Source organism: Salipiger bermudensis HTCC2601, from assembly GCF_000153725.1.
Lineage (GTDB): Bacteria > Pseudomonadota > Alphaproteobacteria > Rhodobacterales > Rhodobacteraceae > Salipiger > Salipiger bermudensis.
Window position 1 is genome coordinate 441470 of record NZ_DS022277.1, and the last position, 114690, is coordinate 556159.

General features: G+C 66.3%; 100 protein-coding genes (1 of these 100 running past the window's edge). 35 read left to right on the top strand and 65 right to left on the bottom strand.

The window, feature by feature from the left end; translation table 11 throughout:
• The first annotated feature begins 344 nt into the window (after positions 1–344).
• Positions 345–3527: a family 16 glycosylhydrolase gene (locus R2601_RS21100; protein WP_007802555.1), complete on the top strand. Its 3183-nt coding sequence runs from the start codon at positions 345–347 to the stop codon at positions 3525–3527.
• A gap of 71 nt (positions 3528–3598) precedes the next feature.
• Here the strand turns inward: R2601_RS21100 and R2601_RS25675 are convergent, their stop codons facing one another.
• The 13 genes from R2601_RS25675 to R2601_RS21165 form a co-directional block, all read right to left on the bottom strand.
• Positions 3599–5533, bottom strand: a complete 1935-nt coding sequence (locus R2601_RS25675; RefSeq protein ID WP_007802557.1) for an acyltransferase family protein — start codon at positions 5531–5533, stop codon at positions 3599–3601.
• 53 nt (positions 5534–5586) lie between these two features.
• Positions 5587–6366 carry a sulfotransferase gene (locus R2601_RS25680; RefSeq protein WP_007802559.1) on the bottom strand — a complete coding sequence of 260 codons (780 nt, stop codon included), beginning with the start codon at positions 6364–6366 and terminating at the stop codon, positions 5587–5589.
• 92 nt (positions 6367–6458) lie between these two features.
• Complete coding sequence (locus R2601_RS21115) at positions 6459–7754, bottom strand: O-antigen ligase family protein (protein ID WP_007802561.1); 1296 nt, start codon at positions 7752–7754, stop codon at positions 6459–6461.
• A 9-nt stretch (positions 7755–7763) separates the two neighbouring features.
• Positions 7764–8558, bottom strand: a complete 795-nt coding sequence (locus R2601_RS21120; RefSeq protein WP_195903876.1) for a sulfotransferase family 2 domain-containing protein — start codon at positions 8556–8558, stop codon at positions 7764–7766.
• Positions 8559–8870: 312 nt separating this feature from the next.
• Entirely contained in the window at positions 8871–9398 is a 528-nt protein-coding gene (locus R2601_RS21125) for a calcium-binding protein (RefSeq protein ID WP_007802564.1), read from the bottom strand.
• 318 nt (positions 9399–9716) lie between these two features.
• Entirely contained in the window at positions 9717–10556 is an 840-nt protein-coding gene (locus R2601_RS21130) for a sulfotransferase family protein (protein ID WP_007802566.1), read from the bottom strand.
• Positions 10557–10581: 25 nt separating this feature from the next.
• A complete protein-coding gene (locus tag R2601_RS21135) occupies positions 10582–11610 on the bottom strand; it encodes an acyltransferase family protein (RefSeq protein WP_083793994.1) in 1029 nt (342 codons plus the stop codon).
• A 27-nt stretch (positions 11611–11637) separates the two neighbouring features.
• Positions 11638–12531, bottom strand: a complete 894-nt coding sequence (locus R2601_RS21140) for a glycosyltransferase family 2 protein (protein ID WP_007802570.1) — start codon at positions 12529–12531, stop codon at positions 11638–11640.
• The gene (locus R2601_RS21145) at positions 12528–13544 is read right to left on the bottom strand and encodes a glycosyltransferase family 2 protein (RefSeq protein WP_254656094.1); all 1017 of its coding nucleotides are present in this window, start codon (positions 13542–13544) and stop codon (positions 12528–12530) included. The genes R2601_RS21140 and R2601_RS21145 overlap by 4 nt, the downstream gene beginning before the upstream one ends.
• Before the next feature lie 18 nt (positions 13545–13562).
• Complete coding sequence (locus R2601_RS21150; RefSeq protein ID WP_007802574.1) at positions 13563–14738, bottom strand: glycosyltransferase; 1176 nt, start codon at positions 14736–14738, stop codon at positions 13563–13565.
• A complete protein-coding gene (locus tag R2601_RS21155) occupies positions 14725–15780 on the bottom strand; it encodes an acyltransferase family protein (RefSeq protein WP_007802576.1) in 1056 nt (351 codons plus the stop codon). The genes R2601_RS21150 and R2601_RS21155 overlap by 14 nt, the downstream gene beginning before the upstream one ends.
• A 57-nt stretch (positions 15781–15837) precedes the next feature.
• Positions 15838–18129 carry a GumC family protein gene (locus tag R2601_RS21160; RefSeq protein WP_007802577.1) on the bottom strand — a complete coding sequence of 764 codons (2292 nt, stop codon included), beginning with the start codon at positions 18127–18129 and terminating at the stop codon, positions 15838–15840.
• A 207-nt stretch (positions 18130–18336) separates the two neighbouring features.
• Positions 18337–19677, bottom strand: a complete 1341-nt coding sequence (locus R2601_RS21165) for a lipopolysaccharide biosynthesis protein (protein ID WP_217626399.1) — start codon at positions 19675–19677, stop codon at positions 18337–18339.
• A gap of 194 nt (positions 19678–19871) precedes the next feature.
• Here R2601_RS21165 and R2601_RS21170 point away from each other — a divergent pair, with 194 nt between their 5' ends.
• Positions 19872–21878: a glycoside hydrolase family 16 protein gene (locus R2601_RS21170; protein WP_110740109.1), complete on the top strand. Its 2007-nt coding sequence runs from the start codon at positions 19872–19874 to the stop codon at positions 21876–21878.
• Between the two features lie 137 nt (positions 21879–22015).
• Here the strand turns inward: R2601_RS21170 and R2601_RS21175 are convergent, their stop codons facing one another.
• Positions 22016–24865, bottom strand: coding sequence for a S8 family serine peptidase (locus R2601_RS21175; protein WP_007802583.1), 2850 nt, complete (start codon positions 24863–24865; stop codon positions 22016–22018).
• 690 nt (positions 24866–25555) lie between these two features.
• Between R2601_RS21175 and R2601_RS21180 the strand changes: the two genes are divergently transcribed.
• Complete coding sequence (locus R2601_RS21180; RefSeq protein ID WP_007802585.1) at positions 25556–25822, top strand: hypothetical protein; 267 nt, start codon at positions 25556–25558, stop codon at positions 25820–25822.
• A 119-nt stretch (positions 25823–25941) separates the two neighbouring features.
• Here R2601_RS21180 and R2601_RS21185 read toward each other — a convergent pair whose 3' ends face one another.
• The 7 genes from R2601_RS21185 to glgX form a co-directional block, all read right to left on the bottom strand.
• On the bottom strand, positions 25942–26625 hold the full coding sequence (locus R2601_RS21185; RefSeq protein ID WP_040545707.1) for a sugar transferase: 684 nt from the start codon (positions 26623–26625) through the stop codon (positions 25942–25944).
• Positions 26626–27211: 586 nt separating this feature from the next.
• Complete coding sequence (locus R2601_RS26540; RefSeq protein ID WP_007802589.1) at positions 27212–29086, bottom strand: Ig domain-containing protein; 1875 nt, start codon at positions 29084–29086, stop codon at positions 27212–27214.
• Positions 29087–29206: 120 nt separating this feature from the next.
• Positions 29207–30421, bottom strand: coding sequence for a polysaccharide biosynthesis/export family protein (locus R2601_RS21195; protein ID WP_007802590.1), 1215 nt, complete (start codon positions 30419–30421; stop codon positions 29207–29209).
• Between the two features lie 169 nt (positions 30422–30590).
• Complete coding sequence (locus tag R2601_RS21200; protein ID WP_007802592.1) at positions 30591–31964, bottom strand: phosphomannomutase; 1374 nt, start codon at positions 31962–31964, stop codon at positions 30591–30593.
• A gap of 41 nt (positions 31965–32005) precedes the next feature.
• Positions 32006–33439: a mannose-1-phosphate guanylyltransferase/mannose-6-phosphate isomerase gene (locus R2601_RS21205; protein WP_007802593.1), complete on the bottom strand. Its 1434-nt coding sequence runs from the start codon at positions 33437–33439 to the stop codon at positions 32006–32008.
• A gap of 232 nt (positions 33440–33671) precedes the next feature.
• Positions 33672–35330 (bottom strand): BCCT family transporter, encoded by a 1659-nt coding sequence (locus R2601_RS21210; protein ID WP_195903886.1) that lies wholly within the window; start codon positions 35328–35330, stop codon positions 33672–33674.
• 180 nt (positions 35331–35510) lie between these two features.
• The gene (gene glgX / locus R2601_RS21215; protein WP_007802597.1) at positions 35511–37595 is read right to left on the bottom strand and encodes a glycogen debranching protein GlgX; all 2085 of its coding nucleotides are present in this window, start codon (positions 37593–37595) and stop codon (positions 35511–35513) included.
• 376 nt (positions 37596–37971) lie between these two features.
• Between glgX and R2601_RS21220 the strand changes: the two genes are divergently transcribed.
• A complete protein-coding gene (locus tag R2601_RS21220) occupies positions 37972–38664 on the top strand; it encodes a hypothetical protein (RefSeq protein ID WP_195903878.1) in 693 nt (230 codons plus the stop codon).
• Between the two features lie 175 nt (positions 38665–38839).
• Here the strand turns inward: R2601_RS21220 and R2601_RS21225 are convergent, their stop codons facing one another.
• Together R2601_RS21225 and R2601_RS21235 are read right to left on the bottom strand one after the other, a co-directional pair.
• Positions 38840–41065, bottom strand: a complete 2226-nt coding sequence (locus R2601_RS21225) for an outer membrane protein assembly factor BamB family protein (protein ID WP_007802600.1) — start codon at positions 41063–41065, stop codon at positions 38840–38842.
• The gene (locus tag R2601_RS21235; protein ID WP_110740111.1) at positions 41062–41403 is read right to left on the bottom strand and encodes a hypothetical protein; all 342 of its coding nucleotides are present in this window, start codon (positions 41401–41403) and stop codon (positions 41062–41064) included. The genes R2601_RS21225 and R2601_RS21235 overlap by 4 nt, the downstream gene beginning before the upstream one ends.
• Positions 41404–41602: 199 nt before the next feature.
• Between R2601_RS21235 and R2601_RS21240 the strand changes: the two genes are divergently transcribed.
• Positions 41603–42544, top strand: coding sequence for a YihY/virulence factor BrkB family protein (locus tag R2601_RS21240; protein ID WP_007802604.1), 942 nt, complete (start codon positions 41603–41605; stop codon positions 42542–42544).
• Between the two features lie 3 nt (positions 42545–42547).
• On the opposite strand, the gene R2601_RS21245 is transcribed toward R2601_RS21240, so the two are convergent.
• The 7 genes from R2601_RS21245 to R2601_RS21275 form a co-directional block, all read right to left on the bottom strand.
• A complete protein-coding gene (locus tag R2601_RS21245) occupies positions 42548–43660 on the bottom strand; it encodes an NAD(P)/FAD-dependent oxidoreductase (protein ID WP_007802606.1) in 1113 nt (370 codons plus the stop codon).
• A gap of 145 nt (positions 43661–43805) precedes the next feature.
• The gene (locus R2601_RS21250; RefSeq protein ID WP_144266939.1) at positions 43806–45011 is read right to left on the bottom strand and encodes a glycosyltransferase family 87 protein; all 1206 of its coding nucleotides are present in this window, start codon (positions 45009–45011) and stop codon (positions 43806–43808) included.
• 172 nt (positions 45012–45183) lie between these two features.
• Positions 45184–47388, bottom strand: a complete 2205-nt coding sequence (locus R2601_RS21255) for an NADP-dependent isocitrate dehydrogenase (protein WP_007802609.1) — start codon at positions 47386–47388, stop codon at positions 45184–45186.
• 278 nt (positions 47389–47666) lie between these two features.
• On the bottom strand, positions 47667–48461 hold the full coding sequence (gene pedC, locus R2601_RS21260; RefSeq protein WP_007802611.1) for a lanthanide ABC transporter permease protein PedC: 795 nt from the start codon (positions 48459–48461) through the stop codon (positions 47667–47669).
• A complete protein-coding gene (pedB, locus tag R2601_RS21265) occupies positions 48458–49180 on the bottom strand; it encodes a lanthanide ABC transporter ATP-binding protein PedB/LutE (protein WP_007802613.1) in 723 nt (240 codons plus the stop codon). Before pedB ends, pedC begins: the two co-directional genes overlap by 4 nt.
• Positions 49181–49226: 46 nt before the next feature.
• A complete protein-coding gene (locus R2601_RS21270; RefSeq protein ID WP_007802615.1) occupies positions 49227–50030 on the bottom strand; it encodes an ABC transporter permease in 804 nt (267 codons plus the stop codon).
• A 249-nt stretch (positions 50031–50279) separates the two neighbouring features.
• Positions 50280–50483 (bottom strand): hypothetical protein, encoded by a 204-nt coding sequence (locus R2601_RS21275; protein ID WP_007802616.1) that lies wholly within the window; start codon positions 50481–50483, stop codon positions 50280–50282.
• A gap of 177 nt (positions 50484–50660) precedes the next feature.
• On the opposite strand from R2601_RS21275, the gene R2601_RS21280 reads away from it, so the two are divergent.
• The 3 genes from R2601_RS21280 to R2601_RS21290 all read left to right on the top strand — a co-directional run bounded on the left by R2601_RS21280 (position 50661) and on the right by R2601_RS21290 (position 53486).
• Entirely contained in the window at positions 50661–52247 is a 1587-nt protein-coding gene (locus R2601_RS21280) for a sensor histidine kinase (protein ID WP_007802618.1), read from the top strand.
• Between the two features lie 9 nt (positions 52248–52256).
• Entirely contained in the window at positions 52257–52937 is a 681-nt protein-coding gene (locus tag R2601_RS21285) for a response regulator transcription factor (protein ID WP_007802619.1), read from the top strand.
• Between the two features lie 75 nt (positions 52938–53012).
• The gene (locus R2601_RS21290; protein ID WP_007802621.1) at positions 53013–53486 is read left to right on the top strand and encodes an acyl-CoA thioesterase; all 474 of its coding nucleotides are present in this window, start codon (positions 53013–53015) and stop codon (positions 53484–53486) included.
• 78 nt (positions 53487–53564) lie between these two features.
• Here the strand turns inward: R2601_RS21290 and R2601_RS21295 are convergent, their stop codons facing one another.
• The gene (locus R2601_RS21295; protein ID WP_007802623.1) at positions 53565–54569 is read right to left on the bottom strand and encodes a quinoprotein relay system zinc metallohydrolase 2; all 1005 of its coding nucleotides are present in this window, start codon (positions 54567–54569) and stop codon (positions 53565–53567) included.
• 124 nt (positions 54570–54693) lie between these two features.
• On the opposite strand from R2601_RS21295, the gene R2601_RS21300 reads away from it, so the two are divergent.
• Complete coding sequence (locus R2601_RS21300; RefSeq protein WP_007802625.1) at positions 54694–55506, top strand: quinoprotein dehydrogenase-associated SoxYZ-like carrier; 813 nt, start codon at positions 54694–54696, stop codon at positions 55504–55506.
• Positions 55507–55636: 130 nt separating this feature from the next.
• Here R2601_RS21300 and R2601_RS21305 read toward each other — a convergent pair whose 3' ends face one another.
• The 17 genes from R2601_RS21305 to R2601_RS21385 all read right to left on the bottom strand — a co-directional run bounded on the left by R2601_RS21305 (position 55637) and on the right by R2601_RS21385 (position 72988).
• Complete coding sequence (locus tag R2601_RS21305; RefSeq protein WP_007802628.1) at positions 55637–55990, bottom strand: hypothetical protein; 354 nt, start codon at positions 55988–55990, stop codon at positions 55637–55639.
• Positions 55987–56655, bottom strand: coding sequence for a hypothetical protein (locus tag R2601_RS21310; RefSeq protein WP_007802630.1), 669 nt, complete (start codon positions 56653–56655; stop codon positions 55987–55989). The genes R2601_RS21305 and R2601_RS21310 overlap by 4 nt, the downstream gene beginning before the upstream one ends.
• 177 nt (positions 56656–56832) lie before the next feature.
• Positions 56833–59082, bottom strand: coding sequence for a PAS-domain containing protein (locus R2601_RS21315; protein WP_007802631.1), 2250 nt, complete (start codon positions 59080–59082; stop codon positions 56833–56835).
• Positions 59079–60236 carry an FIST N-terminal domain-containing protein gene (locus R2601_RS21320; RefSeq protein ID WP_007802634.1) on the bottom strand — a complete coding sequence of 386 codons (1158 nt, stop codon included), beginning with the start codon at positions 60234–60236 and terminating at the stop codon, positions 59079–59081. The genes R2601_RS21315 and R2601_RS21320 overlap by 4 nt, the downstream gene beginning before the upstream one ends.
• 3 nt (positions 60237–60239) lie before the next feature.
• A complete protein-coding gene (locus R2601_RS21325; RefSeq protein ID WP_007802636.1) occupies positions 60240–60965 on the bottom strand; it encodes a LuxR C-terminal-related transcriptional regulator in 726 nt (241 codons plus the stop codon).
• A gap of 115 nt (positions 60966–61080) precedes the next feature.
• Complete coding sequence (gfa, locus tag R2601_RS21330) at positions 61081–61707, bottom strand: S-(hydroxymethyl)glutathione synthase (protein ID WP_007802638.1); 627 nt, start codon at positions 61705–61707, stop codon at positions 61081–61083.
• A 248-nt stretch (positions 61708–61955) separates the two neighbouring features.
• Entirely contained in the window at positions 61956–62621 is a 666-nt protein-coding gene (locus tag R2601_RS27465) for a DUF58 domain-containing protein (protein WP_007802640.1), read from the bottom strand.
• Positions 62622–63167: 546 nt separating this feature from the next.
• The gene (gene repC, locus R2601_RS21340) at positions 63168–64319 is read right to left on the bottom strand and encodes a plasmid replication protein RepC (protein ID WP_083793998.1); all 1152 of its coding nucleotides are present in this window, start codon (positions 64317–64319) and stop codon (positions 63168–63170) included.
• Between the two features lie 182 nt (positions 64320–64501).
• Complete coding sequence (gene repB, locus R2601_RS21345; protein ID WP_007802646.1) at positions 64502–65482, bottom strand: plasmid partitioning protein RepB; 981 nt, start codon at positions 65480–65482, stop codon at positions 64502–64504.
• Positions 65482–66657, bottom strand: coding sequence for a plasmid partitioning protein RepA (repA, locus tag R2601_RS21350; RefSeq protein ID WP_007802647.1), 1176 nt, complete (start codon positions 66655–66657; stop codon positions 65482–65484). Before repA ends, repB begins: the two co-directional genes overlap by 1 nt.
• Positions 66658–67047: 390 nt before the next feature.
• Positions 67048–68157, bottom strand: a complete 1110-nt coding sequence (pqqE, locus tag R2601_RS21355) for a pyrroloquinoline quinone biosynthesis protein PqqE (protein ID WP_007802649.1) — start codon at positions 68155–68157, stop codon at positions 67048–67050.
• Between the two features lie 94 nt (positions 68158–68251).
• Entirely contained in the window at positions 68252–68527 is a 276-nt protein-coding gene (gene pqqD, locus R2601_RS21360) for a pyrroloquinoline quinone biosynthesis peptide chaperone PqqD (RefSeq protein ID WP_007802651.1), read from the bottom strand.
• Complete coding sequence (gene pqqC / locus R2601_RS21365; protein WP_007802653.1) at positions 68524–69273, bottom strand: pyrroloquinoline-quinone synthase PqqC; 750 nt, start codon at positions 69271–69273, stop codon at positions 68524–68526. The genes pqqD and pqqC overlap by 4 nt, the downstream gene beginning before the upstream one ends.
• On the bottom strand, positions 69270–70166 hold the full coding sequence (gene pqqB / locus R2601_RS21370; RefSeq protein WP_007802655.1) for a pyrroloquinoline quinone biosynthesis protein PqqB: 897 nt from the start codon (positions 70164–70166) through the stop codon (positions 69270–69272). Before pqqB ends, pqqC begins: the two co-directional genes overlap by 4 nt.
• Positions 70167–70189: 23 nt before the next feature.
• Positions 70190–70282, bottom strand: a complete 93-nt coding sequence (gene pqqA, locus R2601_RS21375) for a pyrroloquinoline quinone precursor peptide PqqA (RefSeq protein ID WP_007802657.1) — start codon at positions 70280–70282, stop codon at positions 70190–70192.
• 397 nt (positions 70283–70679) lie between these two features.
• Positions 70680–71990 carry an aspartate aminotransferase family protein gene (locus tag R2601_RS21380; RefSeq protein ID WP_007802659.1) on the bottom strand — a complete coding sequence of 437 codons (1311 nt, stop codon included), beginning with the start codon at positions 71988–71990 and terminating at the stop codon, positions 70680–70682.
• Positions 71987–72988, bottom strand: a complete 1002-nt coding sequence (locus tag R2601_RS21385) for a phosphotransferase enzyme family protein (RefSeq protein ID WP_007802661.1) — start codon at positions 72986–72988, stop codon at positions 71987–71989. Before R2601_RS21385 ends, R2601_RS21380 begins: the two co-directional genes overlap by 4 nt.
• Positions 72989–73174: 186 nt before the next feature.
• On the opposite strand from R2601_RS21385, the gene fabG reads away from it, so the two are divergent.
• Complete coding sequence (fabG, locus tag R2601_RS21390; protein ID WP_007802663.1) at positions 73175–73954, top strand: 3-oxoacyl-ACP reductase FabG; 780 nt, start codon at positions 73175–73177, stop codon at positions 73952–73954.
• Positions 73954–74622 carry a cysteine hydrolase family protein gene (locus tag R2601_RS21395; protein WP_007802667.1) on the top strand — a complete coding sequence of 223 codons (669 nt, stop codon included), beginning with the start codon at positions 73954–73956 and terminating at the stop codon, positions 74620–74622. Before fabG ends, R2601_RS21395 begins: the two co-directional genes overlap by 1 nt.
• A 20-nt stretch (positions 74623–74642) precedes the next feature.
• Here R2601_RS21395 and R2601_RS21400 read toward each other — a convergent pair whose 3' ends face one another.
• The gene (locus tag R2601_RS21400; RefSeq protein ID WP_007802669.1) at positions 74643–75257 is read right to left on the bottom strand and encodes a hypothetical protein; all 615 of its coding nucleotides are present in this window, start codon (positions 75255–75257) and stop codon (positions 74643–74645) included.
• A gap of 157 nt (positions 75258–75414) precedes the next feature.
• On the opposite strand from R2601_RS21400, the gene R2601_RS21405 reads away from it, so the two are divergent.
• The 7 genes from R2601_RS21405 to R2601_RS21435 all read left to right on the top strand — a co-directional run bounded on the left by R2601_RS21405 (position 75415) and on the right by R2601_RS21435 (position 81710).
• The gene (locus R2601_RS21405; protein WP_007802671.1) at positions 75415–76542 is read left to right on the top strand and encodes an S-(hydroxymethyl)glutathione dehydrogenase/class III alcohol dehydrogenase; all 1128 of its coding nucleotides are present in this window, start codon (positions 75415–75417) and stop codon (positions 76540–76542) included.
• On the top strand, positions 76542–77366 hold the full coding sequence (gene fghA / locus R2601_RS21410; protein WP_007802673.1) for an S-formylglutathione hydrolase: 825 nt from the start codon (positions 76542–76544) through the stop codon (positions 77364–77366). The genes R2601_RS21405 and fghA overlap by 1 nt, the downstream gene beginning before the upstream one ends.
• A gap of 28 nt (positions 77367–77394) precedes the next feature.
• Complete coding sequence (locus R2601_RS21415) at positions 77395–77778, top strand: c-type cytochrome (RefSeq protein ID WP_007802674.1); 384 nt, start codon at positions 77395–77397, stop codon at positions 77776–77778.
• A 149-nt stretch (positions 77779–77927) separates the two neighbouring features.
• Positions 77928–79730, top strand: coding sequence for a methanol/ethanol family PQQ-dependent dehydrogenase (locus tag R2601_RS21420; protein WP_007802677.1), 1803 nt, complete (start codon positions 77928–77930; stop codon positions 79728–79730).
• Between the two features lie 78 nt (positions 79731–79808).
• On the top strand, positions 79809–80342 hold the full coding sequence (locus tag R2601_RS21425) for a c-type cytochrome, methanol metabolism-related (RefSeq protein WP_007802679.1): 534 nt from the start codon (positions 79809–79811) through the stop codon (positions 80340–80342).
• Positions 80323–81174, top strand: a complete 852-nt coding sequence (locus R2601_RS21430) for a substrate-binding domain-containing protein (RefSeq protein WP_040545709.1) — start codon at positions 80323–80325, stop codon at positions 81172–81174. The genes R2601_RS21425 and R2601_RS21430 overlap by 20 nt, the downstream gene beginning before the upstream one ends.
• The gene (locus R2601_RS21435; RefSeq protein WP_007802683.1) at positions 81171–81710 is read left to right on the top strand and encodes a PQQ-dependent catabolism-associated CXXCW motif protein; all 540 of its coding nucleotides are present in this window, start codon (positions 81171–81173) and stop codon (positions 81708–81710) included. Before R2601_RS21430 ends, R2601_RS21435 begins: the two co-directional genes overlap by 4 nt.
• Before the next feature lie 221 nt (positions 81711–81931).
• On the opposite strand, the gene R2601_RS21440 is transcribed toward R2601_RS21435, so the two are convergent.
• The 4 genes from R2601_RS21440 to R2601_RS21455 are packed head-to-tail and all read right to left on the bottom strand — an operon-like array spanning position 81932 to position 84702.
• Positions 81932–82741 (bottom strand): quinoprotein dehydrogenase-associated SoxYZ-like carrier, encoded by an 810-nt coding sequence (locus tag R2601_RS21440; RefSeq protein WP_007802685.1) that lies wholly within the window; start codon positions 82739–82741, stop codon positions 81932–81934.
• Positions 82738–83679, bottom strand: coding sequence for a YncE family protein (locus R2601_RS21445; protein WP_007802686.1), 942 nt, complete (start codon positions 83677–83679; stop codon positions 82738–82740). The genes R2601_RS21440 and R2601_RS21445 overlap by 4 nt, the downstream gene beginning before the upstream one ends.
• Entirely contained in the window at positions 83663–84214 is a 552-nt protein-coding gene (locus R2601_RS21450) for an SRPBCC family protein (protein ID WP_007802688.1), read from the bottom strand. Before R2601_RS21450 ends, R2601_RS21445 begins: the two co-directional genes overlap by 17 nt.
• Positions 84211–84702, bottom strand: coding sequence for a DUF3280 domain-containing protein (locus R2601_RS21455; RefSeq protein ID WP_007802690.1), 492 nt, complete (start codon positions 84700–84702; stop codon positions 84211–84213). The genes R2601_RS21450 and R2601_RS21455 overlap by 4 nt, the downstream gene beginning before the upstream one ends.
• 206 nt (positions 84703–84908) lie before the next feature.
• Here R2601_RS21455 and pedA1 point away from each other — a divergent pair, with 206 nt between their 5' ends.
• The 6 genes from pedA1 to R2601_RS21485 all read left to right on the top strand — a co-directional run bounded on the left by pedA1 (position 84909) and on the right by R2601_RS21485 (position 89554).
• A complete protein-coding gene (gene pedA1, locus R2601_RS21460) occupies positions 84909–86054 on the top strand; it encodes a lanthanide ABC transporter ABC transporter substrate-binding protein PedA1 (protein ID WP_007802693.1) in 1146 nt (381 codons plus the stop codon).
• An 8-nt stretch (positions 86055–86062) separates the two neighbouring features.
• Positions 86063–87034 carry a YVTN family beta-propeller repeat protein gene (locus tag R2601_RS21465; protein ID WP_007802695.1) on the top strand — a complete coding sequence of 324 codons (972 nt, stop codon included), beginning with the start codon at positions 86063–86065 and terminating at the stop codon, positions 87032–87034.
• Between the two features lie 108 nt (positions 87035–87142).
• Entirely contained in the window at positions 87143–87409 is a 267-nt protein-coding gene (locus R2601_RS21470) for a PepSY domain-containing protein (protein WP_195903879.1), read from the top strand.
• Positions 87410–87471: 62 nt separating this feature from the next.
• Complete coding sequence (locus R2601_RS21475) at positions 87472–88437, top strand: ABC transporter substrate-binding protein (protein ID WP_007802697.1); 966 nt, start codon at positions 87472–87474, stop codon at positions 88435–88437.
• Positions 88434–89108, top strand: a complete 675-nt coding sequence (locus tag R2601_RS21480; protein WP_007802698.1) for an ABC transporter ATP-binding protein — start codon at positions 88434–88436, stop codon at positions 89106–89108. The genes R2601_RS21475 and R2601_RS21480 overlap by 4 nt, the downstream gene beginning before the upstream one ends.
• A gap of 17 nt (positions 89109–89125) precedes the next feature.
• The gene (locus tag R2601_RS21485) at positions 89126–89554 is read left to right on the top strand and encodes a cupredoxin domain-containing protein (protein ID WP_007802699.1); all 429 of its coding nucleotides are present in this window, start codon (positions 89126–89128) and stop codon (positions 89552–89554) included.
• Positions 89555–89657: 103 nt separating this feature from the next.
• On the opposite strand, the gene R2601_RS21490 is transcribed toward R2601_RS21485, so the two are convergent.
• On the bottom strand, positions 89658–91988 hold the full coding sequence (locus R2601_RS21490; protein WP_040545842.1) for a mechanosensitive ion channel domain-containing protein: 2331 nt from the start codon (positions 91986–91988) through the stop codon (positions 89658–89660).
• A 350-nt stretch (positions 91989–92338) separates the two neighbouring features.
• On the opposite strand from R2601_RS21490, the gene R2601_RS21495 reads away from it, so the two are divergent.
• The 4 genes from R2601_RS21495 to R2601_RS21510 are packed head-to-tail and all read left to right on the top strand — an operon-like array spanning position 92339 to position 95623.
• Complete coding sequence (locus tag R2601_RS21495) at positions 92339–93064, top strand: ABC transporter permease (protein WP_007802701.1); 726 nt, start codon at positions 92339–92341, stop codon at positions 93062–93064.
• A complete protein-coding gene (locus R2601_RS21500; protein WP_007802702.1) occupies positions 93057–93824 on the top strand; it encodes an ATP-binding cassette domain-containing protein in 768 nt (255 codons plus the stop codon). Before R2601_RS21495 ends, R2601_RS21500 begins: the two co-directional genes overlap by 8 nt.
• Before the next feature lie 52 nt (positions 93825–93876).
• Positions 93877–94698, top strand: coding sequence for an ABC transporter substrate-binding protein (locus R2601_RS21505; RefSeq protein WP_007802703.1), 822 nt, complete (start codon positions 93877–93879; stop codon positions 94696–94698).
• 46 nt (positions 94699–94744) lie between these two features.
• The gene (locus tag R2601_RS21510) at positions 94745–95623 is read left to right on the top strand and encodes a substrate-binding domain-containing protein (protein WP_007802705.1); all 879 of its coding nucleotides are present in this window, start codon (positions 94745–94747) and stop codon (positions 95621–95623) included.
• Between the two features lie 6 nt (positions 95624–95629).
• Here R2601_RS21510 and R2601_RS21515 read toward each other — a convergent pair whose 3' ends face one another.
• From R2601_RS21515 to R2601_RS21555, 10 genes are all read right to left on the bottom strand, one after another.
• The gene (locus R2601_RS21515) at positions 95630–96994 is read right to left on the bottom strand and encodes a sigma-54-dependent transcriptional regulator (protein WP_007802707.1); all 1365 of its coding nucleotides are present in this window, start codon (positions 96992–96994) and stop codon (positions 95630–95632) included.
• A gap of 11 nt (positions 96995–97005) precedes the next feature.
• A complete protein-coding gene (locus R2601_RS27610) occupies positions 97006–97131 on the bottom strand; it encodes a hypothetical protein (RefSeq protein WP_007802709.1) in 126 nt (41 codons plus the stop codon).
• Positions 97132–97136: 5 nt separating this feature from the next.
• Positions 97137–98447 (bottom strand): c-type cytochrome, encoded by a 1311-nt coding sequence (locus R2601_RS21520; protein WP_007802711.1) that lies wholly within the window; start codon positions 98445–98447, stop codon positions 97137–97139.
• 4 nt (positions 98448–98451) lie between these two features.
• Positions 98452–99660, bottom strand: a complete 1209-nt coding sequence (locus R2601_RS21525) for a formate dehydrogenase subunit gamma (RefSeq protein ID WP_040545845.1) — start codon at positions 99658–99660, stop codon at positions 98452–98454.
• A gap of 110 nt (positions 99661–99770) precedes the next feature.
• Positions 99771–100364, bottom strand: coding sequence for a formate dehydrogenase FDH3 subunit beta (gene fdh3B / locus R2601_RS21530; RefSeq protein ID WP_007802716.1), 594 nt, complete (start codon positions 100362–100364; stop codon positions 99771–99773).
• A 12-nt stretch (positions 100365–100376) separates the two neighbouring features.
• Complete coding sequence (locus tag R2601_RS21535) at positions 100377–103355, bottom strand: formate dehydrogenase subunit alpha (RefSeq protein WP_040545711.1); 2979 nt, start codon at positions 103353–103355, stop codon at positions 100377–100379.
• Between the two features lie 122 nt (positions 103356–103477).
• The gene (locus tag R2601_RS21540) at positions 103478–103672 is read right to left on the bottom strand and encodes a hypothetical protein (RefSeq protein WP_007802718.1); all 195 of its coding nucleotides are present in this window, start codon (positions 103670–103672) and stop codon (positions 103478–103480) included.
• 50 nt (positions 103673–103722) lie between these two features.
• On the bottom strand, positions 103723–104352 hold the full coding sequence (locus tag R2601_RS21545; protein WP_007802720.1) for a TorD/DmsD family molecular chaperone: 630 nt from the start codon (positions 104350–104352) through the stop codon (positions 103723–103725).
• A gap of 17 nt (positions 104353–104369) precedes the next feature.
• Positions 104370–105011, bottom strand: coding sequence for a DUF3306 domain-containing protein (locus R2601_RS21550; RefSeq protein ID WP_007802722.1), 642 nt, complete (start codon positions 105009–105011; stop codon positions 104370–104372).
• Entirely contained in the window at positions 105008–105541 is a 534-nt protein-coding gene (locus R2601_RS21555; RefSeq protein ID WP_007802724.1) for a DUF3305 domain-containing protein, read from the bottom strand. Before R2601_RS21555 ends, R2601_RS21550 begins: the two co-directional genes overlap by 4 nt.
• Positions 105542–105916: 375 nt before the next feature.
• On the opposite strand from R2601_RS21555, the gene R2601_RS21560 reads away from it, so the two are divergent.
• From R2601_RS21560 to R2601_RS21590, 7 genes are all read left to right on the top strand, one after another.
• The gene (locus tag R2601_RS21560) at positions 105917–107863 is read left to right on the top strand and encodes a 4Fe-4S binding protein (protein WP_040545712.1); all 1947 of its coding nucleotides are present in this window, start codon (positions 105917–105919) and stop codon (positions 107861–107863) included.
• A 23-nt stretch (positions 107864–107886) separates the two neighbouring features.
• Positions 107887–108078, top strand: coding sequence for a DUF6494 family protein (locus R2601_RS21565; protein WP_007802728.1), 192 nt, complete (start codon positions 107887–107889; stop codon positions 108076–108078).
• Between the two features lie 3 nt (positions 108079–108081).
• Positions 108082–109146 carry an Mrp/NBP35 family ATP-binding protein gene (locus R2601_RS21570; protein ID WP_007802730.1) on the top strand — a complete coding sequence of 355 codons (1065 nt, stop codon included), beginning with the start codon at positions 108082–108084 and terminating at the stop codon, positions 109144–109146.
• Complete coding sequence (locus tag R2601_RS21575) at positions 109143–109853, top strand: DUF4444 domain-containing protein (protein ID WP_007802732.1); 711 nt, start codon at positions 109143–109145, stop codon at positions 109851–109853. Before R2601_RS21570 ends, R2601_RS21575 begins: the two co-directional genes overlap by 4 nt.
• Positions 109850–110344 (top strand): DUF6505 family protein, encoded by a 495-nt coding sequence (locus tag R2601_RS21580; protein ID WP_007802734.1) that lies wholly within the window; start codon positions 109850–109852, stop codon positions 110342–110344. Before R2601_RS21575 ends, R2601_RS21580 begins: the two co-directional genes overlap by 4 nt.
• A gap of 78 nt (positions 110345–110422) precedes the next feature.
• On the top strand, positions 110423–112366 hold the full coding sequence (locus R2601_RS21585) for a sensor histidine kinase (RefSeq protein WP_007802736.1): 1944 nt from the start codon (positions 110423–110425) through the stop codon (positions 112364–112366).
• A gap of 45 nt (positions 112367–112411) precedes the next feature.
• The gene (locus R2601_RS21590; protein ID WP_040545713.1) at positions 112412–112639 is read left to right on the top strand and encodes a sulfurtransferase TusA family protein; all 228 of its coding nucleotides are present in this window, start codon (positions 112412–112414) and stop codon (positions 112637–112639) included.
• 8 nt (positions 112640–112647) lie between these two features.
• Here R2601_RS21590 and R2601_RS21595 read toward each other — a convergent pair whose 3' ends face one another.
• A protein-coding gene (locus R2601_RS21595; protein ID WP_007802740.1) for a molybdopterin-binding protein crosses the window boundary here: on the bottom strand, positions 112648–114690 show its 3' portion. It continues 120 nt past the right edge of the window; the window shows 2043 of its 2163 coding nt (coding positions 121–2163); its start codon lies off the right edge, out of view; its stop codon occupies positions 112648–112650.

Genomic DNA, 114690 nt, shown 5'->3' on the forward strand with positions numbered 1-114690 from the left:
CCGCCTTCTCTGCACCCTCGCCGACCGGCCAGAGGCGCAGCCCTATCTCCTTACAGGCAAAACTCCCTGATCCCGAGCCGCGTTGCGCAGCAGGCCCAGATGTCCGCTGCCGTGAATTCGGCCTGCGCGAACGCAAACACAACTTTTCCGAGCATATAACATCAAAGTGATATGCCAGGGCGTGCACCCTCCGCAGTGCCATCACATGCGGCCGCTTCGCCTAGGAATGCGTCGAACATCGGCAACACATGGCCGCGAACCTGTCGCGTTCATTGTGGTTCGAGTCAAATCGCTCAAGGTTGTGTTAGGGAGGTTCAGCCATACAAAATGCGGGGCAGGCGCGCATGACGGTCAATTTCGAAAACTACAAGCTCATCGTCGATGAAAAGTTTGACGGGGCGAAAGAGGATCTGAACCTTCACGACGGGATCAGCGGCCTCTGGTCCACGGATATGGAAAAGGGCAACCGGGTCCACAACAGCAAGTTCTCGCTGTTTGGTGATCCCGACCTCACCGATGCCGAGGGCAACAACCTCGGACTCGATCCCTTCACCGTCGAGGACGGCGTCCTCAGCATCAACGTCTCGCGCATCGATCCGGCCAAGCAGGACGACATTCAGGCGGTGCTCGACGCGAGCCCATATGTCATGGCCGGCGCGCAGAATGCCTCGGACATAGAGTATCTGACCGGGATGCTGAGCCTGCACCAAAGCTGGGCCGAGAGCTATGGATATTACGAGGTGCGCGTGAAGATGCCCGCCGGCACCGGGCATCTCTCGGCGCCCTGGCTCACCAGCGCCCACGAAGGCTGGCCGCCAGAAATCAACATGGAAGCGCTGGGGCGCTACGACGGCACCAATGGCCGGGGCATCGACGATGCGATCTGGACCAACGTGCTCTTCAACGACTACGGCATCGGGGAAGAGGCTGATCAGGCGGTGCATGACAGCACCACCGATATCACCAACGTCTACGGCGAGCAGTGGGGAAGCGCCAATCAGGCGATGCTTGAGAAGTTCGGCTGGGACGAGACCCGCTCCTCGCCAGGAGAGGCGCTCCACGATCCCGACAACAACGAGAAATACGTCTACAAGCGCCTGGTGGAGCTCGACGAGGTCACCGGCGAGGATGTCGACATCCACGAAGAGTTCTACACCTACGGCATAGAGTGGACGCCGGACCACATCTCGTTCCTGTTCGGCACCGACTCCTCGAACATGCACGAGATCTTCCGGACCCAGACCCCTGATGATGTCACCACCGACATGTATTTCGTGCTCTGGAACCAGTTCGGCGGCAGCTTCGCCTGGAACCCGGATGACGACGACAACGCCCCCTTCGAAAGCAGCCTCGACGTCGACTACATCAAGGTCTATGCGCTGAAACCGGATGACGAGACGGTCCCGGATGCCGCGGATGTCTACATCTATGGTCAAGACGAGGCGCAGACACGCACCCTGACCGACACGGGCAGCCATCAGAGCCGCGACCTGACCGGTGACGACGTGCTGACAGGAAACGCGCTCGATAACGTCATCTACGGCGGCAGCGGGTTTGACCAGTTCACCGGCGGCGCGGGCGCCGATACCTTCCGCGTGATCCACGGCGAGGGCAACAAGATCATCACCGACTTCGATCCGGGCGAAGGCGACACGCTCGTGCTCGAAGGCTTCAACTTCGCCGACAGCGCCGCCGCGCTGGCGACGCTGACCCAAGTCGGCACCGACGCATGGCTGATCAACGGCGCCTACCCCTTTGCGCCGCAGACCATCATCTTCGAGAACACCGATATCGCCCGCATCACCGAAGCATCGGTGCGCGTGGTCGCACCGCAGAGCAAGGGCCATGATTATGCGTCGCGCATCCGCCAGCTCACCGCGGAATCCTACCTCGGAACCGACGGAGAGGACTATCTCAGCGCGCAGATCCAGCATGCCGGCGCCCTCGCGGTGCTGCGCGCCCAAGAGCTGGCAGGCGGGCTTGGAGACGACACCTACGAACTGAACGGCGCGACCTATATCCGCGAGCAAGCCGATGAGGGCGTGGACACGGTCCTCGTTCGCGACAGGGTGCTCAACAAGACCTACAGGACCGAGGATGCGAACGGCAATCTGGTCTACAGCCTGTTCGACATCGACGCCTACACGCTGGGTGCCAATCTCGAGAATGCCAAGCTCTATGACGATACCGTGGACGTGGCGCTCTACGGCAATGCGCTTGGCAACCGGCTGACCGGCAACGCGCTCGGCACAACCTTCTACGGCGGACTGGGGGATGACCATCTCGAGCTAGGCGGCGGCGCGGACCTTGTGGGCTACCGCGCCGGCGACGGGCACGACACCATCCTCTCCTTCGGCAGCGATGACACGCTCTCGCTTCTCGGCACCGGCTTTGCCTCCGCGGCCGAGGCGCTTGCGGCGTTCGAGCAGCAGGGCCGAGATGCCGTTCTTGAGTTCGACGCGGACAACAGCATCACGCTGCGGGACGTGACCGTGTCGGAGCTCTTGGCAAGTAATATCGCGTTGCCCGTCGAAGACCCCTTCGACGTCGCCGCAGGAGAGCTGGAGCCGGCCGGCGACTACGAGGAGGTGTCCGCGCCAAAGGCGAACGGCAACCTCGTGGCCGGGGACGCGCCCTCGCGGATCACCGGCGGCGCCGATGGCGATGGCATCTACGGCAACCGCCACGGCGACATTCTCAGCGGACTCGGCGGCGATGACGTGATCGAGGGCCGCAACGGCGACGACTGGATGTTCGGCGGAACCGGCGATGACAAGCTGCGCGGCGGCAAGGGCGACGATCTGATCTTTGCCGAGAACGGCAACGACCGTCTCGAGGGCGGCGCGGGGCATGACATCCTGCTGGCCGGCGCCGGGCGGGACTACGCCGTCGGCGGCGGCGGCAATGACTTGGTGTATGGCGGGGCCGGAAACGATTACCTGAATGGCAATTCCGGCGACGATGTCCTCGACGGCGGCCGCGACAATGACAAGCTCTACGGCTCGTCGGGCAAGGACACGCTCGATGGCGGTCACGGCATGGACAAGCTGAAGGGCGGCCTCGATGCCGACGTGTTCGTCTTCCAGACGAGCATCTATGCCCGCGACTGGGAGGTCGTGGCCCGCAACCGCGCGAGCCAGAGAGACCATGACGCCGCGGTGACCGCAGCCGAGGAGAGTGGCGAGGATGCCCCCGACGCCGCGTCCTGGGAGTACGAGTTTCTCGGCGCCGACACGGTGATCGATTTCCTGCCGGGCGAGGACAGGATCGACCTTTCGGGGCTGGTCGCGGCGCTCGAGGTCGAGGGGGCGAGCCAGAGCGAGCTGGCCGAGATTTTCGTCCGCGACCATCTCATCCTTAGCGAGAAGAACAACGACCTGCTTTTGTCGGTCGACCGTGACGGCCCCATGACCGACGACCCAAAGCTGATCGTGAACTTCGCCCGGCTGCGGAATGTCGACATCGCCGACTTCGATCTCGATCGGGACCTCATCCTGACCGCCGATCACGCGTTGCTCTCGGTCTGAGCGGGCCCCCTGCCCCGTGCGCCCCTCGGCGCCGGTGGCCGGGGCCACGAGGGCTTGGCCCCCCGGACGGGCTAGTCGGACAGCCAGTTCCGCTCGGCCGCGAGGGCGCCGAAATGCCGGGCGCCCTCGAGCGTCCAGTGGCTGTAGTCATAGAGCGCCTTGCGCCCGTCCGGCGTCATCAGAGCACAGCTTTCCTCGGCATCGCTGCACAACAGGTCGCGGCGCGAAAGATAGGGCACGCCCTTTTCCTCTGCGACAGCGCGCACCGACGCGTTGATCTCTTCGCCGCGGGCAAGTTCATAGTTGTGCCCGAGGTGGTTGACCACCTCCGCGTCCGGCGTTGCCTGCTCGCGCCGCACGTACCAGTCGAACACCGGCAGCCCGTTCTCGAGCCGGTACTCGACGGTGTTTCCCACCAGCGCCACGCGCTTGCCCGCCCCGCCGATCGCGTCGATCAGCGCGCCAAGGCGCGACATGGTGATCTCGGTATAGCGCGGCGCGATCAGCACCAGGTCGCTGGCCTCGAAATTCGGCGACGCCAGCAGCGTCTCGATCTGGCTCTGCGGGAAGTCGTCCCCGAGGCCGAACCGGGCAAACTCGTGATCGGGGAACAGATCTCCGTTGAGGTAAAGCGCGTTGAACATGTCCTTGCTGTGCGAGTTGCCAAGGATCAGCACATGGGTCTTGTCGGAATCGCGGAACCACAGGTTCTCGGCCTCGGACCGGGATGGCCCATGCGCATTGTCGGCCGTCACGACCTCGTCCCCGGCGATGTCGTCGAGAACCGACCAGGATGCGTTCTTGAGCGCCTCGTTGTCGTAATCGTTGTCACCGTAGATCGCAGCGAGATCGCCCAGCCGGTTCGCAAAGCCGTTCTGGACCAGCGTCGTTGCCGAGAACACCAGAACCGCGGCAAGACACGCCGTCATGGTCGATACGAAGAGCCGTGGCGAGGCACGGAACCGCAGCGGTTTCTCGACCAGAAGATAGCCGAGCCACGACAACAGGATCGTCAGCGCGAGCCAGACCAGCATCTCGAGTCCCGGCGCCTCGCCCATGGAATTGAGCCGCCCGAAGGCGAAGATCGGAAAATGCCAGAGATACAGCGAATAGGACAGTTTGCCGACCATAACGAAGGGGCGCGTCGACAGCAGGCGCGTTACCGGCTCACGCGGGTCCGCGAACCAGATCATCGCGCAGGTCGCGAGGATGACCGGGATGGTCATGTAGCCGGGATGCGAGATGTCGCTGAGCTTGAGGCTCCAGAGTGACGCGAGCAGCGTCAGCAGCGCGAGGGACGGAATCACCCGCGCGGCTTTCGAGCCGCGCAAAGCGTCTGGGTTGCGCAGCGACATGTAGGCCAGAAGCGAGCCGCCGAGCATTTCCCACGCCCGGCTGGCCGGCGAGAAGAACGAGAATTCGCGCACAAATGCGGTGCTCACTTGCGAGATCACGAAACTCAGGATCATGAACGCAACAATGATCACACCGATGCGGTGCCGACCAAGCCACCGGTAGAGCACCAGCAGCGCCACCGGGAACACGAGATAGAACTGCTCCTCGATGGCCAGGCTCCAGGTGTGCAGGAAGGGCTGCAGCAGACCCGACTGGGCGCCGTAATCGTTGAGCTCGAAGAACCAGAAGAAATTGCTGTAGAAACCGAGTGCCGCGAACAGCGACTTGGCAAAGCGCTCCATCTCGGTCGGCAACAGGATCGCCCACGCGACCGGGATCGTCGCCAGCATCACCAGAAGCAGCGGTGGCAGGATGCGCCGGGCACGTCGCCAGTAGAACTGCACCACGTCAAAACGGTCCGCCTCGTCAAACTCGATCAGGATGATCTTGGTGATGAGATAGCCGGATAGAACGAAGAACAGGTCCACCCCGAGATAGCCGCCGGCAAGAAGGCTTCCATCGCCGAAAGGGATCTTGAGGTGATAGAGAATGACCGCGCTGACCGCGATCGCGCGCATGCCATCGATTTCCGGGCGATATCCGAGTTTCATCTGAGACCTATCTCTCGTCTTGTCTGGGGGCGGCGGGCGGCAAGCATGAGGGATCAGCGCGCGTTGAGCTTGGGAAACGGTCCGGGCTCGGTGCCGGTGATGCCGAGGAAGGCCAGCAGCCGCCCAGTGTCCGGCTCCGAGGTCGGGTCGATCACCAGAAGATCATCCGGGCGGCTGTCGAAGTACGAGATGATCTCGGCGTTGCGACGGGTGTAGATCTCCTTCAGGAAGTCGCGATCAAAGGCGAGATCCCAGCGCGTGACGCTCTTGCCGTCTTCGTAGACGGTCAGCAGCCGGCGCAGCACGTCGTAGACGTAACCCTTTTCGAGATACAGGTTGCGATCCCGAAACATCACCTCGCTCGGCGCCTCTTCGACCGGGACCTCGAACTCGTCGCGGTAATAGCGGATGTAGCTCTCGACCCATTTCTCCGGGTCGCGCAGCGTCAGGATGAACTTGGAGCCGGGAAACATCGCATCGCAGGCGATATAGGTCCGGTTCTGCGAGAACGGCAGATCCTGGAACGCGTCGTATTCCTCGACAAAGCCCTTCAGCAGATCGAGCCGCTTGTAGTCGAGCACCGGGCGCAGCAGCACCTCCTGATCGACCTGCTTGGGCAGGCGGAACCCGTGTTCGCGCAGCACCGCCTCGACGGTCGTCGTCGCGGTCTTGTTGAAGCCGATGCAGAACAGCTTCGTGAACCCGGTGTCCGCGCGTGACGGGGTCGAAAGCTCTTCGTAGGGCTTGAGCCGCACGATCTTGTAGCCGATCGCCTTGAACGGGGTCTGCAGGACCTTCTTGATGAGGGAGTCGCCCTGATATGCCATGCTCATCCTGTCCTTCTTCCAAATCCGTCTCAAAAATCGTGTTCAGTCCGATCCGCGGTGTGCGGATCACGGGCCGCGCAGCCGCGCGGACGGGTAAATCAGCCTGCCTGCCCCCTGCCGAGCGCGGCGCGGGCGGTGCGCATGTCCTCGCGGGCGCTGACGACGAGCATCACGACCATGACCATTGCGAAGTCGTGGCCCCGATAAAGCGCCGGCCCGAGGAACGACGTCGCGACCAAGGTGAGCAGCAGCACGATTCCGATCGCCGCCGCCACCGATCCGGTGAGCGACAGAAGGGCGGCGAGCCGGTAAAGGCCGGCACCGATCAAGCCGGCGACCGCCAGCAGCCCCAGCGGCCCCGTCGAGACGAGGATCTCCAGCGCGAAATTGTGGAACGAGCTGCTCGTGATGGCCCCGGCATGCTGCGTCGCCAGGCGCAGGACCGAAAATTCCGAGGCCTTCCAGAACGCTCCGAACCCGACGCCAAGGACGGGATGCTCGCCGATCACCTCGCCGGCCACCTCCCAGATTTCCGTGCGGCCGGTCAGCGTCGCGTCCTTGCCGACGGCGTTGAGCACGAAGGTCACCGGATCGTAGCCAAGCACCGTCAGCACCAGCGGCGCGATGGCAAAGATCACCATCGCCCCCACGAACAGCAGGACGACCACCATCGGCGGTGTCCGATCCCGGCACAGGAAGAAAAGCACATAGGCCATTGCGGGCAGCAGAAGCAGCGCCGTCGCCGACTGCGAAAGCGCCAGCGACATCAGCACCATCGCCATGGCGAGCAGCAGCCAGCGTTTCGAGACCCGCGAAATGGTCCGCGTCGGCATCAGCCACAGCGCGAGGATGGCCAGCGCGGCAATCAGCACGCGCAGGCCAAGCATGCTCTTGTGCGAGAAGATCCCCGCCAGACCGCCAGCGCGGGTGAAGGCCGGCCACGGGAAAATCCCGGTCGCCCAGTGCAGCAGCGACAGGGCCGCGGCCACCGAGAGGATGACAGCGACCGCGCGGATGATCAGCGTGAGCGAATAGCGCCAGCCGAGGAAGGTCGCGATGATGCATGTCATCAGCAGCTGGATACCGCCCACGAGGCTCTCGGACGGGGCCGACGACCATAGCACCGAGGACAGGCAGATGAACGGGTAGACGAAGACGATCTTGTTGCCAGCGGCAAGCGCCAAGAATTGCGGAAAGATCATCCCGATACGCAGCAAGGTCAGCCCGTAGCACAGCAGCCAGCTCAGGGTCTGCACCGGCCCGAGCTTGACCAGCATGTCGGAGCTGGCGGCGATGGTCAGAACCAGCAAGGTCGAATCGATCAGCGCCCAGAGCTGTTCTCCCGGGCGGGTGTCATCAGGTGCGCCGTAGGTGATCTGCTCGGTGGCCGCCATATCGGTCGCTCAGCGCAGACTGCGCGCGTGTTCAAAGATCTCGAGATCCGGGGCACAGAGCGCGCGCAGGGCCTCCATCTCGGCTTGGGGAATGTCGGGCTTGCGGTCAGGTGCCGAGTTCAGCTGCGACATCCGGAGCGACACCCCGAAGATCTCGCGGTAGCGCGAGAAGAAACTGTCGATGTCGTCCAGGAAGCCGATCAGGGCGAATTTCTCCACGCGGGCCTTGGCGAGCTCGATCGCCGCCGGAAGGTCTGCGTCGGGAATATCGTTGCGGCTCGCGAGATAGCGCAGAAAGACCCTGGCATGCCGCTTCGCGACATCGCTGGCGAGATACTCCTCCATACCGCCGGCCACGACCCCGGTGCGCTGCGCCATGCGGAAGTTGGAGACCGTGCGCGCCACCGGGTCGCGCATCATGGTGACGTATTTGTAGGTGTCTCCGAAATGCCGTTCGGCCTTGTCGGACCAGAAGACATGGCCGTGGATCAGCATGGTGTCCCACGCCATGTGCTGCAGCATCATGGTTTCGCGCAGGTCGAAGACCATCTGCCCGGTGTCGAGATCCTCGTGGCAGAGAAAGGCGTCATCCTTGTCGAAGGCCTCGATCGCAAGCGCCCGCCGGGTTGAGACCGCATCGATCACGCCGATGCGCTGGTTCACCGGCACCGTGGCGTACATCGCTTCCGACAGGGAGGTCCCGCCACATTTGGGAAGGTGCAGGTAGACGCTGCGATGTTTCGGCGCGGCGCCGGGAAAGGAACGTCGTCCGCGACCGGAGGCGATGGCCAACCGTCTGGTCATGCGTTCCCTGAAAGGAGCCTTGCGCGCCATATACCGCTCTCCTGTTCCTGTGATGCGTGCCCGCCAATTCGGGCCACAGGTTTTTCTATGCTCAAAATGTCCGCGCTGTCATGACGACCGTGCGCGGGCTCCTTCTACAGGATAACTGCGCGTAAATGATGTGCAAATTTCGCCCAATAAGGAAACAGTCCGTGCAACTGTAGCACCCGAGGCACGGATCGGCCGCGGTCTGGACGCGAAGGGCGTATCACATGAAAAAACACCCCCGGAAAACCCGGGGGTGTCGAAATTTTGGCCTGACGATCTTCGAAATCAGAAGATGTCGTCGTAGTCAGCTCCGCTCACACCAATCATGTTGATGAAGCCGCCGTTGTCGAGCTCGACAAGGATACCGTTCGAGGTCTCGGTGTAGCCGGTCGCGGTAACACCGCCTTCGAGACGCACGGAGTCGCCTTCGGCCATGTCGAAATCCACGACCTTGGTGGTGCCGGTGGACACCGTGGTGAAGGCGAACGTGTCAGCGCCGTCGGCACCAACCATGATGTCGTCGCCCGGACCGCCGTAGAGAACGTCGTCGCCCGTGCCGCCATTCAGCACGTCGTCGCCTTCGCCACCGCCGAGGGTGTCGTTGCCTGCACCGCCTGCAAGGGTGTCATTGCCCTCGCCGCCGGCCATGGCGTCGTCACCCCAGCCACCTTTCAGACGGTCGTTACCGACGCCGCCCTTGATGTAGTCGTCGCCGCCTGCGCCGTTAATAAAGTCGTCGCCGCCTGCGCCATTGATGAAGGTATCGCCGTTCGAGTCGATGATCGACTCATTTCCGTTAGACAAAATGCTCATCGGAATCATCCTTTTTTGAACCAATTAACAATTTTGAGCATACATCCGCCCCAAATTTGCCGCAATCAAAAACCCGCGACGACTTACAATAACTTGATGGAACTAAATTAATACAACCTTATCAATATCTTGAAGTGCTCATGCCTATTTTGAAAGCATTCCAGATCAGACACAGTCCGCCCAGTTTTTGCCCCACTTTCCCTCAATAGGAGAAATTTCGATCGCCACGCCACCCAAGGTGAAATCGGCGTCGGATTCGACCTCACGGGGATCACTGCTTCCCCACTCGTCAGGCTGCGAACGAGCCTGCAGCCGCCGTCAGCGCCAGCCGCTCAGAGACAATCCGGAAATCTCGCGAAAGCGCGCGCTGTCGTCGCCCAAGTCACTCTGCATCCGGACCTTGAGATCTTCGGAAAAGCCGGGGGGCACACGCGCCTTCTGAAACGCGAGCCCGCCGCGGATTCGGTTGCGCAGATCCCGGCTCATCAGGCCCGCCAAGCGTCGGCCGAGCGCGCTGCTCGCGAACCGCAGCACGAAACCGGGCACCCGCGAAAGTTCGGCGCTGTCGTTCTGCTTACCGAGATCCTCGATCTGCATCCGCGACACGCCGACATGGTCGGTGACCTTGTTCATGACGGCCTGAGGGTCGCGCCGGAGTTCGTCGAAATCGAGAAACAGGAACGCCTCTTTCGGGAAGAACCGCAGATACTCCTCGACCTGACGCGCGTAGTGGCTCGAGTCGAGGATATGCGCATACTGGCGGCTGTCCTCGAAGCCCTGCAGGTCGCTCTCCAGCCCCTCCATGATGAAGCTGTGCCGGAACTGAGATTCCGCTCGGGAGACCGGTTCGCGCACGATGTAGATCAGCTTCACATCCGGGCAGGTCTCGGAGATGCGTTGCGCGACGCCGGGAAAATCCTTGCATTTCGTGTAATTCGGACTCGCCTCGCCGCGTACGCGATCGGCATGGGTGAACTGGTTGGAATACCAGCCAAGGCCCTTGCCCCAGTTCTTCTCGGCGACGAAGAAGTCGGTCTCCTTGTCCCGCGACATGTCGATCTCGGGATGCAGGGCGAGATAGCGATAGAGCGTCGTCGTGCCACATTTCATGGCACCGATGATGATGAAGTCGGGAAGCAGTTTGGCGTCGGTCGACAAGAGGCTGTATCTCCCTTCGGTGCCCTCAGGCGGCTGCCTGGCGGGGGGATCGGTTCTTGAAATATTTCATCAGCGGCTTTTCCGCAAAGACGTGCACGAGGGCTCCGGCGACCGTGACGATCACAGTGATCAACGCAAGCATCGCCAGCGGCGGCAGCACAAGATGCAGCCCGGCGGCGAGCAAACCGACGGCTGCGATGTTCATCACCGGCAAATGCACGAGATAGATGGCGTAGGATGCATCGCCGATGAACGTCAGCCAGCGTGGCGCCGGCAGCCCGCCCTGCGCCAGCCCGATCACGATCAGCAACGCGCCAAGCCCGTAGCCCAGCGGCTGCAGGCTCTCGGGGCCCATCACCCCAAGGACGGTTTCCGAGAGGCCGATGCCGAGAAACAGGGCGCACCCGGTCCAGAATGCCAGCAGCGCCGATGACCGCGACAGATGCGTATAGGCGTAGGCCGCCACGATCCCGAAGAGGAACAGCAGGTTGTGCGGCTTGAGCAGGAAAGAGAGCGGGAAGCTCATGTCGTGAGACCAAGGCAGCGCCAGAACGCAGGCCAGCATCCAAGCACCGAACACGATGCGCCCGATGCGGAGGTTTAGGATGATCCCGGAAAAGATGATGTAGAACAGCATCTCGTGCTGCAGCGTCCAGGCAACCTGCATGATCGGACCGTCCTCGGACGGGATCAGGAGAAGCGACTGGAGGATGGCCAGCGGATCACGTGCATGATCCGGCCCCCGTCCGGGAGACACGAAATAGATTGCCAGAAGAAAGGCCATCACAAGCCAGTAGATAGGATAGATCCGCACGACCCGCTTGCGCATGAAGACCAGCGCCTTGCTCGGCTGGCCAAAGTCGCGGCGATGGACCAGCACCATGATGAAGCCGGACAGCACGAAGAAAAACTCCACCCCGGCATAACCGAAGTTGAAGGCCGCGCCTGCGCCCTCGCCGGCATAGAACTTGCTCGGCAGAAGAAAAACGTTGGCATGAAAGATCGCGACCATCACTGCCGCGACCGCACGCCCGCACTGCAAACCAGCTAGCATCTCGTCAACTCCCCACTCGCGCTGTCATCAGCCCTGCACCCCGTAAAGGCTCTTCTCGGGCAGCTTCAGGCAGCCCGCGCAGATCCCGGCATGCATGGTTCCCCGCATCAGCCAGAACGTCCGGCGCTCGGGGTTCGCCAGTGCAAAACCGGCGCGAAGAAAGCAGTATCCAGCCTTCACCGAGCTAGAGCCGAACAGCCCCAAGCGCTGCCGGATGCTGTCGGCGGAGGCTGAGTAGCTCTGTCCGATCCGGAAGCGTCGGCGCAGAAGCCATTTCACCGAAAGCCGCGCCGCGGGGACATCCTCGCGCACGATGGCGCCGTCGGCGATGGCATACTGTGCCCCGAACTGGCGCAGCCGGAAGAAGAACTCCGTGTCCTCGCCGCCGGATTTGCCACGCTCGAGCGCGAAGCGCTCGTCCCGCCACGGCGCGTCACCCCAGCGCAGCAAGGCGTTGCAGGTGTGCCCGGTCTCGATCACCCCGGCGCGCGGCGCCGCGACCTGCGAATGGAAATCGCCCCGGACGATCCAGTCGGGCGCGTCGTCGTCATAGCGCGCATAGCTCGGACCGAACACCGCGTCGGCCCCGGTCTCGCGCTGACGCTTGACCAGTTCGACCAGCCAGTCGGGCTCGACCACCTCGTCATCGTCGAGAAAGGCGACCCACTCGGTCGTCGCCGCGTCAAGGCCGGCATTGCGCGCGATCGAGATGTTGGCACCCGGCTGGTGCACGTAACGCACCGGCAGGCTCATCGCGGCGGCGGTGCCGTCCACCCTCTCCTGTGCCGACGGCGTGTCGTCGTTGTCGATGACGACGATGGAGACGGTGCACCCCTCGGGGCGCTGCATCGCCTCAAGCGACTGCAGCGTGGTGGCGATATGGCTGCGCCGGAAGGTACAGATGGTGATCGTGATGTTCACTTCGCCCCCCTCCCTCTGAGGATCAGCTGCGTCAGAAACCCGGCGCCAAAGCAATTGTGCATGAGAAATAGCGCCGGCGCAGCCCAGAGCGCGCAGGCACTGCGGTGTTTCACCGCGAGGCTCACCGCGGTTGCCGCCAGCATGAGCAGGTAGATCACCGGCAGCAGCAGGATCGGCGGAAACACGACCGAGAGCAGCACCGACAGCAGGTTCACCGCGGTGACCGCCGGCGGGATCAATTGCCGCAGCCGCGGTTTCAGCCGGTGCTTGAGCACGTTCTGACCGCGCCCGAGCCCGTACCGCCAGTATTGCCTGGCCAGCTTGCGCAGCGAGTCGCGGGCGAGATAGTCGAGGCGGATATCGGCATCGAGCCAGATCTTGCCCCCGGCCAGCCCGATGCGGTGATCGAGCTCGGCATCCTCGTTGGCGACGAAACCGGTGTCGTAGCCTCCCGTCCTGCGCCAGATGTCTAGCCTGAACCCGGCGTGATGGCCGTGATCGACATAGCCCGACACGGCCCCGCCGCGATGCCCCGAGCCGCCGGAGCCGAGCTTGGTGTCACTGGCCCAGGCCACGCCCTTCTGCACGCAGCTCAGGCCAATCGTGTCCATGACCGTCGCCAAGGCCGCCACGTCGCGGGCAAGAAGGCTGTCCGCCACGGCAAGCACATAGCCGTCGGGGTAGCGCGAGTGGGCGTCGACCCGCACGAGGATCTCGTGCTGCGGCTCCGCGCAGCGCTCGACCACGAGGTTCACCGCCGCCGATTGCAGCCGCGCGGGATTGTCGATGAGGACCACGTTGGGGCGGCGCTGCGCGTAGTCGGCGACGATCGCGCGGGTGGAGTCGGTGCTGCCGCCATCGGCGACCACGATCTTCACGCCAGCCATCTCCGGCCGATCGCGATGCAGCGCGTCGAGCGTGGCCTCGATATGCGTCGCCTCATTCAGCGTGGGGATCGCGACGAGGATGGTCGCCGGGTCGGCGCCTGTCCGTGTCGCTGTTGCGTCGAGCATGTCTTCCATCCCTGTCCCCTACCCCGCGCGCTCGCGGACGGTGTCGATCACCTCGGCGATGTCCGTCGGCGACTGCACGAAATCCACGGCCGGCCGGTCGAGCAGCTCTTGGCCGCGGGCCGCGATCTCCTCGCGCGTCAGCCCTGTCAGAAGCGCGATCAGATCGGCGGCCTCGGGCGCGTCGATCACCCAGCCCAGCCGGTCGTCGGCGACCCGCCGCGCGGTTTCGGTTCCGGCGACGGCGATGCTCGGACAACCGGCCCAGCTTGCCTCGTAGATGCGGTTGGGCAGCAGCCAGTCGGAATTGTTGCCCCGCTGCCAGAGATCCTGCGACCAGACCACGTCGACGCCTTCGTAGATCTCGGGCAGGTCCTGCGGGTATTCGTAGGCGCCGTGGAAAACCATGTTGGGATGCGCCGCGATCACCTCGTCGAAATCCGGAAGAACGTGGCGGTGCACGACACCATGAATATGGATCTCGACGCCCGGCCCCAAGCGCGCGGCGACCTCGGAGAGCAGCGCCAGACTCGGCGCACAGCGTATGGTCCCGACCCAGCCAACGCGGAGCGGACGGTCCGCGTCCGGCGCCCCGCGCGAAACCGGGCGCCCGGGCAGCGCAGATCCTGCGGCAAGCTTGTTCTCCCAGAGCGCCCAAGGCCCGTCATACCCCTGCACGGGCTCGAAGAAATTCCGCATGAAGCCCGGTGAGGAGACCACCAGCATCTGGATGCGCCGGAGCAGGAACTGCTCGGCGGCGCGCATCGCGTCTGCCTTGCGGCCCTCGCGGCAGAGCGCCCCATTGATGTCGAGGCACTCGTAGATCAGCGGCACGTCCGAGGCGCCCGCCATCGCGCGCGCCGCCCAGGCAATCGCCAGCATGTCGAGATTGCGCGCGATGATGACATCGGCCCCCTTCAGCATCTCGCGATGCCCGGTCATCTTGACGATGGATCGGGCCACGACCACCGCGCGCTTCGGCAGGTTCTCGTTGCTGGTCATGAACAGGTGGGTGTTCGGCCAGTCCGGCTCGAAATCCATGTTCATGTTGTCGCGGCGCATGGTGAAGCTGTGCACGTCGTGCCCGAGTGCGATGAGCGCCCGAATGCGGCGGATCTGCGAGATCTCGCCGACGTCGAAGCCGAACACCACGATCCGGGCCCCACGCTTGGCTGGCTGGATCTCAGCGGCTTGCAACCTGCTGCCTCCTGTTCCGGTTCAGTAAGAGATTGGACAGCCCGATCTGCAAGGGCCGCTCCATGTAGAGATACAGCACGTTGCCAAGCAGCGCCGACAGGCCAAGCACGACGACGACGAAAGCCATGGCCGTTCCAGGCCCGTGCAAGTCGGGCATGGCGACCCAGACAACCTGCATCGGCACCACAACAAAGAGATGAAACAGGTAAATCGCGTAGCTGGCATCGCCGAGACGCTCGAGCACGGGAAGCTGTGGCACCCGCCCCGCAAGCCCCGCCACGCCTGAGACCAGCAGGATGCCCGGACCCCCAAAGCCGATGGTGCGGCTCCAGTAGTCGGTCGGGTCCACCTGCGGACCGAGCACGAGGAACGCCACCGCCGCGATCGCGATCAGCAGGCCGTTGCGCAGAACACCTCCTGGGGCGCTTTGCCAGATACGGGCCACCACGACGCCCCCGAGGAACTCGAGCAGAAGCGGACTGGTGTAGGTGATCGTGATGGCATCCGCAGGCTTCGCCGCGTACCCAACGGCCACCAGCGCAAACAGCAAACCTGTCAGGACGAAGAACCGGGCACTCTTGGCCACGAGCAGCGTGGCCGCGAAGAGAATGTAGAAGAACATCTCGTAGTTGAGAGTCCAACCCGGCACGAGCACCGGCCAGATGCGCGCGGGCTCGGTCGCGTTGAAATGCGGCACGAAGGCCAGCGACTTGAGGATATGCGGCGTGCTCAGCTCGACCCAGGCCGAGCCGATCACGACGCTCACGAGCACGAAGCAGATCGTGGCGATCCAGTAAGGCGGCGCGACCCGGATCAAGCGCCGGACGAGGAAGCCGCCCGGCTCGGTCTCTTTCTTCTGGCTGATGCTCCACATGATGAAGCCACTGATCACGAAGAACAGATCGACGCCGCCATGTCCAAGCAACAGCACATGATAGAGCGGCTCCGGCAGCTCGGCCTCGACACGCTTGCCCGCGTGCAGAGCGACCACCGAAAGCGCCGCAAAGGCGCGCAGGTACTGGATGCCGTAGATCTTGTTCATAAACTCTCTACGCTATGCGGGGCGGGGCCGGTCCGGGGCGTCGGACCGCGACCCCGATCAATAGTATTCGTAGGATCCGTCGCGGTTGTAGGACTTGTAGCGCCGCAGGTTGGCACGGGTGAAAAGCAGACCCATCAGGTTCTTCCGGCGCAGGCCGGAGTGCTCGAGCGCTGAACTCACCTGCTTGCGGGCCGTCCAGCCCCAGCGCACGACATAAATGATCTTGTCGCAGTTCGATGCCAGCATGGGCGTCAGGCTCGCACCGCTCACCGGAGGAAGGTCGACCACCACGTAGTCGAAATACCGGCGCAGGAACCGCAGCACGTTGGCGATCTCTTCAAGCTCTCTCGGTCCATATTGGATCGTCGAGCCTTCGCGGCTGTTGCCGAACACTGCCAGCCCGGGGAACTCGTCGATACCCTCGGCGTGAGACAGCCCTTCGGCTGGGTTCTCCATGAGTTTAGTCAAATTGTTGCTCTCGGGCAGCATCTTGCCGAGATAGGAGGTGATCTCGCCGGCGATCAGGTCGAGATCGACGATGGCCACCTTGTTGGTGTTCGCGGCGAGATAGGAGGCGAAGTTGAAGGCGGTCGTGGTCTTGCCCTCGTCCCGCACCGTCGAGGTGAAGCCGATGACCACGCCCTCTGCGCTGTCGCTCTTCCGTTCCATCGCCTCGCGCACCATGATCGCGCGCATCGTCGTCGCGGTGACGGAACGGGGATTGTCCATCGCAAAGCGCAAACGCTTGGCATTCGAGGGCAGCATCCGCCAGCGCGGGCTTCGATCGGGCGGCGTGAGCCAGCCACCGCCGCGTGCCTCCTTGCGCTCGGTCGTGAAGTTCGGGACCACACCGATGAACGGCAGGTTGAAGCGCTTCGAGAGGCTGCCCTGCGACCGAAAGCTGTTGTCCAGCGCCTCGATCGCGAGCACCACACCGATCGACAGCAGGAGACCCGCGAAGGCGGCAAGCACCACGATCCGCTTCGAGCGCGGTCCGGACTTCGTGTCCGGCGGCACCGCCCAGGCGATGACGCGCGCGGGGGTCGCGTCGAAGGTCAGAAGCTGCGAGGTGCTGTTGTACTGCTCGAGCATCCGCTCATAGAGTTCTCGCTTGGCCTCGGCCTCGCGCTCGAGGCTGCGCAGCGCAACGGTCTTTTCCATCACACTGCTGTAATCGGCATTCATCTCGCCGATCATCTCGCGCGTTGCCGAGAGCTGCCCGGCCAGCGCCCGCTCGCGCGCGCGCAGCTGTTCGAGGATCGAGCGGTACTCCTGGACGATCAGCGTGCGGGTCTGCTCCATCGCGCGGCGGGTGTTCACCACGACCGGCGCGGATTCGTCATAAGTGAGAAGCGCCTCCTGCTCGGCCTGCAAAAGCTCGGCATAGCGCGCCTCGAACTCGGTGACCGCTTCGGTGCGTTCTTCCGGCGCCAGCTGGATCGCTTCGATCTCGCCGCTCTCGATCTGGTCCTCGAGCTGGTCGGCCTGAACCTTCGCCGTCACCGCCTGCCCCTGCAGCTCGACAAGCTGTTCGTTCGCGGCGTTGAGTGCGATCTCGATCGGAAGGAACTCGCCCTCCGGCACCATGAGCTGGTTCTCGCGGCGATAGGACGCCACTGCACGCTCGGAGGCCTGAACGCCCGCTGCAAGTTCCTCGATCCGGGATGACAGCCAGACCTGCGTACGCTCGACATTGGCCGTCTGCTGACGGCTCGACAGCCGAAGATACTCACGCATCAGGGCATTCACCGCCCTGGGCGCCATCTCGATGCTCTGCGAGGTGTAGCGAACGTCGATGACGAAGCTCTCGCCCGAGCGTTCGACCGCAAGCCCCTGAACGAAATTCCGCCGCGCGATCTCGAGCAGGCGTTCCTGCTGCATGTCTTCGGGAAGCATCGCCACGGTCGCATCGCCATCGCCGTCGTCGCCAATGCGGAACACGCCCTTGATCCATCCCAGGAGCGCCGACGGCTCAGAGGCCCTTGGTTCCCCGAGTCCCAGCTCGCGCACCGTCGCGGCGGTGACCTCGCGCGAGCCCAGAACGCGCAGTTCGCTGTCCACGGTCAGGGCGTCCGACAGCAGCAGACCGGGCGCGATATCGCTATCGCCATCCGGTGACTGCCCGACGCGCGGATCGATCAGGATCGCGCCGTTCGCGGTGTAGGTCGGGCTGGCGTTCGAGACCATGATCAGGGCAAGGACGACCGCCGAAGCGACACCGACCACCAGGACAGCCCAGTGGCGGCGAAAGCGCATCATCAGATCGCGCAGTGTCTCCCCGACATCGACGGAGGGGAACAGCTGATCACGGTCTGTCTTGTGCGACATCAGGTCCGTGTCACGGTCCATATTCATTCGGCTTGCCCTGTCGCATTCACAATAACTCTTCCAAAAGTTGCGGCACCGAAGAGCACCCTCACCAAAAGAGGGCAACTTTTTTACCGCACCGCAGCATTCTTGATAACCGACGCCAGTAACAAGCCCAAGGCCTTGGCCGTCAATCGTTAAATACAGATCAGTGTGTCGCCATTTTGCCGACGGTCTGACAAATGGGCCTTATTGCCCTCTCAAGCGCTGAAAAATCGCGATTATGGAGGTTTCGGTCCCGGCCGAAGACTTCGCCACCGACCGCAGGATCAGCTGTTGGACGGCATAGCTGAGCGAGGCCCCGAGCGCCGCGCCACTGGCGCCGCCAAGCACCCCGCCAAGAGCCGTCGCCCCGACCATGATCCCGGTGCTGAGCCCGGCCACCCAGAAGATCACGTCCTGACGCCCGGTGACGTTCAGCACGATCTGCGCCGGCCCGAACACCGCATCCGAGGCCGGGATGATCAGCAGGATCAACAACGGCGCAAGCGAGGCGCGGTATTCCGGCCCGAAGAGCTCGAGCGCCATGCCGCCGAACACGGCAATCACCGCCGCACCGGCGACCAGTCCGGCGATCTTGAGGCGCGCCGCGTTATCCAAAAGCTCGGCCACGCGATCCGCATCCTTGGCATGCAGCGCACGGGACAGCTGCGGGCTCGTCGAGATGTCGACCGCCTTCATGGCGAAATAGACGAAGGCCATGATCGACAGCGCAAGCGCGAGGTAGCCGACCTGCGCCGGGGCCAGGACGAGCCCTGCGGCCGCCACGACCACGTGCTTGAGATTGTCGCGCAGCATCAGAAGCGGTGCCATCATGGCGCCGGTGGCAAACCACTTGCGGGCCTCGTCATACTGCTTTGGCACGCCCGCGGCGAAACCGAAGGTCTTGCGCAGGAGCAACGCCTGTACCAGCGCGGTGACGGCAAAGGCCGCAAGAAACAGCAGCATGTAGACGGTCAATCCTGGCCGCGCACCGCTGAGCCAGATCAGTGCCACCAGGAGGAAGATCACCGCCGGCCGCACCAGCATGATCGGAACCCCGCCGCGCAGCACCTGCCCGAGCGCCGTGGCATGGCGCCCGTAGACCCGCGTCATCGCCACCACCGGCGCCGCGACAACGGTCACGGCAACGACACCGAGCATGGCTTCGTCGCTCCCGAAGGCCCCGGCCCACCACGCCAGCGCGGCGACAATGGCCGATGCCAGCGTCAGCCCGAGGATGGTCATCCGGTTGAGGCGGATGAAGCCCGCCGCACGCCCCGACTGGCCGGTCTCGCGATACTGCACCAGATACTTGATCGAGCCGGATTCGAGGTTCAACGCCAGGAACACCGACAGCAGCATGATCCAGGCGAAGGCGGACATGATTAGACCGAACTCGGTCGGCGTGGTGATACGGGCGAGGATCAGCGTGTAACCAAGGGTGAGCACATTGCCCAGCACGCGGGCACCAACCAGCGATAGTGCCTTTTGCAGCGTCCCGCCGCGCCCCGATCGCCCACCTGCCGCCGCGGCCTCCGGGTTCCCCACGGGAGCGTGTCTTGACCCGTTGCGCCGAATCCTGAACAACAAATCCAATCCTCCAAAAAGAGCGTGATCGAAAATTCGCAAGATCCCGCACGGGATTAACCCGCTCCGTGCGCTATACCAATTCGACCATTCTGCAAACGCAGAAATCATTCGGCCCTCTGCTTTTTCCAGCCCTGTCTTCAGGAGCCCACCACATGCGTATTCACTGTGCAGCCCTCGCACTTCTTCTCGCCCCCGGCACATTGCTTGCCGGCCCGGATCTGTCCGGCACGATTTCCATACTAGACGAAACCTTCGACGGCCCTCTGAACCGCTATGACGGGCGGTCGGGCCTCTGGTCGACACTGCCGCGACGGGGAAACCTGATGACCAACGCAGCGGAAACCGTGTTCATCGACCACGGCGTGCTCGGCGAGGAGGCGGACGCGCTGCTTCCGAAGGTGCACGAGATCACCCCGGAGGGCCTGGCCCTGCGCACGGTGGCAATCCCGGATGACGTGCTACCGGCGCTGCGCGATTACATGAAGGCGACCCGGCAGGGCAATCAGGCCGACAAGATCCGTTTCGGCACCGGGGAGATCACCACCGCGCACACCTGGTCCCAGACCTATGGCTATTTCGAGATCGAGGCCCGCATCCCGCGCGGGCGCGGCCGCTGGCCGGCCTTCTGGCTGACCTATGCGGGGCTTGGCTGGCCCCCGGAAATCGACTTCTTCGAAGCTTACGGAGAAGGCATCGGCAGGCCGACCAAGAAAGACGGGCGTTTCAACACCTCGGTCCATTTCGACGCCCGCGGCGAAGGCCGCGAAGAGATCTACAGCACCGATATCGAAAACCCCTATGCGGACCCCGGCACCGATCCGAAACCGAACGAGCGCCCGCGCGGCGACCGATCGGTCTACACCTTCAACAAGTACCAGGACTCGGCCGAGTACGGGGCCGATATCTACAGCGATTTCCATATCTTCGCTGGCACCTGGACGCCCGAGAAAGTGACGTTCTACTTCGGCAAGGACCGCGACTCGCTGCGCGAGATCTACACCGCCCCGACCGCGGAAGACGTACACTCGCCGATGTTCCTGATCGCCAATGACCAGTTCACCGCAAGGGGTGGGTGGTGGCCGGCTCCGGAGGAAACGCTCGAGCAGGTGCTGGCGCCCGAGAACGCCTACATGATCCGGCGAATCCGGGTTCGGGCCTTCGAGCCCGAGCTCCAACTCGACATGGCGGCGGGCACGTCGGCCTATGACGACCGCGACAGCGTCATTCTCGATACGCCGGGCGACGACACCATCGCACCGGCAGCAGGATTCGACGTGATCACCCTGACCGGCGGCGCCGACCTCATCCACCTGCAGCGCGGCAAATCCAACAAGATCATCCGCGGCTTCGACGCCGACGACCGCATCATCTTCGACAGCTACCCGTTCGTCGATGCCAAGGATGTCATGACCCGTCTGACGCAGGTCGGAGCGGATGTCTGGCTTCCGAGCGGTGCTGATCCGGGCTGGCCGTCGACGGTGATCTTCCGGGATCGCGACGTGGCCGATTTCAGCGCCGATCAGTTCGAGAGCCGCTGGCCGGTGTCGCTCGACCTCTGGCGCGCCGAGGCCAAGCGCAGCCGGCGCCCGGAGTTCGATATTGACGGCGACGGCCGCCTCACCGGAGGCCCCGACGGCAGCTGGCTCAACGACCAGGGCCGCGCCATCGAGATAACCGGCGGGCCGGGGCATGACCGTTTCGTGATCGCCAGCCGCGAGAGCAACGTGGTCGAGCCGTCCGCGGGAAGCATCGACCGTATCGACACCATGATCCCGCTCGATCTGCCAGCCAATGTCGAGCACGGCGTCGCACGCCGCCCCGACGCGCTGCTCAGGGGTGGTTCCGGGAACGATCGGCTCGAGGCCGCCTCTCCCCGCGCCCTTTTGCAGGGCGATGAAGGCGACGATCTCTTTGTCATCGCCCCGAATGCCACCAACGTGACCATCCGCCTCCGTGCCGGAGACGGGCACGACCGGATCCGGGGCGCCGCCTCGCAGGCGCTTCTGGCGATGGGCCCGGGCCTGCTCGCGCGGCGCTCCGAGTGGCGTCTGACCGAGGTGCCCGAAGGGACCCTCCTCACCCTGGGTGACGATCAGAGCCTCCTGATCGAAGGCCTGGACGAGACAGCGGTGCAGGCAATTCTCCCCGCAACGGACTGACGACACGATCCGGCCGCGCCCGGGCACGTTGTTCCCGGTTCCTCGATGCGGCCGGCGGAAGGCGCACGAATAGCGCGGCGCAAACAGAAAGGCCCCGGACTGCGCCGGGGCCTTTCCTTTCGGGAGAGGGCCTTGGATCAGGAGAGAAGGAAGCCCGAGCCGCTGCCGAAATCCTGCTCTTCGATGGTCAGACCGGTGACATCGTCACCAAGGATCTTGGCGATGCGGTAGACCTCGTCACCGGCTTCGGCCTGAAGGAAGAAGGTGCCTTTCTTCTCGAACAGCGACAGCTCGACGCTGCCCGCGCCCTGCAGCCCCTCCACCACGATCCTGTCGCCTTCCTCGGCGTTGAAATCGCGGATCACGTCCATCGAGGCATTGTCGGCCAGATCGAACACGAACGTATCCGCCCCGTCGCCGCCAAGCATCACGTCGCGCCCTGCTCCGCCGACCAGCAGATCGTTGCCATCGTCGCCACGCAGAACGTCGTTGCCTTCACCCCCGTAGAGGGAGTCGTCGCCGACGCTGCCGATGAGCCGGTCACGATCGGCACCGCCGAAGATCCGGTCGTTTCCGTCACCGCCGTTGATGATATCTTCGCCGCCACCACCGTAGACGATATCGTCGCCACCACCGGCAACCAGCTTGTCGTCGCCGGCCCCACCGTGAATGCGGTCAGCACCGCCGCGGCCAAAGATCGTGTCGTTGCCGCCCAGACCCGACATGTCGTCACTTCCGTAATGTCCGCGCATCTGGTCGTCTCCGACTGTCCCGGTCTCAGTGCGGTCATATTCCGTACCGGTCTCCGGCGTGTCGTCCACCGGGGCCTCGGGCGTGTCCTCGACGGGCTCTTCCGGCGTTTCCTCGACCGCTTCCTCGGTCGGCACCTCGGGTTCGGGCGCGGTGACGGGATCCGGCTCGGGCACCGCCTCTACCGGCGCCTCGACCACGACCTCGTCTGGTGTCTCGACGACCACCGGCACGTCGCTCTCGCCATAGATGACGATCAACTGGGACACCGAGTAGGTGACGTCTTGGAAGGCGAAGAACTCGACATTCTTGACATGGCTCAGCGCGTTCTCATCGCCCTGCCGCATCAAGAAGGTGTAAGGATCGGCGAAGGCGCCCTCGATCTCGGTCGACAAGGCCGCGATCCGCAGCGTATCGACGCCAGCGCCACCGTCGATCGTGTCGTTACCCGAGGAGTAATGCAGCGAGTCGTCGCCGCGGCCGCCGGACAGGAGATTATCCCCATCGGTGCCGACAAGCGTATCGTCGCCGTCCCCGCCGAAGGCGTTCTCGATTGAGTCTGGCACGCCGATCTTGAGCTTCACGCCAGCAATCTCGCTCGCGCTGGCCCCGCTCAGATCGATCAGGCTGTCACTGGTGACCGCCGCGGCATTGATCGCATCGATGCCGCCATCCTTGTCCCAGAGCACCTGCCGATCCGACAGATCGGCGCCCTCATAGAGCGTCCCGAACTCATCGTTATAGACGTAGACATCGTCGGCCAGGCCATCGGTCTCGCCGTGCAACGTCAACGTGACGTTGTTCAGGCTCCCGGTCATGGCGCTGCCATCGATGTCGACGGAGTCGGGGTCGCGGTTGTAGATATCGACGGTCCAGGTGCCCTTGCCCATCTCGCCCATGCTGGCGACCGACGAGAACTCGAAGTTCCGCAGTGTGCCGATGAAGTCGCGATCCTCGATCGAATAGACCAGTTGCACGGTCGTGCCGTCGGGGCTGGTCAGATAAACATCGAGATCACCGGTAAAGCGCCAGGTCAGCCCCATCGCGAGCTCGACATGCTCGACCTCGATGTCTTCGGTCACCTCGATATCGTAGGAGATATGATCGTTGCTCCCGGCCTTCAGCACGGCATCGCTCTTGCCCTTCACCTCGACGGTATCGAGGCCCTCGAGGGTCTTCTGCGTGGTCCACGTCTCGGCAAGGCGCACGGCATCATGCACGTTGAGAAAACCGAAGCCCGTGGAGTCGCTGAAGTGCTGGCCACCGCCGTTGAAATCATCGGCGCCGTTGGTGATCCAGCCGTTGCCGACCGACAGCTCGTCGGTCAAGCCGTCGCGCCGCGCCGAAAGCGACAGGATCTTCTGGATGTCGCGATAGCCGAGGTCCGGGTTCGCCTCGAGCATCAGCGCGATGGTGGCTGACACCGCCGGAGCGGCAAACGAGGTGCCCGACACGTAGGAATAGCCGTTCGGCGCCGTGCTGAGGACATTCTCGGCCGGAGCCGAGATCAACACGTTCGCGCCAAGGCTGGTCTTGTCCCAGGCATCGCCCTCTGCAGTCACACCGCCGACCGCGATGGTGTAGGGCGAGTTCTGGAAGTTGTGATAGTTCGACGATCCGTAGGTTCCACCGTTGCCGGCCGAGAACACGATGCTCGTGCCCAGCCCGTCGCGTCCGGTTTCGACCACATGCCTGAGCGTCGCTTCCATCTCGGCCCCGTCTTCGCCGAGCCAGAACCGGTCGGAGAAATTGCTCGCGAAGCTCCAGCTGTTGTTGACGACGTCGAGCGCGACCGATGCGCGAAGCGCCTGCAGCACGTTCTCGACGGCGTTGCTGCTGCCGTAATCGATGCCGAACCCGACCAGCGTCACACCAGGCGCAATCCCCACGGAGCCGGTGCCATTGCCGCCCTCGGCCGCGATGACACCCGCCACCGTTGTCCCGTGCCGGTCGGTGATATCGCGCGACCGCAGCGACAGGTCGCCGCTTTCAAGCGCGAAATTGTAGTCGAGGCTTGTGTCGTAGGCTCCCAGATCCTCGTGCGTGTAATCGATCTGCGAGTCGATCACGCCGACCTTCACACCCTCACCAGTATAGTCTTCCCAGACAGACGCGACGTCCACTTTGACGTCGGATTTGCCCGATCCTTCAAGATACCAGGTCTCTCCAACCCGTTCGTCAGAGAGAAACTCATCCGCAATTCCCGCCCCCAGAATCTTGGCCTGCAGTGTCTGCATGTTCAACTTTCCTTTGGTCGTAGCTTGTGCCGCGAGTGCCGCGGGTTTTCGTTCCCAGGGGCCAAAATCGTGGGGAATGCGGACGAATTTCGGGCACGGTCGGGCGTTTTGCGGGACATTTCTGAGTGGCATTGAGACAAAGTTTAGTCTCGCCGGACGTGAGTTTGCCTGAAACTAGATCGCCGCCATTCACCCAAGGGTTGATCACCTGTCACCTCAAAGGAGACCAGCGTGAACAAGGGCTTAGCGCGATGGCTGATCTGCGACGTTGCGCCGCGATGCGGCTGCAGAGTGGCGTGCTGCATGGCGGCATGAGGGCGATATTGCGGCGGCGCTCCTTGCAGCGTCCAGATCCGGCGCCGCGCACGAAAAGATCGCGCCGGAGCCAATCGTGGCCGCCGAACGGCGCGGGTTCGCGTCGCAGGCGCGGTGCGAATCTCATGATCATGCTGAAAGCAGCGCGACAGGCTGGCGAGAGTTGCAGCCGCTCACGATCCCGTGAGGGTTGATCCGTGCAGCGGGGAATCTCTAAAGCAATAGAAATCTTAAGAAATGGTAATCACGTTTCACCTTCAGAAACTTTTATGCGACAAAAACGCCTATTTCCCGCGATTTCGGCAAATATTGTTCTCCGATCAGAAACGCTTGCGGTATTGTTCTTGGACCGCCCATTGGAATTGGGAGAGCAGAATGGACGCGGACAATCAATACAATGCGCCGGCAGGCGAATATGAGAGCTGTCGCAGCATGCGCGCCTCGGAGCTTCCGGTTCGCAGCGGCGAGGCGATCTTGGCGGCGATGTGCGCCATACCGGTCGCCTTCCTAGTGGCCGCCCTCACCAGTCTTCACTTCAAGCTCGAGCTTGCCCCCGCGCTGGCGCTCTACACACTGGTCGGCAGTGTGGTCATGTTCGGTCTTCTCGCCTACAGGCTCTGGCGCGCAGGCCCCCGGCGCTGATGCGAGCGTCGCAGCGCTCCGACCCGCGGGCCACCCGTCCAAATACGAAAAACGCCGAGGCAAGCCTCGGCGTTTTCATCAGATCCAATCAGTACGGACCGTTACGGTCCGAACTGCGTTTACATTCCGGTCTTGCCGAGCACTGCACCCACTGTGAGGAACAGGATGCGGACATCGCCCATGAGCGAAACACCGTTGTGGTAGGCCACATCGAGTTGAACGCGCTCCTCGTAGGAGACGTCGTTCCGGCCGGAGACCTGCCAGAGGCCGGTGATGCCCGGACGCATGGCAAGGTAGGCCCATGCGGCACCGCCATAGCGCTGGAGTTCGGGTTCGGTCACCGGGCGCGGGCCGATCAGGCTCATCTCGCCGCGCAGCACGTTCCAGATCTGCGGCAGTTCATCCAGCGAACTGCGGCGCAGGAACGCACCAAGCCGCGTGACGCGGGGATCGTTGCGCAGCTTGCGGTCGCGCTCCCACTCGGCGCGGGCGGCGGGATCGTTGCGGAGCAGCTCCTCGAGACGCTCCTGTGCGTCCGGCACCATGGTGCGGATCTTCCAGCAACGGAACTGGGTCCCATTGCGACCGACGCGCTTGTGACCGAAGAAGCCTGGACCACCCTCGGCCCGGACGGCGATGTAAAGAACCGCGATGACCGGCAGCAGAATGGGCAGCATCAGAATGGAGAGGACGATGTCGAAAGCGCGCTTGGTAAAGCTTCCGTTGCGGGCCGACCGCAGATCGTTCGACCTGTCCGACCCTGCGGTGACGATGTCGTTCACATTGGTAGAAGTGTTAGACATTGAGACATCCTTAAAAGAAGAGCGCGGCGCCTAGAAAGCAGAGGGGCACCGATCGAAAACTATGGCCTGACGACGTCGAGCGCCGACCTTAAACATGATTTAGAACTACGCCATTCTGCAGCTGCAAACAAATCTGCATCCTTGCAGACGTCAGCAGCGCGAACGTGCGCCATTCGAAAAAAATCCTTCATATTCAACCCGTTACAAACGCGTCAGCAAACTCTTGTGCGATCAGAAGAAGAAAAAACTTTCTGCACCGCAGTAAAACGCGCCCCAAAAACGTCTCATCTGCACAATCATTAGTCAAGCAGGCTCACGCCATTATGTCCAAATTATGTCTACAGCGGCCCCATTTCGGGCCGCTGTTTCCGAACTGTCATGTCACCGCTCAAGCCAGCAGAGAATTCGATTCGATCCGACTCTGCCTGAGGTAGATAGACCCGCGTTTTTCGCCGACTCACCCGTCGGACCGCGCCCCGTCGAGGCGCCGTGCAGCCCTCGGTCGTTTCGCTCCACCGCGGTGGCACCCCGTCATACGCGAAGCGCCGCCAGATGGCGGCGCCCGTTGCGTCGAAAAGACGGTCGCTCAGAGCAACGACAGAAGCGCCGCGCCCGCGTCACGGCCGTTCTGTTGCATGCCATGTGCGGTGTAGTGCGGGTCATCCGCGCCGCCGAGTTCGTTTCCGGTCTCCGGCACCACCACTCGAAAGCGGTCGATCGCCCACGCCGCGTCGCCGCTATCCTGATCGAGACGCAGCTGCGCCGCCCGCATCGCCGCCCCGCGACCGTCATAGGGGGCAGGCTCGTAGTGCTGACCGACGCTCCACATCACCATCGGCACATCGGCGATATCGGACCGCAGATCGCTGACGAACTGGCGCATCTGGTCCATCCACTGACCCGAGACGCTGTAATCGCCTCCAAACAGGTCGTTCGCACCCTGGCTCCACACCATGCCGACAATCTCGTGCGCCGGCCCCAATGCATCGAGCGCGGCCTTCATGGCGAGGAGCTCGGACCACATCCGGCTGCCGGTGGTGGCCACGGCCGAGGATTTGCGCCAGTCCTCGGTGTTCATGAAACCCGACCCCGGGTCGCCGAGCGCCATCACGAGAAGCGGCCGCCCGCGCGCCGCCGACCAGCCGACCAGCGCACCGGCCACCGCATGGACGGGCGACATCCGCCGCGCCTCGACCGCCGCCACCGGCTCGATGCAGGGTTGCGGCACGTGGCGAACGCTGTCGGTGGTCGGATAATTGCCGGTCGCCCGCAGGCAGGGCATGTACCAGATGCGCGGATCGAAGGCGGTCTCCCGTGCCGAGGTCGGGATCTCGTCACCGAAGCGCTCGGACGTGGCATTGGCGCTGTTGCTGTCTCCGCCGACGATGATCACGTCGGAGGCCACGAGGTTGGGATCGACGGTGGACAGGTCGTAGGCGGCGATCGCCCCAACAGAGCCGTCGTAATCGGTGCTGGGTTGCAGATCGAGGCGCGTTGCCGCACTCGTCATGTCCGCGGCCGGGATGACCTCGTGATCCATGTAGGGTGCGGTCAGCTGGCGACTCGGCGACAGGCCCGGCGCAGCGAACCGCGCCCTCAGGCTGCCGGCGGAGACCTCTTGGTCGAAACGGATGAAATGGGCGTGCCCCGGTGTCAGCGCCGCCGCCAGTGACAATCGCGCGGCCTGTCCCGCCGTGCCGCCCGCCACCGGGCTGCGCAGCCGTCCGTTCGCGACCTCCCAATTGCCCTGAAGGTCGATATGCGCCACGTCGTCGAGGGAGGACTGAGCCGCGGTGAAGAGGTTCGGCGGCGCCATCAGCCCCACCGGCCCCGCCCCTGCCGCGACCGAGATCGCAAACGCCGCAAGGCTCACGCTCGCGCCGTCCGCATCCGTGACCCCGAGGACAAGACCCGAGCGGGTCTCGACCTCGGTCGGCGTGCCCGCGATCGCCCCGCTCGACGGGTCAAACAGCAGACCCGCCGGCAATTGCCCGGAGACCAGCGTGAAACTGTAGGGCGCGGTGCCGCCGCTCACGTCGGGAGAGAAGCTGTAGGCAACACCGACCGTTGCCGCGCTCGCAGGTGTCCCGGTCAGTGCCAGCGGATCCGAAGGATCCTGCGGATCTTGCGGGTCCTGCGGCTCCGGAGCGATCAGCGGCTGAACGCTGCGCCGGGCCACCATCTCGCCATGCATCAGCACCGAGATATTGTCGGCCACGCCTGCCCAGACATTGTAGACATAGCTGCGCCCTTCCTCGAGCACCTCGAGCGTCTCGGGGTCGAGGTCGACATCACCTTCGGCAGTCCGCTGGATCAGCGGCGCCTGCACGTGGTCTTCTGCCACGGTGACCGTGACGAACTGCCCCGGTGCGAGGCCGCTGACCCGGACCCGAAGCGTTTCTCCACAAAAATAGGCCAGCCGCCTGCTCAGCCCGCGCTGCGCCGCCTGTGCATCGATCATCTGTATCACGCAAAACCTCCACGGTGGATTCCGCATGAGGCTAGGGCACACCGGATTAACCAGGCCCGACGGCTCCGAACGTTGCCACGGCCATGCTCATGGCGCGGCGCGGGGCATGTCTCAGTTCGCGACCTCGTCCTCGAGGGGGCGGATCGCGACCAACAGCGTGTCACCAGGCAGGATCGGCGTGGACATGGAGATTTCTCCCTCGGTGCCGGTGTCACTGCGGCGGCTCTGGATCTCGAAATCCAGCCCGACGATCTGCGACGCCACCACGGCGGCAGCACTGCCGCTGCTGAGGATACTCACCTGTTCCACGGCCTCGCTGTAGGAGATCGTCTGCAATGCAATCTGCTCGCGGGCGTCATTCACCCCGTCGAGCGCATCCTGCCGCTGCGTGGCGAGATACTGCACCCGTTCGCGCTGCGCCGAAGCGATGGCACGGGTCGCGTTGATCTTCGCGGCCTCGAGTTCGAGAACCTTGCTGCGCGCATCGGCCTCGCGCTGCTCCGCCGCCGAGAGGTTCGACGCGGTCTGCAGGCCGCGTTCGGAAAGCTGGCGCGCCGCCGCGAGCGCATCCGCGGTGCTGGCGACGATCTCGTCCTGAACGGAGATCCGCGCGTCGAAGTTCTCGCGCTGGTTCTCGATCGTAGCGATCTCGCTCTCCCAGAATTCCAGAAGCGTGCGCGTGCGCTCGCGCAGCGCGTCGAGCTGAGCCTGACGCTCCGAGACCATACCCTCGAAGTTCACAAGCCCCGGCGCCGGAACCCCCTGCATCAGGGCGGAGTCGACCGACACCGGCGCATCGCCTTCGGCCAGACGGGCCTGATGATAGGCCAGATCCGCAACCGCTCGGGCGAGATTGAGGTTCGCGACTTTCATGTCGTTCTCGACCATCGAACGCAGACGCAGAATCTCGGTTCGGGTCAGCCCCTGCACCTGACTGCCGCCGGCCATGGCGAGGGCGGAAGAGACGGTCATCCCGGGAAAGAACTCGACCATGCCGGGGTTGAGCACGTCACCAGCGACGATCACCGGGGCATAGGAGACGAGCATCAGGCTCACGTCGGGATCAACGAAAAACCCCTGAGCGACAAGCTCCGCCTCGACCATGGACTCGGCCTCATCGAGGGTCAGGTCGGCGACGGTGATCCCGCCGACATCTACGAGCCGGATCTGACCGTTGGCATCAACGACCGCGCTGACTTCCTCTTCCTCGCCGGACCGGCGCACCTCGACCACGTCGCCCGGCGCCAGCCGGTATTCCTGTGCCCCCGCGACAGAGGCAAACGCCACGATACCGAGAAAGCTGAGCAGTCGGAGCCCGATACACATGGTTTCAATTCCTTCCGTTACAATCGGCCGAAGTGTTGCCGCACATGGCGTCAGAAACAACTCAATTATTGCCCCGCTGCAGCGGAAGTCGCGCCTTTGTGGCGCGCCGGCCCGACCGGTGACACGCCCACCGCGGCCATACGTGGCGACGGCAAGTCTGCCGAACAGATCAGCCGAGAACTGCCCGGTGCAGCGCAGCAAGCCCCGCAGCCATGAGCGCCTCCGCCCCGGCCTTGTCCGACGCCTCGACATAGAGCCGCAACTCCGGTGCGTTTCCGGAGGGGCGCACATGCACGATGCAACCGTCGGTCAGCGTCATCCGGACACCGTCGGTCAGATCCGTGCCGGCCTCATCACCTCCAAGCTCGGCCAAAAACGATGCGCGCGCCTCGGCGCTGTCTGCGAGCCGCGCCACGAAGGGTTGCGAGCGCTCCTGTGGCACCTCCTGCAAACGATCCGCCATCGTCACCACCGGCGGCTCCTGCGCCACCCGCGCCGAGACCGTGCCGTTTCCGGCTGCGATCAGCGTCATGATCAGCGGCAACATGCAGTCGCGTGTGGCGAGCGATGCCAGCGGACCCGCCGGGCCCTGCGCCTCGAAGCCCAGCAGGAAGCCCCCGTTGGCCTCGTAGCCCACCACCTTGCCGCCGGCCTCTTCCATGCCCGCGATCACGAAGGGCGAGCCGATCCGGGTCAGCCTTACCGCCCCGAACCCCTTCTTCTGCACGCCCGAGTTCGACGAGATCGGCGTCACCACCGTCTCGGCCCCCAGCATCTCGGCGGTGATCTGGCCCATGACGTCGCCCGGCACGATGGTGCCGGTCTCGTCCGACAAGAGCGGCCGGTCGCTGTCGCCATCGGTCGAGACCAGCGCGTCGAGCCCGTCGGCCTTGACCCACGCCGCGATCTGCGCACGCGTGTCTGGATCGACCGCCTCGGTGTCGACGGGAACGAAGGTCTCCGAGCGGCCATATTCGACCACCTCCGCCCCAAGCCCCTGCAGGATCGCGGCGAGATCGTCGCGGCCCACGGCAGAATGGGCATAAAGCCCGATCCTGCGCCCGTTGAGCGCGAACGCGCCACAGGCCTCGATATAGCGTTCGACGAAGCGCGCGGCGGCGTCCTCGTCCTGCGCCATTTCGCTCTCGGCCGTGCCTGTCGCACGCCCGAGCGCGCCGTTGATCGCCGCCTCGTCGGTCTTGGTGATCTCGCCGGTCCGAGAATAGAACTTCAGCCCGTTGCGATCCGCCGGGATGTGGCTGCCGGTCACCATGATCGCCCCGGCGCCGACCTCCTGTGCCGCCAGCGCAAGCGCCGGCGTCGGAAGCGCCCCGCAATCGATGACCCGGACGCCCTCGGCCCGCGCCGCCGCCGCAATATCCGCCGCGATGCGCGGGGAGGACGGGCGCAGATCGCGCCCGAGGCACAGCCCGTTGCCGATGTCGCAGGCCGCGATGAAGGCCCGCACGTGGTCGGCGACCAGCTCGGGCGTCAGCTCTGTCACCAGGCCGCGCAGGCCGCTGGTGCCGAATTTCGGTGCCATTGTCTCTGGTCCCTCAGTCAGTTGCGCAAGGCGGACGGCGCTCAGCCCTTCGCCCCCTGCCCCCGCGAATAGACATCCTCGTAGCGCACGATGTCGTCCTCGCCCACATAGGAGCCGGTCTGCACCTCGATCAGAACCATCGGCACCTTGCCGGGGTTCTCCATCCGGTGTTTCGCGCCGAGCGGGATGTAGATCGACTCGTTCTCGGTCACCAGTTTGACGGTGTCGTCGCAGGTCACCTTGGCCGTCCCCTCGACCACGATCCAGTGCTCGGAACGGTGGAAGTGGCTCTGCAGCGACAGCGAAGCGCCGGGATGCACGACGATGCGCTTCACCTGGAAGCGCGAGCCGACCACGAGGCTCTCGAACCAGCCCCAGGGACGGCGATCCTTGGGGAACTCCACCGCCTGCTTGGCACCCTTCGCCTTCAGCGCGTTGACCGCAAGCTTGACGTCCTGCGCCCGATCCTTGGGCGCGACGAGCACGGCGTCGTTCATCGCCACCGCGACGATGTCCTTCAGGCCGATGCCGACCAGCTCCACGGTCTCGCTGTCAGACCGCAGCAGCGAGCCCGCACAGTCGATCGCCGTGGCGGTGCCGTGGGTCACGTTGCCGCTCTCGTCCGGCCCGGCCTCGCGCCAGATCGCGTCCCAGCCACCAAGATCCGACCAGCCGGCATCGAAGGGCACAACCTCGAGGCCTGCGGCCTTTTCCATCACCGCGTAGTCGATCGAGATGTCCTCGGCCCGCGACCACGGCTCCGCCGCGAGCCGCAGGAAGCCCAGATCGATCTGTGCCTCGTTGACCGCCGCGGTCACCGGCGCGACGAGCTGGCTGGCATGGGTATCGAACGCGGCGAGGATGTCCTTGACCCGGAACAGGAAGATGCCGGCATTCCAGAGGAACCCGCCGCTGGCGAGCATCTCGGCCGCCGTCGCGGCATCCGGTTTCTCGACAAAGCGCTTGAGCGGCACGGTGTCACCGCCGCTCCCGTCCAGTTCGAGATAGCCATAGCCGGTCTCGGGCCGGTCCGGGCGGATGCCGAACAGCACCAGCTTGCCCGCCTCGAGCGCTTTCAGCCCGGTCTCGACCGCGGCGCGGAAGGCTTCGGTATCAGCGACCTCGTGATCTGCCGGCGCCACCAGCATCGCGGCGTCGGGATCCTTGGCATGCAGGTACAGCGCCGTTGCAAGCACCGCCGGCGCGGTGTTGCGCCCCTCGGGCTCGATCAGGATCGCGCCGGGGTCGATGCCGACGGCGGCGAGTTGTTCGGTCACGATGAAACGGAAATCCGAGTTGGTCACGGCGATGGGCTTGTCGAAGCAGGCCGCCCCGCTCAGCCGCATCACGGTCTTCTGAAACAGGCTCTCTTCCTCGAGAAGGCTGGCAAACTGCTTCGGAAAGCTCTTCCGCGACACCGGCCAGAGGCGTGTGCCGGAACCACCACAGAGAATGACGGGGGTGATCTTTGTCATAGAGAACCAACTTCTCCTTCAAGTGCCGCGAACCGCTTCGCTTTTGCCCGGACGGTAACCCAGAGGTCCTCGAGTTGCCAGAAGCAGTCATTGGGCGTTGCAATTTTGCCGGTCGGCTGTGCCTCTACGCTCGCCTCGGCCTGCCCGGACCAAAAACGCCCCCACGGCGTTCCGCGGGGGCGTCAGTCTCGGGCGGGTCAGCCGGCCTCAGCCAAGAGACCGGTAATCCGGTCTACTCCGCCGGGTTGACCTGACCTCCCGGAACGCCGTCCTCGCGCCCCCGGTCGCGCTCGACATAGGCATCGTGGATGTCGCCGGGCATGTTGTGCTCGGCCTCGCGGTCGCTGCGATAGCGCTGGCGATGGCGGTGCATCATCAGGTTGTCCCAGCGCAGCGCCCGTACCAGCGCCCAGGCGATCAGGAACAGCACCACGGCGAAGGGGAAGCCCGCCACCACCGCGGCCGCCTGCAACGCCTCGAGCCCGCCTGCCAGCAGCAGCACAGAGGCCACAGCGCCCTCGGCCACGGCCCAGAAGATGCGCTGGATCTTCGGCGGATTGGGGTCGCCGCCGGCTGTCAGCATGTCGATCACGAAGCTGCCCGAATCCGACGAGGTCACGAACCACATCACGATCAGCACGGTGGTGAACAGCGCCGTCAGGCTCGAGAGCGGGAAATACTCCAGCAGCACGAACATGGTGTTGGCATAGTTCTCCTGTGTCGCCTCGACCAGCGCCTGATCACCGCCAAGAGAGATCGAGATCGCGGTGCCACCGAAAGCGGTGAACCAGAAGAACATGATCGTGCAGGGCAGCAGCATCACGCCGAGCATGAACTCGCGCACCGTGCGGCCGCGGCTGATGCGGGCGATGAACACGCCGACGAACGGCGCCCAGCTCACCCACCAGGCCCAGTAGAAGATCGTCCAGCTGTCCTGCCAGGTGCTGCCCTCGTTGCCGCCGACCCAGCCTTCGTTCCAGGTTCCGAGCTGGATGAGACGACTCAGGTAGTAGCCGTAATTGTCGACGAACGTGTCGAAGATGAAGAGCGTCGGGCCGACGATCAGCATGAAGGCCAGCAGGATGATGGTCAGAACGATGTTGATGTTCGACAGCCGCTTGATGCCGCCGTCGAGACCGGCCACCACCGAGATCGTCGCCATCAGCGTGATCGCGGCGATGATCATGATCTGCACGCCGGCATTGTTGGGCACGCCGAAGACCTGCTCGAGCCCGGCATTCACCTGCGTTGCACCAAGGCCCAGCGAGGTGACGATGCCGAACATGGTGCCGAACACGGCAACGATGTCGACCACGTCACCCCAGAAGCCATAGACCTTGTCGCCGATCAGCGGGTAGAGCGTCGAGCGGATCGACAGCGGCAGGCCCTTGCGGAAATGGTAGTAGGCCAGCGCGAGGCCCACCACGGCGTAGATCGCCCAGGCGTGGAAGCCCCAGTGCATGAAGCTGAGCGCCATTGCCTCCTGCGCGGCGGCGACGCTCTGCGCCTCTTCCACCGGCGGAGCGAGAAAGTGGTACATGGGCTCGGCCACACCCCAGTAGATCAGCCCGATGCCGATCCCGGCGCTGAACAGCATCGCGGTCCAGGAAAAAATCGAATACTCCGGGTCTTCGTCCATGCTGCCGAGGCGCACGTCCCCGAACGGCCCGATGGCCATGATGACGACGAAGAGCAGGAGAGCGTTCACCAGCAGGATCATCGCCCAGCCGAGATAGCGGGCCAGAATGCTCTGAAGTCCAGTGAAGATGGTGTTGGCGAGGTCGTTGAACAGGACGCCAAAGAGAATGAAGCCGACGATCAGGCCGGCGGAAACGATGAAGACGGGCCGGTGAACCTTTGGAAAGATCCAGAAGGATTCTTGCGGTCTCATTTGCTTCATGCGGGGCTCCCTATCGGTGTTCTCGTTACCGACGGAACGCCCCGCACTCCAAAAGGTTCACAAGGGAGTGAGCTTATTCTCCGAGATGGAACCGGCGGGCCCCTGCCGAGAGGGGTGATCCGCTGCGCCCGGTTCCCGCCGAAGCCGGCAGGCGCAGCGGTCAAAGGCAGGTCAGGCGCCGCCGGAGAGATCCTTCAGGACCGCCACCGCCTGTGTCTCGACGGTGAACTGCGCCTCCATCGTCTCGGCGCAGGCCACCGGCTCGCGCGACGTGTCGAGGATGAGCTGCCAGTCGCCATCCTCGGGCAGCGTGAAGGTGCAGGCATCGCCGCCATTGATCAGCACGAGAAGGTCCGAACAGTCTTCCTGATGGTGGCGCATGCCGACCGCGAAGAGCCCGCCATCTCGCCAGTCGTCGCCCGACATGTCGCGGCCCTCGGGATGGATCCAGATCGTCTCGGTGGCCTCCGGGCGCGGCCAGAACCCGTAGGGCGCGAGATGCGCGCGCCAGTCCCGGCGCAGCGCGGTCAAAGCGGCGACGGCCTCGATCAGGCCGGGGCGCGCGCCCTCCCAGTCGATCCAGGTGGTCTCGTTGTCCTGGCAATAGGCGTTGTTGTTGCCGTCCTGGGTCTGGCCAAGTTCGTCGCCGGCAAGGATCATCGGCACGCCATGCGACAGCAATGTGGTTGCCAGCAGGCCCTTCACCCGCGCCTCGCGGGCGGCGTTGATGCCCGCGTCCTCGGTGGCGCCTTCATGGCCCATATTGTCCGAGAGGTTGTGGCCGTGGCCGTCACGGTTGCCCTCGCCATTGGCCTCGTTGTGCTTGTCGTTGTACGACACCGTGTCCCAAAGGGTGAAGCCGTCATGGGCGGCGACGAAGTTCACCGACGAGGTGGCCGGCCGCAGCGAATGGTCGAACTGCACCGGGCTGCCCATCAGCCGCTCCGACAGCCCGGGGAGAAGCCCCGGATCGCGGCGCCAGAAGGCGCGCACGTCGTCGCGGAACTTGTCGTTCCACTCGCGGAAGGGCCATGGGAACCCGCCGACCTGATAGCCGCCATCGCCCACGTCCCACGGCTCGGCGATGAGCTTGACCTGGCTCAGCACCGGATCCTGCCGGATGGCGTTGAAGAAGGCGCCCTCGCGCTCGAACCCGTCGGGCTCGCGCGCCAGAGTCGACGCCAGGTCGAAGCGGAAGCCGTCCACGTGGAAAGCCTCGACCCAGTAGCGCAAGCTGTCCATCACCAGCCGCAGCACCATCGGATGTGAGACGTTGAGCGTGTTGCCGGTGCCGGTGGTATCAAAGCCGTGGCGGCGATCCTCGGGCGAGAGCAGGTAATAGCTGGCGTTGTCGATGCCCTTGAAGGACAGCATCGGACCAAGCTCGTTGCCCTCGGCGGTGTGGTTGTAGACCACGTCGAGGATCACCTCGATGCCGGCGGCGTGGAAGCGCTTGACCGCCGCGCGCACCTCGCGCACGTCCTCGGAGGCGAGGTAACTGCGGTTCGGCGCGAAGAAGCCCAGGGTGTTGTAGCCCCAGTAGTTGCGCAGCCCCTGCTCGACGAGGTGGCGGTCCTGCACCATGGCGTGGATCGGCAGAAGCTCGATCGTGGTCACGCCGATCTTCTGCAGGTGCTCGATCACCGGCTCCGAGGCGAGGCCGCGAAACGTGCCGCGATCGGCCTGTACCACGCCCGGATGGCGCATGGTGAGGCCCTTCACATGCGCCTCGTAGATCACCGTATCCTGCCAGCGCACGCGCGGCTGCTGGTCCGCCTCCCAGTCGAAGACCGGGTCTGCGACCACCGCCTTGGGCATGAAGGGGGCACTGTCACGGGTGTCGAGTTCGAGATCCGAGCCGCCCACCGGGTAGCCGTAGAGCGCATCGTCCCACTCGAGCGTGCCGCGCATCGCCATGGCATAGGGATCGAGCAGCAGCTTGTGCGGGTTGAAGCGATGGCCGTCCTTGGGCTTATGCGGTCCGTGCACGCGGTAGCCATAGGCCTGCCCCGGCGTCACGCCCGGGCAATAGCCAAAGAAGATCCCGCCCTCGGCGCGCGGCAGCTCAAGCCGCGCGAGCTCTTCGTTCCCCTCGGTGTCGAAGAGGCAGAGCTCCACCGCGTCGGCGTGCTGCGAGAACAGCGCAAAGTTGGTGCCCTCGCCGTCAAAACGGGCGCCGAGCTGATCGGGGCGGGAGCGGGCGGGATCGACGCTGGCTTCGCGCGGATCGATCGTCTCGTTGTGCGAGTGAAGCATGGCAGGTTCCGGGATCATGGGGAGGGGAGATGCGGAGAGAGCTGCGACCGGGCGGCAGGCACAACCTGCGAAAGGCGATGTGGCATTCGCGTGGGCATCCTCTCGGGGTCGCTCGGGTGTCTTTGGGGTCTGCGCGGTCGTGTTGCCCGGCGGCGACTGAAAGGGGGAGACTCGCAGGCCGGACATCCGCTGACCACCAGCCTAACCTCTCCGAGCTGTTCTGGTTCCCAACTTTCTTCGGACGCGTGTCGAATTCCGGCGGGCCGATATGTTTGGCACCGCGCCAGAGCCCCGCATCGGTCGAAATCCGCCAGCGCCCGTCGAGTCTTCGAACGGCCCGCTTGCACCCGCTTTCGCCTGCGCCTAATTCCCGGCCATGGCTTCGAAAATCTTCGTCATGGACATGCGCGACGACGGCACCTGCCGTCTCTCCCTGAGCTTCCGGGGAGACCGCGGCACCGGCATCAGCCGCCTCTCCTGCGACCTGTCGCGGGACGACCTCCTGCAGCTCGCGGTCTTTGCCGAGGCCAGCGGATTGCGCGACGCGCTCGGCGAGTCCGAGCCCTCCGAGCTCGAACTCGAGGGGCTGACGGTGGCCGACGATCCCAAGCGCGGCGAACTGACGATGATCCGCCAGCAGGGCTACTCCGAGCAATCCGCCAAGGTCGGCCGGGCGGTGTTCCAGGCCGAGATGGCGGGCGTGGTGGAGGTCTGCCTGACCCGCGCCGAAGAGTCCAAGCACGGCGAGACGCTGCGCGCGCTGCTGTCCGAGCTCACCCCACCCGAGCCGCTGCTCGCCGGGCTGAGCCCCGATGTGGCGGAGATGACGCTCTACCGGCTGCGCGAGATCACCCTGATGCTGCTGGCAGCCAGGGCGGCAGAGCGCGGCTCGTCTCTGGGCCGGCTCCTGCGGGCCAAGAAGAGCCGCGAGCGCGCCGAGGCCGAGATCACCGCCTACCTCTCGGCGCTGGCAGGCAACCTGCTGCCCCGCCAGGTGCGCCGTGCCCGCGAGGCGCGTCTGGGCCTGCGGGTGATCGACAATCCGGGGAAAATGTCGGAGCGGAGCTAGAACCTCGGCGTTGTTCTGCGGCGCGCTTCTGTACGTGCCGGATGAATAGAGCCTCGCGTCGTCGCGCGGCGGCCTGCGGCCTCGTTCCGCGCAGGCAACGCGCTCGACGGTCGAACGGCATTGCCAGCGATAGAGACGCACCTTTCGGCGCGCCTCTCGCGTCTCGTCAGTGTGATCACTCCACCGGCAGGCGGTAGACCGAGACCATGTCGCCCACCGAGGGCTTGAGGATGGAGTTCCCGCCCGACACGAAGGCGACGTATTGCGCGCCGTCATGTTCGTAGATCGCCGGGTTAGACACCGAGGGCGCCTCGGTGAGGTCTTCCCAGAGTTCCTCGCCGGTCTGCAGATCGTAGGCGCGGACCTTGGCATCCATGGTGGCGCCGATGAAGATCAGCCCCGAGGCGGTCACTGCGGGTCCGCCGATGGTGGGCGACCCCCACATCTCCGGCATGTAGAAGCCATAGCGCTGCGACGAGCCGAACGGTTTGCGCCAGACGATCTCGCCGGTGCTCATGTCGATGGCCGCCAGTTCGCCAAAGGGCGGCTTCCAGCAGGGCATGCCCCAGCGGTTCAGCGCGGTCTTGAGCGACATGCCGTAGGGCGCGCCCGTCTGCGGGTGGAAGCCGCTTTCACCCGGGCCGGCCTCGCCGTTGATGCGGTCGTATTCCTCGCGCTCGTAGAGCTGGATGTACTGCACCACGTGGCTGAGATTGACCACCGCGAGCTGGCGCTCCGGGTCGAAGCCCACGCCGCCCCACTGCACCACGCCGGCGGAATTCGGATAGGCCCCGGCCCCGGCGCCCTCGGTGGTGGGCGGCTGGTACATGCCGGCATATTGCATCTCGTCCCAGAGCGCCGAGCACTCGCCGAAGGAGGCGATATCGGCGAGGGGCCAGACGTCGGGCAGCGTCGACTGGTCGATCAGCGGCGCTGGCACGGTCGGGAAGGGCTGGGTCGGGGGATAGCGCTCGCCCTCGATGTCGCCGGCGGGGACCGCGCGTTCCTCGATCGGCCAGATATCCTCGCCGGTCTCGCGGTTGACCACGAAGAGGAAGCCCATCTTGGTGGCCTGCATCAGCGCCGGGATCTCCTCGCCGTCGACGGTGATGTCCATCAGCGTGGGCGCCGAGTTGATGTCATAGTCCCAGATGTCGTGATGCACCCATTGCCGCGACCAGATCACCTCGCCGGTCTCGATGTCGAGCGCCGTGGTCGAGGTGGCATAGGGGATATCCTCGGTGCGGTTGCCGCCCCAGTAGTTGGGCGACGGCGAGGCCACCGGCAGGTAGACGATGCCGCGCTCCTCGTCGGCGCTCATCGCGGTCCAGACATTGGCGGTGCCGGTGCGTTCGCGGATCTCTTCGGGGATGGTGTCGAAGGTCCATTCCAGCTCGCCCGTCTGCGCGTTGACCGAGAACACCGAGCCCGGAGGCGCCTCGGCCCAGTCCCAGTCATTGCCGGCCCAGCCGATGATGACGTGATCGTCGACGATGGTGGGTGGCTGCAGCAGGGACAGCGGCCAGCGGTCGTTGACGGTGTTCCACTGGTTCACGTCGAGCACGCCGCCATCGGCAAAGTCCTCGCAAAGCGCGCCGTCATCGGCGTCGAGCGCGAAGAGCTGCGCGTCCATGGTGCCGAGATAGACGATGCGCTGGCAGGCCTCGCCCTCGACCGGCTCGGCGGCCTCCCAGTAGGCCACACCACGGTTTTTCAGGGCGGGCTGGGTCAGCGCCTCGAGGGTCGACTGGCTGTCGAAGGACCAAACCTCTTCGCCGGTGGCGGGATCGACCGCGAGCACCCGGTAGAACGGCGTCCCGATATAGAGCAGGTCGTTGGCGTAGATCGGCGTCGCCGACCAGACCGTCGCCGGCAGATCGCCGGAGCCGTCCGAGACGTCACCGGTCTCGAGCCGCCAGGCAAGCTCCAGCTCGCCGACATTCTCGGGCGTGATCTGGTCAAGCGGCGAGTACTTGGCGCCCGAAACCTGACCGTGGAAGCTCGGCCAGCCGGGCCCGGAGGCCGGCACCTTCGCATCCGAAGAGGGCCGGGCCTGCGCGGTCTCGCTCTCGGGCTCGGCAGGGGTGTCCTCCGACGCGGCCTCCGCGCTGTCGGCTGAGGGCTCTTCCGACGCTGCCGCATCGTCTTCGGCGGTGTCAGGCTCGGCCGCGTCGCGGGCTGGCGCGGCGTCACCCTCAGCACCCGCCTCCGCGGGTTCGGCGGGCGCATCGTCCGCGTCGGCGGCCTCTGGCTCCGGCGCGGCCTCCTCAGACGCGGGCACACCGGTCTCCGGCGCCGCGGCCTCGGGTTCGCCGGTCGGCCCAGGGGTATCTTCCTGCTGTGCGAAGACGGGTACGGCAAGCAGGGTCAGGATGGCGGTGGATCGCAAAAGACGGTTCATGCGACATCTCCTTCCGGTCCGGAAACGGCGGCCAGCCAGCCCACGGCGCAGAGCCCGAGCGCGGCCAGCATGATCCACTGGTGCAGCAACCATGCGGCGAAGGCGGTGAGAACGATGCCAAGCGCCAGAAGCAGCATCAGCACGAACCGGGCGCCGCGGCTGCGGGCACGCACCATCAGCGCGCCACCGAAAAGAATGCAAAGCGCTCCGAAGGCGGCCGCGAGCGGCCCCCAGACTCCGGTAACGCCGGTGAGCGGGGCGAAATAGCCGTAGAGACCGCAGCCGATGGCAACGATCGCAAAGACCATTATGACCGTGAGGCCATGGCGATATGACATGAGTGGCTCCTGTTCATGTGTCAGGGGCGATGCGCCGGGGAGCAGCACGCCGCCACACGCATGAGGAGTAGGGCGACACACGGCGCTGACAAATAATTGAGAGCTTTTCGTGAGAATTGCCCGTGACGGCAGATCGGCGGGAACTCGCTGGCGTGACGGCGGGTTGATCTCCGATAGCCTTTGCCGACCGGAGCCAGTCATGCCCGCAGAGACCTCTTTCGCCTCCCGCCCCGCCGAACTCGGTCGGGCCAGCTTGAAGGCCGCCGCCCTGCGCGTGAAGGACGGGATCGGCGAGGACCGCCTTAGCCTGATCGCCGCCGGGGTCGCCTTCTTCGGGCTTCTGGCCATCTTCCCGGCGATCACGGCGCTGATGGCCGTGGCCGGGCTGTTCCTGACCCCGGCCGACGTGACCGACCAGATCCAGCAGATCTCGGCCATGCTGCCGGACCGCGCCGCCGAGATCGTCATCGATCAGGCCAAGAGCGTTGCCGGGTCGGACCAGGGCGGGCTCGGTCTCGCGGCTCTGCTGGGCCTCGGGCTGGCGCTCTACTCGGCCTCCGCCGGTGTGGGCAACCTCGTGGCCGGGCTCAACGTCGCCTATGGCGAACGCGAGAGCCGGGGCTTCGTCAAGCTGAAGCTCACCACCATGGCGCTGACCTTCCTCTTGATCGTCGGCCTTGTGCTGGCCTTTGCCGGGGTGCTGATCCTGCCCGGCGTCCTCGCGGTGATCCCCCTGGGTGGCACGGCGGAATTGCTCGTCTCGGGCCTGCGCTGGGTTCTGCTGCTGGGCTTCACGGTGCTCGCCGTGGCGCTGATCTATCACTTCGGCCCCGACCGCCGCCCGGCGCGCTGGCGCTGGGTCACGCCTGGGGCCGCCATCGCCTGCCTCCTGTGGATCGTCACCTCGGTGGGCTTCTCGATCTACGCGGAGAATTTCGGCAGCTATCAGGAAACCTTCGGATCGCTCGCCGGGGTGGTCATCCTGCTGTTCTGGCTCTGGATTTCGGCCTTCGTGGTCCTGCTTGGCGGGAAGATCAACGCCGAGCTCGAGCATCAGACCCGCGCCGATACAACGCGCGGTCCGCGCCTTCCGATGGGCGAGCGCGGCGCCGTCGTCGCCGACACCACGCCCGAGGGCTGAGCCTCAGGGCGCCAGCTGCCCCGCCACACGCTCGGCAATCGCCAGCGACGCGGTCAGCCCCGGGCTTTCGATACCGAAGAGATTCACGAGCCCCGCCACGCCGTGAGCCTCCGGCCCGTCGATGCGGAAATCTGCCGCCGGCTCACCAGGGCCCGAGAGCTTGGGCCGGATGCCGCAATAGGTCGGCGCGAGCGCGCCTGCCGGCAGCGCCGGCCAGTACCTGCGGATCTCGGTCTCGAAATGCCCGGCGCGCGCGCCATTGACCCGATAGTCGACGCCGTCGATCCACTCCACATCCGGCCCAAACCGCATGCCGCCGCCCAGATCGAGCGTCAGGTGCACGCCGAGACCGCCGGGCTCGGGCACCGGGTAGATCAACCGCGAAAACGCCGCCCGCCCGGGGAGCGCGAAATAATTGCCGCGTGCGTAGAGGGTCGTTGGGACGTGGGCCGCGCCAAGACCTTCGATGCGCGCCGCAAGCTCGGAGGCATGAAGCCCGGCGGCATTCACGAAGCGCGCGCAGCCCATGGTGAAGCGCTCGCCGCTGGCGACATCCTCGCTGGTCACCTCGAACCCGTCAGCCGTCGCCCGCACCCCGGCAACCCGCGTCCCGAGGCTCAGGAGCGCGCCGGCCTGTTCCGCCTGCCCCAGCAGCGACAGCATCAGCGCGTGGCTGTCCACGATCCCTGTGGAGGGCGAGAGAAGCGCCGCCTTGCAGGCAAGCTCGGGCTCCATGGACAGAGCCTCGTCCGCCGGGATCAACCGCAGATCATGCACCCCCGCCGCCTTGGCCTTGGCACGGATCCCTTCCAGCGCAGAAACCTGCTCGTCTGAGGTCGCCACGATCAACTTGCCGCAGCGCCTGTGTGGCACGTCGAAGGCCTTGGCATAGTCGTAGAGCCGCGCCTTGCCCTCGACGCAGAGCTGCGCCTTCAGGCTGCCGGTGGGATAGTAGATGCCGGCGTGGATCACCTCGGAGTTCCGCGACGAGGTGCCGGTGCCAAAGGCGTCCTCTGGTTCCAGGATCAGAACCTCGACGCCTCGCTGCGCGAGCGCCCGTGCGATGGCGAGCCCGACGACGCCCGCGCCGGCAATGATGCAATCGACCTTGTCCATGCAGCGCTCATGCCATCGCGGCCCGGTCCGGGCAAGATCAGAGCGTGACACGCGCTCAGATCCACGCCCCATGGCGCGCCCGCGCTTCGGATGCTTTCCCCGATCTTACCCGTCGTCCAAGGCGTTGCGCGAAGACAACCGCCGACTAGGCGGGCTCAGCGCGCCGCTGGGCCGTGACGCGGCCAAACAGCATCAACAGCAGAAGAACCGGCGCCGGTTGCAGGTTCCACGCAAAGGCCGCGAGATAGCAGAGGTAGGGCAGGAACCACGCCACGTACCAGGCGATCTGCGCCACCGATTCCGAACGCGTCGGGAACAGCCCCTTCGGATCCCCGACCCAGAGCACCAGCATGACCTGCAAGATCACGAGGTCATAGTAGAAGCTGTAGGGCAGCAACAGGAACGTGCCGAGGCTGAACCACGTGATCCAGTCGCGCAACGTGCCCCCCTGCCCCGGCCAGCTGCGCCAGAGCAGCAGCAGCGTCAGCACCGCAACGCCCCCGTGCTGCAGGTAGGCCGCACCGGTCTCGAGCCCTGCAAGGCGCCCGGCGATGAACGCGGTCGGCATCAGCTTGAGCAAGAGCCCGCGCCACTCTTCCACCACCACCCGCTGCTGCGCGGTGGTCTCGGTGAGGAACAGGCGCCAAGGCTCGGCCCCGTAGAGCGCCAGTGTCAGCGCGACGATCACCGACAGGCAGACCGCCCCCGCCGCCACGATGCGCCATTGCCGACGCAGCAGCACCATCGGCAGCGCCAGCAGCCCAAGATGCGGCTTGACCGTGAGCAGCGCCCAGCACAGCCCTGCCCCCAGCCAGCGCCGCCGTTCGGCCAGCGTCAGCGCCAGCAGCAGCAGCCCGGCGGTATAGGTGCCGTTCTGCCCGGCCAGAAGGTTGACCGTCACCGCCGGGGACAGCACGATCGGCAGAAGCCACGCCAGCGGCACCCCGGCAAGCCGTGCCCCGACGCAGGTCAGCGCCACACCGAGCAGCGTCCAGAGCCCCAGCGCCACGAAATACGGCAGGCTCGCGGCGAGCTGCGCCACCGGGAACATGTGCGGCGGGTAGGACCAGTTGTGGATCGTGTAGTCGCGCCCGAGATGCGCCCGCATCGCCTCGGCATAGGCCTGCTGGTCGAACAGCGTGGTCATCTCGCCCTGCCCCAGCAGGGTGCCGGCGAAATGCAGGTTGAGGAAATCCCGGCCCAGCAGCAGACCGGCGGCGTCGAAGCCGCCCGCCTGCAGGCCGGAAAGATACAGCAGGTAAAGCGCCCCGGTGGCGACAAGGGTCAGCAGCAGCGTCGCGAAATATGCAAGCGACCGCGGATGTCCCGACGACACATTTCCTGATGACACGACGGCTCTCCGAGTTCGATCTTTCGGACGAAACCTGTCGAAGGGCCGGGCGCATCGCAAGCGCTGCCTCAGCGCCGCGCAGTCGTGCTCGGCAAGGTGTCGCGTTTTTGCCCGCGACCTGGCGTGAGCCCCCCGCCCTCGCACACGAGGACGGGGGAAGATCAGAAGCGGATCAGCCGATGATGCCGTTCAGCGTGCCCGACGGACGCATCACGGATGCGGTCTTGACCGCGTCGCCGTGGTAGTAGCCGCCGAGATCCACAGCCTTGCCCTGTGCCGCCGAAAGCTCGCCGACGATGGCGGCTTCGCTCGCGACCAGCGCCGTGGCGATGGGCTCGAAATGCGCCTTCAGCTCGGCATCGGTTGACTGCTCGGACAACGCCTGCGCCCAGTAGCGGGCGAACCAGTAGTGGCTGTCGCGGTTGTCTGGCTCACCGACCTTGCGCGAGGGCGAGCGGTTCTCGTCGAGGATGCCTTGCGTGGCGATGTCGACCGCCTCGCCCAGCACCCGCGCCTTCTCGTTGCCGGTCTGGTCGGCGTAGAACTTGAAGCTTTCGCCAAGCGCGCAGAATTCGCCAAGCGAGTCCCAGCGCAGGTGGTTCTGCTCCATGAGCTGCTGCACGTGCTTGGGTGCCGAGCCGCCGGCGCCCGTCTCAAACAGGCCGCCGCCGTTCATCAGCTTGACGATCGACAGCATCTTGGCCGAGGTCGCAAGCTCGAGGATCGGGAACAGGTCGGTGAGGTAGTCGCGCAGCACGTTGCCGGTGATCGCGATGGTGTTCTCGCCCTTGGTGATGGTCTCGAGCGAGGCGATGGTGGCTTCGCGCGGCGCCATGATCTCGAACTTGTCGGCCACGCCCTTGGCCTCGAGGATCGGCTTCACGTAGGCGATCAGCTCGGCATCGTGGGCGCGGTTGGCGTCGAGCCAGAAGATGGCGCGGTAGCCGGTAGCCTTCTGACGCTCGATGGCAAGGTTCACCCAGTCCTCGATCGGCGCCTTGCGGGCCGAGGCCGAACGCCAGATGTCGCCCGCTTCGACCGCGTGGCTGTGCAGCACGGTGCCGTCGTCGAGGATCATCTTCACGGTGCCTGCCGAGGGGATCTCGAAGGTGGTCGGGTGCGAGCCGTACTCTTCCGCCTTCTGCGCCATCAGGCCGAGGTTCTGCACGGTGCCGGCGGTGGCCGGGTCGAGCTTGCCGTTGGCCTTGAAGAACTCGATCGCGGCGTCATAGACCGGCGCGTAAGAGTTGTCGGGGATCACGCAGTTGGTGTCGTGCTGCGCGTTGTCCGGGCCCCAGCCCTTGCCGCCGTCGCGGATCAGCGCCGGCATCGAGGCGTCGATGATCACGTCGGAGGGCACGTGCAGGTTGGTGATGCCCTTGTCCGAATTGACCATGTACATCGGCGGGCGCGTTTCGCGTACCTCCTCGATGGCCTTGAGGATCTCGGGCTCGTCCTTGACCCGCTCGAGCAACGCACCGAGGCCGCCGTTGGGGTTCACGCCCAGCTCTTCCATCTTGGCGCCGTACTTTTCGAACACCGGCTTGAGCCACTCCTTGACCGCGTGGCCGAAAATGATCGGGTCGGAGACCTTCATCATGGTGGCCTTCATGTGCAGCGAGAACAGCGTGCCCTCGGCCTTGGTCTTCTCGATCTCTTCCGCGAGGAAGGCGTCGAGCGCCTTGGCCGACATGTAGGTCGCATCGACCACGGTGCCCTCGGGGTAGGAGACGCCCTCTTTCAGGACGGTCTCGCCCTCGGAGGTCTCGAGCACGATCTTGGCGGTCGCGGCCTTGGGCAGGGTCGCCGACACTTCGTTCGAGAAGAAGTCGCCACCCGACATCGAGGCCACGCGGGTCTTGCTGTCGGAGGTCCACTCGCCCATGCGGTGCGGGTTGGACTGGGCGTAGTTCTTCACGGCAGCCGCGGCGCGGCGGTCGGAGTTGCCCTCGCGCAGCACCGGGTTCACCGCCGAGCCCTTGATGGTGTCATACTTGGCGCGCACGGCCTTTTCCTCGTCGGTGGACGGGGAATAGGGGTAGTCCGGCAGTGCGTAGCCCTGCTCCTGCAGTTCCTTGACCGCGGCGACGAGCTGCGGCTCGGACGCCGAGATGTTGGGCAGCTTGATGACGTTCGCTTCGGGCTTCTTCACCCACTCGCCGAGCCATGCGAGGTCGTCCGACTGCTTCTGTTCGTCGGTCAGCACCTCGGGGAAGGTCGAGATGATGCGGCCGGCGAGCGAAATGTCCTTGGTCCCGACGCTGATTCCCGCCGCGGACGCGAAGCTCTGGATGATCGGCAAAAGCGAGGCCGAGGCCAGCTCGGGCGCTTCGTCTACCTTTGTATACACAATGTCGGGAGTGTTCTGGTCGGCCATGGTACTTTCGCTCCTCCGATGGATCTGGGGGGATGCCGATAAGCGGCAGGGGTGGTTGGGCAAGGGCTTAACATCCCCTTAGCGGGGCAGAAAGCCCCTATTGGCGGTGTTAGCGCGCAGGGCGGAGGGGAGACGCGCATCGCCTGCCCGAGCGATGGCGATGCGCCTGCCGAACGTCCCGGTTTCTCCCGTCCACCTTCGAAAGACCTCGACAGGCGGCGCCAGCGTCACCAGATCGCCAGTCCCGGCGGCGTCACCTTGGCTTTGCGCGCAGAGGCTCAGCCCTTGCGCCGCCGGGTCATCCCGTAGGCCGGGTCATAGCCCACCAGCGCCAGCCCGAAGAACACCACGAAACTCAGACAGACCCAGAGCAGCGCCCAGCCGTTGAGCTCGAGATAGAGCGCAAAACGGATCAGCTCGACCGCGTGGGTGAACGGATTCCAGGCGCAGATGTCGCGCAGCAGGGTCGAGCTCTCGGCCATCTTCCAGAGCGGGTAAAGCGCCGTCGACAGGAAGAACATCGGGAAGATCACGAAGTTCATCACCCCCGCGAAATTCTCGAGCTGGCGGATGGTCGAGGAGATCAGCAGCCCCAGCGCCCCCAGCATCAGCCCCGAGACCAGCAGCGCCGGCAGCACCAGCGCATAGCCCGCCAGCGGCAGCACGATGCCGAACCCGGCCGCGATGGCGAGGAAGACATAGACCTGCAGGATCGACACCGCCACGCCCGCAAGCAGCTTGGAGAAGAGCAGCCACCAGCGCGGCAGCGGCGAGGTCAGCAGCAACCGCATCGAGCCCATTTCCTGATCGTAGACCAGCGACAGCGAGGACTGCATCCCGTTGAACAGCTGGATCATGCCGCACAGCCCCGGCACGATATAGACCTCGTAGGTGATGTAGGTCTGATAGGGCGGGATGATCGACAGCCCCAGCGCCGCGCGGAATCCGGCGGCGAAGACCACCAGCCAAACCAGCGGCCGGACGAGTGCGGCGAGAAAGCGCGAGCGCTGATGGATGAAGCGCAGCGCCTCGCGGCGAATGATCGCGAGCATGGCGGTGAGATAAAGGCTCATCGTGTCTCCTCCCCGCCGGTCATCTCGATGAAGACCTCGGCCAGCGGCCGGCCCTCGCGCAGCTTGGCGGCGGCGCGGTGCGCCAGCACCCGGCCCCGGTGCAGCACCACCACGTCGTCGTAGTCGCGGATTTCGTCCACCAGGTGCGTGGCCCAGAACACCGTGAGCCCGCGCTCGGCCAGCCCGTGCACGTGGTCGACGATGGCCTGACGGCTCTTGAAATCGAGCCCCACCGTCGGCTCGTCGAGCAGCAGCACCTCGGGCTCGTGGATCAGCGCGCGGGCGATCTCCATGCGGCGGCGGTGGCCGCCGTTGAGGTCGCGCACCTTCTCGCCCGCCCGCTCGACCATGCCAAGCTGCGCCAGCGCGCGCTCGGAGCGCGCCTGCGCCTCGCGCCCGGATATGCCGTGCAGCGCCGCGAAGTACCGCATGTTGCGCATCACCGACATGTCGAGATCCAGCGTCGGCTGCTGGAACACCACGCCGATCTTCGACAGCGCCGCGCGCGGCTCGCGCGCCAGATCGTGCCCGGCAACCGAGATCCGCCCCTCGCGGCTGACGAAAAGCCGGGTGAGCAGCGAAAACAGCGTCGACTTGCCGGCACCGTTGGGGCCAAGCAGCGCGGTGAACTTGCCCGGCCGCAGGGCAAAGCTTACCCCGTCGAGTGCGCGCTTGGCACCAAAGCTGTAGCCGAGGTCATTGATTTCCAGAGCGGTCATGCGGGCCTTTTGCGTGTCATTGTTGTCGTGGGCGTTTCGCCGGGCATCACCCGCGCCATCGGCGCACCCGACGCTCCCAGGGTTGCAGCACCAGCCACTCCACCGCCAGCATCACCGCGATGAAGGAGAAGGCGTAGACCAGCACCATGGCCACGTCGAAGAGCTGGAAATACAGGTGGATCTGGAAACCGACGCCGTTCGAGCGGCCAAGGAACTCGACCACCAGCACGATCTTCCAGATCACCGCGACGCCCGAGCGCGCGGCGGCGGTGACAAAGGGCGCGAGCTGCGGCAGCACCACGTGGCGCATCCGCGTGGCCCAGGGCATCCGGTAGACCCCGGCCATATCGTCGAGCCCCGGGTCGAGCGCCCGGGCGCCCTCGCGGATCACCGTGGCGACGTTGGGGATCTTGTTGAGTGTGACGGCCGCGATGGCGGCGGTCTCGGTGAGACCGATCCAGAGATAGCACAGCACGATCAGCACCAGCGCCGGCAGGTTGAGGAAGATCACCAGCCACGGATCGAGCCAGCGATCCAACGCCGGAAGCCGCCCCATCGCCAGCCCCAGCGCGATGCCGAGGCTCATCGCCAGCACGAAGGCCCAGGCCACCCGACCGAGCGTGCGGCCCAGGTGAAAGAGCAACTCGCCCGAGCTAAGCGCCTGCACGAAGGGCTCGATCAGGTCCCATGGCTGCGGCAGCACCTGCGCGTCATCGGTCAGCGTGGCGGCCAGGACCCACAGCAGCACCAGCCCGCAGAGCGAGATCGCGGTCACCGCGACGCCCCCGGGCGCCCGGCCCGTGGCGCTCCCCGTGCGCTGCCAGCGCTCGGCCGTATCTTGTCCCTGCACGGGTCTCCTCCCCCTGCCTCCGGCGGGAAGCGTGGCCGCTTGTCCGGGCGGCGTCAATTGCTCCTAAGGGAGGAGGCGCATTTTCGTCGGGATCACCGCAGGATGGGCGAAATTGCCCAGGCTGCGATGCGCCCTCGCAACCACGGGTAAGACAGGCGCTACGCTCGCAAAGTCACAAACTCCGGGGACCGGAAAGGATCAAAGAAGGAGTCACGCGGCCGGCCCTCCCGACAGGGCCGCGTGACGGGATCAGACCTCTTTCTCGTTCGGGTTGACCATCTGGCATTTCCAGCCGGTCACCCGAAAGGCCGGATGCGTCTCGGTCCATTTCGCAAGCTCGGGCTGCGCGCCCATCATGCAGGTCATGGGAGAAATGTCGGTGAACAGCAGGCTGCGTTCCTGGCACTGATCTGGCGCTGTGGACAGGCAGGCCACAAAGAGAAGCTCAATCATGTTTGCCTCGTGGGTTGGGACGTGATGCAGTGTCAGAGTCACGCAGGCAGGATGAAAATGGGTTCAAAGCGTTTGTGTCAGCGATGCTGCAATGCAGCATTAGACGGATTTTTCGGCAGTGAATGCCCCAAAATGCCACATTTTGGGCGTTAAATAAAGGTAAACAAAGCTGACCAAATGTTAACGCGCCGCTTGCCGCCCCTGTCGCTCAAGGCCCGCCTCGGGCTTGCCGCGGGCCTTCTGACCCTGACCACCCTGCTCACCGCGGCCATGGTGGTGCTCGGCATGGCGCAGGTCTCCGACCGGCTCGACAGCGCGCTCGCTGCCGAACGCCGGCTCGAGGAATACGCCGCGCTCTCCACCCAGGTCTCCACCTTTATCGTGGTCGCCGCCGAGGTCATCCAGCGTGGCCAGCCGCCCGAGGTGCGCGCCGAGCGCACCGACACCATCGCCGCCAACATGCGCCGGACCTTTACCCGGCTGCGTGCCGGGCTCGATGCCGAGGTCACCAGCGCCGAGAGCCTCGGACTCGACGCCCAGACCCGCCGCGCCACGCTGTCTCTGTCGATCGCCCGTATGGAGGCACGCTTTGCTCAGGCCCATGACGGTCTGATCTCGGCGACAGATGACCGCGACCGCCTGCGTGCCTATCTCGACACCTTCGCCTCCGGCTTCGAGCCGCTTCTCGCCGAGGCGGTCAACGAGGAGAAACGCCTGAGGCGCGAGATCCTGACCGGCATCGACAGCCTGCGCCAGCGGCTGACCAGCGTTGCGCTCGCGATGGGACTGGCGGCGCTGCTGCTCTGCGCAGCGGTCTATCTCGGCCTCGTGCGGCCGCAGTTCCGGCGGCTCGACGCGCTGCGCGCCGCTGCGCAGCGCATCCGTGGCGAGGATTTCGCCATTCGCCTGCCCGACGACCGCCAAGACGAGATCGGCCAGCTCTACGCCGAGACCAACCGCATGGCCGAGGCGCTCGCCACCCGCGCCGAGACCGTGGCACAGGATCGCGCGCGCCTGAACCAGATCATCGACGAGCGCACCGAGGCGCTGCGCGCCGCCAACATGCGGCTCGAGCGCACTGACGAGGACCGCCGCCGCTTCTTCGCCGACATCTCGCACGAACTGCGCACACCGCTGACCGTCATCCTGATGGAGGCACAGCTCGGCCGGCAGGGCGCGCCCGACCCGCAGGCGGCCTTCGCCACCATCGAAACCCGCGCCACCCGCCTCAATCGCCGCATCGACGACCTGTTGCGCATCGCGCGGTCCGAGACCGGCCAGCTCGGGCTCGACACAGCGCCGGTGGATCTCGGCGCTCTGGTGCAGGACGCCATTGCCGAGACCGCCGCCGAACTGTCGAACGCCGGCATGACCCTCGCCGCCCCCGGCGCTCTCCCCGAGGTCACCGTCGAGGGCGACCGCAACTGGCTGCGGCAGGTGATCGTGGGCCTCATCCGCAACGCCATCCGCCACGCCCGCAGCGGCGGTGCGCTGCGCCTCGAGGTCAAGCCCGATGGCACGGTCGCAGTCAGCGACAACGGCCCCGGCATCGCGCCCGGGGATCAGGCGCGGATCTTCGACCGGTTCGCGCAAGGATCGGGCGGCACCGCGCAGGGCTTCGGTCTCGGCCTCGCGCTGGCGCGCTGGGTGGTTGAGCAACAGGGCGGCACGATCGCGGTGACGAGCCCGCTGCCCCGCGAAATCGCCCTCGGCGACGCACCCGGGACAAAAATCTCGGTTCGTCTTCCGCACGGTAGAGCCTAAGCTCTCGCCATGAAGGATGCCGCCCCCCTCCTGGTGGTCGATGACGACCCCGAGATCTGCTCGGCGCTGGCGCGCGGGCTGGGGTTGCACGGCTACGCGGTCGAGACCCGCAACCGCGCCGACACCGCCCTGCCCGAGCTGACCAGCCAGCGCTATGTCGCTGCGGTGGTCGATGTCATGCTCGGCGCCGACAGCGGCATCGAGCTGGTGCGCGCCGCGCGCGCCGGGGGCGCGCAGCTGCCCATCGTCATGCTCTCGGCGCTCTCGGAGGTCGAACACCGCGCCGCCGGACTCGAGGCGGGGGCGGATGATTACGTGGTCAAACCGTTCTCCTTCGACGAGTTGGTGGCGCGGCTCAAGGTGCAGGAGCGCCGCGTCGCCGCTCTGCGCCCCTCACCGGCCCGGCTGCGGGCGCAGGACCAGAGCCTCGTCACCGAGACCCGCTCGGAGCACCTGACGGAACGCGAATTCGCGCTGCTGGCGCTGCTGGCAGACCATGCCGGCTCCCCCCTGTCCCGCGGCACCATTTTCGATGCGCTCTGGGCGGGCGAGTCGCGCTCGGAAAACGTGGTCGACGTGTACATTGGCTACCTGCGCAAGAAGCTGCATCCTGCCTCGGATTTCGGCTTCGAGATCACCACGATGCGCAATCGCGGCTTCTGTCTGGATGGTGTTGCCCCCACCCGCTGACCCGGCGGCAGTTTGGCCTTGCGCGCTCGCGCGTGTTCGGCGCAAACACCGGGGATGCTAGGACAGGAGCGACCAATGGACCCGAGGCAGCTTGAAATGACCGTTCTGATGACGCCGGACATGGCGAATTTCAGCGGCAAGGTGCATGGTGGCGCACTTCTGAACCTGCTCGATCGTGTGGCGTTTTCCTGCGCCTCGCGGTTTTCCGGGCGCTACGCGGTGACGCTCTCGGTGGATCAGGTGACCTTCAAGCAGCCGATCAACGTCGGCGAGCTGGTGACCTTCCGCGCCGCGGTGAACCATGTCGGGCGCACCTCGATGGAAATCGGCATCCGGGTCGAGGCCGAGGACATCCGCAAGGGCACGCGGCGGCACACCAACTCGTGCTATTTCACCATGGTGGCGATGGGCGATGACGGCAAGCCGGCGCAGGTGCCGGAGCTGAAGATCCTCACCGAGACCGAGGAAAAGCGCAACCGCGCCGCCGATGTCCGCCGCCGCCTGCGCCGGCAGTTCTCCGAGGAGCTGCAAAAGGCGTCCGAGGGCTGAGGGGCCACCGAGCATTGCGGCGCCATGCGGGCTTGGGTCCGCGCTGGGGAACTGATCGCGCCTCGGCGTGACAGGCCCCTACTCCCACTCGAGCTCGGTATAGGCGACCGTGGCGTTCCGAGCGTTGAACGCCTCGAAGAGCGCCCACGCCCCCGCCTCGCTGATCCCGATCTCCTGCACAGCGTCCCCCAGCCGCATCCCCGCGTCGATCGCCGCCCGCGCATCCCGCGCCAGCACATCGAGATAGCCCAGCACCGGCGCCCCGCCCTCGGGCCAGTCGAGCACCGGACCGCCATGCCCCGGCACCAGCCGCGCCACATCTAGCCCCTGCATCTCGGTCAGCACCGCCTGCCAGCCCCGCAGGCTGCCGTCGAGCGCAGGCACGTGCCCGTCGAAGATCAGGTCTCCGGCAAAGAGCGTCCCCGTGGTCCGGTCCAGCACCGTCAGATCGGTGCTGCTATGCGCCGTCTGCCAGGCGCGCAGCTCCAGCACCCGGCCCCCTAGGTCGATCAGCGTGCCGCTCTCGACGTCGCGCGTCACCTCGGGCGCCTCGGTGCCGAGAAACAGCGGCAGGCCGATCTCGCGCTCGAAACTCTCGAGATAGTTGCCCTGCCGTTCTGCCAGCGCCCGCGCCAGCCCCGCGTGGCCCACGACCTCGGCGCCGGGGAAGACGCTGGCGCCCAGCACGTGATCGGGATGCACATGGGTGAGGATCACGTGCCGCACCGGCAGCGCCGTCTGTGCCCGGATCGCCCGCCACAGCGCCTCGCCGACCCACGCTGCCGAGCCGGTGTCGATCACCGCCACCGCCGCATCGCCGATGACGAAACCGAGGTTCGACACATCGCCGCCATTGCCAACATCCGGCTCCTCGATCCGGCCGACATGCACGAAGACCCCGGGCGCCACCTCCTCGACCGCAAGCGCCCCGCCTGCGGCCTGGCAGACCGCGCCCTCCACCGCGCGCGCCGCAAGCGCCGCCTCGCAGGCCTCCAGGCTCTCCGCCTCGTAGCCCGGCACCAGCGCCGCGCGGCAGGGCTCCCCCGCCAGCGCCGCACAGATCATCACGACCGCCTCGAACATCGCGCGCCTCCTCGCCGCAGCCTCGCGCCACACACAGGCGTGATCCACACCGACAAAGCGCTCGGTACCGTGAGTCGCAGATCTGTGGCATGATCCGACAATATCCCATGCGAGGAGGAGAAGCATGGACAGCCTCACCATTCCCGCCGCCCTTCTGGCGGCGGCCCTGGCGGTCCCGGCGCTCGCCGCCGACACCCAGAACCCTCTCACCGAGAGCCCGACATGGCAAAGCCTGCGCGCCGACGTGGTCGGCGACGCCGAGATCACCCCGGCCGACGGGCTCTTCACCATCGAGGCGCCCTACCGCGCCGAGGACGCCGCAACCGTGCCGATCCACATCGTGCAAACCGATCTCTCGGCCCGGATCGACCGCGCCACCGTGGTGATCGACGAGAACCCGGCGCCTGTCGCCGGCGCGTTCACCTTCTCGCCCGCCATGGCCCCGCTCGATTTCGAGATGCGGGTGCGGGTCAACCAATATTCCAACGTCCGCGTCATCGCCGAGACGCCCGAGGGGCTGCGCATGGGCGGGCGCTTCGTGAAGGCCTCCGGCGGCTGCTCCGCCCCCGCCACCCGTGACCCCGAGGTGGCGCTCGCCAACATGGGCCAGATGAAGCTGCGGCTCTTCGGCGAGGCCGAGGCCCCGGCCATCTCGATGCCCCGGCGCGAGGCGCAGATCCAGATCCGGCACCCGAACTATTCCGGCCTGCAGCGCGACCAGATCACCCAGCTCTTCATCCCGGCACATTTCATCGACCATCTCGAGGTCTGGCAGGGCGAGGAGAAGCTGTTCGAGATGGATGGCGGCATCTCGATCAGCGAAAATCCGGTGTTCCGCTTCAGCTATCTCGACAACGGCGCGCCAGCGCTGACGGTCCGGGCCAGTGACACCGACGGCAACACCTTCGAGACCGAGCTGCCAAAGGTTGAAAGCTAGGGCGGAGGCGGCGGCTCCGGTGCGCGCGCGCCGCCGCAAGCGGCCGGTCAGCAATCGTCACCATCTCAGGGGCTCGAGACTGAGGCCCGAGGCGACTGGACCGATGGCACCGACCAAGGGGGGCAACGCCTCAGAAGAAACACACCACCTCGGCCTCGGCCTGCGCCCGGCGCAGGTCGACCACCAGGTTGTTGGCGGCGACGGCGCTGTTGAACACGGCCATGCGCTCGCCCCCGGTAAGCCGCATCGACAGCACCGTCTCGGCCTCGACATATTGTTCGTAAGGAAGGATCGATGCAATCTCGTCGATCGAGCAGGCGCATTGCCGCAGCACCTGCCGGCTCTGCCCGTTCGACGCCATGCAGCCAAAGACGTAATCCGCCCGCGCCTCGGTCGGGTAATCGTTGAGCCGTTCGGCGACGCTCTGTGCCGCGGCCCAGCCCGGCGCGAGCATCGCCAGCCCCAGCACGACCGCGCGGATCATTGCTCCGTCACCTGCTCGAAGCGCAGCGCCGAGACGTAGCCCTCCTCGGTCCCCTGCTCCCCGGGCGCCTCGGCCACCAGGCTGAGATACCACCCCGGGACCGCATCCGACATGGTCACCCGCAGCTCGAGATCGCCAAACCCCATCATCCGGTCGCGGTTCGGATCGTCGAGGAACGGCCGCAGCGTGACCGTCCGGGTCGCCACGGTCTCGCCCCCGAACTCCGCCTCCCCGGTTTCGATCTCGGCGGGCTGCACCAGCGCCTCCTTGACCCGGTTGCGGATGTAAAAGGGCGATCCGCCGGCGGTCTCCGCCATGTCGCGGATCACGCTCTCGTAGAACACCATGATCATCGGATTGCCGACGCTGGCCGGAAAGCTGCCGAGATTGCGGTGCTTGCCATCCTGACGGAATTCCAACGTCGCCACCACCGCCTCGCCCTCCTCGAAGGACAGCGCGATGGCGCCGGTGTCGCGCTCCGCCGCCTCGGGCTTGGCGGCGTTGCGCACCTCACGGGTGTAGGTCAGCTCCGCGTCGCGGCTCACCGCGTCGAGCGTGCCGCCCTTGAACAGCAGATCATAGGTCTGCTCCGCGTCCGTCGTCGCCGCCCTGCCAGAGACCGCGAAACAGCTCAGTGCCGCCACAAGGGCCAGTGTCTTGCGCATGATGTGAATCCTCCCGAGCCCCATGCTATTCCCCCTGCCCCCCCTGTCATTGCCGACTTTTGTCGGTGCCGCGCTCCCGCGCCCCCCCGCGCCACGCGCTGCCCTTCTTCTGGCCGGAAATATCCCGGGGGGTCCGGGGGGCTGGCCCCCCGGCGGCACGGCGTCGACACCAGCGCCTCACTGCGCCGCATCCACAGGCCCATCCTCCGGCGCCTGCCAGCGCACCTTCCACTCGATGAGCGGGCGCAGGCGCGACAGCTGCACCGGCTTGGTGAGCACCGAGAACCCCTCGCGCGCGCCGCGCTTCAAAAGATCGTTGCTGCGGTCGGCGGTGATCATGATCGCCGGCACCTGCACGCCGCACTCGGCCCGCACCGCGGCGATGGCCCGATCCCCGGTCTCGCCATCGTCGAGCTGGAAGTCGGCGAGCAGGATGTCCGGCGCCATGCCCATGTCGCGCACATGGGTCAGCGCCTCCGCCGCCGAGCGCGCCGCGAACACGCTCGCCCCCCATTGCTCCAGCTTTCGGGTGAAGGCATACAGCACATCCGGGTCGTTCTCGATCACCAGGATGATGTAATCCATCTCGGCCTCGACCACCGCCGGCGTCTGCTCGCAGCCCTGCTCCGGCGCCGCATGCCGGCCCGCCGCCGCCTCCATCTCGACCGAGAAGACCGAGCCGATGCCCGGCTTCGAGCGCACCCGCACCTTGTGGCCGAGATGGCGGCAGGTGCGGTCGACGATGGACAGGCCCAGCCCCACGCCCGAGCCGAGCGGCACGTTGTCTGCGCGGGCGAACTCCTCGAAGATCCGCTTCTGGTCCTTGCGGCTGATGCCGATGCCGGTGTCCCAGACCTGCAGCTCCACCGCCCCGCCCTTGCGGCGGCAGCCCACCAGCACGCGCCCGCCCTCGGGGGTGTATTGCAGCGCGTTGACCACGAGGTTCTGGATCGAGCGCAGCAGGTAGACCGGATCCGAGCGCACGAAGACCATGCTCGGCACCACGTCGAGCTGCACCCCCTTGCGCTGCGCCACCGGGGTCTGATCCTCCCAGACGCTGCGCATCAGCGTGCCGAGGCAGACATCCGAGGGTGTCAGCGAACGGTCAGCCGATTCCAGCCGCGAGATGTCGAGCAGCGAATGCAGCAGCTGTTCGATCGAGGAGAACGAGCCGTCGAGCCGGTCGACCATCGGCGCGAAGCGGGTCTCGGCGGCGCTGTCCTTCAGGGTCGCGATCAGCAGCTTGGCGGCGTTGATCGGCTGCAGCAGGTCGTGGCTCGCGGCGGCGAGGAAGCGGGTCTTGGACGAGACCGCCGCCTCGGCGCGTTCCTTGGCCACGCGCAGCTCCTCCTCGACCCGGGCCATCTCGGCAAATTGCTGGCGCAGCTGTGCGTTGGCATGGGTCAGCTCGGTGGTGCGCTCGGCCACACGGTTCTCGAGCATCACCGTGGCGCGTGTCTCGAGCGTCACGTCCTTGAGCTCGAGCAGCACACCGCCGTCGGGCAGCCGGTGCGCGTGCAGGTCGAGCATCCGGCCCGTGGCATGGCGCACCCGGCGTCGCAGCCGCCCCTGCCGCTCGAGCCGGTCGAGCCAGTAGCCGATATCGAAATCCTCGGCCTCGGTGATCAGCGCATGCTGGGCCACGAAGTCGAGCATCCGGTGCAGGTCGGAGCCCTGCTGCAGCATGGTGTAGGGCAGCCCCAGAAGCTGGCGGAACTGCTGGTTGTACATCATCACCTCGCCCTCTGGCGAGAAGGTGCAGACCCCCGAGGTCATGTTCTCGAACACTGCCTGGAGATAGTCCGCCTGTCTGTCGATAAGGCTCTCCTTCTCCGAGCGGTTGCGGCGCACGATGGTGGTGATCTCGGTGAGCAGCAGCACCATGTTCTCGGCGCTCGTGCGCTGGAGGTTGATCTGGTACCAGCGGTCGCCCACCAGCTCGATCACCAGTGACACCACCGAGGCCCCCACCCTGCCCCGCCGCGCCTGAGCCAGAGCGGTGTCGAAATTGCCCTCCACGGTCACCAGGTAGAGGCTGTCGGACATGGCGGCGAAGCAGGCGTCGATCTCCAGCCCCGGCTGCAGCCGCTCCGAGATGTCGGGCAACAGCGCCTGGAAGATGTCGTTGCAGACCTCGAGCCGCCCGGCGGTGAACAGCGCCACGCCCCCATCCATCGCGGCCATCGCGTCGGCGAGGTTCTTGCGCATGCGCTGGGTGTCGTCGCGGGCATGGCGCAGCTCGTCGGTGGTGCGCTCGAGATCGCGGGTCTTGGCCCAGATCTGCCCCTGCAGCGCAATGGCCGACTGGAAGGCGCCATAGGCCGAGCTGCCGACCTCGTGCTGCCGGTTGGCACGCCGCATCAGCGCATCGATGATCTTGGCCTGCCGGGCGAGCTGGATGTCGAGCGGTTCGTCCGGATCGATCATGCGAAGGCGTGCCTCCCCGGCTCGAAGAAGGCCACACCCACGAAGGTCTGATTCACGTGGACCCCGCAATGCTGCTCGCCATAGGTGTTGAAGCCCAGCACCCGGCGACGACGGAAGATCTCGCTGACCTGCGTGGTGAGCTGCTTCTGCTCGATCTCGAGCTTGCGCAGCACGCAATCGAAGCCCAGGACGAAATCCGGCGCCGCCTCGCGCGGGCCCTTCACGTCGAGCTCGGCCTCCAGCGTCTCGAGGATCTCCTTGCCGCGGCCCAGCGTCAGGATCAGCCCGTCATCGATGGCGCCAAGGAACGACAGCGCATGCGCGCCCGGCGCGTCATGCACGGCGCGCACGTGGTAGTTCATGTTCTGGCGCACCAGCATCGGGTTCTCGGCAAACACCTCGGGCGAGAGCTGCTCCACCGGGCAGCCGACGATGCGCGCATATTCGAGCGCTGCCGGCGCGCCGTTGATCTCGAGCACCAGCCGCTCGTCGGGCAGCGCCTCGGTCACCACCATCTGCTCCTCGGTGGGCAGGAAATGATCGAAGCCCAGCCCCTGAAACGCGAGGTCGGTCTCGAGCAACAGCAGCAGCGCGGCATTGGTGTGAAAACGCCCCTCATGCAGCACGAAGGTTTCCCGGAAGGCCAGGTTGTCGCCCGCCGATCCGCCGAACACCGGCACCTCTCCGAGCGCCGCCTCGAGCGTTGCGACCAGCAGGTCCTCCTGCTTCGACAGCCCGTCGGCAAAGATCAGCGCCAGCCGGTTCCACCCCGCGGTGCGGCGGAAGCGGGCCGCATGGGTGCGCAGCTCGCTGGCGATGGACTTCATCGACATCGGCTTGAGCGGCGCGATCAGCATCGAGGCACAGCGGAAATGCGCTCGCGGGAAGGCGAGCAGCAGCAGCGCCTCAGTTTCGTAGCCTTCGGTGGTGATCGTGCCAGCCGTCGTGCAGCCAAAGACCGGCACCCCCCCTGCCCCGGCCTCGAGCGCGTTCGCCACCGCCTCGAGCGACAGCCCGTCAGGGACGAAGGCGAGCAGGAAGCAGGTCTCGGGCAGGTCGATCCCGGCCAGCGCCTCGCGGACCGCCGCCTGCGCGTTGGTGTCGCGCGACACGGCGACCTGTACGAAGCGCGGCGGCGTCTGCTCGTCGCGCATGGCTCAGCGGCTCAGAAAGGCCTGCGCGTCGGCCTCGCCGGCGCCGATGGCGGTGGCCGGGGCCGAGTTCTCGACCAGCACCGCCGCCTGGGTGCGGTTCTGCACCCCGAGCCGGCGCAGCAGCGCGGTGATATGCGCCTTCACCGTAGCCTCGGCCAGCGACAGCTCGTAGGCAATCTGCTTGTTGGGCTTGCCGGCGCAGATCAGCTTCATGATGCGCTGCTGCTGTGGCGTGAGCTCGGCGAGCTTCGGGTGCAGCGCCTCGAAGGGCACGTCCCCCGTGCTGGACGCGGCACTGCTCTGGTAGCCCGGGTGCACGTAGGTCGCGCCGCTGGCGATATCGCGCAGGGCCTGCCGGAGCATCGGCGCCGGGGCATCCTTGGGCAGGAAGCCCGCCGCGCCCTCCGCCATCAGCGCCTGCACCACCTGCGCCGAGGTCAGCGACGAGATCACCAGCACCGGCACATCCGGCAGCGCCTCGCGCAGGCGCTGAAACCCCGAGATCCCGCAGACATCCGGCAGCTTAAGGTCGAACATCACCAGATCGGGCGAGACGCCATTCTCGATCATGGTCAGCGCCGCGCCCAGCGTCTGGGCCTTCTCCATCCGGCAATCGGGAAAGACCAGCTGGATCGCAGCCGCCAGCGCATCGCTGTAGAGCGGGTGATCGTCCACGATCACGACCGATCGCACGGCACCCGGCGAACGGGCCTCGGTAACGTCTTTCATTGAAATGTCCTCCCGGGTCGGAGGTTAGCGCAGGATTTTTCGTTCGCGCAATGGTGTTGTGGGCGCCCGGCCCTCGCGGCGGGTTTCCGCGGAGCCGGGGGCGATTGTCAGCCGTCTACTTCAGAGCGCCGCTCTGCTTGGCAACATGGGTTGCGATGGCATCCATCAGCGGCGGCGACAGGCAATCGTAGGGCTCGAGCCCGAGCTCGCGCAGCCGGCCGCGGATCTCATCCATGCGGTCCGGGTCGACCCCGGATTCGATGATCGAAGACACGAAGGCCGCGAACTCTGCCGGCGACCAGCCCGATTGCGGCGACAGCTCGGTATGGACGAAATCGAGCCCGTGGAACGGATGCCCGGTGTTCTCGATCCGGCCATACATGTGCACACCGCACCCCTTGCAGGCATGGCGCTGGATCGCGGCCGAGGCATCGACGATCTCAAGCTTTTCCTCGTGTTCGGTGACCTTGAGCTTGTCGCGTCCGACCACCGCCACTTGGCTGAAGATCGCCTCCTTGGGCTTCCAGCACTTGGTGCAGCCGCAAACGTGGTTGTGCGCGGTCTGCGCCTCCACCGTCACCACCACCTGATCGCTGGGGCATTTGCACTTCAGCGTGCCACCCGAAAAGCCGGGGGTCGCTGGCTTCACCCCGTCGTCGATTGCGGGGTGTATCTTCACATGCGTGTATTTCGGCGGCACGCTGTCGGTGTCGCCGCCAAAGATCTTGTCGAGAATTCCCATCTGTTGATTTCTCCTCCCTGTGAGGCGCCGCCTCCATACGGCGCCCGGTCGCGAGGGTGCGCCCGGTCCGAGATTCGGGCAATGCAACCATTCGTATCGGCCCAAAGTCGGAAACGCCGACTTTCCGAGCCCTCACTGCGCATTTATCGAAGACAAATGCCAGTTCAGCGGGTCAATGGGGCGAGATTCTCGGATAAACGCGGGAGAATCGCAAAGTTCGGCATTGTAAGCCCGCAACTTTCGCCCTCTTAGCCCTGCTGCGACCAGTCCGAGCGCAAAACCCGCGCCATCGCGTCGGGTGGCAGGCAGGCATCGAGCGAAATCGCGCTGGCCCCGGCCAGATCAGGGGCCGGGTGATCGTCCTGCATCTCTCCCGTGAAGGAAAGGTCGGTGATCCGGATCAGCCGCAGCACATGGGTGTGACCGAGCATCCCGAGACGCCGGGACAGCGCCGCTCCGGGTGTCTCGAAGCCGGAGGCGATGACAAGCTCGCCATCGGTTGTCAGCCGGTCCAGAGAGACGAGGCTCCGATCAAGCGGCGGATCGTCGAGGCATCCGGCCATGGCATTCGCCGCCGCCAGATCATGCGCCCGCACCAACTCCGAGATCACCTCCGGCATTGCCCCTGCCCCGGCAGCCGGCGCGACAAGCACGGGCGCGCCCGACCCGATCGCCAGCAGTCCCACTTGCCCGCCAGCCTCGGCCACCCGCCAGCCGACCAGCACCAGCGCTTCGGCGGCGGCTACGGAACGAAACGCCCGGATCAGCCCGCGCAGCATCGACGGCCGGAAATCCGCCACCAGCATGGTTTGGCACGGCTCCCAGCTCTGTCGCCCGCTCAGCGCGACCTCACGTAGAGCAAGCAGATCGCGGCAATGAAGCGTCGCGCCGGGGACATCGAGGGCCGCCGTCATGCGTCGGGTCCGTCAATCTGGGCAAGAGGCGTCGAAGTCGGGCTCATCATCGCTCTCAAGGTCGCTGCGGGCCGAGCCCGGGGAGCTTCAGTCTAGCCAAGCGGTCGATCTGCCGGAACACAGCCAAGGGTCGCAACGCATTGTCAGCCGTTTTGCTGGATTGCCGGGCTGACAAAATACTAACTGATTGAAAAGACGCATTTTTCAGGATTGTCAGCTGACAATCCCCGGATTTCTGCTGGTTTTCAGGTGTTTTTGGAGGGTTTGGGCCAGACCGGCCGGCATTCGGGCCCGATTTTCCGCCTCGACGAAAGAGGCCAACCACTCGACGCTTCTTTGCGAAGAGGCCGTGCTTATCCTATGCCGGACCGGGCGCTCTCTCGCAAGCCCCTCCTCGACATGCCAGACCGGTTCGCAGAGGGGTTTGGCGTTTTGACCCGGACCTGCGCATCCCTTAGGCATCACGCGCTTTCGCTTCAGCTCGGAGCCGTGTCCCTGAGGCGCACAGTCGTAAGGATTGCTGACTGAAGTTCCGGCAACCCACGACTAGGCAAGGGCCGGCGTTGGCGCGCGTCGGCTGGCAGCTGCAAGCATCGCACTGACCGAGAAGCTGCCCTTCCGCGCCACCTGTGTCAGCCGTCGCAGATACGCACCTGGCTTGCGGATTTCGCTGGCCCGTTCGAGCAGGCAAAGCACCGTCACGGCAGCCCGCTCATGCCCCATGATCCGTTGCGCCTCCTGTAGCACCGGCGGGTCGATCCCCAGCATGGGCGCAAGCCTCTGCGAGATCGAGACGACATCGTGCCAGCCTCGCGGCTGATCTGGGAAGAAAGCCCGATATTCCCGACAGGCGTCGGTGATCATCGGAACGGTGATCGCATTCTGCGTCTCTGCAGATCCCGAGCTTTCCGTCGGCGCAGCGTCAGATGTAGGCGCGGACTCAGAGTCAGAAATAGCTTTATCTGTTTCTTGTATGTGCCGCTCATTCCGGGCGACGCTGGCGCTCATTTTGGTTGTTTCGGTGATGGGCTGAAGGGACGGCTCGACGAGTTCCGGGGTAGGGAGTGCAGCTTCGAGCCGGCTCACAAGCTCGGCCAGATCCTGTTCGGAGGCTCGGCGGCGCAGCATCAGGCGCGCCGCGTCGATCAGAACGTCCGGAGCATCTTCTTCGGCCAGACGTTGGCGCAGCATCCCAAGCCGGGCGCGCAGGACGGCGATCCGCTCGCGCTGCGCGGTGACGGATGCCGCCGCAGAGGCCAGGGTCTCGGCATGACGGGCGAGGGGGGAGAGATCGAACCCGAAAGCGATCCCGATCACTCCGGACTTGCTGCGGGCATAGCGCTTGCGGTTGGGGCTGTCGTGACGGCTGATAACGCCGGTCTCGACCAGCTTCGCCAGGTGCCGGCGCAACGTGCTCTCGGGCATGCCGGAAAGCCGCTCCGACAGGACGCGGTTCGACGGGAACACGATGGCTTCGTCGGGATCGGCGGGCAACTCTCGTTCCGGCCAGAAGGTCAGCAGCGCCTTCAGCACCGAAAGCGTGCGGTGGCCCAGGCCAAACGCCTCGGCGCCGGTGGTCAGGTCGCGCAACAGGGCCCATTTGTCGGACATAGGTGTAGCGGGCCGTTGCGAGGCTTCCGATGACGGCAGACAAGCCGCAACCGGTCGCCCGAACGGGGGTCGGGACGTGTTTTCCATGTGACATTTCACGAAAGACAACAATTCTCCGCCCCTGCACCGAGATGCATGGTTGACAGAGTCCGGGTCTGGCGGCTAACTCAAATTGCTACGTTCGAGAAGGGCCTTCCGGGATCAATCCTGGGGGGCTTTTCTTTTTGTCGCCTGTCCTCTCGTGCCTCCTTGTTATTCGTTCACTGCTCTCAGTCCTCCGACCGGGTGCTTTGCCAGCGGTCGTGAAGCTCTTTCATGATTTCGTCCGCCTGCCCGTCGAGCCAGCGGTCGAAGCCGTTCGCGGTTTTCGACGGCACGGTCAGGGTCAGGCCCCGTCCGGTGCTGCGGATTTCGGCCAGCGGCGCGCCATCCACCGTGCGCAGGGTTCGCGGACGCGGGGCAGGGGCCTTGGCCGGGGCCGTGGTCTTGCGCTGCGCGGCGCCGAACACTTCCTCGAAGCGGGCGTCTGAATCGAGCGCCTCGAAGCCGGGCGCGTCCATTGCCGTCTCGACGCGGGCCTGCGCGGCGTCCTCTTCCAGAAGCTTGGCGAGGCTCATCCAACGATCGCGCCCGATGCCGGGGGCCGAGCCGATGCGGCGCAGGAAAGGCAGCGAGAAGGCCGTGCCCACCTTGAGCATGCGGCTGACCATCGGCAGGTCGATCGACAGCGCCGCGGCGATCGTCTGCCGGTCATAGCCTCCGTCCTGCAGCTGCGCCGCGAAGCTCGCCTTTTCGACGAAGCTCAGGTCCTGCCGCGAGGTGTTTTCCTGGCCCTGCGCCATGACCAGTGCGTGGTCGTCGAGCTGGCGCACCATCGCCTTGATCTTGAGGCCAAGGTCGCGCAGCGCCCGCAGGCGTCGGCGGCCATAGACGATCTCGAAGCGTCCGGCGTTCTTGGGGTGGGGGCGCAAAAGCACGGGAACCTGCTGACCATAGGTCTGCAGGCTCTCTTTCAGCTGGTTTTGCGCCTCATCGTTGATCCCGAGCCGGTCTTCGTAGCCGGCATCGTCGATCAGCGCCGGCTCCACCTCCTGCACGGCGTTTTCCTGCAGCTTGGTGAGCGAGGATTGCAAAGCGCCGACCGCCCCGCGGGGCATCATCCGCGCCTCGGCGGCGGATTTTCGATCGGTTGGCGCCGGTCCGCCGCCCAGCGGCGTGATGCGTGGTTCGAGAATTCCCTTGCGTGCCATCAGCGTCCCCATGCTTTCTGAATGAGAGACTCAATCTCGTCATTGACCTGATTCAGTGAATCCACCGCACGGTCATAGGTGTTGCGGTGAAACTGGCTGCGGTCGACCTCGTAAACGGTCTGCTGCGTAAGACCCGCATCCGAGATCGCCGTGGACTTGAGCATGGCATTGACCATGACCTCCTCGCCGAAGAGCTGGCGCAGGAAAGCCACGACCTGCTGCTGCGGGCCGTCATTGGGCTCGTATCGGTTGATCATGAAACGCAGGAAGTCGAACTCCATGCTGGCGCCGGCATTCGACACCACGTCGAGCAGGTCGGCGCTCATCTGCAGGAATTGCGACATCGAGGCGATGTCGAGCATGTTCGGAACGATGGTGATCAGCACCCCGGTCGAGGCGCAGAGTGCCGACATGGTGAGATAGCCGAGCTGCGGCGGACAATCGAAGATGATCACGTCATAATTCGCCTCGACCTCCTGCAGCGCCGCGGCCATGCGGGCAAAGAAGGCGGGTTGGACGTTGGTCATCAGGGCCTGCGGGGTTTCATGCTCGAATTCCTGCAGGATCAGTCCGCCGGGGGCCAGGTCGATGCCGGTGAAGAAGGTCGGCTGGATGATCTGGCTCAGCGGCATCGGATCATCGTAGCGGATCGCGTCGTAGATCGTGCCCGACTCGAGGAAATCATACTCGGGGCGGTAGCCGAACAGCGTGGTCAGCGAGGCCTGCGGGTCGATATCGACGCACAGCACCCGGTAGCCCTTGAGCGCGAGGCGCTGCGCGGTGTGGATCGAAGAGGTGGTCTTGCCCGAGCCGCCTTTGAAGTTGAGGAAGGACAGCACCTGCACCTTGTCGCCCTCGCGGCGGCCGCGCAGGTAGGTGCCCTTGGTCTTGGCAGTGCTGTCGAGCACCTTGCGAATCTCGAGCACATCGGCGGCGGAATAGTGTCGTCTTCCGCCCGGCGTGGTATGGACCTCGGGGATGCGGTTGTCGAAATGCAGCTTGCGCAGGAAGCTGGCGGAGATGCCGAGCAGCTCGGCCGCTTCCCCGGCGGAGAAGCGTCTGAGTTCCTTGCGCGCGTCGGGGGCGAAGACCTTCAGCATGTGGTCTTCCAGCGCCGAAGTCAGTGCCTCGGCGTTCTCCCGTACACGGGCGTTGATATGAATGGTATCCGCCACGTCTGCCCTCATTTTCGGTAACGCTGTTTTTCGTCAGCGCTTTTATTACCGTTTCTTTACGCAAGAGAAGGGCAGGTTGTCCACAGTTTCCTTCGGTTGCGTGGCAGGGCAGGGGGCCCGCCCCTCCTGAGGCAGTTCAGGTGCCAAGTGCAATACTGTGGGTAAATCTCTGAAAAATATCAAAGTTTTTTGAACTTCGTGCTGCAAGTCACGGAAAAGGCGGTCTTTTTCGAAGTTGCCCCCAAACAACGCACGTCCGGACGAATTTGTCAGCACACCGAGTCGTTTGGGCCTTTTTCGAATAGGGCAGGGCGCTCCGATTCTGAGCCGAAACAGAGCCTCTTTCGGCTCTTTGCAGCCCCGCATGGCGATGTTTGCCGAAACAGGCTGCTATTCGGCGGGCTCAGGGGCCTTGCCGGGCGCGGAACGATAGATCAGAGCGGCGTATTCCGCGGCCGCGTGGGCGTCGGCGCGCGCCTGCAAGTCGACATGGTGGGGCGACTTTATGCACACCGGGTCGGTGGCGGCCGGATCGCCCGCGAGCGCCATGGCCTGGCAGCGACAGCCGCCGAAATCGACGGTCTTGCGCTCGCAGGAGGAACAGGGCTCTGGCATCCAGTCGGTGCCGCGATAGGCGTTGAAGGCGGCGCCGTCGTACCAGATCTCCGAGAGGGGCCGCTCGCGCACGTTGTCGAAGCGCAGATGCGGGATGGTCTGCGCCGCGTGGCAGGGCAGCACCTGTCCGTCGGGCGCAACGTTGAGCCCGGTCGAGCCCCAGCCGCCCATGCAGCGCTTGGGGTAGTCGGAATGGTAATCGGCCGGCACGTAATCGATCACCAGCGTGCCCTTCAGGCGCAGCCGCGCCTCCTGCACGATCCGCGTTGCCTCCGCGGCCTGTTCGCGCGTCGGCATCAGGGCGTCGCGATTCTTCAGGGCCCAACCGTGGAACTGGACGGTGGCAACTTCGATGCGCCGCGCCCCCATCTCGACCGCCATCTCGAGCGCGCGCGGCAACTGGTGCAGGTTGCGCCGGTGCAGCACCGCGTTGAGCGTCAGCGGGAAGCCGATCTCGGCGATCCACTCGGCCACCTGCATCTTGCGCTTGAAGCCGCCCTTGTAGCCGCCGATCTCGTCGGCCATCTCCGGGGTCGTGCCCTGTAGGGAAAGCTGCACATGGTCGAGCCCGGCCGCGTCCAGCGCCTTGAGGCGGCGTTCGGTCAGGCCGATGCCGGAGGTGATGAGGTTGGTATAGAGCCCCGCCTCGCGCGCCGCCTGCACCAGGTCCTCGAGATCGCGGCGCGTGGCTGGCTCGCCGCCGGAGAGGTGCAGCTGCAGTACGCCGAGATCGGCGGCTTGAGCGAAGACGCTTTTCCACTCCTCGGTGGAGAGCTCGGCATCCTGCCGCGCCATCTCGATGGGGTTCGAGCAATAGGGGCAGGAGAGCGGGCAACGATGGGTGAGTTCCGCCAGCATGGCGATGGGGGGGCGGGCTTTGGTCATGGCTGGGCCTCCGGGCGCCGAGAAGTGGCGCGATGGTATTTCGATGCTGTGACGCGGTGTCGAGCGCCTTTGTCGGAACCAGGCACAGGAGGTCTCACGCCACCTCGAGGAACCGCCGCTCCCTCAGAGCGCCGAGAAAGCCGGCGCTGTCCTTGGCGATCTGCTCCTGCGGGGCGTTGTACTTCGCTGCAAGCCCGGCGGTGATCTCACCGAAGCTGCGGCTCCCGTCGACCTCCGACAGGATGGCGTGGCCGACCTGGTCGAGGGTGATGGCGCGTTCGGGCGCCAAGAGCACCCAGGTCTCGCGCACCCTGTCCCAGTGCAGGCGCACGCCGCGGGGCAGGGTGGGGATCTCGGCGGGCTGCATCATGCCGCCTGCGCGTTGGCGAGCCCCTCGCCGGGCTGCCACGCCCCGGGCGGGATGCGGGCCGGGTCGACATAGGCGCCCCACAGCGCGTCGAGCTGCGACCAGAGCACATCGGTCTTGAAGATCAACGCCTTGGCGGCCGCGTCCTGCTTTTCCTGCGTATCGGCATGGTCGAGCACCCATTGCAGCCCGAAGGCCACGTCCTTGGGCGCTTCCTTCAGCCGGTTGCGGAAATAGGAGAGCGAGGAATCGTCGGCGAACTCATAGTTCTTCAGAAGCCCCTCGATGCGGTTGGCGTGGATCTTGGGCGCAAACAGCTCGGTCAGAGAGGCCGCCACCGCCTCGAGCAGGGTCTTGTCGCGCACGAAGCGCACATAGGCGTCGACGGCGAACTTTGTGGCCGGCAGCACGCCCTCGCAGGAGGCGACATAGTCGGGATCGAGCCCCACCGCCTCGGCGAGCCGCAGCCAGCGGCGGATGCCGCCCTCGTTGGTCTCGGTGCCGTCGTGATCCTCGATGCGGCTCCGCCAGGCGCGGCGCAGGTCTGGGTCCTCGACACGGGACATGAAGGCCGCGTCCTTCATCGGGATCGAGTGCTGGTAGTAGTAGCGGTTGATGACCCAGGCGCGCACCTGATCGGGGGTGCAATCGCCGCCATGCAGCTTGTGATGGAACGGGTGCAGATCGTGGTAGCGCTCGGCGCCGATCTGGCGCAGCCGGGCCTCGAATTCCGCGTGTGTCTGGGTCATGCCGTCACCTCCATACCGTCCTGACCGATGATCCATCCCGCATCCTCCGCCGCCCGGCGCTCCTCCGAGCCGGGCCGCAACACGGGGTTGGTGTTGTTCATGTGGACAAAGACCTTGCGGCCGATCTCGAGCCCCGCGAAGGCCGCGATGGAGCCGTCCTCGCCGCTCATCGACATATGGCCCATGCGCTTGCCGGTCTTCTGCCCGAGCCCTGCGCGCACCATCTCGTCATCGCGCCAGAGCGTCCCGTCGAAGAAGATCAGCGAGGCGCCGCGCAGGCGCTGGCGCAGGGCGTCGTTCAGGAGCGCGCAGCCGGGAATGTAGAACACCGTCTCTGTGTCTGTCTTCAACTCGACGCCGACGGTCTGCTCGCCGACGAGGTCTGTCTCGACGGTCTCGCCCTCCATGTAGAGCGGCACCTTGCCGGGCACGGCGAAGAGCGTGGCGGTGAGCCCGGGAACGATCTCGGCAGGGGCCTCGAGCGCCACGTTGGCGCGGGTCACGACCGAAGGGTTCAGGGCGGAAAAGATCGGGTTCTCTGCCAGCACCTCGTGGATGCCGGCGGTCGCGAAGAGCGTGAAGGGCTGCATCTCGCGCAGTGTCAGAAGGCCAGCCACGTGGTCAATATCGCCATTGGTCAGAAGCACCGAGCGCAGCGGCATGTCGCGCAGGCCGGTCGGGTGCAATTCGTGAGTGGCGGCCAGTTGCGCCCGGATGTCGGGCGAGGCGTTCAGGATCGCCCAGTTTTCACCGTCCGCCGAGACGGCGAGGGAGCTCTGGGTCTGCGAGGGAATCTCGCCGGCCCGTGCGAGCCGGCAGTTCTCGCATCCGCAGTTCCATTGGGGCAGTCCGCCCCCAGCTGCGGCTCCGAGAATGCGCGCGCGGAATTGCATCACGTCCTCCCGCGCGCGGCTGATCAGAACAGGACGCCGTCGTCGTGTTCCGGGCCATACATGTTAATTTCCATGCCGCACTCGATCTCGCGGATGACAGGCTTGTTCCAGGCCATGAATCTCTCCTCCTCTTGGATTCCGGTGACTCGGTTGAACAGGGTCAGCTTGGCAAAGAGGAGGGGCGGCTGGCTATTCTTATCTTCTAAGAGAGGGGGAGACTTTGGTCGGTAACATGGGGCGAATTTGCGACGAATTGGTTGGTTTTGCCGGGGTGGCGCCGCTCCTGAGGGGGAAGCCGCGCGATCGCCGGCCCGCGGGGTGGCGCTCAAAGCTTGGAGTCCCTTGATTTATCCGGGCCACGTCCGAAGGACCTCGAAGCGAATTGATGATTTCACCATATCGCCAGCCCGGGGGGCGGGCCGGCGATCGCGCGGCGGCCTGCGGCCTTGATTCCGCGCGGGGAGCTTCGCGCTCCGGCGGTACTGGGCGGACGCGGCCAATGCCGGAGGCAAATCAGCCCTTCACCGCCCCCGAGAAGGCCTCGATGAAGCGATCCGCCTCGGCCATGTTGAGGCAGAGCGGCGGGCGCACCTTCAAGGTGGCGCCAAAGCGCCCGGCGGCCCCGATCAGCACGCCCGCGGCGCGCATCCGGTCGATGACCTGCACGGTGTAGCCCGCATCCGGCGCACCCGACCCGTCTTCCGCTCCGAGATCGACGCCGAGGAACAGCCCCGCGCCGCGCACCTCCGTCACCCGGTCCGAGCCCGCGGCGACTTCCGAGAGCCCCGCCTTGAGATGCGCGCCGACGCGCAGCGCGTTCCCCTGCAGGCCCTCCTCTGCGATCACGCGCAGGACGGCCAGCCCGGCGGCGGCGGCCACCGGGTTGCCGCCGAAGGTGTTGAAATAGCCCACATCCTCGCAGAAGGCCGCGAGATGCTCGGGCCGCGCCGCCATCCCCGCCATGGGAAATCCGTTGCCCATCGGTTTGCCCATGGTGACGATGTCCGGCGCAATGCCGTGACGCTCATAGCCCCAGAACGCATCGCCGGTGCGGCCGAAGCCCGGCTGCACCTCGTCGGCGATATAGAGCCCGCCGTCCTCCTGCACCGCCTGCACCGCCGGTAGCAGGAAGCCCGCCGGGTCGGCGAAGATGCCATCGGAGGAAAAGATCGAATCCGCGAGGAACGCTGCCGTGCCGTGGCCGCGCGTCTCCAGCGTCTCCATCGCCGCAACCACCGCCGCGCGGAAGCCGTTCGCGATGTCTTCTCCGTAAGCCGCGGCCCCCGGAGCGGGTACGATGACCACGTGATCGGGCAGCGGGCTGCGCTTGAGCGCCGAGGGCGAAACCTCGGTCACCAGCGCGGTGTTGCCGTGATAGGCGGTTTCAGTGACGATGACGCCGGTCTTGCCGCTGACCGCGCGGGCGACGCGGATGGCGAGGTCGTTGGCCTCGCTGCCCGAGCAGGTCATCACCACGTTGGACAGCTGGCCATGCAGCTTGGTCTTCAGCGCCTCGAGGTAATCGTCCACGATCTCGACGAGATAGCGGGTGTTGGTGTTGAGCTTGGCCACTTGCGCGCTTACCGCTGCGACCACCTCGGGGTGGGAGTGCCCGACCGACGGCACGTTGTTGTAGAAATCGAGATACCGCGTGCCGTCGCGCGCCTCCATCCACGCGCCTTTCGCGGCCACCATCTCGATCGGCTCGCGGTAGAACAGCACCGAGGCGGCGCCGAGATTGTCGAGCCTGCGCTTCACCGCGCCTTCTCCGCCCGTCGAGGCATCGAAGGCGTTCATGTCGAGGATCTGGCGGATCTGGCTCATGCTCCGTGCTCCGCGAGATAGGCCTCGGCCAGCGCCACGGTGCCAAGCGTGTACGCGGCGTGGCCGGCCTCGGCGGCGGTCTCGGTCTCGGCGTGGCTTGCGATCCAGGCGGTGAGCAGCAGGCGGCGGAACATGATGAAGGTCGGGATCATCGCCACGTGTTCGTCATCCAGTTCCGCGACCGAGCGGTAGCCTTTGATCCACGCCTCCTGAAGTGCCGGGATGTAGGGCTCGGTCTCGAGGAACGAGATCGCGGCGGCGAAGTCGTAGACATACCAAGACAGCCCGCAATCGTCGAAGTCGATCACCCCGAGCCTGTCGCCATCCTCGAGCAGGTTGGCGAGCCGCAGGTCGGCATGGACAAGGCCGAAGCGGTCGGGCGTCTCGCCATAGGCGGCGAGCTTGCGCTCGAGTACCTCGCAGAGCCGCTCGAGCACCGCCTTCTGGTCCTGCGTGAGACCGAGCGCCGCGCGCCAGTCGCCCCAGAGCGGTTCGGGGCCGAAGGCGCTCTGGAAGTTCCAGGTCTTGCGGGTGAAACCCTCGGGCCGGGTCCAGCGACGGACGTGCGCGTGCAGCCGGGCCGAGATCGCGCCGAGGATCTCGAAGCCCGAGGCGAGGCTCTCGCCGGCGGCGGGCTCCTTGCCGGACATGAAGGAGAAGGCGACGACATGGCGGATTTCGTCGCCATCCTGAAACGAGGCGATGTGGCTGCCGTTCGCCGCCAGAAGCGGTTCCGGCGTGTCGACCGCGCCGCTGTCGCGCAGGGCGTTGATCCACGCCAGCTCGGATTCGATCTCGGCCTTGCTGTGATAGGCCGGACGGTGCACCCGCAGGATGATCGGCGCGGCGCGGCCGGGATCGGTGGCGATGAAGGTGGCGTTCTCCGACAGGGTCAGAAGCCGGATGTCGCAATCCGCGCTCAGCTGCCACTCTTGCCGCAGCGACAGCGCGCCCTGCCGCAGGCGCTCGACAAATCCATCCTCGTAAAGTCCTGCCATCGCCTTGCCCTTTTCTTTTGCAGTCGCTTCTTCGCTAGGTTTGAAATCTGCGTCTTGCAACATTGTTGCTTGTGTAGGCGCAGAAAGCGGCGGTTCACTCGGGACAGATGCACAAAAAGCGGCACCATGGCCGGGCGCCCGGAGCGGCCTGCGCGAGCGTGGTGACCATAGCAGGGAGACACAGGAATGCTCACATCCATTGCTGGGAAATCGGTGATCGTCACCGGCGGATCGAAGGGGATCGGCAAAGGCATCGCCAAGGTGTTCGCCGCACAGGGCGCCAAGGTGATGATCGCGGCCCGCGGCGAGGAGGCGGCGAAGCTGGCGGTTGCCGAGATCGAGGCCGCCGGCGGCACCGCCACCTATCACCTGACCGACGTGGCCGACTGGGAGTCGGTGCAGCAGATGGTCGCCGCCACCGTTGGCGCTTTCGGCGGGGTCGACATCCTCTGTGCCAATGCCGGCATCTTCCCGCAGGTGAAGATGGTCGACATGTCGCCCGACGACTGGGACACCGTCATGCAGGTGAACCTCAAGTCGAGCTTTCTCTGCGTGAAGGCCTGCATCCCGATCTTCGAGACCGCCGGCAAGGGCCGCGTCGTTCTGACCTCGTCGATCACCGGGCCGGTCACGGGGTTCCCGGGCTGGTCGCATTACGGCGCGTCGAAATCGGGCCAGCTCGGCTTCCTCAAGACCGCCGCGATGGAGCTGTCGCGCTACAACACCACGATCAACGCGGTGATGCCGGGCAACATCTTCACCGAAGGGCTTCAGGATCTGGGCGAGGACTATCTCAAGACCATGGCCGCCTCGATCCCGCTCAAGCGGCTCGGCGCGGTCGAGGATATCGGCAACGCGGCACTGTTCTTCGCCTCGGACGAGGCCGGCTACATCACCGGCCAGCAGATCGTGGTGGACGGCGGGCAGATCCTGCCGGAAAGTCTCGAGGCAATCGAGGAGATCTGATGAGCTGGAAGACCGCGTGGCGTTCGTTCTACTACGAGACCGCCGATGAGCCCGAGGATATCGTGCTGGAGGCGCCGAAGACGGCGCTTCTGGTGATCGACATCCAGAACACCTATCTCGAACTGCCCGACGATCCGGTCGAGGCGCGTCGCTGGGCGCCGTTCTTCGAGCGCATGCACGAGACGGTGATCCCCAACACCGCAGCGCTTCAGGGCTGGGCGCGCGACAATGGCATCGAGGTGATCCATGCCCGCATCGCCTGCCTCAAGGAAGATGGGCGCGACCGCTCGCTGAGCCAGAAGAAGCCGGGCTTCAACTACCTGCTTCTGCCCAAGGACCGCGCGGATTCGCAGATCGTCGGCGCGGTCGGCCCGGTGGGCGACGAGATCGTGGTGACCAAGACCACCGACTCGGCGCTGACGGGAACCAACCTGCGCATGGTGCTGCACAACATGGGCATCACCGACGTGATCGTGGCGGGGATCTTCACCGACCAGTGCATCTCGTCCTCGGTGCGTTCGCTTGCCGACGAGAGCTTCGGTGTCGTGGTGGTCGAGGATTGCTGTGCCGCCGCCACGCGCGAGCTGCACGAGGCGGAACTGCGGATCATCAACATGATCTACTGCCACGTGGTGAGCAGCGACGAGGTGAAGGGCTTCCTGACCTGAGCCAAGACCGGGGCAGGGGCTCAGCCGCTCTGCCCGGCCTCCTGCAGCATCTGCGAGATCGCGTAGAGGCGCTTTTCGAGCAGCGTCGGCGTCTCGCAGAGATAGGTGATGGTCTTCTGCCGGTCGGTGAAGATGCGCTGGTCCCAGTCGACCTGTTCCTCGAGTGCATCGACCCGGTCGAAATCGGGCTCGGACTGTGCCATCTGGCTGTCCATCTCGGCGCGGGCGCCGTCGATCTTTTCCGACAGTGCGATCTGGCCGAGCGAGAATTCCCCGATGCCGTTGATGATGCGGGTGCGGCGGTTCGAGAGCCGGTCGAAGACGCGCTCGAACACCGCGCCCATCAGCGCCATGTCATGGCCCTGCGCCTCGGCGAAGGTGGCGACCGCGCCGCGGGCCTCTTCGAGATCGACCCGGCGCAGCGCCAGCGTCTCGGCGAGCTCGTCGACCGCCGCTTTCGTGGCAGGATCGAGCACCTCCTCCGAGAGCGGCGCGGGCCACATCAGACCGACCGAGAGCCGTTCGACCTTGCGCTGGATGCAGGGCCAGGTCGGGTCGGAAAAATCCGCCGCATTCCCGGCCGTTGCACAGGATATGACCAGTGCAAAAACCGCATAGCATTTATGAGTGTACATCAGCTTTCCTCCCGCAACCGACTATGAAACAGGGTGGCGGCGAGGTCCATTCCGGGGAATACCCACCATTGGGTGTATTGTTCGGTATGCGATAGCGCACCCATACTCTGGGCAATCGCCGCAGAGCGTATTGATTTGAAGTCAGGAGGGAGTCTGCATGCGCACCCGTGCAGCCGTGGCCTTGGAGGCCGGCAAACCGTTGGAAATCATGGAAGTGAACCTCGATGGCCCGAAGGCCGGCGAAGTTCTCGTCGAGATCAAGGCCACTGGCCTCTGCCACACAGATGAATTCACCCGCTCGGGCGCCGACCCCGAGGGGCTGTTCCCGTCGATCCTCGGTCACGAGGGCGCGGGCATCGTGCTCGAAGTGGGCGAGGGCGTCACCACGCTGAAGCCCGGCGATCACGTGATCCCGCTTTACACGCCCGAGTGCCGCGAGTGCCCGTCCTGCCTGTCTGGCAAGACCAACCTCTGCACCGCGATCCGCAACACGCAAGGCCAGGGCCTGATGCCCGACGGCACCACGCGCTTCTCGATGCTCGATGGCACGCCGATCTACCACTACATGGGCTGCTCGACCTTCGCCAACCACACGGTGATGCCCGAGATCGCGCTTGCCAAGGTTCGCGATGACGCTCCGTTCGACAAGATCTGCTACATCGGCTGCGGCGTCACCACCGGCATCGGCGCGGTGATCAACACAGCCGGCGTCGAGATCGGCTCGACCGCGGCCGTGTTCGGCCTCGGCGGCATCGGCCTCAACGTGATCCAGGGCCTGCGCATGGCGGGTGCCGACATGATCATCGGCGTCGACCTGAACGACGACAAGGCCGAGATGGCCAAGAAGTTCGGCATGACCCACTTCGTCAACCCGTCGAAGGTCGACAGCACCGTGCAGGCCATCGTCGACCTGACCAAGCGTGGCGCCGACCAGATCGGCGGCGTCGACTACAGCTTCGACGCCACCGGCAACGTCAAGGTGATGCGCGACGCGCTCGAGTGCTCGCACCGCGGCTGGGGCGTCTCGGTCATCATCGGCGTGGCGCCGGCAGGGGCCGAGATCTCGACCCGTCCGTTCCAGCTGGTCACCGGCCGGGTCTGGAAGGGCACCGCGTTCGGCGGCGCCAAGGGCCGCACCGACGTTCCCAAGTTCGTCGAGTGGTACATGGACGGCAAGATCGAGATCGACCCGATGATCACCCACAAGATCACGCTCGACGAGATCAACCACGGCTTCGACCTGATGCATGAAGGCAAGTCGATCCGCGCGGTGGTCGAATACTGATGGAAACTGTTGCGGAAAACCGAAGCTTCGGCGGAACGCAGACCGTGTACAAGCACGCCTCCGAGTCCTGCGGCTGTGACATGACCTTCGCGGTCTACATGCCGCCGCAGGCCAAGGACGGGCCGGTGCCGGTTCTGTGGTATCTCTCGGGTCTCACCTGCACCCACGAGAACGCCATGACGAAGGGCGGCTTTCAGGAACACGCGGCGAAACACGGCCTTGCGGTCGTGTTTCCCGACACCTCGCCGCGGGGCGAGGGCGTGGCCGATGACGACGCCTACGATCTCGGCCAGGGCGCCGGGTTCTACGTCAACGCCAAGCGCGACCCGTGGAAGCCGCATTTCCAGATGTACGACTACATCACCAAGGATCTGCGCGGCATCGTCGAGGGGCTGGACGGCATCGGCGGCAAACACGGCATCACCGGCCACTCGATGGGCGGACACGGGGCGCTGACCATCGCGATGCGCAACCCGTCGATGTTCGACAGCCTGTCGGCCTTCGCGCCGATCGCGCATCCGACCCAGTCGGACTGGGGGCGCAAGCAGCTCTCGGCCTATCTCGGCGATGACGAGGGCTGCTGGGCAGAGCACGATTCCACGCTGCTGCTGGAGGAGCACGGCTGGAAGGATGACCTGCTGGTGGACCAGGGGGCGAGCGACCAGTTCCTCGACCTGCTGAAGCCCGAGGCGCTGGCCGCGGCGATCGCCAAGCGCCGTCAGCCCGCCACCTTCCGGATGCAGGAAGGCTATGACCACTCGTATTTCTTCGTGAATACGTTCGCGGGAGATCACGTCGCCTGGCATGCCGCGCGACTGAAGTAACGAATCCTGGAAAGGGAGGAGGACAAAGATGATCCAGAAACTGCTCGCCACGGCGTGCCTGCTGAGCCTTACGGCCGGGATTGCCTCGGCCGAAGGCGACGCTGAGAAAGGCGAAAAGGTCTTTCGCAAGTGCCGCGCCTGCCATGCAGTGGGGGAGGGGGCCGAGAACAAGGTCGGCCCGCAGCTGAACGGCATCGTGGGCCGCGAGATCGCGGCGCTCGAGGGGTTCGGCTATTCCGACGCGCTGACCGAGCTTGCCGCCGAGAAGGGCGCCTGGACCGAAGAAGAACTCGCGGCGTTCCTCGAGAAGCCGCGCGACTACGCCAAGGGCACGAAGATGTCGTTCGCCGGCCTCCGCAAGGAGGACGAGCGCGCCGACGTCATCGCCTACCTGGCCACGTTCACCGAGTAAGGGAGACACTCGACACCAGAGACAGGAAATTCCGGTGACGGCGGGAGGAAGAGGAGCCCGATCCGGATGAGCCCGAGGCAGCACCGACCGTCGGTCGGCTGCCCCCGGGACAACAGGCGGAAACGCCGACACACCCAAGGGAGAAGGAAATGAAGACACTGACGTTGCTGACGTCGGGCGTGGCTCTTTTTGCCGCATCGTTTGCCTCGGCCAACGAAGACCTGATGACCCAGATGGACGACGCTTCGCAATGGGCGATCCAGACGGGCGACTACGCGAACCAGCGCTACTCGGAACTCGACTCCATCAACAAGGACAACGTGGGCGACCTGCAGGTCGCCTGGACCTTCTCGACCGGCGTGCTGCGCGGCCATGAAGGCTCGCCGCTCGTGGTCGGCGACACGATGTTCGTGCACACGCCGTTCCCCAATATCGTCTACGCGCTGGACCTCAACGAGGACGGCAAGATCAAGTGGCGCTACGAGCCGAAGCAGGATCCCAACGTGATCCCGGTGATGTGCTGCGACACGGTGAACCGCGGCGTCGCCTATGCCGATGGCAAGATCTTCCTGCACCAGGCCGACACCAAGGTGGTCGCGCTCGACAGCGAAACCGGCGAAGTGCTCTGGGAGGCGGTGAACGGCGATCCGTCCAAGGGCGAGACCAATACCGCCACGGTTCTGCCGGTGAAGGACAAGGTCATCGTCGGCATCTCGGGCGGCGAGTTCGGCGTCCGCGGATCGGTCACGGCCTACAACATGGAGACCGGCGAGCAGGAGTGGCGCGCCTATTCGATGGGGCCGGACGAGGACATCCTCGTGGATCCCGAGAACACCACCCATCTCGGCGAGCCGGTTGGCGCGGACTCGGGCACCAACACATGGGAAGGCGATCAGTGGATGATCGGCGGCGGCACCACCTGGGGCTGGTATTCCTATGACCCCGAGGCCGACCTGATCTACTACGGCACCGGCAACCCCTCGACCTGGAACCCGGCGCAGCGCCCGGGCGACAACCGCTGGTCGATGACCGTGATGGCGCGTGACCCCGATGACGGCATGGCCAAGTGGTTCTACCAGATGACCCCGCATGACGAGTGGGACTACGACGGCATCAACGAGATGATCCTCACGGATCAGGAGATGGATGGAGAGATGCGCCAGCTTCTCACCCATTTCGACCGCAACGGCCTCGCCTACACGATGGACCGGATCACGGGCGAGCTTCTGGTCGCCGAGAAATTCGATCCGGTGGTCAACTGGACCACGGGCGTCGACATGGACCCGGCCTCGGAAAACTACGGCCGTCCGGCGGTTGTGGCCGAGTACTCGACCGAGCAGAACGGCGAGGACGTGAACTCGACCGGCATCTGCCCGGCGGCGCTTGGCACCAAGGACCAGCAGCCGGCCTCCTACTCGCCCAAGACCGAGTTGTTCTACGTGCCGACCAACCACGTCTGCATGGATTACGAGCCGTTCCGCGTGAGCTACACCGCCGGTCAGCCCTATGTGGGCGCGACGCTGGCAATGTACCCGGCGCCCGACAGCCATGGTGGCATGGGCAACTTCATCGCCTGGGATAACATCAACGGCGAGATCAAGTGGTCGATCCCCGAGCAGTTCTCGGTCTGGTCGGGCGCTCTGGCCACCGCGGGTGACGTGGTGTTCTACGGCACGCTCGAGGGTTACCTCAAGGCCGTGGACTCCGAGACCGGCGACGAGCTCTACCGCTTCAAGACCCCCTCGGGCATCATCGGCAACGTGATGACCTACGAGCATGGCGGCAAGCAGTATGTCGGCATCCTCTCAGGCGTCGGCGGCTGGGCCGGCATCGGCCTCGCGGCCGGTCTCACCAACCCCAATGACGGTCTCGGCGCCGTGGGCGGCTATTCGGCCCTCAGCGACTACACCGCGCTTGGTGGCCAGCTGACGGTCTTCGCCCTTCCCGACTGATCCGCAGCCATCGCAGGACCGGCGGGGTGTTCCGCCCCGCCGGTCCAGACTTCCCAGTGATCCCAGGACCGATAGCCAATGACCCGACCCTTTACCCTTCTTCTTGCCGCGGCCGCCTGCGCCATGTCGGCAAGCGTGGTGTCCGCCGCGGACGCCGTCTCGATGGATGACCCGAACATCGCGGTCGATTACGAGGAAGGCGGGCGCTACTTCACCGAGGACGGCATCCCGACCTTCAACGTGGCCGAGGATGGCACGGTGGATTGGCCGACCTTCTCGGGCTTCCGCCGCTACCACGCCGAGTGCCACGTCTGCCACGGCCCGGATGGCGAGGGATCGACCTATGCCCCGGCGCTCAAGGACTCGGCGCTCGACATGGATTATTACGATTTCGTCGACGTGGTGGTGAACGGCCGCCAGAAGGTTGGTGCGGCCGAGAACTCGGTGATGCCCGCCTTCGGCACCAACCCCAACGTGATGTGCTATCTCGATGACATCTATACCTATCTCAAGGCGCATGGCTCCGGCGCCATCGGGCGCGGACGCCCGGCCCAGAAGGAAGCCAAGAGCGAAACGTTCAGCGAGATGGAAGATGCCTGCATGGGTTCGTAACCGGCGCGGCCTCCTGGCGGTCGCGCTGTCGGTCCTGATGGCCTCCCATGCAGGGCCGGGGGAGGCGCAAACCTCGGATCTTGTCTCCCGGACGGCATTCAGGGTTTGCGCCGATCCGGCCAACGATCCGATGTCGATGGAGGACGGGTCGGGCTACGAAAATGCGCTGGCCGAGCTGATCGCCTCGAAGCTGGAACTGCCGGTGCGCTACGAGTGGTACCCGATGGCCACCGGCTTCATCCGCAACACGCTGAAGGCGGGCAAGTGCGATGTGGTGATGGGCTATGCCCAGGGCCACGAGCTGGTGCTCAACACCAACCACTACATGGTCTCGACCTACGTGCTCGTGGTGCCGGAAGAGAGCGCGCTTGCCGGGGTGACGCAGCTCTCGGATCCGCGGCTCGAGGGCCGGGTGCTCGGCGTGGTGGCAGGATCGCCACCAGCCAACCACATGGCGCGCTACGGGCTGATCGGCAAGGCCAAGCCCTACCAGCTGGTGGTCGACCGGCGGTATGACAGCCCGACGGTGAACATGCTGAACGATCTCGACGCGGGCGAGATCGAGGCGGCGGTGATCTGGGGGCCGATCGGCGGCCCGCTGGTCAAGCGCGATCACCCCGGGCTCAAGGTGATCCCGCTGCTCAAAGAGGCGGAATTTCCGAAGCTCTTCTACCGCATCACCATGGGGGTCCGGCAGGGCGAGAAGGTCTGGCAGCGCAAGCTCAATTCGCTGATCCGCCGCAACCAGGGCGAGATCGACGCGATCCTTGCCGAGGCCGGCGTGCCGCTGGTCACCGACATGGGCGACGGGCTGCGCGAGGTCGGGCAGTGAAACGGGCGCTGGCGGCAGTGGTTGGGCTGCTGCCGGCGCTCGCGCTTGCGCAGGTGCCGGAGCCCGAGGGCTACCGGATGGACCACTATCGCGCCCCGGTCCCTGAGACCCTGGCCGGCGCCGCGGTGGTCGGACCGGAAGAGGCCCATGCGCTCTGGGAGACCGGCGAGACCGCCTTCATCGACGTGCTGCCGCGAGCGCCAAAGCCCGCGAACCTGCCAGAGGGCACGATCTGGCGCGACACCCCGCGCGACAGCATCGCGGGCGCGATCTGGCTTCCCAACGTGGGATACGGTGCCATTGCCGAGGTGACGGCGCGCTACTTTCGCGACGGGCTCGCCGCAGCGACCGGCGATGATCTTGCGCATCCCGTGCTGTTCTTCTGTCTCGACGACTGCTGGATGAGCTGGAACGCCGCAAAGCGCGCACTGGAATACGGCTACGAGACGGTCTACTGGCTGCCCGAAGGCACCGATGGTTGGAGCTTCTTCGACTTTCCGCTCGAGCGCGTCACGCCCCATTCCGGTCATCCCTGAGCACCGGGCCCATCGGATTTTTGGGCGCCCTCGCCGGAGGTCAACGCGGCGACCAGAGCCGGCCTGCCTCCGGCGGGAGTATTTTTGACGAAGAGAAGCCAGGGGGGCGGCGCTTCTGGCTTCTTTGGTTCAAAAATACCTCGGGGGGTGAATTGGCGCACAGCGCCAAGAGGGGGCAGCGCCCCCTGCGTCGGTCGACGCGCTTGCGCGGCGAAATCCCTTCAGAACCCCGCGAGCTCGGTTTCCGCCGTCGTGACGGTGCCGCTCGTGTCGGTCATCGTCACGCCCACGCGGCGCGTGTCTGCCGGCACCGAGAGGCCCACCTGCGGATTCTCCGACAGCGAGATGCTGCCCGTCACGTCGACGTAACCGCCGTTCTCGGTCTCGATCTCGAGCGTTTCGACATAGCGCATCGGGATGAAGAGCAGGCTGATCTGGTCCATCTGCATCCCCGAATGCGACGGGTGAGAGATATCGACATCGAGCCGGCGCAGCCGCTCGGAGAGCGCTGCGAGCCGGTCCGCAGCGGGGCCGTCACCCACCGAGAGCACCATGTCGCCCAGCGTGGCGAGCGCGGCCTCGGGATCGGTGCCGGGAGGTGCGGCGCAGGCGCCCTGGCCGGAGGTCTTGACGAAGGCCTCTGTCACGAAGAGCCGGCCATCGGTCATCTCGGCCACCACGTGCAGCGGCGTCGGGCCGTTGATCCGGAGCGTGGTGTCGAAGAAGAAGCGCGGCTGCGGCTGACGCAGCTCGAACAGGGCCGAGACCGGCATCGGGTTTTCGTCCAGCACCACCGCCACCTTGCCGATCTGCCCTCCCTGTGGGGCCGCGATTTGCGCGGCGATGCGGGTGCGGGCGTCGTTGTCGGTCCGGTAGGGCGCGTCGAGCGCGATCACCCCGTCGCCCGGAAGCATGGGGCGGTCGCCATAGAGCTGGGTGCGGATGCTGTCCCAAGCGTCGCCGGCCTGCAGCGGCAGTGCCGCGAGGCTCAACAGGGCGGCGAGCAGGAGGCGGGGCAGGGGGGCGGTCATGGCAGGTCTCCTCCGAACAGGAAAGCGCCGAAGGCGCGCGGGCCGTCGGCGGTCTCGAGCACGGCCACGGTCTCGAGGCTGGCCGCGTCGATCACGCTCAGGGTGTTGTCGAACCAGTTGGCCACGGCGATGCGGCCGTCGGCGGTGGCGGAGATGCCTTCGGGGTACTCACCGGTCTCCAGCGTGGCGACGGGCGAGAGATCGGCGAGTGCAATGACCGAGAGCGTGTTCTCGTACTGGTTGGTGACGAAGGCGCGCCCGGCGGCGAAGGCCACGCCATAGGGGCGTTCGCCCACCGGCACCGTGGCCAGCACCTCGCCAGAGGCCGGGTCGCTCACCGTCACATCGTTGCTGCCGACATTGCCGACGAAGAGCCGGCCGTCGGGCGCGAAGCCGAGGCCGAAGGGCCGGGTGCCGACCGAGACGCTGCGCAGACGGGCGAGGGTTTCGGTGTCGTAGAGGCTGACCCGGTCGGCATCGCGTTCGGCGGCGGCCAGCAGCGTTCCGTCTTGCGACAGCCCGAGGCCCGCGGGCGCCGCGCCTGCAGGCAGCTCTGCCTGAACCTCCAGCGTCGTGCCGTCGAGCGCCCAGAGCCGGGCGTTGTACCAGTCGGAGACAAAGAGCCGGTCGTGGCGCGCGTCATAGGCCGCGCCGATCGGGCCGCCGTCGAGGGTAATCGAGGCGGACACCTCGCCGCGCAGGGAGAACCGCCGCACCGTCTTGCTGTCGGGCGAGACGGTGAAGACCGCATCTTTGCCCACAGCCACGCCCGCGGGTTTGCCGGGCACCTCCCAGCGGGCGCGCTCGGTGCCGGTGTCAAGGTCGACCACGCTCACCGCGTCGCCATTCTGGCAGGTGACGAAGGCGACCTCCCCCGCCGCGGGAAGCGCGGCGAGGGTCAGGCTCAGCCCGAGGGCGAGATCACGAAGACGGCTCACCGAACCGCTCGACCAGCGCCTGAAGCCCGGCCTCGTAGACGCCGGTTACCGCCGCGATGGCGGCCTCGTCGTTGAGCTCTTCCGGCGGGTCGTTGTTGGGGTAGCCGCGGTAGAACGCGCCGCGCCATTCCACCACCGAGCCGCCACCGTCGCGCGGCATGACCGTGAGGTGCGACGAATAGTTGGTCACCGGCAGCACTTCGACCGCCACCTCGGTGATGCGGTAGCTGTAGCTCATCTTCTCGTCTGAATACTTGTAGAGCACCTCGGCGATCATCGGCCCCTCGGCGCCCTGATCGGAGAGGTAGAGCGCGCGGGTGGCGTCGATCTCGTTGCCGCCCTCGCCGCTTTGCGAGACCACCGCCGGGTGCCAGGTGAGATCCTGGAAATCGCCGATCGCGGCCCAGACCTCGGCGGGCTCGGCGGCGACCTCGGTGGTCACCGTGACCTTCTGGCGGGTCGGCCCGTGGGCCATGGCGGCTGCGGGGATCATGGCAAGCGCCACGCCCGCTGCAAGCAGGGTTCGTCTGTTCATCCTTCCTCCTCCTTGAAGAATGCGGTTTTCAGTATGTAGCTCATGCCCCGCCGCCAGCTGTCATCGGTGTTCGACCGGATGTCGACCACGCGGCCCTTCACCGTCTCGCCCGTCGATGCGTCGCGCATCTGCAGGTTCATCGACAGGATCAGGTTCGAGACCTTCTGGACCTCGCCGACGAGCGCGTAATCCGCCCCCAGCTTTGCCGCCATGCGCGTATCGCAGCCATAGCACTTGGCCGGGTTGACGATACGATCGAGATCGTCCGCCACCGGGTCGAGATCCAGCAACTCGTAACCCCCCTCCGCAAAGCGCTCCGCGACCAGCTCCTCCAGCATGGTGATGCGCGAAAGCTCCGCCGGGTCCTGGCCCAGTTCGGCGGTCTGCAGCGAGGAATCCAGCAAGGTGATACCGAAGAACGCGACCTTCTCGCCGGCCCAGGCAGGGCCGGAAAGCGCCAGAAGCAGCAGGAGCGCGGGTCTCAGCATCGGATCCTTCTTGGAAACTTCTTAGAAATTAAGAGTCGTAACTCATGGTGCCGTCGCTACCCTCGTTACCGCAACCGAACCAAAAGTATCGGTTTCGGGAAAAGCCTTTGACCGTCAGGGTTTGAGGCGGGCCCGTCAGAGGAGGACGGGCAAGGGAGGAGACATTGCTGAAATCGCTTGGACCGCTCTTGGCAGCGGCATGTCTGATGGTTTCCGCCGCCGGTGCCGAGGCGCAGGAGGTGCGCGCGGCGGTGCTGCGGGTCGATTACCCGAGCCTGCTGCCGATCTCGCGCTACGATCTTCGCACCGAGGATCTGGCCTTTGCCGGGGCGGCTCTGGCGGACGAGGACAACAACACGACCGGCCGGTTCATGGGGCAGACCTACGAGACCGTGACCGTGGCCACCGCGCCCGAAACGGCGGCAGAGGAGATGCGGGCGCTGCTCGAGGACGGCATCCGCTACGTCGTGCTCGACGCGCGGGCCGGCGAGGTGACGGCGCTGAGCGACATGGCGGCGGAGGCGGGGGCGCTGGTGTTCAACGTTCGCGCGCCGGAGGTGGCGCTGCGCGGCGAGGCGTGCCGGGCGAACCTGCTGCACATCGCGCCCTCGGTGGCGATGCAGGCCGATGCCGTGGCGCAGTTCGCGATCTGGAAGCAGTGGAAGCGCTGGCTGCTGGTCTCGGGCTCGAACCCCGAGGACCGGGCGCTGGCCGAGGCCTATCGCCGGGCGGCGCGCAAGTTCGGCGCCACCATCGTCGAGGAGCGCGAGTTCGAGGATACCGGCGGTGCGCGGCGCACCGACAGCGGTCACGTGCTAGTGCAGCGGCAATTGCCGACCTTCCTGCAGGGCACCGAGGCCCATGACGTGGTGATCGCCGCCGACGCCACCGATTATTTCGCCGCCTACCTGCCCTATCATCTCTGGACCCCGCGCCCGGTGATGGGCAGCGCCGGGCTGCGCCCGGTGACCATCCACGCCGCCCACGAGGCCTGGGGCGCGACGCAGTTCCAAAACCGCTTCGAGGAGCTCACGCGGCGCCACGTGCAGGAAGAGGACTACAACAGCTGGCTCGCGCTGCGGGTGCTGGGCGAGGCGGTGACGCGCACCTCCTCGGCCGATCCGCAGGTCGTCGAGGAGTACATCCTGTCGGACGCGTTCGAGCTGGCCGCCTTCAAGGGCCAGAAGGTGACGTTCCGACAGTGGAACGGCCAGCTCCGCCAGCCGATCCTGCTCTATGACGACCGCATCACCGTGAGTGTCAGCCCGCAGGAGGGCTTCCTGCACCAGCGCTCGCCGCTCGACACGCTGGGGCTCGACGCGCCCGAAACCGATTGCACCGCATTCCAGTGAGGACCGCCATGAAACACCTGATGCTCTCCGCCACGCTCTGCATGGCCGCCACCGGGGCGTTTGCCGGCAAGGCCTTCGTGTCGAACGAGCGCGGCAACACCATCACCGTGGTCGATACCGAGACCTGGGAGGTGCTCGACGAGTTTGCCGGCGGCAACCGTCCGCGCGGCATCACCCTCTCGCCCGACGGCTCGCTGCTTTATGTCTGCGCCTCGGATGACGACACGGTGCGCGTCTTCGACACCGAGACCTATGAAGAGCTCTACACCCTGCCCTCGGGGCCGGACCCGGAGCTCTTCGTGATCCACCCCTCCGGCAGCCCGCTCTACATCGCCAATGAGGACGACAACCTCGTCACCGTGACCGACACCGCCGATCACACCATCCTCGCCGAGGTGCCGGTGGGGGTCGAGCCCGAGGGCATGGCGATCTCGCCCGACAGCAACTGGGTGGTGAACACCTCCGAGACCACCAACATGGCGCATTTCATCGACACCAGCGATTACGAGATCAAGCACAACATCCTCGTCGATCAGCGCCCGCGCTATGCCGAGTATCTCGACGACGGCACTCGGCTCTTCGTCAGCTCCGAGATCGGCGGTACGGTGAGCGTGATCGACGTGGCCGAGGACGGCACGCCGACGCTTCGCCAGAAGATCGGCTTCGAGGTGCCGGGCGTGCTGCCGGAATGGCTGCAGCCGGTGGGGGTGAAGGCCAAGAGCGACGGCAGCCGCATCTTCGTGGCGCTCGGGCCGGCGAACCGCGTGGCGGTGATCGACGGCGCCTCGCTCGAGGTGGTCGACTACATCATGGTGGGTCAGCGGGTCTGGCAGATGGCCTTCACGCCGGGTGAGGAGTACCTCGTCACCACCAACGGCAATTCCAACGACATCACGGTGATCGACGTGGCCGCCGAGAAGGCGATCAAGTCGATCCAGGTGGGCCAGCAGCCCTGGGGCGTGGCGATCACGCCCGACTGATCGGCGGGCGCAACTTGGCCTTTGGTCGTGTGGACAGCGCAGCCGGGCCCGCAGAGGGTTCAATCGGAGCGTTCAAAGTGGGCCGTGGCCCTGAACGGGAGGAAGACAATGACGACACTGGGAAAAATCGGCGCAGGGATGCTCGCGCTCTGCCTGGCGGGGCCGGCGCTTGCGGATGATCACATGGTCTCGGACGAGGCCAAGGCGAAGATCGCCGAGATAATGACCGACATGCGCTGCGAGGTCGATCCCGACGATATCGAGATGACCGACGAGGGCGGCTACGACCTCGACGACGTGATCTGCGAGGGCACCGGCCAGTTCGACATCGAACTCGACGCCGAGTTCAACGAAGTGGGCCGCCGCGCAGAGTAAGGGCTGAGCGCAAAAGACATCGCCCTGTCCCGCATGCGGGGCCGGGCATCAGGGAGGAGCACATGAAGACATTTCTGACCGCGCTGGCGCTGGGATGCGTCACCGCCCTTGGCGCCATGGCGCAGGAGCTGCCGGTGGTGCGGGCGGCGGTGCTCAAGATCGGCACCGTCAACTGGGAGCTGGCAACCATCGCCGAGCAGGGGCTCGACGAGAAACACGGCTTCAGGCTCGAGGTCATGCCCTATGCCGACAACGGCGCCACGCGCATCGCCGTCGAGGGCGGCGAGGCCGACATGGCGGTGGCCGACTGGATCTGGGTGGCGCGGCAGCGCGCCGACGGCAAGGATTACGTCGTCGTGCCCTATTCCCGTGCCGTGGGCGGCGTGGTGGTGCCCGAGGGCTCGGAGGCCGAGACGCTGCAGGATCTCGCGGGGGGTAAGATCGGCATCGCCGGCGGGCCCCTCGACAAGAGCTGGCTTATCCTGCGCGCCTACGCGCAGCAGGAATACGATCTGGATTTGAAGGCCGAGACCGAGCAGGTCTTCGGCGCGCCGCCGCTGATCTTCAAGTCGGGCCTTGGCGGCGACTATGCCGGGGCGATCAACTTCTGGCATTTCCTCGCCAAGATGAAGGCCGCCGGGATGCGCGAGCTGATCTCGGTCGAGACTGCGGCCAATGCGCTGGGGCTCGATCCGGACGTGCCGCTCCTTGGCTACTACTTCAAGGGCGACTTCCTCGAGCAGAACGACGGGCTGGCGCAGGCCTTCTACGAGGCCAGCCGCGAGGCCAAGGCGATGCTGGCCGAGGACATGGCCGCGTGGGAGGCGATCCGCCCGCGCATGAACGCCGCGAGCGACGCCCAGTTCGAGCAGTTGCGCAGCGACTGGCTGGCCGGCGTACCGGCGCGCGGCCCTGTGGATGGTGCGGCCGCGGGCAAGCTGCTGGCGCTGATGGGCGAGCTTGGCGGTGCCGATCTGGTTGGCAAGGCCGAGAGCCTGCCCGAGGGCCTCTTCGCGGAGGTCGAATGACGCCGGGGATACAGAACGGCACCGGCCGGCAGGTGCCGCCCGTGCAGGCGGTGCCCGCGGACCGCGCAGCGATCCGGGTCAACATCCTCAGCAAGCGTTTCGGAGCGACCGAGGTGCTACGCGGCGTGCATTTCTCGGTGGCGCGCGGCGAGACCGTGGCGCTGGTCGGGCCCTCGGGCATCGGCAAGTCGACGGTGCTGCGCATCGTCGCCGGGCTCGATCCGGCCTTTGACGGCGAGGTGCAGCGCCCCGAGGCCGTGGCGATGGTGTTCCAGGAACCGACGCTGCTGCCGTGGCGCAGCGCGCTGCAGAACCTGACGCTCGTGCATCCCGATCTGAGCGACAGCGGCGCGCGGGCGATGCTGGCGCGGGTCGGGCTGAAGGGGCGCGAAGAGGCCTTCCCGCGCAGCCTGTCGCTCGGCCAGCAGCGCCGGCTGGCGCTGGCGCGCGCCTTTGCCGGGGCGCCCGAAATGCTGATCATGGACGAGCCCTTCGTGTCCCTCGACCCCGAGCTGGCCGAAGCGATGCTCGGTCTCACCGAAGAGCTGATCGCCGAGCACCGTCCGGCGACGATATTCGTCACCCATGCCAGAGACGAGGCCGACCGCCTCGCCAGCCGGGTGCTCGAGCTGCGCGGGACCCCCGCCACACTCACCCCTCATCTGATTTGAAAGAAGGAGACCCATTGATGAAATTCCCGCTGCTCGCCGCCGCGTTCTCGCTGCTGGCCCTGCCCGCTGCCGCGCATGATTTTGGCTTCGCCGGGGTGTTGTCGAACACCAACAAGGGCGAGATGCCCGGCATCCTGCTCTCGGTCGGTCAGCCGCTCACCGACGGGCCGATCGCGCTCAAGTCGGGGATGGTTTACGAGCTCGAGATCGAGGCCGACGGCTCGGGCGAGCTGGCGCTGGAGGGCTCGGGCTTCTTCCGGGCGATCTGGGTCAACGAGGTCGTGGTGAACGGGCTCGAGATCCGGCCCTTCGGGCTCGAGAGCGTCGAGTTCGACGAGGCCGGCACGATGGAGATCGAGTTCCTGGCCATCAAGCCCGGGCGCTACTTCCTGCGGATCCCCGGCAGCACCGGCGAAAGCCAGCGGGTCGAGATCTCGATCCAGTAAGCGCGGCTGCCGCGCTGCCATGCGGCGGGGCGTCGGTCGTGGTCAATGAGAAAGGGCCGCGCAGCATCGCCGCGCGGCCCCTTTTCTTGTCCTGTGAAGGCCCTCAGTTGTCGCCGGGGGTCTCGCCGCCCTCCGCGACGACATGGAAGGGCTGGGTCGCGCCCGATTTCGACTCGCCCAGATAGATCGTCTGGTGCGGGAAGGGGATCTCGATGTTGCGCGCATCGAACACCTCTTTCAGGACGCCGTTATAGGCCCGGCCGACGCCCCATTGCGTGCCCGGCACGCACTTGATCCGCGCCCGCACCACCACGGCGCTGTCGCCGAAGGCGTTGATGCCGAACCACTCCAGATCGCCCATGATGTTGGCCGCCTGTTCGGGATCGGCGCGCAGTTGCTCGAAGGCGTCGAGCATGGCCTGCTTCACCTCGTCGATGTTCTCGCGGTAGGCCACGCCCATGTCGCAGACGAAATAGCCGAACTCGCGCATGAAGTTGGTGACCATGTCCACCGAGGAGAACGGGATCAGGTGATAGGCGCCGCTGACGTCGCGCAGGCTCACCGAGCGGATGGTCAGCTTCTCGACCACGCCGGTGGTGCTGCCGGCGGTGACCACGTCGCCAACGTTCATCGCGTTCTCGAACTGGATGAAGATGCCAGTGATGATGTCCTGCACCAGCTTTTGCGCGCCGAAACCGATGGCGAGGCCGAGAACCCCGGCCGAGGCCAGTAGCGGCGCGATGTCGAGGCCGATCTCGGAAAGCACGAACATCAGCGTGATGATGACCAGCGCGATGGTCGCGGCGTTGCGCAAGAGGGTCAGCAGCGTCTGCTCGCGCGAGGTCGCCACGGTGCCGTATTCGGGGTTGAGGCGGTAATCGACCCACGAGGTCATGCCGACCCAGATCGCGAAGGATACGATCAGAACCGCCACGACCGAGAACACCGTTGCGGTGAAGTCGCGCCCGAACTGGCCGGCCATCCAGGCCTTCAGGTCGATCAGGCTGATGGCGTTCATGGCAAAGATCACCACGAGCGCGAAGATCACCAGCCGCAGCACGAAGAGCGCCTTCGGCACGAAGGTGTTCAGCCGCCGCTGCAACGCAGGCAGGCGGGCGTTGACGGTGTCGGGGAGTTGCACGCCGTTGACCATGGTCCGGGTCATCACCCCCGAGACCGCCACGCCGAGGATCGCCACCAGAAGCACCTGGCCCGAGTTGAGCAGCGACAGGAAGGCGGCGTCACCGGGCTGGACCAGTACCAGCACCAGCATCACCAGCAGGTAGAGCAGCGCCGGGACGTGCCAATTGCGCGCCAGCACCTGCAGCCCGCCGCGCTTTTTCTTTGGCGTCTCGGGCGTGCCCATCGGGAACTCTTCGCTGGCCGGGGTCTGCACCGGTTCACCCTGATCCTCGAGATGGCTCTCGCGCGCCATGTCGGCCTTGCTGCGGCCGCCGCGCTCGAGCCAGTCGGCCACCGGGCGGCGCTTGCGCAGCACCATCCAGATCGCCAGACCGACCACGATCAGCGCGATCAGCGCCGAGACCGCGCGCCCGGCGGCAAACGAGATGTTGGTGTTGAGGATCGGCACGATCAACAGCTGTCCATAACCAGCGAGGCCGACCATGAAGTTGAGCCGCGATCCAAGGTACTTTGCCGAGCCGTCGGAGATCGGCAGCGGGCGCAGGCTGCTCGAGGCCGGCGACAGGATTAGCCGCACGCCGACCTTGGCAAGCTCGACCAGAAGGAAGGCATTGAGATAGAGCGTCTGGCGGATCCCGATCTCGCCGAAATTGCCGAGGAACAGCGTCGCGATGAGGTAGCCGGCGGCCCAGGCGATCACCACGATGAGCGCGTCGATCAGCGCTGATGCGATGAACAGGAGCGTGGTGCGCAGGGCGCCGCTCTCTTCGGCCTTGGCGTCCATCCGGGCATAGAGCGATTTGCCCACCCGCCGCAGCACGAGGAACACCGCCACGGTCACGATGATGATCAGCGCGAGCTGTTGCGCCGCTTCGAGCAGCACGCCGGCCTCCCCGCCGCTCAGGCCCTCAAAGACCATCGGGGCGCGAATGATCTGGGTCCAGGCGGTTTCGAGGCCCGAGGCGATGTCCTGCGCGGCCTCCTGAGTGATCAGCGCGATGCGCCGGCTGAACGAAAGCGCCTCGGGCGGGGTGGCCCCATCGGCGGCGAGGGTCTCGACAATCTGGTCGTCGACCGGGGCGTCGGCCTCGCTCTGCGCAGCGCGGAGTTCGTCGATCAGGGCGGCCCGGCTGTCGTCGTTCTCGATGACGTCGAGGAGCAGGTCGAGATTGCTCGGGGCGGGCTCTGAGGCCGTGGCCTCCTGTGCCAGCATTTGGTTTGGAAGGATGGCGCTGCAAACAAGCGCCACGAGGAACAGCATCGCTGCGGTCCAGCGTCTCGGAAAGGTCATGTCACCACGTTTCTTGGCTTTGTCGGTTTCGGACATGTCCCGCTTGCCTGGCTCTCCGCGGGCACGATGGACTGCGATCTAGTCGATCCGCAGGCGAAGACCAGCCCGGACTGCGCTCCGAGATCCCGGTGTTGCAGCAATGCGTGGGCCTCGCGCGGGCCAGACGGGGGGATGGCAGGACGGGCACGCCTCGCCTTTCCGGCCGTGCCGGGCGTTCTTCGGAGGTACGTGCGATCGTTCGGCCCCTGATGCGCTCCACTTCATGTGTTCGCACGCGAACAACCCGCTTGCATCGGGCGCGATGAAAGCTATGGTCAGTCTACTGCAAAATTTCCGAAGGGAGGTAGATTTTGCAAGATATCGGGGAGGCCTTCCATCTGGCGCTGTCGCTGGTGTTGTCCGGTGACGCCGATCTCTTCGAGATCGTCGGCCTGTCGCTTCAGGTGAGCCTGAGCGCGACCCTGATCGCTTGCGCCATCGGTCTGCCGGTGGGCGCGTTGCTCGCGGTGAGCCGCTTTCGCGGCCGGGGCGCGGTGTTGGTGCTCATCAACGCCCTGATGGGGCTGCCGCCGGTGGTCGTGGGCCTGCTCGTCTATCTCTACCTTTCGCGCTCGGGCCCCTTGGGCTTTCTCGGGCTGCTTTATACCCCCGGTGCGATGATCGTGGCGCAGACCATCCTGATCGTGCCCATCGTCGCGGCGCTGTCGCGGCAGGTGCTCGAGGACCTGCACGGCGAATATGCCGAGCAGTTCCGCTCGCTCTGCCTGACCCGCTGGCAGAGCATCACCACCCTGCTCTGGGACGGGCGCTATGCGCTGATGACCGTGGGGCTCGCGGGCTTCGGCCGTGCCGCCGCGGAGGTCGGCGCGGTGATCATCGTGGGCGGCAACATCGACCACCTGACCCGGGTCATGACCACCGCCATCGCGCTCGAGACCTCCAAGGGTGACCTGCCGCTGGCGCTGGCGCTGGGGATCGTCCTGCTGGTGATTGCGCTCGGGGTGAACGCTGGCGTCCAGATGCTTCGGATGAGCGCCGCGAGACAAGCAAGTTACGGGGCCGCCGCCAATGTCTGACCTGCAGATCACCGACGCCGTCCGCCTGCCGCGCCGCCGCGCCGCCCATGCGCCCGTCGGGCCGCTGCTGCCGCTGAGCGTCTCCGGCCTGCGTCTCGACATCCCGCGCGGCACGCTGCTCGACGGGGTCGACCTGACGCTGCCGCGCCACGGCTGCACCGTGATCATGGGGCCGAACGGGGCGGGCAAGAGCATCCTCCTGAAGCTGTTGCACGGGCTGCTTGCGCCGACCGCCGGCTCGGTGAGCTGGAACGGCCTGCCCGCGACCGAGGCCACCGCACGCCAGGCGCTGGTGTTCCAGAAGCCGGTGCTGCTGCGGCGCTCTGTGGCGGCCAATCTCGATTTCGTGCTGAAGGCGCGCGGCGGCAACCGCGCCCGTCGCGATGCGCTGCTCGCGGATGTGGGCCTCGCGCACAAGGCGCGCCAACCGGCCCGCTCGCTTTCTGGCGGCGAGGCGCAGCGGCTGGCGCTGGCCCGCGCGCTCGCCACCGACCCCGAGGTGCTGTTCCTCGACGAGCCCACCGCCAGCCTCGATCCGGCCTCGGTGCAGGTGATCGAGCGCATCGTGGGCGAGGCCTGTGCGCGCGGCACCCGTATCATCTTTGTCACCCATGACATCGGGCAGGCGCGGCGCATCGCCGATGACGTCGTCTTCCTGCATCGCGGCCGCGTCGCCGAACACAGCGCCGCGGCGGAGTTCTTCCCCGAGCCGCGCTCGCTCGCGGCGCGTGACTACCTTGCCGGCCGGATCGTGCTCTGATCCTGCCGCTCCCGTTCGACCCGATACCCCCAGAAGACAAAAGGGATTTTCCATGACTTTCGCCAGACTGATCGCCTCGACCGCCGCATCGCTCACCCTTGCCGGGGCGGTGGCCGCGCAAGATACGTCGATCATCGTGCAATCGACCACCTCGACCGCCAATTCCGGCCTCTACGACTACCTGCTACCGATCTACACCGGCGAGAGCGGCATCACCGTCAACGTGGTGGCCGTGGGCACCGGGCAGGCGATCAAGAACGCCGAGAATTGCGACGGCGACCTGCTGCTGGTGCACGCCAAGCCGTCGGAGGAGAAATTTGTCGCGGCGGGCTACGGCACCCAGCGTACCGACCTGATGTACAACGACTTCGTCATCGTCGGCCCCGAGAGCGACCCGGCGGGGGTCGCCGGCATGAGCGATGTCGAGGCGGCGCTCGCCCAGATCGCCGAGGCAGAGGCGCTGTTTGCCTCGCGCGGCGATGACAGCGGCACCCACAAGAAGGAAGTGGCGCTGTGGCAGGCCGCCGGGGTCGACCCGACCACCGGCTCGGGCGAATGGTATCGCGAGACCGGCTCTGGCATGGGCGCAACGCTGAACGCCGGCATCGGCATGGGCGCCTACGTGATGACCGACCGCGCCACCTGGATCAGTTTCCAGAACAAGCAGGATTACAGCGTCGGCGTCGAGGGCGACGAGGCGATGTTCAACCAGTATGGCGTGATCCCGGTGAACCCCGAGCACTGCCCCTCGGTCAAGATCGAGGCGGCGCAGGACTTCGCCGACTGGCTGGTTTCCGAGGCGGGACAGGCGGCGATTGCTGCCTACGAGGTCGACGGGCAGCAGCTGTTCTTCCCCAACGCCGCCGGAAGCTGATAGGGTCGCGGGGGCGGCAAGGGTGCCGCCCCCATTTCGCGAGCCCATGACAGACCTGCAGACCCCGACCCACGAATATCTCACCGTCCGCGAACTGGCCGATCTGCTGCGCCTGAAGGAGCGCAAGGTCTATGACCTTGCCGCCTCGGGCGAGGTCCCCTGTTCGCGCGCTACCGGAAAGCTGCTGTTTCCCGCCGCCGAGGTGCGGGCGTGGATCGCGGGGGCCCAGAGCGGCGCGGCCTCGACACCCCGTCCGGGCGTCTTTCTCGGCAGCCACGATCCGCTGCTCGACTGGGCCATCCGCCAGTCGCGCTGCGGGCTCGCCACATTCTTCGACGGCTCCCTCGACGGGCTTGCGCGCTATGCTGCGGGCGAGGGCGTGGCCACCGGGCTGCACGTGCGCGATGCCGATGGGGCCTGGAACCTACGCGCCGCGCGCGGCGTGGCCGAGGGGCAGAACGCGGTGCTGATCGCCTTCGCCGGGCGGCGCCGGGGGCTGGTGCTGCGTGAGGACGGACCACGGGTCGGTGGCCTTTCCGATCTCGGCGGGCTGAGACTGGCGCCGCGGCAGGAAGGCTCGGGCACCGCCGGGTTGCTGCGGGATCTGGCCTCGGAGGCCGGGCTCGATCTGTCGCGTATCGCGCTCACGGCGATGGAGCGCAGCGAGGACGAGGCGGTGCAGTCGGTGCGCCGGGGCGAGGCCGACGTGACCTTCGGGCTCGAGTCGGTCGCCCGCGCCTACGGCCTGAGCTTCGTGCCGGTGATCGAGGAGCGTTTCGACCTGCTCATCGACCGTCGCGCCTATTTCGAGCCTGCCATGCAGGGGCTGATCGCCTTCTGCCGCTCGGACACGTTCCGCCAGCGCGCCGAAAGCCTCGGCGGTTACGACATTTCGCGGCTTGGCGAGGTGGTCTGGAACGCCTGAGCGCGCTCAGGGCGGAGACAGCTCGTCCTGATCCCACTGCGCGATCTTGCGGTCGATGGTCTTGCGCGAGACGCCGAGCCGCCGCGCGGCTTCGGCGCGGTTGCCGTCGCAGAGATCGAGCATGTGCAGGATGTGGCGCTGCACCACGAGATCGAGATCCTCGATCGCCTGCGCCCCGGTGACCGAGCCTGCGCCGGCGAACTCCTCGGGAAACCCGCCAAGGATCACCGAGCGTTCGGCGAGGTTGCGCAGTTCGCGCACGTTGCCCGGCCAGTCGTAGCGCCGCAGCTTCAGCAGCGTCTGCTCGTCGAGCTCGAGCCCCGGCATCCCCAGCGATTGCGAGAACTGCGAGGTGAAAAGGGCCGCCAGCTCGAGGATGTCGTCCGAGCGGTCGCGCAAGGGCGGCATCTCGACGGTGAGCACGTTGATGCGGTGGTAGAGGTCGGCGCGGAACTTGCCCTGCGCCACCAGCGCCTGAAGATCGGCATTGGTGGCGAAGAGGAAGCGCAGGTTGAGCGGCAGCTCGCGCTCGGCCCCCACGGGGCGGATGCGCTGATCCTCGAGCACCCGCAGGAGTGCTGCTTGCAGCGCCTCGGGCATCTGCGCCACCTCGTCGAGGAACAGCGTGCCGCCATCGGCCAGCAGCAGCAGGCCGGGCGTGAGGCGCTCGCCGCCCTCGATGCTGCCGAACAGCTCTTGCACCATGCGCTCGGTCGAGATCGCGGCGCAGTTCACCGCCACGAAGGGTTTGTCGGCCCGGTCGGAGAGCTGGTGGAGATGTCGCGCCGCCAGCTCCTTGCCGGTGCCGCTGGCGCCGGTGAAGAGCACCGGGGTGGGCAGCGGCGCGAGCTTGGCCAGCATCGCGCGCACCGCCACCATGACTTCGGACTTGCCCAGGAGCTTGCCCTGGAACAGCCCGGTGCGCAGCTCGCGCCGGAGCAGCGTGTTGTCGCGGCGCAGGTTCTTGCGGTCGAGCGTGCGGGCCACCGCGCCAAGGATCTGGTTGGCGCGGAACGGCTTGAGGACAAAATCGCTGACGCCGGCACGCAGTGCTGCGATGGCGGTCTCAAGATCGGCATAGGCGGTGATCAGGATGGTGTCGCCGAAGAAGCCGCGGCGCTGCTGCTCGGCCAGCCATTCGAGCCCGGTGGTCCTGGGCATGACGTTGTCGAGGATCACGAGATCGAAATGCGCTGCGTCAAGCTTTTCCGTGGCCTCTTGCGGCGAGGCGGCCTGCTCGACCCGTTGCACTCGCGGCGACAGCGTCTTGACGAGGAAGTTGCGCATGCCGGGCTCGTCATCGACCACGAGGATCGAGGCACCGGCCAGCGCGGGGCCGTAATCGTCGCGAGAGAGATCCCTGGGCGTCACGGGTCAGCGGCTCAGTCGAGCCGGACGTTCGGGCTGGAATAGGCTTCGGCGGACGAGAACCCGATCTCGTGCAGCCCGAAATAGGCGGCGACGCCGATGACGATGATGGCAACGAAGCCGGTGATCATGGCTTTCATGTAGGTCAGTCTCCTGTGGTGGCCGGCGCGGTGCTGGCCCGTTTGAGATAGTCGATCAGATCGGCCCGGTCACCCCCGCCGGCAATCACCTGCATGGGCATCTTGGAACCGGGAATGTAGTGGTCCGGGCCCTGATCGAAAAGCGCGTCTATGGTGGTTTCGGTCCAGACGATGTCGGAGCCGTCAAGCGTGTCGGAATAGCTGTAGCCGGGCACCGTGCCGGCGCGACGGCCGAAGACGCCGTGCAGGCTTGGCCCCGCCTTGCGCGAGGGGCCGGGCGAGAGCGCGTGGCAGATCGAGCATTTGCGCATGAACTGCCGCTCGCCATTGGGCATGGTCTCGGCCTCGCGCAGGAAGGAGCGCGCGCCGCTGATGCCGGGTTCGAACTGGTCAAGCATGGCGACCGGCCAGGCATAGGCCACGTCGTCGAGCCCACCGGCATGGATCACCGCGCCATCGGGCGAGAAGGCCAGCGCCCAGACCGGCCCCTTCCGGGTGGCGCGGAAATCGCGGGTGATGCGCCAGTCACGGGTGTCGACGATCATGATAAAGCCCTCGCCATCGCCCACGGCCAGCTGATTGGTGGGGCCATGATGAGCGAGCGCAAGGATCGGGCGACGATCGAGCGTCAGGTCGGCGATCTGCTCGCCGGTGTCGAGATCGAGCACGCGGGTGCCGCCATCGACCGCGCCATAGGCGATCCAGCCATCGCCGAGCGCGAGCCGGTTTATGCCGAAGCCATGCTGCGCCAGCGGCACCGGCGCACCGCCTGCGAGGTCGTAGCGCAGCAGCCCGCCGTTCATGGTGGCGGCGTAGAGCGTCTCATTGGTCCCGAAGGCCACTGCGTTGACGCCCGCGCCGGGGGGGGGCAGGGCGCGGCCCTCGCCGCCCGCAAGCGGCCAGAGCATGATCGAGCCGTCCCAGCTGCCGCTGACCACGGTCTCGCCGTCAGGGGAGACTGCAAGCGTCGTCACCTTGCCCTGATGCTGGCCGAGCGTGCGAGCCTCTTCGCCCCAGAGCCGGACTGCGAAATCGTCGCCGCCTGACACGAGCTGCCCCTGCGCCCCGAAGGTCAGCGCGGTGACCGAAGCCGCGTGGCCCTCGAGCCAGCGCGGCGTGGTCTCGTCCCAGAGACCGACGGAATTGTCGAAGCTGCCCGTCGCGACCTGCCCAGAGGGGGCCACGGCGATGGCCATGACCGGCCCGCCATGCCCCTTGAGTGAGCGGAACTCCGGCTCTGCCCCCTGCGCCGCGTCCTGTGCGATGACAGGCGCGGCGCAGAGCATCAGGCCCAGAGCCAAGGCCAGCCGGCTCATGTGCTCACTCCGCCGGGGTGGCCGACGTTCTGGCCGCCTCGGCTTCGCGCTCCTTCACCTTGTCGTACCAGATCGAGTGGTGCTGGTGCGCCCAGTTCTCGTCGACCTGGCCTGAGCCCATGGCGTCATAGGCGCCCTCCATCCCGACCGTGCCGATATAGATGTGGCCGATGATCACCGCCATCATCAGGAAGGCGACGATGGCGTGCCAGAGCTGGGCGAACTGCATCTCTTCCTGCGGGGCGAGCGCCACCGGGAAGCTCTCGAGCCCGAACCAGCCGGGGACGCCCCAGTCGTTGAGGATCGAAAAGGTCTTGGCGAAGAGCGGCAGGTCGTAGGGGAACAGCAGCGACAGGCCCGAGACCGAGACCGAAACGCCGAGCACGATCACCGACCAGAAGATGATCTTCTGACCCGCGTTGAACTTCTTCGCGGGCGGGTGCTTGTCGCCGATGATGCCGCCGGCCTGCGCGAACCAGGTGATGTCCGTGCGGTCGGGCAGATTGTGCCAGACCCACATCACGAAGACCATGACCAGCGCGATCATGAAGGCCCAGCTGACGTTGTTGTGGATGAATTTCGAGCCCGTCAGCAGCACCGAGTTCAACTCGTGGCCGAAGGCCGGGATCAGGAACTTGCGCCCGAACAGCGTGAGCAGCCCGGTCAGCCCCAGAAGGATGAACGAGCCCGCCAGCACCCAATGGGCGAAGCGCTCGATCCACTTGAACCGCAGCACGGTGGCGCCGGTCTTGCCGCCGTCGATCTTGATGCGGCCGCGCAGCAGGAAGAACACTGCCAGAATCGCGATGGTGCCGAGGAGCAGCCAGCCGCCATAGGTGCGCAGCGGGCCTTCGCGGAACTCGAGCCACCACATGCCGCCGTCCTGCATCAGCACCTTGCCGTTGGGGTTGAGCGTCGTGACGGTGGGGTCGATCTCGTTATAGCGCATGGCGCGCCAGAGGTCGGGATCGGAAGCGCCCCCGAGGGTGCCAAGCTCCGGCGCCTCGGGCGGCTCGCCGCCGATGTTCTCGCGGCGAAACTCGTCATCCACCTGGATGCCGGCCTGCCGCCGCATGATGTCTTCAAGCGTCTGCGCACCGCCGGTGGCGGTGCGGTCGGGCTCGGGGGGCACAAGGGTATCCTGCGCCGCGACGCCCATCGGGGCGGCGGTCATCAGGACCAGTGCGAAAAGGGCCAACAGATGGCGCAGCATGGTCATCTCCAATGTCGGTCACGCAGGATCCGCGCGGAACGGCGGCCATCGCCGCCCCGCGCGTCTCGTTCAGGCGCTGGCGGGCCCGGGGGCCCGCCGGTCGTCCGGCCTCAGTTGGCCTTCTCGTCGTAGGCAGTGCCCCAGCCCCAGGCGCCGGAGCCGAAGCCCCGCGCGACCACACGCTCGCGGTAGATCGACGACACCTCGTCGCCGTCGCCCGCCAGCAGGGCCTTGGTCGAGCACATCTCGGCGCAGATCGGCAGCTTGCCTTCCGCGATCCGGTTGCGCCCGTACTTCTGGAACTCGGCGGCGGAGGTGTTCTCTTCCGGGCCACCGGCGCAGAAGGTGCACTTGTCCATCTTGCCGCGCGAGCCGAAGTTGCCCGCCTGCGGGTACTGCGGCGCGCCGAAGGGGCACGCGTAAAAGCAGTAGCCGCAGCCGATGCACAGGTCCTTGGAGTGCAGCACCACACCGTCTTCGGTCTGGTAGAAGCAATCGACCGGACAGACGGCCATGCAGGGTGCGTCCGAGCAGTGCATGCAGGCGACCGAGATCGAGCGTTCGCCCGGCTGGCCGTCCTGAATGGTCACCACCCGTCGGCGGTTGATGCCCCACGGCACCTCGTGCTCGTTCTTGCACGCGGTGACGCAGGCGTTGCACTCGATGCAGCGTTCGGCATCGCAGAGGAATTTAGCTCGTGCCATGTCTCGCTCTCCTTACGCCGGCATGATCTTGCAGAGGGTGGCCTTGGTCTCCTGCATCTGGGTGACGGAGTCGTAGCCATAGGTCTGCGCAGTGTTGGTGGATTCACCCAAGACGATGGGGTCCGCACCGTCTGGATATTTCGAGCGCAGATCCTCGCCCTCGAAATGACCGCCGAAGTGGAACGGCATGAAGGCGACGCCTTCGCCCACCCGCGGGGTGACCATGGCCATAACCTTGACCTTGCCGCCCTCGGGGCCCTCGACCCAGACATCCGCCCCGTCCCGAACGCCGATATTGTTGGCGTCGCGCGGGTTGATCTCGACGAACATGTTCTGCTGGAGCTCGGCGAGCCACGGGTTGGACCGGGTCTCGTCGCCGCCACCCTCGTACTCGACCAGTCGGCCGGAGGTGAGGATGATCGGATAGTCCTTCGAGAAGTCGTTCTTCTGGATCGAAGCGTACATGGTCGGCACCCGCCAGAAGGTCTTGTCCTCGTAGGTCGGGTAGTCCTCCACCAGGTCGCGCCGGTTGGTGTAGAGCGGCTCGCGGTGCACGGGGACCGGATCCGGGAAGGTCCAGACCACGCAGCGGGCCTTGGCGTTGCCGTAAGGGGCACAGCCATGGGCGATCGCCACGCGCTGGATGCCGCCCGAAAGGTCGGTCTTCCAGTTCACGCCGCCGATCTTGTCGGCGAAGTCGGACGGGTATGGCCCGCTCTGCGATTGCTCTCCGAGATCGGTATTGGTCTCGGGGCGCTGGTCGATATAGCCCGCGACATACTCGATCATGCGCCGCTCGTAGGGCGTGAGATCGCTGTCCCAGCCAAGATCGATCAGCATCTGCATGGTGAACTCGGGATAGCCGTCCTCGATCTCGGACCCGACGGTGTAAGAGCCCTCGGCGAGCAGATTCTCGCCATTGCGCTCGACGCCGTAACGGGCACGGAACGGCAGACCGCCCTGCGCCACCGGAAGCGAGGTGTCGTAGAGATTGGCCGAGCCCGGGTGGTTCATCTCGGGCGTGCCCCAGCAGGGCCACGGCATGCCGTAATAGTCGCCATCCGCGGGGCCACCATTCGCGCGCAGCGTGGTGCGGTCGAAGGTGTGCTGGTTCTCCATGTGCATCTTGAGCCGTTCCGGCGACTGGCCGGTATAGCCCACGGTCCACATACCGCGGTTGAATTCGCGGGTGAGATCCTCGACCAGCGGTTCCTCGCCATTCACCTCGATGTTGCGGAACATGCGATCCGCAAAGCCGAACTTGGTGGCGAACTTGTGCATGATGATGTGATCGGGCAGCGACTCGAAGAGCGGGTCCACCACCTTGTCACGCCACTGGATCGAGCGGTTCGACGCGGTCACCGAGCCGTAGGTCTCGAACTGGGTCGAGGCCGGCAGCAGGTAGGTGTTGTCGGTCCGGTCGTGCAGGATCGCGGAGACGGTGGGATAGGGATCGACCACGACCAGCAGGTCGAGCTTCTCCATCGCCGTCTTCATCTCCTTCATCCGGGTCTGCGAGTTCGGGGCGTGGCCCCAGAACACCATCGCGCGGGTGTTGTCGGGCTGTTCGAGGTTTTCCTTGGCCTCGAGCACACCGTCGATCCAGCGGCTGACCGGGATGCCGGTCAGGTTCATCATGGCCTTGTCCTTGCCATCCTTGCCCTGCATCGTGGCAAAGCGGCCCTTGAGCCAGTCGAGATCCTCTTCCCAGACCCGTGCCCAGTGCGCCCAGCTTCCCGCGGTCAGGCCGTAATAGCCCGGCAGCGTGTCGGCGAGGACACCGAGGTCGGTCGCGCCCTGCACGTTGTCATGGCCGCGGAAGATATTGGTGCCGCCACCGGCGGTGCCCATGTTGCCAAGCGCCAGCTGCAGGATGCAGTAGGCCCGGGTGTTGTTGTTGCCGTTGGTGTGCTGGGTGCCGCCCATGCACCAGATCACGGTGCCGGGACGGTTGTTGGCCAGCGTCCGCGCCACGCGCTCGAGCTGGCTGCCCGGCACTCCGGTGACGCGCTCGACCTCGTCGGGCGTCCAGTTGGCGACCTCGGTGCGGATCTCGTCCATGCCCCAGACGCGGCTGCGGATGAACTCGCGGTCTTCCCAGCCGTTCTCGAAGATGTGCCACAGCAGACCCCAGACCAGCGCCACGTCCGAGCCCGGACGGAAGCGGACGTATTCGTCCGCGTGGGCGGCGGTGCGGGTGAAACGCGGATCGCAGACGATCAGCGGCGCGTTGTTCTGCTCCTTGGCCTTCAGCACGTGCTGAAGCGACACCGGGTGCGCCTCGGCGGGGTTGCCGCCGATGATGAAGATCGCGCGCGACTTGTGGATGTCGTTGTAGGAGTTCGTCATGGCGCCGTAGCCCCATGTGTTGGCAACGCCGGCCACGGTGGTCGAGTGGCAGATCCGGGCCTGGTGATCCACGTTGTTCGTGCCCCAGTAGGCGGCGAACTTGCGGAACAGGTAGGCCTGCTCATTCGAGTGCTTGGCCGAGCCCAGCCAGTAGACCGAGTCCGGGCCGGAGCTGTCGCGGATCGACATCATCTGGTCGCCGATCTCGTCGATGGCCTGTTCCCAGGAGATGCGCTGCCATTCGCCGCCCACCTTCTTCATGGGATACTTCAGGCGGCGCTCGCCATGCGCGTGCTCGCGCACCGAGGCCCCCTTGGCGCAGTGGGCGCCGAGGTTGAACGGGCTGTCCCAGCCGGGCTCCTGCCCGATCCAGACGCCGCCCTGGACCTCTGCCTCGACGGTGCAGCCGACCGAGCAGTGGGTGCAGACGGATTTGACCCGCGTCACGTCGCCGGAGGCCGCGGTCGCGGCGGTGGCCTGGGTCACGGTGCCGCCGGTGGCGGCCACAGCCGCAAGCCCGCCGATCGCCAGACCCGAGCCGCGCAGGAAGGCGCGGCGGTCAACCGAGGCGTTGGTCACCTCGGAAAGGATACTTGTCCGCTGGGGGCGTCGCGCAACCCCGTTGGTCTTTTTCCTCAACATGTTTCTCACTCCCCTTGCGTGCTCGGCCCCCGCATGGTGCCTCGCTTGCTTGGTATTAAAGGTGCCTCGGACAGTCGGGCGTCACGCAACCAGTCGTCCTTGGCGGGAAAACCAGCGTCCGGTCAGAACCGGGCGGCGGCATAGTAGGCGCGGGTATGCGCGGTGTCCTGGATCTTGGACGATGCCAGGTCGGGCTCTGCGGCCTCTGCCTCGGTGCCGCCGGTGGTGGCGACGGCAACCGCCGCAAGCGGTGCGCCGGTCGAAGCCAGTTTCAGGAAGTCACGGCGGCTCTTGGCCGACTCGTCGTTCCTCGTCATGGAGAGACCTCCTCTCTCTTGGTTGTGGCGGTTGCCCGCCGGGGTGCGGATCACTCCGCGCTCATCCGGAACGCCTCGGACTCGATCTCCATGAAGGCCCGGCCGAGACGTCCGACCGGGGCATAGAAGACCGAGTTCTTGGCGCCCTCGAGATCCGAATAGAAATGCGCGGCCCAGGGGCCGATATGCTTGTTGAAGAACGTCTTCTGCTGGCCCAGCGTCGCAGGCACCCCGAAGCGGCCGACGATCATCGCGCCCATCATCTCCATCAGCGAGGCGATGTTGTCCTCGGGCTCGAACACGTTCTCTGCGCGGGCGAGGCCGCGCGCCGTCATGTCCTGACGCAGCTGCGCCAAGGGCTTCTCGTTGAGAAAACCGGTCAGGTAATACGACGCGTAGGGCAACAGCTCGCCTCGGCCGAGGCCGATGAACAGGCGGTTGTACTCGCTTTCGACCGCCGCGGGCTTGGAGATCTTCGCGACCTTGGCAAGCGTGGTCACCGCCTCGCCGACCGGGCTGGCGTCGCCGCTGAGGCCGGCACACTGGTCGATCAGGCCCTGATCGGCGGGGCGGGCGAGGATCAGGCCGAGGAAGTTGTAGAGATCGGCGCGCAGGCGATCCTCTTCGGCGATCTTCGGAGCCGGCTTCGCGTCGGTGGTCAGGTCGGGGGCTGCACTCATGGGGGGTCGGTCCGTCATCAGCTGGCCTCGAAGTGGAAGCGCATGCGGCGGGCACTGGCCGGGAGCATGCTCTCTTCCTCTTCGGGCGGGGTGTCGGTTTGGGCGGTCTCGGGCGCTGCAGTTTCGGCCGCGGGCACCTCGAGCGGCGGGATCTCGGGCTTCGTCTCGATGGTGGGGCCCAGCGTTTCGGGCGCGCGCAGCGATGTGGTCTCGGCGGCGAGCTCCGGGGCCTCCTCGGACGCGGACTCCGCCGCCTCGTTCTCGACAGCGTCCTTCGCGACGTAGTCGAGATGTGCCAGCAGGCCCTTGCCGACCTGGTAGGTCGTCTTGAAGTCTGCCGCCGGGGTCACGAAGGTAAAATCCGTGTCGTAGTCGTTGAGCCCGTCGAGGCAGGCCAGCACCGGGTTCGAGCGCCAGAGCGTCCGCAGGGCGCGGTTCTTCAGCCGCTTGGGCAGCTGCGACTTGAGGAACTTCTGCACCATCTCGCCGTCGGTGATGTCTTCCGGCAGCGGCAGGCCGGCCTCCGCCAGCAGCTCCTCGTCGCTGCGCTCGGCGAGCTTGGCCTCCTCCTCGGCGCGCTGGGTCTCGAGCTGGGCGTCGGCCTCGGCCTTCTGCTCGGCCTCTACGGCGGCTTTTCTGCGGGACCAGAAATCTCTCATTGCAGCCGCCCCCGTTTCAGCGTGGGCGAGGCGTAGATGTCGGCTGGCTTGACGATGCGGGGATCGCCGATGCCGTCCTGCTCGCCGTCGACCTTGGCGTTCTTGCGGCGGCGCTTGACGAATTCCTCGTCCTCATGGTGACGCTCGACGAAATCGCCGACCCAGGCCAGCAGGCCCTGCGGCATCGGCACCTTCTCGACCACGTCCTCGCCGCTGTCGCAGTAATCCTGCGCCTCGTAGGGTGAGGCGGTGACAAGGGCGACCTCGAACGGGTGCTCGCCGACGATCTTGCGCATCACGACATAGACGCTGGGCTCGCGGGCGGTGATGCCGTGCAGGTAGGCTTCGGTCTCGGCACGGTAGAGCTCGAGCGGGACGGTGGCGGCGTGGTATTCGACCGTTTCGCCCTCGCGCCGCAGCTCCCGCCAGTCGGCGGGGCCGGCGCCGGGCAGCACGGCGACCGCCCGCCAGGCGTGCTTCGCCCAACGGGTGACCCCGGGCGTGCGGCGAAGCACGACGCCTACGGGCATGTACTGATCGTTGCTCGGGTACGCTGTCACGATGAACCTATTTTCTCCTCCGCCCTGATTGAAACACGTAGCGGTGCCCATGAAAGGGGCAATCGGTACACGGCAGTATTCTTTGTTCGTTCCGGGACAATTTGGGTAGTCCCGAAACGGGCGGTCAGGGTGCTCGGACAGACTGTCCAACTTGAGTGTTTTGCTTGGGAAAAGTGCCGCATTGCGGCATGCGAATCAATCCGCCGGGCTTGGGCGGTCACGCCGGGCGGTCGGCGGAAAGCCGCGCGGGAAATTGAGTTGAGGAGCATGTCGAATCGAGGCTAGCTAATCGCCAATCCGTGCGCTCAGGGGCAGGCTCCGGCCGCGCCCGCCAGGAAGGACATCATGACCAAGACCTTGATAACATGCGATTGCATGGGCACCCAGTCGATCGACGCCAAGGCGTTGTCCGAGGCGACGGGATTCGAGGTGACCCCCCCTTGCAAGGCGCTCTGCACCAGCCAGATCGAGCTTGCCGCAAAAGGGTTGACGCAAGGTAATGCGGTGCTCTGCTGCACTCAGGAGGCGCGCACCTTCGAAGCCCTCGCCGACGAGCTCGAGCTCGAGCCCGCGCCGCTTCTCGACCTGCGCGACCGGGCTGGGTGGAGCGCGGACGAAGGGTCCAAACTACCCAAAATGTCCGCATTGGCGGCGGAGGCGATGTTGCCCGCAGCGCCGGAGAAATCGCTCGACGTGATCTCGGAGGGGCTGTGCCTGATCCTCGGCGCGCCCGAGGTGGCGCTCGAGGCCGCAGACCAGCTTGCGCCTCATCTGGGCGTCACGGTGCTGCTTGAGAGCTCCGACGACCTGCCCGACACCCGCGCCTATGACGTGGTGACGGGACGGCTGCGCAAGGCGCAGGGCGCGCTCGGCCAGTTCCGCGTGACCATCGACGCGCTGCGCATGATCGAGCCCGGCGGGCGCGGCAGCTTCACCCTGACCGAGCCGCGCGATGGCGGCGTGTCCGAGTGCGACGTGATCCTCGACCTGCGCCGCGACGCGCCGCTGTTCCCGGCGCATGAGAAGCGCGAAGGCTACCTGCGTGCCGATCCGGGCCGCCCGCAGGCGGTGGCCGCGGCGGTGATGGCGGCGTCGCATCTGGTCGGCACCTTCGAGAAACCGCTCTACGTGCGGACCGAGCCGCTTCTCTGCGCCCATAGCCGCGCCGGCCAGGTGGGCTGCACCTCCTGCCTCGATCTCTGCCCGACCGGCGCGATCTCGCCCGATGGCGACCATGTGAGCGTCGATCCGATGATCTGCGCCGGCTGCGGCGCGTGCTCCTCGGCCTGTCCCTCGGGGGCGATCAGCTACGACGCGCCGCCGGTGGACCTGACCTTCCGCCGGGTGCAGACGCTGGCCAAGACCTATCTCGACGCCGGCGGCACCGCGCCGCGCCTGCTGGTGCACGATGCCCACGGGGCCGAGATGATCCGGCTCTCGGCGCGCCACGGCGACGGGCTGCCGGCGGATGTGATCCCGCTCGAGATCCGCGCCATCGGTGCCTTCGGCCATGCCGAGACCGTCGCGGCCCTTGCCGCCGGCTTCGCCTCGGTGACGCTGCTGCCCGGGCCCGGCGCCGACCTGCCGGCGCTCGGGACACAGGTGGCGCTCTCGAACGCGATCAGCTGCGGCGACAAGGTCACGCTGCTCGACACGCCCGATCCCGACGCCATGTCGGCGGCGCTTTACGGCGAAGAGGCCCCCACGCCGGTCACCACGCCGGTGCGCCCGATGGGCACCCGGCGCCAGATCACCCGTCAGGCCGCCCGCGCCCTGCACCCAGAAACCGAGAGCCTCGCGCTGCCGGAAGGCGCGCCTTATGGCGCGGTGCTGGTCGATCAGGACGCCTGCACGCTGTGCCTGTCCTGCGTTTCGCTCTGCCCCTCGGGCGCGCTTGGCGACAACCCGGATCTGCCGCAGCTGCGCTTTCAGGAGGATGCCTGCCTGCAATGCGGGCTCTGCGCCAATGTCTGCCCCGAGGACGCCATTGCCTACGAGCCGCGGCTCCTGCTCACCGACGAGGCCTTCGACCAGAAGGTGCTGAACGAGGAAGAGCCTTTCGCCTGTGTCGAGTGCGGTACGCTCTTCGGGGTGAAATCGACCATTGACCGGATCACCGAAAAGCTTCAGGCCCATCCGATGTTCGACGGCGACAAGCTGCGGATGATCCAGATGTGTGACGACTGCCGCGTCAACGCGCAGTATCATTCCGAAAACAACCCCTTCGCGGTGGGTGAGCCGCGGCGTCCGCGCACCACGGACGATTATCTCAGCAAGCGGCGCGACCACTGAGCGCGCCACACAGGGAGGCCGATATGAGCGACGATTTCAACATGTCCATGCGCAAGTTCCTCAAGCAGGTGGGCGTCACCTCGCAGCAGGCCATCGAAGAGGCCATGCGCGAGCAGGACACCGCCGGCAAGACCTTCAAGGTCAAGGCGGTGGTGACCATCGAAGAGCTTGGTCTGACCCACGAGGTCGACGGCGAGATCAAGGGACAGGAGTAAACCTTGCCAGCCAGCAGAGAGACGGTTCAGGCCGTCCTGAAAAGCATCGCCGACCCGGTCGCGGGCGGCGATATCCTGTCGAGCGGCGTGGTTCGCGCGCTGAATGTCGATGAGGCGGGCGCGGTGCGTTTCGTCATGGAGATCCCGCCGAGCGCCAGCACCGCCTATACCAAGATCAAGGACGAGGCCGAGGCGGCTCTGAAGGCCACCGAGGGTGTCACGGGCGTGTCGATCGTGATGACCGGCCACACCGAGAAAGCGCCGCCGGAACTGCGCACCCGCAAGGCCGAGCCGCAGGGGCCGCAGAAGATCCCCGGTGTCAACCACATCATCGCCATTGCCAGCGGCAAGGGCGGGGTCGGCAAGTCGACCGTGTCGTCGAACCTCGCCTGTGCGCTGGCGCAGCAGGGCCGCCGCGTGGGCCTGCTCGATGCCGATGTCTACGGGCCGAGCCAGCCGCGGATGCTGGGCGTCTCGGGCCGCCCCGCAAGCCCCGATGGCAAGACCATCCTGCCGCTGCGCAACCACGGCGTCACCATGATGTCGATCGGCCTGATGACCAACGACGATCAGGCGGTGGTCTGGCGCGGGCCGATGCTCATGGGCGCACTGCAGCAGATGATGACTCAGGTGCAGTGGGGCGCGCTCGACGTGCTGCTCGTGGACCTGCCGCCCGGCACCGGCGACGTGCAGATGACCCTGAGCCAGAAGGCGCAGGTCGACGGCGCCATCGTGGTCTCGACGCCGCAGGACGTGGCGCTTCTGGACGCGCGCAAGGGCATCGACATGTTCAAGCAGCTCAACGTGCCGCTGCTTGGCATGATCGAGAACATGTCGACGCATATCTGCTCGGCCTGCGGCCACGAGGAGCATGTCTTCGGCCATGGCGGGGTCGCTTCCGAGGCGGCCAAGCTCGGCGTGCCGCTTCTGGCCGAGATCCCGCTCGACCTGCAGATCCGCCTTGCCTCCGATGGCGGCGCGCCGATCGTGGTGAGCCAGCCCGACAGCGGTCAGGCCAAGGCGTTTCACGACGTCGCCGCCGCGCTGGTGGCGAAGGGGGTGGCATGAGCGAGGCCGACGCGCTGGCCTTTCCGCCGCTGCTCTGGGGCGAGGCGGTGTCGACCGATGCCTTCGACCACGCCTGCCAGCGGGCGCTGCTGGGCTGCGACGCCGGGCTGGTGGCCTATCGCGTCAATGCCAGCGTCGCGCAGGCGGCGCTGGTCTTTGCCCCCGAGGTGCCGCTGGCCAAGGCCATGGCGATGCTGCCGCTCTGCGGTGTGGGGTTCCAGAACGCGCTTGGCGTGATGGCCCCGCCCGAGGTGGCCGTGCATCTCGACTGGGACGGCGGCATCCGCGTCAACGGCGCGGCCTGCGGGCGCTTCCGGGCGATGGCCTCGACCGCCGATCCCGCCGCCGTGCCCGACTGGCTCGTCATCGGCTTCACCCTGCCGCTGATCCCGGCCAGCGACCGCCCCGGCGACACGCCGGACCAGACCTCGCTTTATGCCGAGGGCTGCGCCGAGGTGTCGCCGCACGCGCTGATCGAGGCTTGGGCGCGGCACAGCCTCAACTGGATCAACCGCTGGGACGAGGAGGGCAGCCGCGCCCTGCATTCCGAGTGGCGCGGTCTGGCGCAGGACATGGGCGAAGAGATCACCCGAGATGGCCTCACCGGCAAGTTCCTCGGCGTCGATGAGGATTTCGGCATGCTGCTGCGCGACGGTGAGACCACCCATCTTATCCCGCTGACAACCGTTCTGGAGCCCGCCCCATGAAGCTTGCCCGCGCCATCCATTTCGACGAGAGCGACATGCGCGTCTACGCCTCGCCCGCCCGCACCGGCGAGTGGTGCATCTCGGGCGGGTTCGAGTTCTCCAACTGGACCGAGGGCGACCTGACCGGCAAGCCGCGGCAGGCCTTTGCCAATGGCTGGCTCGGTCTCGAGACCTTCGGTCGCGCGACCTTTGTCGCCGTCACCGCGCTGGAGCCGGCCGAGCTCGAGGCGCTGACCGACCTGCTGGCGGAACACTTCGTCACCTATTACGGCGCACCCTCCGCCGAGGCCGCCCGGCCCGTGGCGCAGGAGGAGATCGGCCAGATGGTCGAGCTTTGCGAGGATCACGCGCCCAACACCCTGTTGACCGTGGCGCGCGAGTTGACCGAATCCGGCGTGCGCGAGGCCTACCGCGTGATCGAGTCCAGCGACGCCGGGCTCGACCAGTTCGCCATCCACGGCTCGCTCGACGACGAGCCGCACCACCACTGATCCGCGCTGACCGCGCGCCGGGGCCGTGCTAGGCTCGGCCCCGATGAGCTTCAGGACCCGCCCGAGGATCGCTGCCCGATGACCACCGTCCGCCTGCGCCTGCTGATCCTCGCGCTGGCGCCGCTGGTGCTGCTGATGCCGCTGCTGCTTCTGCTCGGCATGACCCGCTGGACCGGCGATTACGACAAGGTGCTGGCGGCCAACGTGCAGAGCGATCTGCGCATCGCCGAGCAGTACCTGTCGCAGCTGATGACCCGCACCGGAGAGGAGCTGACCGGCGTGGCCGAGTCGCTGGCCTTCGACGTGGCGCTCGAGGGCGACGTGCCGGAGCCGCAGTTTCTCGACGCCAAGCGCCGAGAGCTGGGGCTCGATTTCCTCTATTACCTGCCCTCTGGCGCCAGCGACGGCGTCGGCTCGCGCTGGCCGGTGATCGACGCCGCCCGCCGCGGCCGCGCCGAGACCGCCATCGACATCTTCCCGCCGGAAGTGCTGGCGGCGCTGCCGGGGGACCTCGAAACCCGCGCCCGCATCGACCTGATCGAGACCACCGCCGCGGTGCCCACCGAGCGGCAAGTCGAGGATCGCGGCATGGTGGTGCACGCGGCCAGCCCGGTGCGGCTTCCGGACCACGAAGGCGTGCTGGTGGGGGGCATCCTGCTAAACGGCAATCTCGGTTTCATCGACGCGATCAACGCGCTGGTCTATCTCAACCCCGTCACCGGCGGCACGCGTCAGGGTACCGCGACGCTGTTTCTCGACGACGTGCGCATTTCGACCAATGTGCGGCTCTTCGAGGATGTGCGGGCGCTCGGCACGCGGGTTTCGGCCTCGGTGCGGCAGGCGGTGCTCGACGAGGGGCAGACCTGGCTCGACCGCGCCTTCGTGGTGAACGACTGGTACATTTCGGGCTACCTGCCACTGACCGACAGCTTCGGCCAGCGGGTGGGGATGCTCTATGTCGGGATGCTCGAGGCGCCCTTCGCACAGGCCAAGCGGGATGCCTATCTCTGGATGATGGCGGCCTTCGCGGCAGTCATGCTGCTCTCGGCGCCGGTCTTTCTGTGGATGGCCAAGGGCATTTTTGCGCCGCTCGAGCGCATGACCTTGACCATGCGCCGCGTCGGGCGCGGCAACCTTGCGGCGCGCATCGGTCCGGTCGGCGCGCGCGACGAGATCGGGCAGGTGGCGGGCCATCTCGACGATCTGCTCGACCAGGTGCAGGATCGCGACCTCAAACTCCGCGCCTGGGCCGAGGAGCTCGAAGACCGCGTCGACACACGCACTGCCGAGTTGCGCGAGGCGAACGCGAAGCTCGAACAGACCTTCCGGCAGCTGGTGATGAGCGAGAAGCTCGCCGCCATCGGCGAGATCACCGCTGGGGTGGCGCATGAGATCAACAACCCGATGGCGGTCATTCAGGGCAATGTCGACGTGATCCGCATGGAACTGGGCGCCGAGGCGGGCCGGGTCGAGACCGAGCTCACGCTGATCGACCGGCAGGTGATGCGGATGGAGGCCATCGTTGGCAAACTGCTGAAATTCGCGCAACCGTCCGAGTATTCCGACTGCGCCGAGACGGTGGCGCTGGCGCCGGTGGTCGAGGACTCGCTGATGCTGGTCGATCACGCGCTGAGCAAGGGCGCCATCGAGGTGCAGACCGACCTGCCGGAGCTGCCGCTGGTGGCCATCGATGCGGGCGAGATGCAGCAGGTGTCGATCAACCTGATCCTCAACGCGGCGCAGGCGATGAGCGGGCGCGGGCATCTCTGGCTGAGCCTCGCGGAAGAGATGCGCGAGGGCGTCGCGGGCGTTGCGCTGACGGTGCGTGACAGCGGGCCGGGGATCGCCGAGGAGGCACTCGGGTCGCTCTTCGATCCGTTCTTCACCACCCGGCGCGGCGAGGGCACCGGGCTTGGGCTCTCGATCTCGCAGAGCATCGTGCAGGGCGCGGGCGGGATCATCACGGCTGGCAATGCCCCGGAGGGCGGGGCGGTGTTCACCGTCTGGCTGCCGGTCGCCTAGACGCGCGGGATGGACAGCGGCACGGGGGACGCCTATTTGAGGACCATGGACTGGGATCACGAACTCGACGCGCGCGGGCTGCTCTGCCCGCTACCGGTGCTGAAGGCGCGCAAGCGCCTGCAGGGGATGCAGAGCGGGCAGGTGTTGCGCATCGTCGCGACTGACCCGGCGGCGGTGATCGACGTGCCGCATTTCTGCACCGAGGCCGGGCACGCGTTCCTCGGCGCCTCCGAGGTTCAGGACGCGCAGGTCTACCTGATCCGCAAGGCCTGAGCTCTGCCTCAGATCAGCCCGAACGAGGCGTAGGGAATGTAGCGCACCGGGGTGCCGGGGGTGACCTCCACCGCCTCATCGGGCAGTTCCACCAGTCCGTCCGCCCACGACAGACCGCTGATCCGGCCCGAGCCTTCCGAGGCGAACACCTCTGCATGGCCGTCTTCGGTGAGCCGTGCGCGCAGGTATTCCCGGCGGCCCGGCTTCTTGCGCTTGGAGAACGCCGCCGGAACGGTGAAGCCCTGCGGCACGGTCCAGCCCGCGCCCGCCATCAGCGACAACGCGGGGCGGGCGAAGATCAGCGCGCAGACCAGTGCCGCCACCGGGTTGCCCGGCAGCCCGAAGACCGGCGTGCCCTCCCACATGGCCAGCGCCAGCGGACGGCCCGGTTTCAGTGCGATGCGCCAGCTCGAGAGCGTGCCGCGCTGGCGCAGCAGGGCCGAGACGTGGTCCTCGTCGCCCGCCGAGGCGCCGCCGGAGGTCAGGATCACGTCGGCCTTGCGCGCGCCCTCGTCGAGCCGTGCGGCGATCTGCTCGGGATCGTCGGGCACGTGGCCCAGATCCACCGCCTCGCAGTGCCAGCCCGAGGCCAGCGCCAGCAGCATCGGGCGGTTGGCGTCCCAGATCTGGTGCGGCGCGGCGGGGCGGTCGGGGGCGGCGACGATCTCGTCGCCGGTCGAGACGACGCCCACCCGCAGCGGGCGGTGCACCGGCAGCTCGCCGATGCCGAGCGCCGAGGCCAGCGCTAGATCGGGGGCGCGCAGGCGGCGGCCCTTGGGCAGCGCCGGCGCGCCTGCGGCCACGTCCTCGCCATCCTTGCGGGTGTTGGCGCGGGGCTTTGCGGGGCCATCGAAGACCACGGTGGTCGCGTCGGTGTTGGTGTCTTCCTCGAGCACCACGGTGTCGACCCCCTCGGGCAGGATCGCACCGGTCAGAATGCGGATCGCATGGCCCGGAGGCACCGCGTGCGGGTAGGGCTGGCCGGCGGCGGCGCGGCCCGCGACCAGCGGCAGGCGCTGGACACCCGTGCCCGTGGCCCCGTGGGCAAAGCCGTAGCCGTCCACCGCCGAGTTGGGCATCGGCGGATTGGAACGTTTCGCCGTCACATCTGCCGCCAGTACCCGGCCCGCGGTGCGCGCGGTGGGCAGGATCTCGAGCCCGGTCACCGGGTGCAGCGCATCGTGCAGCTTGGCCAGCGCATCGTCCACCGGCACCCAGCTCACCCCCTGCGGCATGGCAAAGCAATCGTCGCGAAGGCGGGGCGGCATGAGGTCGGTCTTGGGCATGTCTTCCAACGGATCGGGCGTGGCAAAGGCGGCGCGGGCGGCGCTTTCGAGCAGGGTTTCGTGGCCGAGACCGAGAATCCAGCCCTCCTCGGCGTCGCCCTCGCGGGTCATGGCGTCAAGCTGGCGCGGCGCGAGCTGCGCCAGCGCGGCGGCAAGGATGCGGACCTGCGCGCGGTCCTTGATCTCGTTTTCTTCCGCCAGCGCCTCCACCGTCGGGGCGATCAGCGACGGGAAGAGCTCGACAAGGGTGATGGGCGCATCGTGGCGCTCGAACGGACGCACGGCGAGATCTGGACCGAAGCGGTGGCGCAGGGCTTGCAGCCGGGCGATGCCGAGCAGCGCCTGCGAGCCGACGGAGCCGGTGGTGAAGAGCTTCCAGACCGGCTGCGCGCCCTTGGTCCGGTCGCAGGCGCGGCGCTCGGTCATGCCGTGGCCGTGGCGCAGGGTCCCCTTGCTGGGCAGCCGCGGATCGCCAAGGTTGTCGGGGCAGCCCCAGAACGGGCCGATGCCGGGAAAGACATCGTTGAGCCCGGCGGCGACGGCGAAGCGGTTGTTGGCGTTGTCGGGCGCGTCCTCGATGCGGTCGCTCAGGGCGCGCCAGAGCGTCAGGGGGTCGGCCTCGCCGCTCACCGCCTCGGCAAAGCCGCGCGGGTAGCCGAAGGGGAAGTCGAACCCGGCCAGCACCCGGCGCCCGGCGGCGCGCTCGGCTTCAAACAGCATGGCGAGCGTCTCGGTCGCGTCGTGGCGGGTGCGGTGGTAGCTGGT

Excerpts from the sequence above, each read along its gene's own strand:
- R2601_RS21100 (WP_007802555.1), top strand. The coding sequence starts at position 345 with ATGACGGTCAATTTCGAAAACTACAAGCTCATCGTCGATGAAAAGTTT.
- R2601_RS25675 (WP_007802557.1), bottom strand. The coding sequence starts at position 5,533 with ATGAAACTCGGATATCGCCCGGAAATCGATGGCATGCGCGCGATCGCG.
- R2601_RS25680 (WP_007802559.1), bottom strand. The coding sequence starts at position 6,366 with ATGAGCATGGCATATCAGGGCGACTCCCTCATCAAGAAGGTCCTGCAG.
- R2601_RS21115 (WP_007802561.1), bottom strand. The coding sequence starts at position 7,754 with ATGGCGGCCACCGAGCAGATCACCTACGGCGCACCTGATGACACCCGC.
- R2601_RS21120 (WP_195903876.1), bottom strand. The coding sequence starts at position 8,558 with ATGACCAGACGGTTGGCCATCGCCTCCGGTCGCGGACGACGTTCCTTT.
- R2601_RS21125 (WP_007802564.1), bottom strand. The coding sequence starts at position 9,398 with ATGAGCATTTTGTCTAACGGAAATGAGTCGATCATCGACTCGAACGGC.
- R2601_RS21135 (WP_083793994.1), bottom strand. The coding sequence starts at position 11,610 with ATGCTAGCTGGTTTGCAGTGCGGGCGTGCGGTCGCGGCAGTGATGGTC.
- R2601_RS21145 (WP_254656094.1), bottom strand. The coding sequence starts at position 13,544 with ATGCTCGACGCAACAGCGACACGGACAGGCGCCGACCCGGCGACCATC.
- R2601_RS21155 (WP_007802576.1), bottom strand. The coding sequence starts at position 15,780 with ATGAACAAGATCTACGGCATCCAGTACCTGCGCGCCTTTGCGGCGCTT.
- R2601_RS21160 (WP_007802577.1), bottom strand. The coding sequence starts at position 18,129 with ATGGACCGTGACACGGACCTGATGTCGCACAAGACAGACCGTGATCAG.
- R2601_RS21170 (WP_110740109.1), top strand. The coding sequence starts at position 19,872 with ATGCGTATTCACTGTGCAGCCCTCGCACTTCTTCTCGCCCCCGGCACA.
- R2601_RS21175 (WP_007802583.1), bottom strand. The coding sequence starts at position 24,865 with ATGCAGACACTGCAGGCCAAGATTCTGGGGGCGGGAATTGCGGATGAG.
- R2601_RS21180 (WP_007802585.1), top strand. The coding sequence starts at position 25,556 with ATGGACGCGGACAATCAATACAATGCGCCGGCAGGCGAATATGAGAGC.
- R2601_RS21185 (WP_040545707.1), bottom strand. The coding sequence starts at position 26,625 with ATGTCTAACACTTCTACCAATGTGAACGACATCGTCACCGCAGGGTCG.
- R2601_RS26540 (WP_007802589.1), bottom strand. The coding sequence starts at position 29,086 with ATGATCGATGCACAGGCGGCGCAGCGCGGGCTGAGCAGGCGGCTGGCC.
- R2601_RS21195 (WP_007802590.1), bottom strand. The coding sequence starts at position 30,421 with ATGTGTATCGGGCTCCGACTGCTCAGCTTTCTCGGTATCGTGGCGTTT.
- R2601_RS21200 (WP_007802592.1), bottom strand. The coding sequence starts at position 31,964 with ATGGCACCGAAATTCGGCACCAGCGGCCTGCGCGGCCTGGTGACAGAG.
- R2601_RS21205 (WP_007802593.1), bottom strand. The coding sequence starts at position 33,439 with ATGACAAAGATCACCCCCGTCATTCTCTGTGGTGGTTCCGGCACACGC.
- R2601_RS21210 (WP_195903886.1), bottom strand. The coding sequence starts at position 35,330 with ATGAGACCGCAAGAATCCTTCTGGATCTTTCCAAAGGTTCACCGGCCC.
- glgX (WP_007802597.1), bottom strand. The coding sequence starts at position 37,595 with ATGCTTCACTCGCACAACGAGACGATCGATCCGCGCGAAGCCAGCGTC.
- R2601_RS21220 (WP_195903878.1), top strand. The coding sequence starts at position 37,972 with ATGGCTTCGAAAATCTTCGTCATGGACATGCGCGACGACGGCACCTGC.
- R2601_RS21225 (WP_007802600.1), bottom strand. The coding sequence starts at position 41,065 with ATGAACCGTCTTTTGCGATCCACCGCCATCCTGACCCTGCTTGCCGTA.
- R2601_RS21235 (WP_110740111.1), bottom strand. The coding sequence starts at position 41,403 with ATGTCATATCGCCATGGCCTCACGGTCATAATGGTCTTTGCGATCGTT.
- R2601_RS21240 (WP_007802604.1), top strand. The coding sequence starts at position 41,603 with ATGCCCGCAGAGACCTCTTTCGCCTCCCGCCCCGCCGAACTCGGTCGG.
- R2601_RS21245 (WP_007802606.1), bottom strand. The coding sequence starts at position 43,660 with ATGGACAAGGTCGATTGCATCATTGCCGGCGCGGGCGTCGTCGGGCTC.
- R2601_RS21255 (WP_007802609.1), bottom strand. The coding sequence starts at position 47,388 with ATGGCCGACCAGAACACTCCCGACATTGTGTATACAAAGGTAGACGAA.
- pedC (WP_007802611.1), bottom strand. The coding sequence starts at position 48,461 with ATGAGCCTTTATCTCACCGCCATGCTCGCGATCATTCGCCGCGAGGCG.
- pedB (WP_007802613.1), bottom strand. The coding sequence starts at position 49,180 with ATGACCGCTCTGGAAATCAATGACCTCGGCTACAGCTTTGGTGCCAAG.
- R2601_RS21275 (WP_007802616.1), bottom strand. The coding sequence starts at position 50,483 with ATGATTGAGCTTCTCTTTGTGGCCTGCCTGTCCACAGCGCCAGATCAG.
- R2601_RS21280 (WP_007802618.1), top strand. The coding sequence starts at position 50,661 with ATGTTAACGCGCCGCTTGCCGCCCCTGTCGCTCAAGGCCCGCCTCGGG.
- R2601_RS21285 (WP_007802619.1), top strand. The coding sequence starts at position 52,257 with ATGAAGGATGCCGCCCCCCTCCTGGTGGTCGATGACGACCCCGAGATC.
- R2601_RS21290 (WP_007802621.1), top strand. The coding sequence starts at position 53,013 with ATGGACCCGAGGCAGCTTGAAATGACCGTTCTGATGACGCCGGACATG.
- R2601_RS21295 (WP_007802623.1), bottom strand. The coding sequence starts at position 54,569 with ATGTTCGAGGCGGTCGTGATGATCTGTGCGGCGCTGGCGGGGGAGCCC.
- R2601_RS21300 (WP_007802625.1), top strand. The coding sequence starts at position 54,694 with ATGGACAGCCTCACCATTCCCGCCGCCCTTCTGGCGGCGGCCCTGGCG.
- R2601_RS21305 (WP_007802628.1), bottom strand. The coding sequence starts at position 55,990 with ATGATCCGCGCGGTCGTGCTGGGGCTGGCGATGCTCGCGCCGGGCTGG.
- R2601_RS21310 (WP_007802630.1), bottom strand. The coding sequence starts at position 56,655 with ATGCGCAAGACACTGGCCCTTGTGGCGGCACTGAGCTGTTTCGCGGTC.
- R2601_RS21315 (WP_007802631.1), bottom strand. The coding sequence starts at position 59,082 with ATGATCGATCCGGACGAACCGCTCGACATCCAGCTCGCCCGGCAGGCC.
- R2601_RS21320 (WP_007802634.1), bottom strand. The coding sequence starts at position 60,236 with ATGCGCGACGAGCAGACGCCGCCGCGCTTCGTACAGGTCGCCGTGTCG.
- R2601_RS21325 (WP_007802636.1), bottom strand. The coding sequence starts at position 60,965 with ATGAAAGACGTTACCGAGGCCCGTTCGCCGGGTGCCGTGCGATCGGTC.
- gfa (WP_007802638.1), bottom strand. The coding sequence starts at position 61,707 with ATGGGAATTCTCGACAAGATCTTTGGCGGCGACACCGACAGCGTGCCG.
- R2601_RS27465 (WP_007802640.1), bottom strand. The coding sequence starts at position 62,621 with ATGACGGCGGCCCTCGATGTCCCCGGCGCGACGCTTCATTGCCGCGAT.
- repC (WP_083793998.1), bottom strand. The coding sequence starts at position 64,319 with ATGGAAAACACGTCCCGACCCCCGTTCGGGCGACCGGTTGCGGCTTGT.
- repB (WP_007802646.1), bottom strand. The coding sequence starts at position 65,482 with ATGGCACGCAAGGGAATTCTCGAACCACGCATCACGCCGCTGGGCGGC.
- pqqE (WP_007802649.1), bottom strand. The coding sequence starts at position 68,157 with ATGACCAAAGCCCGCCCCCCCATCGCCATGCTGGCGGAACTCACCCAT.
- pqqD (WP_007802651.1), bottom strand. The coding sequence starts at position 68,527 with ATGATGCAGCCCGCCGAGATCCCCACCCTGCCCCGCGGCGTGCGCCTG.
- pqqC (WP_007802653.1), bottom strand. The coding sequence starts at position 69,273 with ATGACCCAGACACACGCGGAATTCGAGGCCCGGCTGCGCCAGATCGGC.
- pqqB (WP_007802655.1), bottom strand. The coding sequence starts at position 70,166 with ATGCAATTCCGCGCGCGCATTCTCGGAGCCGCAGCTGGGGGCGGACTG.
- pqqA (WP_007802657.1), bottom strand. The coding sequence starts at position 70,282 with ATGGCCTGGAACAAGCCTGTCATCCGCGAGATCGAGTGCGGCATGGAA.
- R2601_RS21380 (WP_007802659.1), bottom strand. The coding sequence starts at position 71,990 with ATGAGCCAGATCCGCCAGATCCTCGACATGAACGCCTTCGATGCCTCG.
- R2601_RS21385 (WP_007802661.1), bottom strand. The coding sequence starts at position 72,988 with ATGGCAGGACTTTACGAGGATGGATTTGTCGAGCGCCTGCGGCAGGGC.
- fabG (WP_007802663.1), top strand. The coding sequence starts at position 73,175 with ATGCTCACATCCATTGCTGGGAAATCGGTGATCGTCACCGGCGGATCG.
- R2601_RS21395 (WP_007802667.1), top strand. The coding sequence starts at position 73,954 with ATGAGCTGGAAGACCGCGTGGCGTTCGTTCTACTACGAGACCGCCGAT.
- R2601_RS21400 (WP_007802669.1), bottom strand. The coding sequence starts at position 75,257 with ATGTACACTCATAAATGCTATGCGGTTTTTGCACTGGTCATATCCTGT.
- R2601_RS21405 (WP_007802671.1), top strand. The coding sequence starts at position 75,415 with ATGCGCACCCGTGCAGCCGTGGCCTTGGAGGCCGGCAAACCGTTGGAA.
- fghA (WP_007802673.1), top strand. The coding sequence starts at position 76,542 with ATGGAAACTGTTGCGGAAAACCGAAGCTTCGGCGGAACGCAGACCGTG.
- R2601_RS21415 (WP_007802674.1), top strand. The coding sequence starts at position 77,395 with ATGATCCAGAAACTGCTCGCCACGGCGTGCCTGCTGAGCCTTACGGCC.
- R2601_RS21420 (WP_007802677.1), top strand. The coding sequence starts at position 77,928 with ATGAAGACACTGACGTTGCTGACGTCGGGCGTGGCTCTTTTTGCCGCA.
- R2601_RS21425 (WP_007802679.1), top strand. The coding sequence starts at position 79,809 with ATGACCCGACCCTTTACCCTTCTTCTTGCCGCGGCCGCCTGCGCCATG.
- R2601_RS21430 (WP_040545709.1), top strand. The coding sequence starts at position 80,323 with ATGCCTGCATGGGTTCGTAACCGGCGCGGCCTCCTGGCGGTCGCGCTG.
- R2601_RS21440 (WP_007802685.1), bottom strand. The coding sequence starts at position 82,741 with ATGACCGCCCCCCTGCCCCGCCTCCTGCTCGCCGCCCTGTTGAGCCTC.
- R2601_RS21450 (WP_007802688.1), bottom strand. The coding sequence starts at position 84,214 with ATGAACAGACGAACCCTGCTTGCAGCGGGCGTGGCGCTTGCCATGATC.
- R2601_RS21455 (WP_007802690.1), bottom strand. The coding sequence starts at position 84,702 with ATGCTGAGACCCGCGCTCCTGCTGCTTCTGGCGCTTTCCGGCCCTGCC.
- pedA1 (WP_007802693.1), top strand. The coding sequence starts at position 84,909 with ATGGTTTCCGCCGCCGGTGCCGAGGCGCAGGAGGTGCGCGCGGCGGTG.
- R2601_RS21465 (WP_007802695.1), top strand. The coding sequence starts at position 86,063 with ATGAAACACCTGATGCTCTCCGCCACGCTCTGCATGGCCGCCACCGGG.
- R2601_RS21470 (WP_195903879.1), top strand. The coding sequence starts at position 87,143 with ATGACGACACTGGGAAAAATCGGCGCAGGGATGCTCGCGCTCTGCCTG.
- R2601_RS21475 (WP_007802697.1), top strand. The coding sequence starts at position 87,472 with ATGAAGACATTTCTGACCGCGCTGGCGCTGGGATGCGTCACCGCCCTT.
- R2601_RS21480 (WP_007802698.1), top strand. The coding sequence starts at position 88,434 with ATGACGCCGGGGATACAGAACGGCACCGGCCGGCAGGTGCCGCCCGTG.
- R2601_RS21485 (WP_007802699.1), top strand. The coding sequence starts at position 89,126 with ATGAAATTCCCGCTGCTCGCCGCCGCGTTCTCGCTGCTGGCCCTGCCC.
- R2601_RS21490 (WP_040545842.1), bottom strand. The coding sequence starts at position 91,988 with ATGACCTTTCCGAGACGCTGGACCGCAGCGATGCTGTTCCTCGTGGCG.
- R2601_RS21500 (WP_007802702.1), top strand. The coding sequence starts at position 93,057 with ATGTCTGACCTGCAGATCACCGACGCCGTCCGCCTGCCGCGCCGCCGC.
- R2601_RS21505 (WP_007802703.1), top strand. The coding sequence starts at position 93,877 with ATGACTTTCGCCAGACTGATCGCCTCGACCGCCGCATCGCTCACCCTT.
- R2601_RS21510 (WP_007802705.1), top strand. The coding sequence starts at position 94,745 with ATGACAGACCTGCAGACCCCGACCCACGAATATCTCACCGTCCGCGAA.
- R2601_RS27610 (WP_007802709.1), bottom strand. The coding sequence starts at position 97,131 with ATGAAAGCCATGATCACCGGCTTCGTTGCCATCATCGTCATCGGCGTC.
- R2601_RS21520 (WP_007802711.1), bottom strand. The coding sequence starts at position 98,447 with ATGAGCCGGCTGGCCTTGGCTCTGGGCCTGATGCTCTGCGCCGCGCCT.
- R2601_RS21525 (WP_040545845.1), bottom strand. The coding sequence starts at position 99,660 with ATGCTGCGCCATCTGTTGGCCCTTTTCGCACTGGTCCTGATGACCGCC.
- fdh3B (WP_007802716.1), bottom strand. The coding sequence starts at position 100,364 with ATGGCACGAGCTAAATTCCTCTGCGATGCCGAACGCTGCATCGAGTGC.
- R2601_RS21535 (WP_040545711.1), bottom strand. The coding sequence starts at position 103,355 with ATGTTGAGGAAAAAGACCAACGGGGTTGCGCGACGCCCCCAGCGGACA.
- R2601_RS21540 (WP_007802718.1), bottom strand. The coding sequence starts at position 103,672 with ATGACGAGGAACGACGAGTCGGCCAAGAGCCGCCGTGACTTCCTGAAA.
- R2601_RS21545 (WP_007802720.1), bottom strand. The coding sequence starts at position 104,352 with ATGAGTGCAGCCCCCGACCTGACCACCGACGCGAAGCCGGCTCCGAAG.
- R2601_RS21550 (WP_007802722.1), bottom strand. The coding sequence starts at position 105,011 with ATGAGAGATTTCTGGTCCCGCAGAAAAGCCGCCGTAGAGGCCGAGCAG.
- R2601_RS21555 (WP_007802724.1), bottom strand. The coding sequence starts at position 105,541 with ATGCCCGTAGGCGTCGTGCTTCGCCGCACGCCCGGGGTCACCCGTTGG.
- R2601_RS21560 (WP_040545712.1), top strand. The coding sequence starts at position 105,917 with ATGACCAAGACCTTGATAACATGCGATTGCATGGGCACCCAGTCGATC.
- R2601_RS21565 (WP_007802728.1), top strand. The coding sequence starts at position 107,887 with ATGAGCGACGATTTCAACATGTCCATGCGCAAGTTCCTCAAGCAGGTG.
- R2601_RS21575 (WP_007802732.1), top strand. The coding sequence starts at position 109,143 with ATGAGCGAGGCCGACGCGCTGGCCTTTCCGCCGCTGCTCTGGGGCGAG.
- R2601_RS21580 (WP_007802734.1), top strand. The coding sequence starts at position 109,850 with ATGAAGCTTGCCCGCGCCATCCATTTCGACGAGAGCGACATGCGCGTC.
- R2601_RS21585 (WP_007802736.1), top strand. The coding sequence starts at position 110,423 with ATGACCACCGTCCGCCTGCGCCTGCTGATCCTCGCGCTGGCGCCGCTG.
- R2601_RS21590 (WP_040545713.1), top strand. The coding sequence starts at position 112,412 with ATGGACTGGGATCACGAACTCGACGCGCGCGGGCTGCTCTGCCCGCTA.